Genomic DNA, 115,343 nt, shown 5'->3' with positions numbered 1-115,343 from the left:
CGGCTGTACCAAAATTCGTTTTGGGCGTTGAGCCGATTTGACAGTCACCGTCAACGGCCCCACCGGCTCAGTATCGTCAATGGTGTGAACCGCTTTGTTGGCGTGAGAGCCAGTCATGTTGATGAGGTTGACCAGCAGCCGGTTATCCTTCCGGTTCACCGCAACATGGACTTTCTTTGAGCCGGCTACCTGCACCATTGGGTTGGGAAACGCTTCGCGCACAACAGCGGCAAACAGATTCCGAAGCTGAACGGTCTCTCGCTTCTGGTAGGCGTCGCCCAGATTCAGATAGAGAGCCGCAATCTGCCCCTTGCCCAACGGCGCTATGGAGGCTGCCGGACCCACGTACGCCCGCATATCACCGTTGTGGTACACACCCCCTACGGTACGGGTGCCCGCCAGCGGAGTGAATGCCTGATAGGCGGAGGATATGCCGGTAATCTGATTGGGCAGACCGATATAGGACGCACCGGTGGTAACCTCACCGGTCTGTACGCCCAGTACCTCCCGAAAGTTTTGCAGGGCATCGCTCCCAACAACCAGCAGATTACCGCCGTTGCGGGCGTATTGGACCAGTTCGTCGCGGAAGGTCGGTTCCAGCTTTGCCCATTCCGGGATAACGATGAGCGGGTACTGCTGCATCCGGCCTGTCAGGTGATGTTCCATCAGAATCTCCGTCGGTAACTGGTTGTACAGGAGCAGGTCCAGAATACCACGCATGGCATTGTGTTCTCCATTCCAGGGACGGTAAACATTTGGCGTTACATGCTTGTAGCCGGTAGTCGAGTACAGCAGGGCGACTTGTGGCACCGGCGTTGCTTTGTGGCAGTAGGCCTGCCGGGCACGGCAAAACCGGGCCAGTTCCTCCATCACGCCAACCTCCCACAATTTTATACTGGCATCGCGGCTTTGGGTGTAGTAGGCCTGAAAGCCTCCGCCCATAGAAATTACCTGCGCAGCCTCCTGGCACAACTGCCGGGCCGGTTTGGGGGAATGAACCCCATCGTAGTTCGACGAAAAGCCCCAGGCCATCAGGTCCCACGGCTTGCCCTGCGGGGCAATGCAACGGGCTTCAAAAGCCGCGCTGTTGGCTCCGTTGGTAGCACTCAGGTCACCCGAGATGAAGTCGACGTTGACATCAACGGGCTCCGGAATAAATGAGGAGAACGCCCAGTTGCTGGCTACCTGAAAGCCGGGTTTGTAGCGGTGCAACGCATCGGCGTAATGACCGACATACCGCCGGAACGCCTTTCGGCTGAATTCCAGCAGGTCGTCAAAATGAGGATCTCCTTTTTTGCGGGGAATATCATGAATACCGGTCTCTTTACGGAAAGCAGCTAATGCCGCCGGGCTAAAGTCAGGCTGTACGGCCCAGCAATCACCGTCGACCCAGGCACCATCTACGCCGTAGTCGCTGATTTCCTTTAGCTGCGGAATGAGCAGGCTATCGACATAGGGGCCAAAAAGCGAGGTGTTGCGGTCGTCAGGTTTGCCATCGGAGCCTATTCGGGCCCAGCCGGGATGTTTCTTCAGGGCTTCAAAATCCCACACGCCGGAATGATGGACGTACAAGGCCACACCATGCCGACGGGTGACATCGCGAAACAGCCGGAGCGGGTCTTTGGTAAAGTTGCTGTAGGCATAGCCAACCTTTGTTGGGTAACTGGTTACACCGGAGTGCCCTTTGCTGTCGACCTGGATAAAATCGGGTTTGACCCGGCTCAGCAGGGTATCCACCATACCATCGGTGAGCGTCCGGCCGATGGACATGTCTGCGTGGCCGGCGTGAAAATCAAAGTGCAGGCCAAAGAAGCTGTCGGCCCGGCGTAGTGGCGTTTTGGCAGGCTGAGCCGTGGCCTCTCCGGATAGCAGCAGACCAGCAAAAAGCAATATACGCCAACGCATCAGGCTATCCGCTCCAGTTTGATTGGGTAGGTTTTGCGGGAGGCCCACTGCGCTACATAGACGTTCTCATCCTCATCGACCAGCACATCGTGGGGATGAATAAACGTGGTAAACGTCCGGTCTTTGCGCTGCTCCTGCAACATACCGTTCTGGTACACCGGAGCCGAGCCGCCGGGGGTCGATACCACCTTATCGTTCTTGTCGAGTATCTGAATGTAGCCAGATTCCGGATAGGAGTCCGAGGTGCTGCGGAAAACGGCTCCGTAAATCATATCGCCATGCAGCACGGGCCGGCAGATGTAGGAGCCGGGCAACGCGATGGTGGAGAGGTATTTGCCGTCGAGCGTAAAGCGTTTTAGCGCGTTATGCCGACGGTCGGTGATGAGCAGCGTCGGGTTGGCTTTATTGCGGGTATCCACCAGTACGCCGTGGCAGCAGTCGAACTGGTCGTCATTCTGGCCCTTGCCGCCCCAGTGCCGGATATACTGGCCTTTGCTGTTGTATTGGGTGACGTAGTTCTGACCATATCCGTCGGCTACGTAAATGTCGCCGTTGGCCGGGTTAATGGCCGTCTCCGTGGGTTTGAACTGGCCGGGATAGGCGTACCTGCCGGTCTCACGCGGGTAATCAATCTTCAGCAGCTCGCGGCCTTTCAGGTCGGTTTTGATGACCTGGCTGCGGTCGGGGTCGCAGATGAAGAGGAACTGCTCACCGCCTTCGTTGGCTAAAGTGAGGCCGTGGCCACCGGGGTAGCTGTTGCCCCAGCTATCGAGCAGTTTGCCGGATTTGTCGTAGATCAGGATGTTGTTTTTCGTCTCGTTGGTGAGCAGGATAATGCGGCCTTTGGCGTCCTGCACCATTTCGTGGCAGTCGTTCACCGGATTTTTGCCGGCATCGAGCACACCCCAGCCCGGCACCACCCGGTAGCGGTGAGAGCCGTGGCCAACGGTAATCTCGTCGCCTTTAGGCTTAGCTCCGAAAAGAATATTAGGAACAGCAATACTGACGGCTGTTGCCGTGGTGGCCTGCGTCAGAAAGGTTCGGCGGGAGGTTTTCATAAGGGTTCAGTTTTTTATTGTTCAGGATTGATGATTTAGGACAACTCCATAAAAAGATCGGTGCTGATATGCCGCTCGTCCAACTCCCACTCCCGGTTGAGCAGAAGCCGGTGGAGCGATTGCCAGAGCGGGCGGTTCCGGTACCAGAAAGCCGGGTCTATGTTCAATACACTTTGTAAAAGGTCACCGGGGTAATAATCTCCTTCGGCAAACAGATTCCGGCCTAGCATATCGATAGCTAATGGCACGGTATACGGGAGTGAAAGGCCGTGATGCACCATCAATCGCACATCTTCTACTGTAAACCGGCTTAGCGGGGCTTTGCGAAGTGCGTGAATTTTCTGCTCCAGGTTATCGGCAAAGTCGGGCTCCTGCCACACGACCTGTTCCAGTTCTTCCAGCGATAAATCCATCCAGTTGCTTTCCATAGTTCTGTCGTCTGCTTGCGAAGTGCGTCTATTTATTGGCCGCAATACCAGCCTGATAGCCGTTGCCGACCAATACCTGTCCTGGCCGTTTACCGCTGTGCCTGCTGTTTTCAATTACCGCTTCGCCATTCACCAGCACCTCCGAAAAGCCGGTGGCATAAGCATGGGGCTTATCGTAGGTAGCCTGGTCGGCCACGGTTTTTTCGTCAAAAACAACGATGTCGGCGGCATAGCCCGGCTTCAACAAACCCCGGTCGGCCAGGCGGAACCGCTGCGCCGGCAGGGAGGTCATCCGGCGGATGGCTTCTTCCAGCGGAATAATTTGCTTTTCTCGCACGTACCGGCCCAGTACGCGGGAGTTAGTGCCGTAGGCCCTGGGATGCGGCACTCCCGACATATATCGGGCTACGCCGGCGTCGGAAGCTACCATCGTGTTTGGGTAGCGCATGATGGTTGCCACATCCTCCTCCGACATGGTATGGTATACCATCTGAATCCGCTTTGGACCCGCTTTCTCGATCAGGTCCAGAATCAGGTCGGCTTCTGTTTCGGCATTTGCTTTTCTGCCCAGTTTCTGATTAATACGAGTAATGCTGAGGCCGTTGTAGGTAGTATCAACCGGATTATAGGACACGACCGCATAGTCAAAATTATTCCGGCCATTTTTCCGCAGACTCTCCAGCATTTCTTTTTTAATCCTGAGCCGGGTGGCCGCATCATGGAAGCGGGTCAGGACTATTGAATCGCTGTCGGCCAGTGCCCAGGAGGGAATGGTGCTGAGCAGGGTCGTGCTGGAGGCTGTGTAGGGATATTGATCCACGGTTACGTCGATACCCTCCCGGCGGGCGGCATCAACCATCGAGATGGTTTGCTTACTAAAGCCCCACAAGGGTTTACTGGCTACTTTGAAATGGGAGATCTGAACCGCAATGCCGGCTTCCCGACCAATCTGAATGGCTTCTTCAATGGCTTTGCTTACCTCCTGCCCCTCGTTTCGGATGTGTGAGGCATACACGCCACCGTACCGGGCGGCTGCTTTGGCCAGGTTCACAATCTCCGGCGTGCGGGCGTAGGTGCCGGGGGTATAAATCAGGCCGGTCGATAAGCCCACCGCCCCGTCTTTCATGGCCTGCTCGACCAGCGCTTCCATTTCGGCCTGTTCCCGGGCAGTCGGTTCCCGGAAGGCGGTTTTCATCACTTTTAATCGGATGGCGTTATGACCAACCAGCGAGGCTACATTTATGGATATACCCAGGGCTTTCAATGTATCCTGAAACGCTCTCAGGTTCGTTCGGGAGCCGCCACAGTTACCCGTCACTACTGAGGTGACACCATCGTACAGGAAGTTATCGGCCGTGGGCCTTTCCTCTAAACTCCCTTCCACGTGAGCATGGACATCGATAAAGCCGGGCGCTACAATCTGGTTCTTGGCGTCGATAACCCGTTTGCCCTCGGTCGCCGGAATAGTGCCGATTCGGGCAACTTTCCCGTTCTGTATAGCTACATCGGCATAGTACCAGGGATTGCCGGTGCCATCCACTACCCGGCCGTTTTTGATCACCAGGTCGTATTGCTGAGCCTGAGCCAGGATTGTCGAAGGAATAATGAGGAAGCCGGTAAGAATGATGGATCGTATCATAAGCATCTGTACATACAGAGACAAGATAGCGGATTATTTCCCTATGTGTCGCGACAAAATCATATTTTACGCCAGAATAGGTGTAATCACCTTACCCGCCACGTCCGTCAGCCGAAACGGTCGTCCCTGAAACTGGTACGTCAGCTTGGTATGGTCGAAACCCAGCAGGTGCAGAATGGTTGCCTGGAGGTCGTGAACGTGAACTTTGTCTTTGACGGCGTAGTAGCCGATATCGTCGGTTTCGCCATAGCTGAGGCCCCGTTTGACGCCCCCACCGGCCATCCAGACCGTGAACGCGTCGAGGTGGTGGTCGCGACCCATGAAGGGTAGTACCTGACCGTCGCGGTTTTCCTGCATCGGTGTCCGTCCGAACTCACCGCCCCAGACGACCAGCGTCTCGTCGAGCAATCCCCGCTGCTTTAAGTCGGTGAGGAGGGCCGCAACCGCCTGGTCCGACTGCCGGCATTTTTCGCGCAGCCCTGCATCAATGGAGCCGTCTTTACTGGTGCCGTGAGTATCCCAGCCCCAATCGAACAGTTGCACAAAGCGTACGCCCCGTTCCACCAGCCGACGGGCCAGCAGGCAGTTGCGGGCAAACGAGCCCTGCTCCGGGTCTGCGCCATACATATCCAGCATGTATTTCGGCTCGCCCTTAATATCCATTGCATCGGGCACCGACATCTGCATCCGGAACGCCATTTCGTACTGCGAAATGCGGGTCAGGATTTCGGGGTCCTTCACCTCTTCATACTGCTGTTGGTTGACCTGGTTTATGGCTTCGATGGTCTGTTTCCGGATGTCGCGGGGCATTCCCTCCGGATCGGAGACGTACAGCACCGGGTCACCGTCGGTGCGGCACTGCACGCCCTGGTAGACCGACGGTAGAAAACCACTGCCCCAGACGCTTTTACCGGCATCGGGCTGCTTGCCGCCGGATGCCAGCACGATAAAGCCGGGCAGGTTGTCGTTTTCCGTACCCAGTCCGTACGTTACCCACGATCCAATGCTTGGTCGGCCTAACCGGGCGCTGCCGGTATGCATCATCAACTGCACCGGGGCGTGGTTGAACTGGTCGGTGTGCATGGCTTTCAGGAATGTAATATCATCCACTACGCCTTGCAGGTGGGGTAGGTAATCAGAAACCCAAGCGCCCGACTGCCCATGCTGCGCAAATTTACCCTGCGGGCCCAGCATTTTGGGCACTCCCCGGATAAAGGCGAATTTCTTACCCGTCAGCAGCTCCTGTGGACAGTCTTTGCCGTGGTATTTCTGCAACTCCGGCTTGTAGTCGAACAGCTCCAACTGCGAGGGCGACCCGGCCAGGTGGATATAGATAACCCGCTGGGGTTTGGGTGCATACTGCGCACTGCGCGGGCTCATCGGGTCGTTGAGCGTCGGTAGGTCGGCCGAGGGCTCATCCTTCCGGCCAAAGAAGCCGCAGCCGGCCAGCACCGAGCTGAGTGCCATAGCACCCAGCCCCGTTGAGCAGGTGTGTAGGAAGTGCCGCCGGGTTTCGCGCTGCAGGGCGGCTTGTTGAAGTTCTTTGAGGAGCTTTTCCATAGGTACAGCGGAATAGAATTCCGCTTTTGGGATTTTAAATAGCGGAATAGAATTCCGCTGTACGCTCATTCCTTCGTAATCACCTCATCCAGATTCAGCATGGCATTGGCCGTCACCGTCAGGGCAGCCAGTTGCGGGGTGCCGCCCTGGCAGGCCAGTAGCTTTTGCATATCGTCGGGGTGCTGCTGGTAGTATGTTTCGGTCTCGCGGTACAGGCGCGTGAGGACTGCCAGTTTTTCAGGGGCTAAATCGCGCAGCATAAGCCGCCGGAAACCGGCCTGAATCTGCTGCTCCGGCGCACGGCCGCGGTACTGCATCAGTTCGGCCAGCATACGCGCCGACTCCACATACACCGGATCGTTGAGCGTGACCAGCGCCTGTAGGGGCGTGTTGGTCCGCAGCCGCCGGAGCTGACAGAACTCCCGGCTGGGGCTGTCGAAGGTCACCATCGACGGATACGGGGCCGTTCGTTTCCAATACGTATACAAGGCCCGGCGGTAGCGGTCTTCGCCCTGGCTGGGTTTCCAGCTTTCGCCATTATACGGCGATTGCCAGATGCCGTCGGGCTGCGGGGGCATGACGCTGGGACCGTACATCTTGCTGCTGAGCAGACCACTGACGGCCAGGGCCTGGTCGCGCACCTGCTCGGCCGATAATCGAATACGTGGTCCTCGCGCCAGTAATTTGTTGAACGGGTCTTTCTTCAGGAGTTCGGGTGATGCTTCGGAACGCTGCCGGTACGTGGCCGACAGCACCATCTGCTTCAGCAGCTTCTTCAAACTCCAGTGGTGCGTTTCCATCAGGTCGGCGGCCAGGTAGTCGAGCAGTTCGCGGTGGGTGGGCGGAAAGCCCTGGGTACCTATATCTTCTACCGTCTCCACAATGCCAGTGCCGAATAGCTGCTCCCACAGCCGGTTTACCACCACACGGGCGGTCAGCGGGTGCTGCCGGCCGACCATCCATTTGGCCAAACCCAGGCGGTTGCGCGGCAGGGTTTTATCCATAGCCGGCAGCGACTTTGGTACGTCGGGTTTTACCTCTTTGCCTTTCACCAGCCAGTTGCCGCGCACAAATTGGTGCGTCTTGCGGGTCAGATCGCCAGTGCCTTCGTACATGACGGGTGTGCTTTCATTGACTTTGGCATTCAGTACCGCAGCCAGCGTTTTATCCATCTCACCCAACTGCGTTGCCGGCTGACCCGGAAGCGCAGTTGGGAAGGAGATCCATTTCACCATCACCCACTCTTTTGGCGTCTTCGGGCTGTCGAGGGTCAGGTACAGGTTATGGCGACCACTGATAGCAGGCAGCGGGTAAATCATTACCGTATCTTTCCAGGCGCTGCCCGTTTCCGGTACCGAAAGCTTCAGCAGCACCGGCCCGGTTACACTGTCCTGCCGAATGGTGACGGTTGCCTGTTGCGCTTTCGTTCCCCAGGCCATGATGAGCCGGTTTGTACCAGTCAGGTTACTATTTTTGATGCGAGCTGAGCCTTTATCCTGAACGCCGAAGTATTTGGCGTCCAGCAGCGAGGCATTGACGTACTCATCAAAATCGTGGGAATTAATTTTTGGCTCCATCAGCTTTACAAAGTGCATGACCTCCTGCACCTGTCGGGGACTGGTGGCGTGGGTGGCTACCCATTGTTTCAGTTGCTCTACCTTTATTGAGTCCTGTCCTTTGTAAAAACGCAGGGTAGGGGTTTCGCTGGTTACGTCTTCGTCGCGGGCGTTGTTAAAGAACGCCAGGTACTTGTAATACTCTTCGTTGGTGAACGGGTCGTAAGGGTGGCTGTGGCACTGCACGCAGGAGAAAGTAGTGCCTTGCCAGACATCCCAGGTGGTATTGACCCGGTCGATAACGGCGGCAACGCGGAACTCTTCATCCTGCGTCCCGCCTTCGTCATTGTTCATGGTGTTGCGGTGGAAGCCGGTTGCTACCAACTGCTCGTCGGTGGGGTTCGGTAGCAGGTCGCCGGCGAGTTGCTCAACGGTAAACTGGTCGAAGGGTTTATCTTCGTTGAAGGCTTTGATAAGCCAGTCGCGGTAGCGCCAGATTTTGCGGCCGGGGTCCCGTTCGTAGCCTTTCGTATCGGCGTAACGGGCGAGGTCGAGCCACATCGCTGTCCACTTTTCGCCGTAAGCGGGAGAGGCCAGCAGGCTATCCACCACTTTTTCGTAAGCATTTTCTGATTTATCGTTCAGAAAATCCTTGAGTTGTTTTTCGGTGGGTGGTAAGCCGGTCAGGTCGAAGGATACCCGGCGCAGCAGCGTAGCCCGGTCGGCTTCGGGGGAGGGGGTAAGCTGTTCCTGTTTCAGTTTATCCAGCACAAAGTAGTCAATTTCGTTTTTGACCCATTGCTGGTCTTTGTTCCCTCCCAGGCCCAGCCGGTTCCAGAACGTACCCAGTTTGGGCAACTCCGGGCGCTGAACGGGTTGGTACGCCCAGTGGTCACCCCACTCGGCACCCTGGTCAATCCATTTGCGCAGCAGCTCAATGTCTTCACTCTTCAGGGGCGGAGCATCCAGCGGCATACGTTCTTCCGGGTCGTGCAGCGTCAGCCGCCGAATCAGTTCGCTGGCGTCGGCGTCACCGGGTACAATGGCCAGTTTACCGGATTTGGCCGGAGCCAGGGCCTCATGCTTGAACAGGAGACTGAAATCAGACGCTTTTTTGACCCCGCCATGGCAGGCAATGCAGTTCTTGTTGAAGATGGGTTTGATTTGCGTGTTGAAATCCACCTTGTCTTCAAAGACACCTAAAAAGGAGAACGACGATAAGACAACTACCACGGCTGTGGCCACAGCCGTTATGTGTCGAGGTTTCATACAAAGCGTTTAGTAGCTACCAGTACGTAATAAATGCCTGTTCATTTGGATTTTACCCACCTTAAAGCTACAAAATTTAGAAGAAAACCCCGAAAAAGTGCAGAAGCCCGTCCGGCACAGCCTTGTAGCTGTTGCGGGACGGGCTTGCCTTTAGTAAACCCAGTTCGACTTACCAGCCTGGATTCTGTTTGATAGCTGGGTTTTGAGCCAGATCATTCAGCGGTATCGGCCAGAGGTAGTGTTTACTCTCATCGAATACCGGGCTTGCCCAGTCTGTTCCCTGGTACACATCAATGTAGGTTTTACCCGATACGGGATCAACGATGGTTTTTACGGTAGCACCCGGATAGCGGGCAATGGCGGCCGCATCCCACCGAATTCCCATAGTCGGCGTGGTTAGTTTCTTACCCAGTTTCCAACGCCGTAAGTCGTTGTACCGGAAGCCTTCCATAAACAATTCGACCCGACGTTCGCGACGGATTTCGTTAATCAGCGGAGATACCCCGTCGGCTGCATACCGAGGGTCAACCGGAACCTCGCCGATCTTCAGGTGCGGCATTTTAACCCGGTCCCTGAGCTTATTGATGGTTATGTCAAGGTCTGCCTGGGTAATCTTACCAAGCTCGGCCTGAGCTTCGGCATAGTTCAGCAGGGCTTCGGCAAAGCGCAGGATAATGGCCGGCGACTCAGCCGTATCAAACGCCTTACCAATCATATCATCTGCGTTGTAGTGCTTAATAATGTGATAACCCGTAGTGGAGATGTAGCCGCCTGCCATACCCTGAATCCGGGGATATGACCGGCCATCGGCCAGATGGTACTTGTATTTGGCGGCATCGGCCGGGTGCAGCACCGTCTGGCGCAAGCGCGGATCCCGGTTTTCAAAAACGTCCTCGATCTTATCATCCCCTTTGTACAGCGGAGATACCGTAATGGGCTTACCATCCGTGCAGAGGTAATCTTCGACCATGCTTTTGGTGGCTCCACCCGCGTATTCAAAATACGACTGCACGTGGTTGGTAAATACGCCTAACTGATACTTGCGCCAGTAGAGTACTTCCGGATTGCCCGCCAGGTTCAGCACACGATGGTAGGCGTTGTAGTCACTATCGGGGTTGCCGGTGCTGTAAAGCCGGTAGGGGCCCTTGTCCATGAGTTCCTTTGAGGCCTTAGCGGCTTCTTCAAGCCACTTGTTGGCATCGGCTCCTCCATGATATTTGCGCCAGGTACCTTCAAACAGACACACCCGCGATTTCACCAGCAGGGCACACCAGCGATTCAGCCGACCCGGTGCGTTACCGTCGCCCCAACTGTCGGGAAGCTTGGTCGAGGCAAAGTTGAGATCTTCCAGCACCTTTTCCATGGCCACATCCCGGGCGGTACGAGCCGCAAACAGTTCCGGCGAGTCGATACTCAGTTCTTTTTCTACCCAGGGTACATCACCGAACTTGGTGACTTTTTCGGCGTAAAACCAGCCTCTGAACAACCGGGCCTCACCGATGTACCGGTCTTTGATGTTCTGGGCAACAGCGGCTTTGTCATAATTAGCCAGACCTACGTTGATGGCCCTGACAAAATTCCAGCCCCGGTAGCCAAACCACTGAGGGGTAGTGGGTACGGTATGTTTACCCGAGCGCACCTGCTGGAAAAACGCATGCCGGGGATGCGTAGGAGCCATATTGTCGGCGAACTCATCCAGAAACCAGACACTGCCCCAGTGGCTCTCAAACCCGTTGTAATGTGCGTGCAGAATAGGCACATTATCGTCATTACGGGCCATATCATAAAGACCGTTATTGTATACCCTCAGGTCATTCTCCGTGTTCCAGAAGGTTTGGTTGGTAACCCGATCCTGCGGATAACGCTCCAGAAAATCGTCGTTACATCCGGTAAAGAGTCCGGTTGCAGCAAACACAAGGCCAGACGCTAAGATATATTTCTTCATGGTGTTGTCAGGTAAGGAATTAGAATGAAACATTAAGGCCGAGGGTCGAGATACGCTGCATCGGATATTCGATGGCTGGGGCCTGAATTGACTCAGGGTCTAAGGGCTTACGCATTTTGGTGTACTCCCACAGATTCATACCCGTGGCAAATACCTGCGCCCGGCCTACGCCTATCTTGTTCAGGAAGCCCTGCGGCAGGTCGTAGCTGAGCGAGATATTTTTCAGACGGATGTAGGCGGCACTCTGCAGGTAGCGCGACTGCACCTGAACGTTCTTCTTATCGTTGGTCGAGATATGCGCGGCCGGGAAGTAGGCGTCGCGGTTGTCTTCGCGCCAGGTGTCGGTGATGTAGTATTTCTCTACGTGGCCGGCGTTGAAGGGGAAAAACCAGGTCCAGTTGTCGGAGGTCGGCCAGTGGTCTTTTTTGCCGATGCCCTGGAAGAATACCGTTAGTCGTAAACTCTTGTAACCGATACCGCCGTTGATCCCGAAGGTGTACCGCGGAGTGGTGTTGCCGATAATCTTCCGGTCGCCCGGATCGCTGAGGGTATTCTTACCCAGGCTGATGATGCCGTCGCCGTTCAAATCAGCATACCGGATGTCGCCCGGCCGCCAGTTGGCGCCGATATTCGTTTGTTTAGGGGCCGATGCTACTTCGTCGGCGGTCTGGAAAATACCGACCGTTTCAAAGCCCCAGATTTCGCCCAGCTTCTGCCCTACATAATAAATATTATTGTTGTTGGGGAGCGCTCCGCTGGGGTTATTGAATTTAGTGATGGTAGCGGTCCAGTCCGATAATGCCAGCGACACGTCATAGCTCCAGTCACGCTTGAACTTGTCCCGCCAGGTGAGCGCCAGCTCCCAGCCTTTGGTACGCAGATCGGCCGCGTTTTCTTTCGGAGCCGCCGTGCCCAGGATGGCCGGGTAGGATACGTCCATCAGCATGTTTTTGGTGTCGCGGGTAAAAAGATCAAACGAAGCGTCCAGCCGTCCTCTCAGCATCGTAACGTCCAGACCGATGTTCTTCGAAACCACGGTTTCCCAGGTCAGCGTGGGGCTCACCAGACCGGCGGGTGACACAAACGGAATCAGGGCGTTGGTAAACATGTAGGGCGACTGTCCCGTCCCCATGGTAGCTACGTAGGGGTAGAAGTTGTTGCCCAGGAGCTGGTTACCGAGTGTTCCGTACGAAGCCCGAAGTTTCAGGTTATCAAGCCACGAACTGGTTCCAACCATAAATTTTTCGTTGCTGATCCGCCAGCCGGCCGATACTGAGGGGAAAAAGCCAAACCGGCTTGCTTTGGGGAACCGGGATGTACCGTCATAACGACCGTTGAACTCGACGAGGTAGCGCTCATTGAAGTTGTAATTCAAGCGGTAAAAGGCTCCGCGCAGGGATACATGCGATTTGCTGCCGAAGGTTTGCTGCGTACCAGTTGTGGCGTTCAGGTCGGTTACCAGCGGAGTGATCAGCGCCCGGGCCTGCGCACCGGCGTACCGGTTCAGACCACGCTCCTGGTTAAAACCAACCATAGCCGTCAGGTTATGATTTCCGATGCGGGGCAGTGTATACTCGGCGTAGGCGTTGAATACGTAGTACTGATTGTAGTTATTTTCGTTTCTGATCCAGTCGTCGCCACTAAATCCGTTACTGATCAGGTTAGCCGCCAGCAGATTGGCATCGACTATATCAACCTTGCTTTGTACATCCTGGTACATGCGGTTGAAGATGTTGTAGGAAAAGTCGGAGCGGATTCGTAAGCCTTTCAGCGGAGTTAGCGTGGCGCCCTGTGTCAGCCACAGATCGTTGTTGGTGTAGGTAGTCCGGCCACCGTCGAGCAGGTAGGGGAAGAAATTGGTGCCACCAAAATACTTACCTATATAGGGCGCGTACTTTTCGCGATCGCCGGGATTCACGTAGAACGGTAGATCCGGGAACTGGATGGGCATGATAGGCGGCACTCGTGCCAGCGAATTTATGTTTACGTCCCAGTTGTAGAAGTGCGGCTTATCGCTGTTCTGCGAGTTGAAGATAACTTTCTCATCCAGGCTGATCCAGTCATTGACCTTAAAGTCAGCTTTCATCAGGACGTTATACCGCTTAAACTTCTCGTTGTTATACCGCAGGTAACCATCTTTGGTAAAGTAGCCGATCGACACCAGGTATTTGGATTTATCAGAGCCACCCGATACCGACAGGTCATGCTGACTGGTCGGGGCAAAGTCAGTCATGATGCTGTTCTGATAATCATTGTACCCGTAATACCGAAGGGTTCCATTCACTACTTTCCACTGCGGAGCGGTAGCCGGGTTTTCGGAGTAGGCCTTGGTGCCCGCTACCATATCGGCATCATAAGTCGGTACTCCGCTTGTGCGGATGTTGGCCATGTTACGCGCCTGAACAAACTCGTACGGGTCTGTAACCACATCCATGTTAAAAATGGGTTTGGCCAGGGAAAACTGGGTACTCATGTTCACATTCACTTTGCCGGCCTTACCGCTTTTGGTCGTTACCAGCACTACCCCGAAAGCCGCCCGTGCGCCATAAACGGCAGATGCTGAGGCATCTTTCAGCACCGAAATGCTTTCAATATCATTGGGGTTGATGCGGTTCAGATCCATCGGCACGTTGTCGACCAGAACAAGTGGGGAACCACCGTTGATCGACTCGTAACCCCGGACGTTGAACGTAATCGGCTGAGCCGGGTCACCATTCCGGACGTTGACGTTCAGGTTTGGAATAACCCCTTGCAAGCCCTCCCCAACGGAAGCTATCGGGCGGTTTTCGAGCCGCTTCCGGTCTGCCACACCCACGGAGCCCGTCAGGTTTACTTTTTCCTGCGTACCATATCCCACCACAACTACCTCATCGAGCGCTTTCATGTCTGTCTCCATGGTAATATCAATGGTCGAGCGCCCGCGCACGGCAATCTCCTGCTTCATATACCCGATAAAGCTAATCACCAGGGTAGCATTGGCATTGGGTACCCGGAGGGTGTAACGTCCTACATTATCGGTGGTGGTTCCCTGCGTAGTGCCTTTGATCAGGACGCTCACCCCTGGGAGGGGCTCATTGTTTTCGGCTGCTATAATGCGGCCCGATACGCTCTGGCTTCTGGCCGTATGGGCCATACAAACCAGGACCAATGCACAGCTTAGCCAAAAGCTGCGAATAAATTGCCAGCCAGCAGGTAGTTGCTTTTGCATAGGATTATAGGTTTACGTGAATGAAATGGATATAGATTGGTTTGGGTATTACAATAGGAGACCACTACGGCTTGAGCACAGCAAGAGCCATTATATTAATATTAGCTAATTTATTCTTTAAAAGAGTCAATATCTCTGATTTACCAAATAAGATGTAGTCTCTACAATTCTACTTGCAGGCACCTTAATAATCTATTTGACATCAAAGATTTGTATAATTAGTGTGAAATTCGGGAGCAAAAGCAGTGCGGTAAAATTTTAAAAGGGGCTTTTTTTCGTTTAGCTACCGCTGTACTACGTAAAAAAAGCTCCGACACCAGGTGCCGGAGCTTTCAGGAAAAACAGGTATATCTTATACGCTATTGCAGGGTGCTTACCGCTGCTTTAATCCGCTCAACGGCTTCGGTCAGTGCCTCGTCGGAAGCGGCCGTCGACAAGCGCAGGCAGTTCGGGGCACCAAAACCGGAACCGGCTACCGTAGAGACATAGGCAACATTGAGCAGCCATAGGGCAAAATCGTCGGAGTTTTGGATGGTTGTGTTGCCGTCTGATTTGCCGAAATAATGGCTCACATCCGGGAACGCATAGAAGGCGCCCTGCGGCACATTTACCCGGAAACCCGGTACTTCTTTCAGCAATTTCACCACCAGGTCACGACGACGCTCGTAAGCCTCACGCATCTCGGTGGTACACTCCATTGGGCCGGTCAGCGCGGCCAGGGTCGCCCGCTGGGCAATGGAGTTAGCACCGGAGGTAACCTGACCCTGTAGTTTCTCAACGCCCTCGGCAATCCACTTGGCGGCACCGATGTAGCCGATGCGCCAGCCGGTCATGGCGTAGCCTTTGGCCACCCCGTTAACGGTGATAACCCGGTCGGCAATGGCGGGGATGGAGCCGATGCTGAAGTGCCCTTCCGGTGTAAAGTTGATATATTCGTAAATTTCGTCGGCCAGCACGAAAACGTTGTCGTGCCGGGCTACTACCTCGCCAATGGCCCGCAGTTCGGCTTCGGTGTAGACCGAACCAGTTGGGTTGTTGGGCGAAGCAAACATAACCACTTTAGTGCGGTCGGTAATGGCAGCTTCGAACTGTTCCGGTGTTACTTTGAAATCGTTTTCAAACGGGCCTTCCACAACAACAGATTTTCCTTCCGCCAGCTTTACCATTTCGGAATAGCTTACCCAATAGGGGGAGAAGATAATTACCTCATCGCCGGGGTTCACCAGCACCTGAAGTACATTGGCCAGCGAGTGTTTGGCACCGTTGGAAACAACCACGTTCTCAGCTTTCCAGTTGAGGTTGTTGTCGCGGTTGAATTTGTCTGCAATCGCTTTGCGCAGGTCGGCATAACCGGCAACGGGGCTGTACCCGTGGTAACCCTCGTCGATGGCCTGTTTAGCGGCTTCGCAAATGTGTTTCGGTGTTTTGAAGTCAGGCTCCCCCACGCTGAGGTTGATGACTTTGTGACCCTGAGCGGCCAGTTCGCGCGATTTTTTCGACATCGCCAGGGTGGCCGATTCTTCGAGCGCGTTGATGCGGTCGGCCAGCAGGCTGGCGGTTTCTACGACAGCAGACATGTTTTTCGGTGTTTACTGAATAATTGGCAATTTACCAACCGCGAAATTAACGCTTCTTTAAGTAATATCCGGTTTCTTTGGGAAATTTTAATTAGAAGCAGCCTCACTCGGCAAGTTTTACAACGTCACCCTCATCGGCGCACTCAGCCAATAGCATTAAATTGGTTTTCGCCAGAGTAGGATGCACGAAATCCGGCGCAATTTCGCAAAGCGGCACAAGAGTAAACCGGCGCTGGTGCAGATACGGATGCGGAATAGACAGGCGATCCGATTGAAAAATATACTGGCTGTAGTACAGGATATCAATATCAATCACCCGTGCGCCCCATTTATCGTGGCGAACACGACCCAAATTGGTTTCAATAAACTGAATATGGTCGAGTATCCGCTGGGGTGACATATCAGTTTGTGTAATCAGCACCTGATTTAAAAAAGGCGGCTGATCGGTAACACCCCACGGAGCGGTTTCGTACACCGACGAAAAGCGGGTAATTGGCCCAATCAGCAGTTGTATCAGCTCGCGGGCTTTGCCGAACGTAGCCCGGCGATCGCCTAAATTTGCCCCTAATAAGAGATAAACATCCATAGTAGGGCGCAAATTTATGGCTCCTTCATAACGATGTAGGGCTATACGCTAATCATTTCAGACTTATTTACGTATAAGCCGGCGTTTTTCGCGAAATAACCCCGGCAATAGCCAGCAATACGGCACCGATGGCCCCAGCCCCGGCAACGACCTGCACATAATAATCGGACTGCTCAACCGCAATGGCTGTATACGCCCAGGTAAAGACCAGAATATACGCGACACTACGGTACCGGTTGAATACAAAAGCCCCCACAAATAGCCCAATGATGATCATAATGACCGACCAGGTGGGCTCGGCCAGGTTATACCCACCAAAGCCGGTTGCCTTCAGCCACACCGCTGCGTTGGCGATGGTGGCCACTGTAATCCAGCCAAAATAAAGGGAGAACGGAATGCGCGACAGCCCGGTTTCGGTCACTGAAACCGGTTTTCTATTGACCTGTAGTCCCTCCATAATCAGCATCAGCGTAAACACCATGCCCAGGATCACGGCCACCGATGCGCTGAACAGTTCATTCTGGAACAAGGGAAGCCAGATACAATTGAGCACGCCATTTGCCACTACCCAGGGCCGGATTTCGCGAAAACGGTAGTTCTCACGTTGCGAAGGGAAGGCCTGGTAAACCGCAAACGCCAGCAGGCCCAGATAAATAAGCCCCCAGATCGAAAATGCATAACCCGCCGGGGTAAAGTAAGTGTGGTATTTATCGGAAACGGTGGCGTTGGTTTGTCCGCCAAAAGGAACGGCGGTAGACAGATAGTTTACCACCAGAACCGAAATAATACTTAACACCACCAGAAATTGCCAGAGCTTATCGTTTTTCATAACAAAACGGGTTTGTCATTAACGCTTTTAGTTAACAACAAACCCGTTTCCGATAGTGTTTTCCCGTGCCTTGCCGGCCGGACCCGTTCTCAGTAGCTCAGAATCTTGAATTCAGTCCGGCGGTTGCGCTGGTGCTCTTCTTCGGTCTGCGCATTTTTTACCACCAACTGCGTTTCGCCGTAGCCTTTGGCTACGAGCCGTTCCGGATCGATACCCCGGGAGACGATGTAGTCAACGGCAGCTTTGGCCCGGTTCTGCGACAGACGCATGTTATACGCATCCGGAGCTCGCACGTCGGTATGGGAGCTCAACTCAATCTTCAGGGTCGGGTTATCTTTCAGAATAGTTACCAGCTTGTCCAGCTCTTCGGCGGCATCCGGACGGATATTATACTTGTCGAGGTCGTAATAGATATTCTCCAGCACGAACGTCCGGTTTAGCGTTGCTCTATCCAGCAGCACATCAACATTGAAGGTAGTATCCGTCTGCGGTTTGGTCAGGAATACTTCCGGAATACTGCGCCCCTGCATCGTAAACGGTACCCGTCTGGTGAGGTAGCCCTTACGCTCTACCAGGACTGTATAATCTTTGCCTTCCTGCAGCGGGTATTTGCCGAAGGTGCCCTGCTGACCGGTTGTTACTTCGGCAATGGGCGTACCGGCGGCTTCATCCAGTATCCGAACCCTGGCAGAGTCGAGCGGAGTGGCTGGTGTTTCGTTGGCCTGTACCGTTCCGGCCAGGAAATAGCGAACCGTTTTGGGTGCGTTCTGGGCAATAGTTGGTGTTTCAGGAGCGACGGATGAGCCGAAGAAGTAAATATCATCATCGCCTTTGCCGCCCTGCCGGTTAGAGGCAAAGTAGCCGGATTCCTTATCGGCAAACACCAGCCCAAAGTCGTCGGCCGGCGAGTTGATGGGTTGCCCCAGGTTTTCTACCCGGATTATGCCCTGCGAGCGCGTGGCCACAAAAATGTCCAGCTTGCCTAAGCCCGGATGTCCATCGGAGGCAAAGTACAGTTTGCCGTCTTCGGCTACGTAGGGGAACATTTCATCACCAGGAGTATTGATGTCGCGGCCCATATTGACCGGGCGACTGAACCGGCCTGATGCGTCCATATTGGTCCGGTACAGGTCGATGCCGCCGGCACCACCTGCCCGGTTGGAGGCAAAGTACAGCGTACGTCCATCCGCCGAGAAAGCCGGTGAACCATCCCAGGCCAGCGAGTCGCTGATAGGCAGCAGTTGCGGCTGGGTCCAGTTGCCGTCGGTGCCCTGGCGGCTGATGAACAGGTCTACATCGGCTCCACCTTTGCGCTTGCCGGTGTTGCCACGGGCAAACACCATCGTTTTGCCGTCTTTCGAGAAAGCGGGGGTACCTTCGTTCGCTTCTGCCAGAAACACATTGTTGCTGAAGAGCTGGGGCGCATTACCCGTTTCGTCGGGCGTCTGCCCCAGTTTGGTCTTGTAAAGTCCCAGCATGGGCAGGCCGTTGTTCTTATAGATCTTGTCTTTACGAGAGGCTGTAAAAATAAGCTCTTCACCCCGTACTACTGGCGCAAACTCAGCACCCGGCGAGTTCAGATTACCTATGTTCCTGACCTGAAAATTAGTTTTGTTTCGGGCCAGCGCATCGATTACGCGCAGGGTCTCAACCTCACGACGGGCTTTTTCCAGGTTGGTTTTATTGGTCGGCTTGCTCTGCACGTATTTCTCCAACTGTTGCAGTGCTTCGGCATACTGTCCCTGGGTTTTCAGGGCGTAGGCGTAGTGCATACGGGCGTCGGCTTCGGTAGAGCCGGCGTCGATGGCCTTCTGGTAAAACGGCGCGGCTTCGGTAAAGCGGTTGGAGAGCCGGTACGATTCGGCGGTATAGTAGTTGAGCCGGGCCGCGTCGATATCTCCGGCGGTGGCTGCTTTCCGGAAGTTCTCAATGGCCGGATTGTATTCACCTGCTTCGAAATGGCGGACACCCTTTTTGTAGGCCTGCATCGCCGAATTACAACTCACCAGACCGGCAACTACGCACAAAGCCACCAGCAGGGAGATGGACGTACTGATTTTCATATTGCTTGAACGTGGGAAACGCATCATGTGCCGCCAAGATAACCAAATCCCGGCAGGCTCTACTTTTTAACGACTAAAATCTGATTTTATTGAAGAATGTTTAGAGACACAGGAGGGCATTGGCGTATTGTCTTCTGTGTTTCTTACAGGTTGAAGTCTGTGGGTACGCTGGTTTTCGTAAATTTGCGCTCAATATGACTACCAAGCCGTTTATCGTCGGTATTACCGGCGGCAGTGCCTCCGGCAAGACTTCCTTTTTGAGTCAGCTTCTGCATGCGTTTTCCGAAGACGAGATTTGTCTGATTTCGCAGGATAACTACTACCGCGAACTGCAGTACATCCCCCGCGATCAGAACGGTATCCATAATTTCGATTTGCCCGAAACCATAGATCACCACCGCTTTGCCGAGCACCTGCACCGGCTGCACCAGGGCGAGGAGGTCCAGACACTAGAATATACCTTCAATAATCCGAACGTGGTGCCGAAGATGCTGACGTACCGGCCAACGCCCATCATCATTGTTGAAGGCTTGTTTGTCTTTCACTTTAAAGACGTGGCCGACCAGCTTGATCTCAAAATATTTATCGACGCTAAAAACAAGACCAAACTGGAACGGCGCATTCTCCGCGACCAGACCCACCGGGGTATTACCATTGAAACCATCATGTACCAGTGGGAAAATCACGTTCTTCCGACGTACAAGCAGTTTATCAAGCCTTACAAAGGAGAATCGGACATTGTGATTCCCAACAACCGGCACTTTGAAAAAGGGCTTGACGTCGTTGTCAGTTACCTGAAAACAAAACTCCCCGCTCGCTAAACGGCTATTCAACGGGCCTGAGCAGCCGCCGGGCCAGCCACTCTTTTACCGCTACACCGGTGCCAAACGGCCAGGGTTTCAGCTTGTGTATCGGCACAATTTTGTACGCCTGTAGCTCTTCTTCATCCATGCGAATGTCGCCGGTGGCCCGCACGTGATAGGCGATAATGAGTTCGTTGCGCTGGTGGAAGGTGTATATGCCCAGCCGTTCAATAATCTCGGCTTCCAGGCCAATCTCTTCCTGAATCTCCCGCAGGATAGCTTCGTCGGGCTCTTCGCCATGCTCCAGAAAGCCGGTTACCAGTCCGAACCAGTCGGCCGGCCAGCCTTTATTCTGGATAAGGACTACGCTGTCATTATCGTATTCTACAATGGCTCCCACCACCGGCAGCGGATTGTTCCAGTAAATATAACCGCAGGCCTGAGAACAGACCAGGCGTTCGCGGCCGCCGGCTTGTCCGGTAACTAACTTGTTGCCACATTGCGGGCAGAAGGTCATTAAAGGCATAATCAGGCAGGAATAAGGCTAGTAAAATACGAACGCGCCGGTAAAGTAGAAAGTGCAGATTGCTGAATTTATTAGAGGGGCAATCAAGGTTTTGTATCTTTGTGGTTTAGTAGGTCGTTACCCATTCTAAACAGGTGAATTGTTGGGACGTATCATTGCCATTGATTACGGGGCTAAACGGACCGGTATCGCCGTGACCGACCCGTTGCAGATTATTGCCTCGGCACTGGAAACGGTACCGTCGCATCAGTTGCTTGATTATTTGAAAAAATACGCAGCAACAGAGCCGGTCGACGCTTTTGTTGTTGGTATGCCGAAACGGCTCGATAACACCGATACGAACAACACCCCCCTGGTGAAAGCATTTGTAAAGAAGTTACAGGCGGCTTTTTCCGACGTGCCGGTTCACCTGCATGACGAGCGCTTTACCTCCTCGATGGCCCTGAAGGCTATGATTGCCTCAGGAACCAGTAAGAAAGATCGGCGCGAAAAGGGTAACATTGACAAAGTGAGTGCAACAATAATTTTACAGTCTTTTATGGAAAGCAGGCGGTAGTCTGCCAACCGATTTTGATTATGATACTGCCGATTGTAGCCTATGGCGACCCGGTTCTGCGGAAGCGGGCTAAGGATATTGAGAAGGGAAACCTGGATGTGAAAAAACTGAGCGAGGATATGTTCGAGACGATGTATGCCTCCTCGGGTATTGGGCTGGCCGCTCCGCAGATTGGCCAGAGCATCCGGCTGTTTGTAGTAGATGGTACCCCCCTGAACGAAGATGAACCCGAAGAAGAGCAGGACGCCAGCCTGCAGGGCTTCAAAAAAGTTTTCGTTAATCCCGAGCTTATTGAGGAGGACGGTGATGAATGGGCTTTTGAAGAGGGTTGCCTGAGCATTCCCGGTATCCGCGCCGACGTGTATCGTCCCGAAAAAGTACGTATCCGCTACTTTGATGTCGACTGGAATGAGCATGAGGAAGAATACGACGGCATGGCTGCCCGCATTATCCAGCACGAATACGATCATATTGAAGGCAAACTCTTCACCGACTACCTGTCCCCCCTAAAGCGTCAGCTCCTCAAAAAGAAACTGGCCGATATTACAAAGGGGAATGTGAAGGTAGATTATAGAATGCGGTTCCCTAAGTAATATGCTCCACCTCACCCTCATCCAAACCAACCTGCACTGGGAAGACCCGGTGGCGAACCGGGCGATGCTCGAAGAAAAAATCTTCGGCTTGCCGGAGCCGACGGACCTGATTGTGCTGCCGGAGATGTTTACCACCGGCTTCACCATGAACGCCAAAGCCGTGGCCGAACCCATGAACCTGACCACGTTTAAGTGGCTGAAACAAATGGCGGCCCAAACCGGGGCGGTGGTGACAGGTAGCTACGTGGTGCAGGAAGGGGGACGTTACTACAATCGGCTGGTCTGGATGGACCCCGACGGTCAGTTTGACTGCTACGACAAGCGGCACCTGTTCCGGATGGCGGAGGAGGATAAAACCTACACCGCCGGCACACGTCGGCTGGTGAAGGAGTGGAAGGGCTGGCGCATCTGCCCCCTCATCTGTTACGACCTGCGTTTTCCTGTCTGGAGCCGTAACATCAATCTGGAGTACGACCTGCTGCTGTATGTTGCCAACTGGCCGGCTGCTCGCCGAAACCCCTGGAACATCCTGCTACAGGCGAGGGCAATTGAAAATTTAAGCTATGTAGCAGGCGTAAACCGTGTCGGCCACGACGGCAAAGACATTCCGTACACCGGCGATTCTGCGGTTATCGATTATAAAGGCGAGGTAATGTACCGGCAGACCGACGAAGAAGCCATCTACCAGCAAACCCTGTCGCTGGACGACTTACGGGCGTTCCGGCAGAAGTTCCCGGCCAATCTGGATGCCGATGCGTTTACGCTGGACCTATCATCTATTTAGAATTTCCGATTTGGGGTAGAATCGAAAGTGGGTCAAATGACTTCTTTAAAGTAATTTCGTCATAAGTAGAGCCTCTGTCAATTAACGTTAGCTTATCGCCCTGGACAGAGATGCCGGCAATCTCTATTCGATGGCCATCTACAGTGAACCAGCCTCCCATCTTACGTAATGGCTCATCGGAAGGGTAAATAATAAAGTCGCTCCTCCACTTAGTATAAATTAGAGTAGGTGTTGGTCTGACCTCAAAGGTAAACTGCCGGCCTAAGATAGTAGCTACTCCCCGGTGGTATGCTAAATCAATCATGTCGAGGTGGTAGCGATTTAAGGTTGTATCGGCGTAAGTAGTGCCGTCATTATACGGATTTGGCCTTATCCAAACCGTTCGCTGAACTACCTTTTTGCCATCAAACGCTTCCAGGTTAACCTTTACAGTAGGCATGGTGGGAAGTACCTCCTTGATTGCTGCTCTGGTATAATGGCCTTTTTCGTTGCGTTCGACGCACGGCAATGTCATGAAGTAATAAAGAACCTGGTCATCGCTGAAATCCTGATTGTTGTTGGCGTCTACAATAACGACCCGCCGGCCCTGCTTGTCTTTCCCAATCAACGTGTTTATGCGGTGTTTGATTGGCTGAGGACTCAGTAAGGTTGTGTCAATACGGTGGCCTGCACTTACTTTAAATTGCTGCCACTCTTCTTTGGTGATTTTCCGCTGTAGGTATTCCTCGTATTTAGTCTGACCCGGAATGGTATTTCCGTAACAAATAGCCTTCTCCGTGAGGTCGTTAGGAACGCCCCGGAAGCCGGAAAAGTCAAACGATATGCTCGTAGCCATACTGCTACCAGAAAAGTAATTTACCACCGTTTGCAAGGGCACCTGAATCACCCTGGCTTGAGCCAATAGTTGACAGGGGACTAACAGTATCAGGAGACAGATACAGCTTTTCATACATTAACCAGCTAAGTTTCTGGTTAATGTATGAATATTTTAACAAATACTAAATCTTTAGTTGGTTAAATTATTCTCTGTCAATTTTTCGGCTGTAGCGTATGTACTTGAGCACCTACTCCAACACTTTCGGCACCTGAAAAAACGTGCCGTCCTGCTGGGGCGCGTTGGATAAGGCTTGTTCGCGGGGGAGGTGCCGGCCGACGACATCGTCGCGCATAACGTTCTGCTCGTCGGAAATGTGCGTCAGCGGCTCAACGCCGGTGGTGTCGAGTTCATTAAGCTGCTCCATCCAGGTCAGCACTTCGTTGAGGCTGTCGAGCAGGGCGGCTTCTTCTTCGGGACGAACGTCGAGCCGGGCCAGATGAGCAATTTTCTGTAAGGTGTCGTGGTCTACTTTCATAACTGCTCGGGTATCTGCTGTTTACTTAACTCACTATCAATAACTCTGAATGTCTCTTCTTTTAGCCATCCCAGGTCGGCCTGCGTCAGGCCTTTGGTTTCAATAGGCGGGTGGACAATGGCGCGAAGTGTCATGCGGTGCATCCGCATTTTCTTTTTGTCGGGCAGTATTTTATAGTTGTTCAGCAGACTAATGGGCACAATAGGCACCTGCTGCTGAATAGCCATTGTAAACGCCCCATCCTTGAACGGATAGTGCATCTTTGGCGGATTATTCGTTACGATACCACCCTCCGGAAAAATAACCACACTGCGGCCACTGGCCAATGTACGCAATGCCTTAGCCAGCGAATAAGCCCGGCTGTTACTGACATTCCGGTCCACCTGAATATGCAGTTTGGCAAACATATACCCGAACAAGGGCACCTTTTTAATCTGGCTTTTCCCGACGAACGCGTAATAGTTCTTCAGAATAACGCCCATACAGGCAATATCCATGTACGAAAAATGGTTTGCGCAGAAAACGTACACTTTCTTCGGGTCCGGCTGGTAGCGGTACTCCACCCGAAAGGGAATACCCACGATTGGAAAGAAGAGCTTGCCCCAGAACCGGTTCAGCCAATGGGCATACGGTTTCCATTCTTCCCGCTGCAGAAACAGGTAGAAGAACGGAAACAGCAGCAGAAACAGCCCCACAAACCAGAAGGCACACCAGAGACTGTATAGGAGGTTTAGGAATCGCATAAACTGTCTGAACCTGGTTCCAGACCTGGACCAATTTAATGTTTAAAATGTCTAACGCCCGTTGTTACCATAGCCAGGCCGTTCTGGTTGCAATAGTCGATAGAATCCTGGTCGCGGATGGAGCCGCCGGGCTGCACAACAGCCGTAATACCGGCCTGATGCGCAATCTCCACACAATCCGGAAAGGGGAAGAACGCATCGGAAGCCATCACAGAACCAGCTAAATTGAAGCCAAACGATTTGGCTTTTTCGATTGCCTGCTTCAGCGCATCCACCCGCGACGTCTGACCAACGCCACTGGACAGAAGCTGGTTCTCCCTGGCAAGCACGATGGTATTTGACTTAGTATGCTTACACACTTTCAGCGCAAATGCCAGCGCCTGGAGTTCGCTATCCGTGGGGGCTTTTTCGGTGACGGTTGTAAACTGGTCGGCGGTTTCGGTTTGGTTGTCTTTGTCCTGCTCCAGCACACCGTTCAGAATGGTTTTGAACATCCGGGTGGGCAGCTCAACCGGATTGCGCTTCAGCAGAATCCGGTTTTTCTTCGACTTCAGCAGATCCAGGGCTTCGGGTGCATAATCCGGCGCAATCAGGATTTCCATAAACAACTTGTTCAGTTCCTCGGCCGTTTCACGGTCAACGGTGGTGTTGGTGATGATAACCCCACCGAAGGCCGAAACCGGGTCGCAGGCCAGGGCGTTCAGGTAGGCTTCTTTGGCGGTGGCGGCCGTGGCCACCCCGCAGGCGTTGGTGTGCTTGATGATGGCAAACGTGGGCAAGCCTTCCGAAAACTCATCAATGAGGCTGACACAGGCATCTACATCTACCAGGTTGTTGTACGAAAGCTCTTTGCCGTGCAGCTTATCGAACATAGCAGCCAAATCCCCGTAGAACGTAGCCTGCTGGTGCGGATTTTCGCCGTAACGCAGCGGATTAGCCGGCAGGTGGTTGAACGATACGCCTAACTCCTGCGCACCGCCCTGCGGAGTGCCTCCTCCAGCAAAATAGCTTTGGATGGCGGTGTCGTAGTGCGACGTCACGGCGAACGCCTGCTGGGCAAACGCCTTCCGGTCTTCCAGGCTGGTTGTGCCGTTTTTGTGGGTGAGCAGGTCTACAACATTTTCATACTGCGTCCGGGACGAGACAATCAGCACATCCTTAAAGTTCTTGGCGGCCGCCCGAATCAGCGAAATACCACCAATATCAATCTTTTCGATAATGTCTTCCTCCGACGCGCCCGACGCTACCGTTTCTTCAAACGGATACAGGTCGACCACCACCATATCAATGGGCGGAATCTGGTGCCGACGCGCCTGTGCTACGTCTTCGTCCAGCTCACGACGGTACAGAATACCGCCAAATACGGCCGGGTGCAGCGTTTTGACACGACCGCCGAAAATAGACGGGTAGCCGGTTAGGTCTTCAACCGCCGTCACCGGAATGTTGAGTTGCTCAATAAACGTTTGGGTGCCGCCGGTGGAGTATAGCGTCACGCCATGCTCGTGCAGCAGCCGGACAAGCGGTTCGAGGCCGTCTTTGTAATAAACAGAAATCAGCGCGGAGGAAATCTTCTGAGACATTTTGCTGGGTTCGCCTGAGCCATGGGCGTTAGGCGTTCATGTTGGTCATTCTTTTTAGCCGGGGTGCCCATCGGGACGAGGGGCCGTACAAAGATAGCTAAAAGCGGCTTTTTGTCTGCATAGGAACCGCTGTACCAGAAAAGGGCATTAACTTTACAGGCCTCCCGGATGTTTTTAGAGTCGATAAGGTTGGAGGGGAGGAGTTATATATTGTTTACATGAGTGTCTTCAAAAAATTAGCCGGCGATACGGCGCTGTATGGGGTTAGCACCATTCTGGGCCGGATGCTTAATTATGCGCTGGTTCCCTTACATACATACGTGTTCCGGCGGCCAGGCGAACTTGCCTCCAATGTGGAGTTTTACAGCTACGTTGCCGTTTTGCTGGTGCTTTATACATTAGGCCTGGAAACTGCCTTTTTTCGGTTTGCGGCCCGAAAGCCGGAGGACCGGATTAATGTTTTTAATGATACCCTGAGCATTGTTCTGGCAATTAGTGTGCTCGCTACCACCGCCATTATCCTGCTGGCTCCGCAGATTACGCAGGCGCTTGGCTACCCCGGTCAGGAGATGTTTGTGAGTTGGGTAGCGCTTATTGTGGGGATTGACGCGGTCATGGCTATTCCGTTTGCGCGGCTACGGGTTGAAAACAAGACAAAGCGCTTTGTAAAAGCCCGGCTGCTTAACATTTTTATCGTAGTTGGGCTAAACGTCTTCTTTCTGCTCTTCTGCCGTGATATCTACACCGGTAAATACCTGACCTTCCTCCGGCCGGCCGTTAGCCTCATCTATTACCCAAGTATTGGCCCCGGCTACATTTTCCTGGCTAATTTGCTGGCCAACGCCACCTATTTTGTGCTGCTGCGTGATGCCTTCGCCGGCTTCCGCTTCCGGCTCGACTGGCCGCAGATTCGGGTGTTGCTGCTGTATGCCTTTCCGCTGATGCTGACGAGTCTGGCGGGTCTGGTCAACAACGTGACCGACCGTTTGGCGCTGCGTCACTGGCTGCCGGAAGGCTTATACCCGCACCTGACCAACAAAGATGTGCTGGGTATTTACGGAAACTGCTACAAACTGTCGGTCTTTATGGCGCTGGCTATTCAGTCGTTCAAGTTTGCCGCTGACCCGTTTTTCTTCTCCCAGGCCGAAGACAAAAACGCGCCCGATTTGCTGGCCCGCGTCACCAAATGGTTTGTGATTGTATGCGTACTGATTTGGGTTGGCGTAAGCCTGAACCTCGATGTGCTGGGCCTGTTCCTGTCGCCGGCCTACCGGCAGGGCCTGGATGTGGTGCCGTTGCTGCTGCTTGGCAACTTATTTTTAGGCGTGTATTACAATATTGCCTTCTGGTTCAAGCTTAGTGATAAAACGGCGTATGGCACCTTTATTACCGTTATTGGGGCTATCGTAACGGTTGTGCTGAATATGACCCTGATACCGGTGATGGGTTATATCGGCTGTGCGGTTGCCTTTCTGGCGTCGAGCATCATCATGACCATTATCTGCTACGTGCAGGGCGAGAAGCACTATCCGGTGCCCTACGATGTGAAGTCGGCGCTGGGGTATATTGTCAGTGCCGGGCTGCTGATTTACCTGGCCTGGCAGATCAAAATTGATAACATCTGGGTAGCGATACCCTACCACCTCCTGTTGTTGCTGCTCTACATTGGGGCTATGCTGGTGGTGGAGCGCAAAACCTTTCAACCGGTCTGGGCGAAGCTAACAGCCCGACTTCGGAAAGGCGAGAAGGGCCTGGGGCAAAAGGTGTAGTTGTCCCAGGGCGATTTTATTGATGCTCCGTCTCCCGCAGCAGCTTATTGGCGTAGATAAATTCGTTTAGTTCGGGAATGTTCGAGTGGGTCAGTTTGGAGTTGTCGCCTTCCCATAGTTTTTGGCCCTGGTAGAGGAACATAATTTTCTCGCCAATCTCCAGCATCGAGTTCATGTCGTGGGTAATCACCACGGTAGTAATCTGGAACTCGTCGGTAATTTCGCTGATAAGCTGGTCAATTTTAATGGACGTCAGCGGGTCAAGGCCGGAGTTGGGTTCATCGCAGAACAGGTACTTGGGGTTCATCACAATCGCCCTGGCAATCCCCACCCGTTTTTTCATTCCCCCACTAATTTCCGACGGCATGCGGTCGCCGGCTTCACCCAGGCCAACGCGTTGCAGGCAGAACTCGGCCCGCTCAATTTTCTCGGCCATCGACATATCGGTGAGCATATCGAGCGGGAATCGGACATTCTCCAGCACCGTTTTTGAATCGAACAAGGCCGAGCCCTGAAACAACACCCCCATCTCCCGCCGGATTTCCGTTTGCAGCTCTTTGTCTGCTTTAACAAAGTTGCGGCCGTCGTACAGGACCTCGCCTTCGTCGGGTTTAATCAGGCCAATCATGCACTTCAGCAGCACGCTTTTACCGGTACCGCTGCCGCCAATAATCAGACTGGTATCGCCGGGCTTGAACGTGCCGCTTACGCCGGCCAGAATCTCCCGATCGCCAAACGCCTTTCTAATATTCTTTATCTCAATCATACACGTATCGCTTGGTATTAGACATCAGAGGTTAGACGTTGGACATTAGAAAAGCCTACTACAATCTAACGTCTGATGTCTAATGTCCAACGTCTTGCTAACAAATCTATAGTAATAACTGTGCCAGCAGATAATCGGCAACCAGCACGGAAATACAACTTTTTGTTACGGCGGTGGTTGAAGACTGCCCCACTTCCAGCGCCCCTCCCGACGTAAAATAGCCCTGGAACGCTGAAATGCTGGAAATCAGGAAGGCAAATACTACTGATTTTATTAAGGCGAAGGTGACGCTAAACGTGTTAAAATCAGAGCGAAGGCCATATACATAGTCATCGGGCGAAATAATGCCAGTGACAGTTCCTGCAATATACCCGCCCAGGATGGACAGAAAACCGGCCATAATAACCAGCAGGGGAAACATCAGCATGGCCGCAATAATCTTTGGCAAAACCAGGTAGGAGGTCGAGTTGATACCCATCACCTCCAGCGCATCAATCTGCTCTGTAATGCGCATGGTACCCAGTTGACCGGCTATATTTGACCCCACTTTTCCCGATAAAACAACGCTGGTAATGGTTGGGGCCAGTTCCAGAATGGTACTATCCCGCACAATTACGGCAATGATATAGACGGGAATTAGCGGACTTACCAGGTTAAACGCCGTTTGCACGCAGGTTACTGCCCCGATAAACGTAGACACGATGGAAACGATAAAAACGGAGTTGACACCGATGGAGATACACTCGTCCAGAATAAGCCTGAGATAAACGATTACTTTTTCCCGGTTTCGAAAAAGCGAACCCAGAAAGATAAAATACTTACCGATTTGCGACATAAAGCATTTATAGGTGTGGTCGGGCCGACCGTAACAGACAAAACACCGGTAAAGATAGAATGGTTTGTTCCGTAAATTGCGGACTTATCAAAAAACAATCCTATTATGAATCCACTCATTGTGGTGACGGGCGGCACCAAAGGAATCGGCAAGGCTGTGGTCGAACGGTTTGTCAGTGAAGGCTTTGATGCCGTGATCTGTGCCCGCCACGTGGAGGGTGCCGAAGGGCCAAACCGCTTCCCGGTGGCGGCCGATCTGGCTACCCGCGAGGGGATTAATACGCTGGTAGCGTTTACTCAGCGTCTAAACCGGCCGGTGGATGTGCTTGTGAATAATACCGGTCTTTTTTTTCCGGGCCAGATCCATACTGAAGAGGAGGGTGTACTGGAGCAAACTATGGCCGTAAACGTCTACAGCGCCTATCACCTCACCCGTGGCTTAATCGGCGAGATGATAACCCGCCGGAAAGGGCATATCTTTATGATGTGCTCCACAGCCAGCATTGTAGCCTACACCAACGGCGGATCGTACTGCATTTCCAAGTATGCCCTGCTCGGCATGAGCCGGGTGCTGCGGGAGGAGATGAAGCCGCATAACGTGAAAGTAACGGCTATTTTACCCGGTGCTACCCTGACCGCCAGTTGGGAGGGCGTTGACCTGCCGGAAGAGCGATTCATGAAACCGGAGGATGTGGCCGAGACCCTGTGGACGGCCTACAACCTGTCGGAGCGGGCCGTAGTGGAGGAGATCCTGATGCGGCCGCAATTGGGCGATCTATAAAATCAACAAAAGCAGGTAGGGTAAGTTAATTCGGATGAATTAACTTGCGGCCCAAAAGTCAGATCAACAAACGGAGCCACGCCGAAAAAACAGCGTAACGTTCAGTCTTAACCATTTAACTCTAACCCACGAATGGATTCCGTTCACTATTTAGGCATAGACGTAGGTGGCACCAACGTCAAGATGGGTATTGTGGATGCCAACACCGGAAAAATCTCAAACTTCTATAGCCACGACACCGATAGCTGGCGTACATCCGGCCATTTCATGGAGCGGTTTGGTGATGCCATAGCTCTGCAACTTCATGCTTACAAAGAAGTGAGAAAGGTAGGTATCGGCCTGCCGGGCATGATTAACCGCGCCCGTACCGTGCCCCTGGAAATTACCGCTATTCCGGAGATTGACGGTGTTCCGATGGTGGATATACTAACCAAACGGTTTCCTGGTGTTGAGTTTTTTCTGGAGAATGATGCCAATGCAGCCGCCCTGGGCGAGTTTTACTTCGTGGAAGATATGCACGCCGAAAATTATATCTTTATTACGCTGGGTACTGGTGTGGGCGGAGCGGCCATTATCAATAAAAAAGTGTTTGTCGGGGGCGACGGTAACGCCATGGAGCCGGGTCATGTGCCCTCGCGCAACGGGCGGGTGCTGGAGCGTAACATCGGCAAAAAAGAGCTGCTGGACCTGGCCAACGAACGACGAACAGCGTACGCAGGAAAAACACAGTTACCCGGCGACGGCAGTATTTCAACCACCGGCCTGGTAGCCGCAGCTGCCGAAGGCGACGAATTGGCGCTTAAAATCTGGGATGAGGTCGGCGAAATGCTGGGCGATGCCCTGGTTTCGCTAATCCGTATACTGGATATTAAGCAGGTACTGATCGGCGGGGGCTTATCGGCATCGTTTGATTACATTCTGCCGGCCGTTCAGCGCCAACTCGACTATTGGCTGACTCCCTACTACAAAAAAGACCTGGAAATTCGCCGGGCGCTGCTTGGCAACGATGCCGGCCTGCTCGGCGCAGCCTCGTTGTGTTTTGAATAATCAATAGTTAATACGGGGCCGCCCGGCCCCGTATTAACTATATCACATTTACCTCCGGCGTAATCCGAATCCCAAACTTCGCTTCGACATCCTGCTGCACCTGTCGGGCTACGTTCAGCACTTCGTCGCCCGTGGCACCTCCCCGGTTGACCAGTACCAGCGCCTGTTTGGTGTGAACGCCCGCGTTGCCGACGGCCCGGCCTTTCCAGCCACATTGCTCAATCAGCCAGCCGGCCGGTACTTTCACCGTGGTATTGCTGGTTGGGTAGCCCGGTATGGTGGGGTATTGAGCCTTTAACTGCTCATACTGATCTTTGGGAATTTCGGGGTTTTTAAAAAAGCTGCCGGCATTACCAATTTCGGCGGGGTCGGGTAGTTTGCTGCGCCGGATGTGGATAACGGCATCGCTGATGGCCCGGATCGTAAGCTCATCTTCCGAAACGCCCATCTCGGCGAGTGTCTCGCGGATGGCTCCGTATTCGGTATGGAAAACAGGCTGTTTGTTCAGGCGGAAGGTAACAGCTGTAATAATGTACTGACCTTTGGCTTCGTGTTTAAAAATGCTTTCGCGGTAGCCAAACCGGCATTCTTCGTGCCTAAAAATGCGCTTCTCACCGGTGTCGATACGTATAGCCTCCAGGTGGTCGAAAAGCTCTTTGATCTCTACCCCGTACGCGCCGATGTTCTGCATGGGCGCAGCGCCTACGGTGCCGGGAATCAGCGACAGGTTTTCCATACCGGCCAGGTTCTGCGCTACACAAAACATCACCAGTTCGTGCCAGTTGACGCCCGCGCCAACGCGTAGTAGCACCTGCTGGTCGTTTTGCTGGACAATGGTAATTCCCTGAATATTTATTTTTATAACCAGACCGTCAAAATCTTTGGTAAGCAGGATGTTGCTGCCTCCTCCGAGGATTAATTTCGGTATATTGATAAAATCGGTTAGTTGCAGCAGTGTTTGCAGATCTTCTTCGCTGGTGATCTCGACCCAGTACCGTGCGTTGGCCTCAATACCAAATGTATTATACGGCTTTAACGACACATGACTTCTTACATTGAGCATAGCGTAATTTTAACGGCATCAAAACTATCAAAATAATGGGATTTACCGTTAATTGGTTCGGACCCCTTTCCGTTTATGCGCATATAGTAAGACATTCGGACCGGCTGCTCAGGAAAAATGGATATTTCTTAAGTTTGTGAACAGATTAGGATACACCCATGAGATTAATAAACTATTTGCTTTGGTTTAGTTTGGGGTTGACTATGCTCGCCTGTGCTCCGAAAACGGTGCCTGGTAGCAGTCGGTCAACCGTTGACTACAACAGCTATACTGAAGATCTGTCGCCGGTGCGGCCGTCGTATACCGTTACGGCAACCACTGCTCCGGCAAAGCCGGCTACGACCACACCGGCCCGCCGTCCGGACAACCGGAAGCCCGTTGAGGCTATTCATATCAATCGGCGGCTTGATGCCGTACTGGATACAATAGCCCAGAAGAACCGGTCGGTGCGCTATGCCTCAGGCTACCGCGTGCAGATTTATGTAGGAAATGAGCGAAAGGCCGCCGATGAGGCCAAGCTGAAAGTGTACAAGAACTTTCCGGAGTTAAACCCGTATCTGGACTATAAACAACCTACGTATCGGCTCAAAGTTGGCGATTTCATGCGCCGGATCGACGCCGAACGGTACCTGGATTTATTGAAGCAACAGTTCTCACTGGCGGTTCTGCAGGCCGATCGCGTAGATATCCGGCGGAGCCTTTCCATAAAATAACCCTACACGCATTTCATTTTCCTGTAGTTTTACGGGCTCGTTCCTAATTCAGGGGCGCCCAAGACTGCTTCTATCTAAATATAGCAATGAAAAAGGCACTGATTACCGGCATTACCGGACAGGATGGCGCTTATCTGGCCGAACTTCTCCTCGATAAAGGCTATGAAGTTCACGGCATCAAGCGTCGGACTTCGCTTTTTAATACCCAGCGGATTGACCATATGTATGAAGATCCGCACGAGAAAAACGTCCGGTTTAAGCTGCACTACGGCGACCTCTCCGACTCTACCAATATCATCCGCATCATTCAGGAGGTACAGCCGGATGAGATCTATAATCTGGGAGCCATGTCGCACGTTCGGGTAAGCTTTGAAGAACCTGAATACACGGCGCAGGTCGATGGTATTGGTACTCTGCGCATACTGGAGGCTGTGCGGCTGCTGGGACTTACCGAAAAAACCCGCATTTATCAGGCATCCACATCGGAATTGTACGGTGGGGTGCAGGGGCATGCTCAGTCGGAGACGACGCCGTTCTATCCGCGCTCGCCGTATGCGGTAGCTAAACTGTATGGCTACTGGATTACGGTTAACTACCGCGAAGCCTACAATATGTTTGCCTGCAACGGTATCCTGTTCAACCATGAATCACCGTTGCGGGGTGAAACCTTTGTCACCCGGAAGATCACCCGGGCCGTAGCTCGTATTGGTCTGGGCCTTCAGGATAAGGTGTATCTGGGAAACCTGGATGCGCAGCGCGACTGGGGCCACGCCAAAGATTACGTAGAAGCGATGTGGCTGATTTTACAGCAGGATATTGCAGAGGATTTTGTGATAGCCACGGGGATAACTACCAGCATCCGCGACTTTGCCAAACTGGCCTTCGCCGAAATCGGCGTAAGCCTGGAGTTCCAGGGAGAAGGCGAGCAGGAGCGAGCCGTTGTGGCGCAGTCTGCCAATCCGAGCTACCCACTGGAAGTAGGGAAAGAGGTGCTTTGCATTGACAAGCGGTATTACCGCCCTACCGAAGTAGACCTGCTGCTGGGCGACCCAACCAAAGCCATGACCAAGCTGGGCTGGAAGCCAAAGTATGACTTACCGGCTATGGTGAAAGAAATGGTAGCGGCCGATATTGAACTGTTCCAACGCGATCAGATTCTGGAAAAGAGCGGCCATCGGGTGCTGAATTATTACGAGTAAATCAGTTGCCACCATCCTCTCTGCTGAACTGATATAAAACAAAAAACCCGCCATTGGCGGGTTTTTTGCTAAGCTGTATCGGCCTTAAACCGGTACGGCGTAGTAGTACATCCGGGAGCTGTTCGGATACATACCGATCAGCATCAGCCCTTCGCCTTCTTTTACGCCGGACAAAATATCCTGTAGTTCTTTCACCGTCTTGATGTTCTTGCCGTTGGCCTTTACAATGATAAAACCTTCTTCAACATCCGTCTCCGACAGCTTTCCATCATATATACGCTTCACGCGAACACCACCGGTGATACCGAGTTTCTGACGGTCCTGAGCGCTCAGTTCTTCAAAGTCGGCACCCAGCGAACGCAGGGAAGCAGACGGTGCTTCTGAACGCTTGATCACATCGCGGCCACCGTTGCGGTTGCGCAGCTCAACTTTGAAGTCACGCTCGCTGCCATCGCGGCTTACCGTAATGTTGATTACATCACCCGGCCGACGGCGACCAATGATCTCGCGCATCTGAGCGTCTGAATCAACCGGCTGACCTTCCATTTTCACAATAACGTCGCCTTTCTTCAGACCGGCTGCTTTAGCCGCTCCGTTGTCAACAACTTCGTTGATGTAAATACCACGGCCAACGTTAGTGCCAACTTCTTTAGCCCGCTTGCTGTCCAGTTCAATGGGAATAATACCCAGATAACCGCGCTGCACGTTACCGTACTTCAGAATGTCGGCGGTTACTTTTTTCACCAGCGATACCGGCACGGCAAAACCGTAACCACTGTAGTAGCCCGTTGCCGACGCAATGGCCGAGTTGATACCGACCAGTTCGCCACGCAGGTTTACCAGCGCACCCCCTGAGTTACCAGGGTTAATAGCGGCATCAGTCTGAATAAACGACTCAATTGGGGTATCGGCCTTGGGGTCGTTGCGGTCCATGTTCTGGTTCAGGATACCGATACCACGACCTTTGGCACTTACGATACCGGCAGTTACAGTAGACTCAAGATCCAGCGGATAGCCAACCGCCAATACCCACTCACCCAGTTTCAGGGCATCTGAGTCACCCAGCGTAATGGCAGGCAGGTTACCACTTTCAATTTTCACAACGGCCAGGTCTGTCAGCGGGTCGGTACCGATCACTTTAGCTTTAAAGCTGCGCTTGTCGGTCATGATTACCTCTACTTCGCTGGCATCCTGTACCACGTGATTGTTAGTCACAATATAACCATCGCGGCTGATGATAACTCCAGAACCAGATGCCTGTCCCTGCTGACGACGCGGAGGGCCTTGCTGACGGCCAAATTCATCGCCGAAGAAATCACGGAAGATGTCCGGGATCTGCTGCTGACGAACTGTGCGGGTTACCGTTGTTTTAATGTGAACAACAGCCGGAGTAGCAGCCTCGGCCGCATATGTAAAATCACCCGGCCCGTTGGTAGGACCGGTCAGAGCCGCCAGACGACCAATAGGGGTCGGAGCCGACTCGCTGAATATAACGTCGCGCTTATTAAAACCCAGCAGGTTATAAGCGGCAAGCGTTACCGCGCTCGAAAGGAGCGCAATCACCACCAAAAATTTCCAGTTATTTCTCATGATTTAAGAGGGCAAAATACATGCTGTCTTTTTGTATGAACTCACTAAGTTAACGAAATCCACCTATCCAAAAATTCGGCCAGACTATAGACTTAACATTTTTTAACACCGCTTTGTTAGCCGATGGGCGGGGATAAAAAAGCCCGTGGCAAACGGGTCCACGGGCTTTGTTTGGTTGACCAGTTAATTGGTTGATTGTTTCACTGGTTTGTCGGTAAACTAGTCTCCAGTCAGTCAATAAACCAGTGAACCCATCAACGAATCACCCAATCTCAATCTGCCGGGGCGGCTTCACTTTGGCTTCTTCCCGTTTGGGGATCTCAATGGTCAGCACCCCATCCGAGTACGAGGCCTTGATACTCTCGGCATCTACCGAGTTGGGTAACATAAATGTACGCTGGAAGGACGTGTAGCTGAACTCTCGGCGCGTGTACTTTTCATGCTCATTTTCTTCGTTTTGAGTTTCCTTGTACGAAGAAATTGTCAGGTTGTTATGGTTCAGTTGAAGTTTGAAATCTTCTTTCTTAAGGCCGGGGGCCGCTACTTCAATCCGGAAGCCATCGTTATGCTCCACAACGTTTACTGCCGGTACGTTGCTCATGGAAGAGCCAGTGTTAAAAAACTCATTCATGTCGCGGCCGAAGAAGTTTTCGATCAGCGACGGAAAGTTGCCATTAGATCGCATTAACGAGTTCATAGCGCTTAAGAGTTTAAGGTTAACAAGTGATTTTAATGGTCTTCACCTGGTTTTGAGCAAGAGGTGTGCCAGGTAGGTCACTAGGCCAAAATGGCAAACAGAAAAGGTTTCGTTTGCCAAAATGGCAAACTGCATGAGGAGAGAAAATGATTTTTTGACAGTAGGCAGTCAGGCACTGTTTCGCAGAACAACAGGTAGAGGAATGGGGAGTGTCTGCTACTTAATCTGTAGAAGTTCAAATGCCTTCTCGGCGGCTGCCTGCTCGGCTTTTTTCTTGCTGTAGCCGCTGCCGGTGGTGAAGGGCTCATCATTCACCGTAACCTGGGCAATGAACTCCCGGTAGTGGCTGTTGCCTTTTTCCTGAATAATCTCAAAACGAACCTCTTTCCCTTCACGCTGGGCCCATTCGATCAGGCGGCTTTTGAAGTTAACGTTTGTCTGCACAAGGGCTTCGAGATCGTAGTGAACAAGCAATTCTTTCAGCACGAACCGGCGGGTGAAGTTGAAGCCTTTATCAAGGTAAACGGCTCCGACGAGGGCTTCCAGTGCATCGCCGTACATGGAGGTACGAGCCGGCATGCTGCGGCCACGGCTGCCATCGTATTCAATCAGATCATCCAGGCCGATTTTGCGGGAAATAAGGTTAAGGGTTTCGCGGTTCACAATCCGGGAGCGGATCTCCGTCAGAAACCCTTCATCTTTGTAGGGGTACTTTTTAAACAGGAACTCGGCGATAACCATACCCAACACCGCATCCCCCAAATATTCCAGCCGCTCGTTCGACTCCCGGAATCCTTTAATATTGGTCTCTTTCGAAGCTGAGGTATGCCGTAAGGCTAACTGGTAAAGCCGGAGATTAGAAGGCCGCTCGCCAATAATATGGGCGATAGACCTGCTCAGCTTCTTTTTCGACTCCAGCCTGGTACTTAGGCGGAAGAAATTAAGAATGGGGTGAAAAACAGTCCGGGTCAAGGCAAGCGGCACGACCTATGCGTCCATTTTCTTGAAAATCACAGAGAAGTTATGACCGCCAAACCCAAAGGTATTGCTCATGGCTACCTTAATAGGCCGCTGCTGCGCCTGATTGAACGTAAAGTTCAGGTTGGAGTTAAACTGCTCGTCATCGGTAAAGTGGTTGATGGTGGGCGGCACCGTATCGTGCTGCATCGCCATCAGACAGGCTATTGCCTCCACGGCACCGGCAGCTCCTAACAGGTGACCGGTCATGGACTTCGTTGAGCTTATGTTCAGATTGTAAGCATGGTCACCAAAAACGTTTTCAATGGCCATCGCTTCACTAATATCGCCCAGTGGAGTTGAGGTGCCGTGTACGTTGATATAATCAACATCTTCGGGCAGCAGACCAGCATCGTCCAGGGCATCTTTCATAACGTTCAAAGCACCCAGTCCTTCCGGATGGGGGGCCGTGATATGGTAAGCGTCAGATGACATACCGCCACCAATAAGCTCCGCATATATTTTAGCACCACGGGCTTTGGCGTGCTCGTATTCTTCCAGGATAATGGCACCGGCTCCTTCGCCCAGGACAAAACCATCACGATCTTTGTCGAACGGACGGGAGGCCGTTTTGGGTGAGTCGTTACGCTCCGACAGGGCACGCAAAGCATTGAAGCCACCCACGCCCGCTTCGGTAACGGCGGCTTCGGAACCACCGGTGATCGCCACGTTGAGCCGGCCAAGGCGGATAAAATTAAAGGCATCGATCATGGCATTGGTTGCCGACGCACAGGCCGACACCGTCACATAATTGACACCCCGGAAGCCGTAGCGGATCGACAACAGGCCTGAGGCACTGTCGGCAATCATTTTAGGAATAAAAAATGGATTATAGCGGGGCGTACCGTCGCCGTTAGCATAAGCTTTTACCTCTTCTTCAAAGGTTTTCAGACCGCCAATGCCGGAGCCCCAGATTACACCCGCTTTATCCAGATTAATGGCCTCGAGGTTCAGACCGGAATCGCGGATCGCTTCATCGCCAACAATGAGCGCGTATTGCGCGAAAGGGTCCATCTTACGGGCTTCCTGACGAGGGATAAACTGCAGCACATCCAGTTCCTTTACCTCACAGGCAAAGCGGGTTCTGAACCTGGATGCATCGAATTTGGTGATGGGACCGGCTCCACTGAGGCCGGCCGCTAAGTTATTCCAATAAGTAGCTACATCGTTACCAATCGGTGTGAGAGCACCAAGGCCGGTCACTACTACTCGTTTGAAAGCCATAAAAAAGAACTACGAAGTAAGAAAGAAAGAGAAAGAAAGCGCAGGCAGTCGGCAACGGGCTGCTCACAACAGGGCCGCGTTGCCGAAGACCAGGCGTTATTTAGAAACGTTCTCTTCCAGATAAGAAATAGCCTGACCTACGGTGCCGATGTTTTCAGCCTGATCGTCAGGAATAGAAATGTTGAATTCTTTCTCAAATTCCATAATCAACTCAACGGTATCCAATGAGTCGGCACCTAAATCGTTGGTGAAGCTCGCTTCCGGCGTAACTTCCGACTCTTCTACGCCAAGTTTCTCTACAATAATTGCCTTAACCTTTTGTGCAATTTCTGACATTTTAGTAGTCCATTAGGGTTAAAAAACTGCGCAAAGAAAACCATTTATATAATCATTGTCAAACAATTTTTTATTCTCTCCTGCGTTTAAATATACGGCTTAATTGGAGCTAACATGCTGTTAGTCAGTGCTATTTTTGTGCATTAGTGGCTATGAAGATACACTTTATTGGCTAGAGACAAATTGCCGGTTTATCGCTTTTCTGCAATTTTGTGCTCGCTAAAAACATACTTCAGATGCACATTAACAAGATAAAGCATACAAATGCCGGCCAGTTTTTTCTGATGGCCGGCCCCTGTGCCATTGAAGGCCGGGATATAGCCCTACGCATTGCTGAGCGCATTGTGACCATTACCGACAAGTTTCAGATTCCATATATCTTCAAAGGCTCGTACCGCAAAGCCAACCGGACTAAACTAAATTCCTTTACCGGCATCGGCGATATACCGGCACTGGAAATCCTGCGGGAGGTCGGCGAAACGTTTGACATACCTACGGTTACCGATATTCATGAGTCAGAAGAAGCCGAGCTGGCCGCTCCCTACGTTGATGTGCTACAGATACCAGCCTTTCTGTGCCGCCAAACGGAGTTGATTGAAGCGGCTGCCCGCACCGGCCGGGCGGTAAATATCAAAAAAGGACAATTTCTATCGGGCGAGTCAATGGCTTTTGCCGTGGAGAAAGTGAAGGCGACCAATCCGGAATCTACCGTTATTCTGACCGACCGGGGCAACTCGTTCGGGTATGGCGACCTGGTGGTCGATTACCGCAACATTCCGGCTATGCAGGCCCACGGCGCACCGGTGGTCATGGACTGCACGCATTCGCTGCAGCAGCCTAACCAATCCTCAGGCGTAACGGGCGGTAAACCGGCGCTTATTGCCACCATCGCCAAAGCCGCCATTGCCGTAGGTGCCGATGGGCTGTTTATAGAAACTCATCCCGTTCCGGCCGAAGCCAAATCTGACGGAGCCAATATGCTGCCGCTCGACCAGTTGGAAGGGCTGCTGGAGAAGCTAGTCCGGATTCGGGAGAGTATTAGGTAGCGTAACCCGTACCCTGTACCCCGGATTGTAAATCCGGGGTACAGGGTACGGGTTATCAGGAATACACCTCCTCTTTTACAATGTCAATATTATAATGCAATCCCCGATTATCCCGCCGGGCGGTTGCCATCTTAATGATCAGGTAGGCCACTTCAATCATGTTACGGAGTTCCGAAATGGGCACTGAAACCGTCGACTGGCGGTAAAGTTCTTCGTGTTCCAGGTGAATCAGGTGCAGGCGGTCCTGTGCTCGTTTCAGTCGGCGGAAGGAGCGTACAATACCGACATAGTTGCTCATAATAGATTCTAGTTCGCGCTGCATCTCCGTCACCAGCACCAGCTCTTCCGGATGGTGGGTGCCTTTGTCGTTCCACTCCGGAATAGTGTCCGGCACAACTGCCTGTTCAACATGTTCAATGGTCTTTAGGTAGGCTCGGTGCGCAAAAACAACGGCTTCCAGCAGGGAGTTTGAAGCTAGCCGGTTAGCACCGTGCAGGCCGGTGCAGGAACACTCACCGGCGGCATAGAGGAAATTGATGTTGGTCTGCCCCCATTCATTCACCTTCACGCCCCCGCAGAGGTAATGTTGCGCCGGCACAACGGGAATAAAGTCTTTGCGTATATCAATGCCCAGGTTGGTAGAACAATAGGCGGTGATGTTTGGGAAGTGGGCAACAAATTTCTCGTAGTCGCAGTGGGTAACATCGAGGTAGACGTGTGAGTCGCCGGACTTCTTCATCTCGGAGTCGATAGCGCGGGCGACAATATCGCGCGGGGCCAGCGACAACCGGGTGTCATAATGCTCCATGAATGTTTCACCCTGCATATTGCGGAGAATACCGCCGAAGCCGCGTACCGCTTCAGAGATCAGGAAGCTCGGCTTTTTGCCCGGTTCGTACAAGGCTGTCGGATGGAACTGGATAAACTCCATATCCTGGCAGATGGCCTTGGCCCGGTAAGCCATCGCAATACCGTCGCCGGTAGCAATGGTGGGGTTGGTGGTGTTCTGGTAAACATTTCCGATACCGCCGGTAGCCAGCAGGGTGGTTTTGGCCAGAAACTTCTCGACCTTACCCGTCCGGGTGTTCAGCACGTAGGCTCCGAAACACTTAATATCGTCGCGGTAGCGGGTAACGGTTTCGCCGAGGTGGTGCTGCGTGATCAAGTCAACGGCAAACACGTGCGTAAAAATCTGAATAGACGGTAGCGACTGCACTTTATCGAGCAGCGCCCGCTCAATTTCGGCGCCGGTTATGTCTTTGAAGTGCAGAATGCGGTAGTCGGAGTGGCCGCCTTCCTTGGCCAGGTCATAATCACCGTCTTCTTCCTTATCGAAGCGGGTGCCGTAGCCAATCAGTTCGTGAATACGCTCCGGTGCTTCCCTGACAACAATTTCCACAATATGGCGGTCGCTCATAAAGTCACCGGCAATCATGGTGTCGTCAATATGCTTTTCAAAGGAATCATCTTCCGACCAGACGGCGGCAATCCCGCCCTGAGCATATTTGGTATTGGTCTCGTCGGCCTGAACTTTAGTAATGACGCCAATGCTGACCGGCCGACCAGCCTGTTCGTAATGAAGAGCCAGTTTGGTGGCGTAACTCAGACCGGCAATACCGGAGCCAATGACGAGGAAATCGAAGTGAGGCATACCTTATAAAATTAAAAGCCCATCAATCCGCTCAAAGTGATTGACATTGAGCGTCACGACAGGCAATCTATGGACTAGGGCTGTAGCAGCAATAAAAATATCCCTAAATTCAATTAACTGGTTTTTAGCCTTAAGACTTACAAAAATGTCGGCCGCCTTCTCCGCAACGGATACATCAACGTACTGTATATCCAGGCCGCCAAGCAAATTCCAGATTTCAAGTTTTCGCTGGCTGTCTTTGGCTCCAATGAGCAGTTCAAAAACCGTGATAGAGGATAAAACAAGTCTGGACGCGTTCAAAGATGCCAGAACCGTCCCAGACTTGTTTTTCGCCCGTATATGTTGAATAAATATACTGGTGTCAACTAGAACTCCTCTATCTTCCAATTCCAGGCTTGTTTAATATTTTCTTCCATTTGCAAGACCTCTTCCTCAGGCCATACCGATGTATTCAGGAGTTTTTGCCTGTATGCTTCTGAGTCAAAGGGCTTCTTCCTTCCTTTCTTTTCAAGAAGGAAGTCGATGAAGTCAGCTACTTCTTGCTTGGCTTCGTCATCCAGCGAATTGTATTTTATTAGCAGCTCGCTCATGTAGTTAACATTTACAAATTTTTACTCATTTCCAGCATCCGCATCACCGAATCATACGCCTTCACCCGTACGTCTTCCGGCACCCGAATTTCGGGCAGTTCGTAGTACAGGGTGTTATATAGCTTTTCGATGGTGTTCATCTTCATGTACGGGCACTCCGAGCAGGCACAGGTGTTGTTTTCGTTGGCCGGGGCCGGAATAATCTTTTTGTGCGGAACGGCCTGCTTCATCTTGTGCAGAATGCCCGCTTCCGTCCCAACGATAAACTCCATTTCCGGTTGATCCACCACATATTTCAGCAGGGCGGTGGTCGAACCCACAAAGTCAGCCTGGCTCAGAATGTGCTCCTGGCACTCCGGATGCGCAATGAATTTGGCGTTCGGGTACTTTACCCGCAGGGCGTTCAGCTTCTCCTGCGAAATGTCGATGTGTACAATACAGGCTCCGTCCCACAGCACCATATCGCGGCCCGTCTTTTTCGAGACAAACCGGCCGAGGTTAGCATCCGGCGCAAAGATAATCTTCTGATCTTTGGGCAGGCTCTCCACAATCTTCAGCGCGTTCGACGACGTAACGATAATGTCAGAAAGCGCTTTGATTTCGGCCGAGCAGTTGATATACGACAGCACAATATGGTCGGGATACTGCGCCTTGAAAGCCGCAAACTTATCGGCCGGCGCCGAATCGGCCAGCGAGCAGCCGGCATTCAGATCGGGGATGATCACCTTCTTGTCGGGCGACAGGATTTTAGCCGTTTCGCCCATGAAGTGTACTCCACAGAACACAATAATATCGGCGTCGGTGGCGGCCGCCTGCTGCGACAGGCCCAGGCTATCGCCGATGTAGTCGGCCAGGTCCTGAATCGCACCGTCAACATAGTAATGGGCGAGAATTACGGCGTTTTTCTCCTGCTTCATCCGCCGGATCTCTTCCGCCAGGTCTTTATCTTTAGGCACCGACCTGCTTACGTAGCCGATCTGGTTTACTTCCTGTTCTAAGGTCAGTGGTATCATTAGTCGTCTTTCGTCGTATTAAGTAATAAACAACAAATCATGGCCGGTAGTTGCAATCCGCCTAGTAAGCTTTCAGGCTTAGATCGAGGCTTTTCACCTGGTGAGTCAGGGCACCCGACGAGATGTAATCGACCCCGGTTTCGGCGTAAGCCCGCAGATTGGATTCGTTGATACCGCCGGAGGCTTCGGTGACAAACCGGCCATTGATCAGCCGCACCATGTCGCGGATGCCGTCCGGCGAGAAATTGTCAAGCAGGATACTATCGACCTGCCCAACCCGCAGCACTTCTTCTACCTCCGCCTGATTGCGTGTTTCCACCTCAATCCGCAACGATTTGCCCGTCCGCTGAAGGTACTCCACTGCTTTGGTGATGGCGGCTTCGATCCCCCCGGCATAGTCGACATGATTATCTTTAATCAGAATCATGTCGTAGAGGCCAAAGCGGTGGTTGACGGCACCGCCGATTTTAGTCGCCATTTTCTCGCAAATGCGGAAGTTGGGCGTGGTTTTCCGGGTATCGAGCAATTGGGTGCGGGTACCTTCCAGCATATTCACCATACGCCGGGTGTACGTAGCAATGCCGCTCATGCGTTGCATGCAGTTCAACACCAGCCGCTCGGCCTGCAATATAGATTGGGCTTTACCTTCAACCGTCAGCACAATGTCACCGGGTTTTACGGGCGTGCCGTCCTGAATCTGAACGTACACCTGCAGGTGGGGGTCAACTTCAGCAAAAACGGCCAACGCCACGTCTACACCGGCCAGAATGCCCGCTTCTTTGACCAGCAGCCGGGCCCGGCGCTGCGCATCGGCCGGGATGGTAGATAAGGAAGTATGGTCGCCATCGCCGAGGTCTTCGGCTAAGGCCAATCGGATAAACGCTTGCAAATTCATAGGGCCAAAAATAACGGTTATGAACTAATAACCCGGAAATGCTGTATTTGTACCAATTGTGGGCAATTTCTCCCGGTAATTGTCCTATTTCATATGTATAAAACCCTATGTGCTTGGAAGTTTCCCGATTTCCAGCGACCTTTGCCCTCCGTTAGTGTTTTATGAGAGAACAGCGCCACATAACACGAGTAATCAGTCTGTTTCTGACAGGCTTGTTGCTGCTGGTAACCGGGGGCATTGTTACGCCGGGTGGTCTGGCGTGGGCGGATACGCAGGCCGGGACCCAACAAGCTGTTGAAACGAAGCAGAATAACGACAAAGCAAACGATCAGTCGTCGGATCTTATCATTAAGGCCGCTTCGCTCGAAGCGGTAGTAACCACGGCCGTTTCCTTTGATTTTTCGCACGTAATGTATCTGCTGCCTCCGCCATCGGTACTGCTGATGGCCGACCAGCCAATGCTTCCGCGCCTTTTCGAAGTACCGTACTTCTACTTCTCGTACTTCAGGCACATCTTTGGCCATCACATAGCCAGTAACGCTCCCTGATTTTCGGTGAACTGTATGCCGTAGCCGCAGGCCATCCGCCTGCCGGATTCTATCTATTATTCCTTTTTCATTCTTCATTGTTCATTATCTTTCAAAATGCAAAACCGGACCGGTATTATTGTGCTGACGGTGGTAATTGCCTTATTGAGCATCTACTATCTGTCATTTACGTTCGTATCGCGGAGTATCAAGCAGGATGCTACCGCCTACGCAACTGATAAGAGTGGCGTTGTTGATATTAAGAAGAAGCAGCGCTACATAGATTCTCTCTGGCGAGAAGAAGTTTATCTGGGTAACACGCTGCAGGAAGTAACCGAGCGGGAGCTGGGTCTGGGTCTCGACCTGCAAGGGGGTATGCACGTGGTTCTGGAGGTATCGCCCGCCGACATTCTGCGTGGTTTGGCCGGTAACACCCGCGATCCCAAATTCAACGAAGCCCTGAAGCAGGCGGCCGAAGATCAGAAGAGCAGCCAGTCGAGCTTTGTAGATTTGTTTATCAATAACTTCAAGAGATTATCGCCCAACACCAAACTGGCCAGTGTATTTGCTACCAGCGCCAACCGGGGTAAGATCAATTTCCAGTCGTCGGAAACCGAAGTGCGTCGTCTGCTGAACAATGAGGTGGATGGTGCCATCGACCGGGCGTACAAAATTATTCAGGCACGGGTCGATAAGTTTGGGGTGGCTAACCCGAACCTGCAGCGCCTGCCGGGCAGCGGCCGTATCCTGATCGAATTACCGGGTGTTGACAATCCGGAGCGGGTACGGCGGCTGTTGACGGGTGCCGCCAAGCTGGAATTTACCGAAGTATATACCATCAACGAGGTTGCTCCGGCTATTGAAGGCCTGGGTGCTTACCTGGTGAAGCAAGAGGCCGCTCGCAAAGAGTCGTTGAAAACGGCCGCTGCGCCAGCTGCTACCACCACCGATACCGCTAAATCAGGCTCAAGTCTGGAGGCTCAGTTGGCGAACCGGAATCAGAAAGCCGCCACTGATTCGGCTAAGAAAGACACGTCGGCTACGGCTGCCCAGAATGCGGCTCTCACCAACCTGTTTGTGCCCATTTCGCAGAACCAGTTAGGTGTTTACCTGAAAGATACGGCAAAGGCCAACGCTATGCTGAGCGACCCTGAAGTGCGGTCACTGTTCCCGACCGACCTGGTATTTGCCTGGGATCGGAAGACGCTGGCCACCAACGACGGCAAAGAGATTCTGCCGCTGTACTTTGTGAAAAAGCCAGGCGGACAGGCACCGCTGGAGGGTGATGTAATTACCGATGCCGCCAACGACTACGATGAGCGCGGCCGGCCGGAGGTAACCATGCGCATGAACGCCGAAGGGGCCCGTAAATGGCGTGCCCTGACGGCCGCTAATGTTGGTCGTCCGGTAGCGATCCTGCTCGATAACCTGGTATATACCGCCCCGAACGTACAGAACGAAATCCCGAACGGGAACTCCAGCATCTCCGGTAACTTCACCGTTGAAGAAACCAAAGACTTGGCCAACGTGCTGAAAGCCGGTAAACTACCCGCTCCGACCAATATTGTAGAGGAAAACGTGGTGGGTGCTACACTCGGTTCTGAGGCCGTAAATGCCGGGGTTATCTCTTCCATTGTTGGTCTGCTGATCGTACTGGCTTTTGTGGTGATGTATTACAATAAAGCCGGTCTGGTTGCTGACTTAGCGCTATTCGTCAACCTGTTTTTCCTGATGGGGGTTATGGCGTCACTAGGTGCCGTACTGACTCTGCCCGGTATTGCCGGTATCGTCTTGACGATAGGTATGGCGGTAGATGCCAACGTACTAATTTATGAGCGGATTAAAGAGGAACTGGCGCTTGGCAAGAACCTGAAGCTAGCTATTTCAGATGGTTTCAAGCACGCCTATTCGTCTATCATTGACTCGCAGGTAACAACGCTGTTAACGGGTGTAATCCTGTTCATCTTCGGTACCGGTCTGATTCTGGGCTTTGCTACGACGCTGGTTATCGGTATTATTACGTCGCTGTTTGCGGCTATCTTTATTACCCGCATCATTCTGGACTGGTACGTAAACAAAGGTGGTCAGCTTAGCTTCTCATCTGCGCTGACGAAGAACCTGTTTAAGGATTCGCACTTCGACTTTGTATCACGTCGTCGTACCTATTATACAATCTCGTCCATCATCATTGGTCTGGGTATTATCTCTATTATCTTCAAAGGCTTTGGCTTAGGCGTTGACTTTAAAGGGGGTCGTTCGTATGTAGTGCGTTTTGAGAAGCCGGTGAGTACAGACGATGTTCGTACTAATCTGGCTAGTGTGCTGGGGTCTTCGCCGGAGGTGAAGACGTTCGGTGGTACCGGGGTAGGTGGGTCGAACCAGGTGAAAGTGACCACCAGCTACCAGATGGATAATACAAACGCGGAGGCTGACAAGCAGGTAGAAGCCACTATTTACAAAGGGCTGTCGAAGATTCAGGGTAATCAGGCCCGGATTGAAAGCTCGCAGAAGGTGGGGCCAACCATTGCCTATGATATTTTAATTTCGGCCATGTGGTCTATTCTGCTGGCCATTGCCGTTAACTTCGGGTATATCCTCATTCGGTTTAAACGATTGTCGTTCAGTTATGGTGCCGTTGCCGCCTTGTTCCACGATGTACTCGTAATCCTGGCTATTTTCTCCATCTTCAATGGTATTTTGCCGTTCTCGCTCGACATCGACCAGGCGTTTGTAGGTGCCCTGCTCACCATTATGGGTTACTCCATGAACGATACCGTTGTGGTCTTTGACCGGGTGCGCGAGTACCTGAACGAAACCCGAGGGAAGAAAGAAAGCGTACCGACGATCATCAACAACGCCCTGAACAGCACCCTGAGCCGTACGGCTGTAACCGGTATCTCAACCATGCTGGTACTGTTGGTATTGTTTATCTTCGGGGGCGAAACCATCCGGGGCTTTTCGTTCGCGATGCTGATCGGGGTTATTGTGGGTACCTACTCGTCGCTGTTTGTGGCAACGCCAATTGTAGTTGACGCCATGACGCGTGAGCAGGCCAACGAAACACCGCCGAGCGCACCGGTCGAGCCTACAACCTCTGCCGGCCGGCAGCCTAAAGGAAAAGTTCGTCCTACGCAGGCCTAACCAGTAGATTTACCAAAAGCCGGATAAGTTGTCCGGCTTTTGGTGTCTATAAACAGGCAATTTTGTACTTTAACGTCTTATTAGCACCTAATAAAATTTTATCAGCATCTAATTTCTCCAAACTAAATTCCTTTGCATGGAAACCCAAGTAAAAACCAGTGACAACAGCGTTTGGCGAAAAAAGCCCCTGGCGGCTTATGAGCAGGATATGAAGAAGAGTGAACTTAAGCGGGTGCTGACCCGCTGGGGCCTCACTTCTCTGGGTATCGGTGCCGTAATTGGGGGTGGTATCTTTGTCTTAACGGGAATTGCGGCTCATGACTGGGCTGGGCCGGCACTGGCGCTGTCTTTTGTACTGGCGGGTATTGCCTGTACGTTTGCCGCACTCTGTTACGCCGAATTTGCCTCTATCCTGCCGGTAGAAGGCTCTGCCTATGCCTACTCCTACGGTACGGTTGGTGAGATCTTTGCCTGGTTTATCGGCTGGAACCTGATCCTGGAATACATGATGGGGGCCACCACCGTTGCCGTGAGCTGGTCGGGCTACTTTGAGAAACTGTTGCATCTGTTTCATATTGACCCGCCTGTGTGGCTGATGAACGACCCCGTTACGGCGCAGGAAAAGGCAGAAGCGCTGCGTGCTGCCGGACAGGTCATTCCTGATTTCTCGTTTGCAGTCAATCTGCCCGCTTTCCTGATCGTTTGGCTGGTGACTTATATTCTGGTAAAGGGCATTAAAGAAGCGGCCAGTACCAACAATCTGATTGTGATGCTGAAGGTAACGGCCGTAATTTTCGTAATTATCGCCGGTTCTTTCTTTGTGGATATCACCAATTGGACACCGTTTATTCCGGAGATGGTGACGGATGCGACCGGTCAGAAGCACTACGGCTTTAGCGGGGTTGTTACGGCTGCCAGCATCGTGTTCTTTGCCTACATCGGTTTCGATGCCGTGTCTACCCAGGCTGGAGAAGCCATCAACCCGCGCAAAGACGTGCCGTTTGCCATCATTGCTTCGCTGATTATCTGTACGCTGCTGTACATTCTGGTATCGCTGGTGCTGACGGGTATGGTGCGTTACGATAGCCTCGACCTGAAAGCGCCGGTGGCGCAGGCGTTTGCCGATGTGGGGTTAACCTGGGCGGTATACATTATTACTATTGCCGCCATTGCCGGTCTTACGTCTGTAATGCTGGTGATGATGCTGGGTCAGACCCGGATCTTTTTGGGTATGGCCAAGGATGGTCTGCTGCCGAGAGGACTGTTTGCGGCTATTCACCCGACCTTTAAGACGCCCTGGAAGAGTACTATCTTTGTCGGTTTTATCGTATCCATCGTAGCCGCACTGACACCCATCGACAAAGTGTCTGAACTATGCAGCTCCGGAACGCTGCTGGCGTTTGCCATGATCTGTGCCGCCGTATGGCTGCTGCGTGTCCGGGAGCCGAATCTGGAGCGGCCCTACCGCACCCCGGCGCTGCCGGTGATTGCTACGCTCGGTATTGTGGCCAACCTGTACCTGATGTACAATCTGCGGACCGATACTAAAATTGCCTTTGTTATCTGGGGTACCCTGGGCATCATCGTGTATTTCCTTTACAGCCGGAGGCATAGTAATCTTAATAACCCGGAGTAAGGAGAGTCAATAAGATTTTAAGAAAGCCCTTGCCTGGTGCAGGGGCTTTTTTGTTAACAAGATTGTTTGTATCCTGTATGCTCTTATGTTGAGCCTCTCGTTCGCAGAAATATTCGGGTATGCGGCTGCTATTGTAGCGGGGCTGGTCATTGGCCTGGCCGGCGGAGGAGGGTCTATTCTCACCGTCCCCATCTTCGTTTACCTGTTTCACATTGAGCCGGTACTCGCTACAACCTACTCCCTTTTTGTGGTTGGTACTACCTCCTTAGTCGGCTCGGTAGGCTATGCTTATAAAAAATGCATTGATTTCAGCGTAACCAGTGCCTTTGCCGTTCCCTCCTTTGTATCGGTATACCTGACCCGGCGCTGGCTGGTGCCCGCCATTCCTGATCCGTTTCTGCGAATAGGGTCATACGAACTGCCCAAAAGTACCGCTATTCTGTATTTCTTTGCGTTTGTCATGATTATGGCCGCACAGGCTATGGTTCGTCACCGGCAACCCCGGCGGGCAGAGCGACGCTTCAAAAAGCCTAAACTGGGGCTGCTGGCGCTGGATGGACTGGCCGTAGGTATGCTTACGGGCACCATCGGAGCGGGGGGCGGTTTTCTGATCGTGCCGATGCTGGTTTTGTTAGCCGGCCTGCCAATGCGGATGGCGGTCGGGACTTCGGTGCTGATTATTGCCGTTAACTCGTTTATCGGGTTTTTGGGTGATCTGCACCGCCCGGACCTCGACTGGCCCTTTCTGCTTCAGTTTACCGTTTTCTCCGTTGTCGGCATATTTGTAGGTATATACCTGTCGCGCTTTGTTTCGGCGGTGCAACTGAAGAAAGGCTTTGGCTGGTTTGTCCTGCTGATTGCCGTGTATATCATCGGCAGCGAGCTGATGAAGCTGTTCTAACCGCCGGGCCTGGGCAGCCCAGGCCGGCATATAGCAACGCAGGCTCTTTACCGCAACGACGATGATGGGTGGGAGTGCGCTACAGGAGCGGATTCGGTAATCTTCGGCAGGCGGAGGCACCGGCGAACAATATCAACCATAATTATGACCGAAATGAGCTGAATAACATAATCGGCCACTGTATTGGCGGAGTAAAATATCGACGACCAGGTGTCGTAATCCATCATGCCTGCGTATAATACCCAGTTAACCGGCTGAATTGCTAACAGCGCGTTCAGCAGAATAAACAAGTACGCAAACGTTGCGTTTTTCCCCAGCTTCAGCACAAACATGAGCGGGAGCATATGCGTAAAGAGGTAAAAACCCGGCGCACTGGGTTCAACCAGCATAAACACACTGAAGGTGTACACGAATACCAGCGGAAAAGCCTGTTTATAGCCCAGGTGCCGGGTGCGAAACGCCAGGTATGAGGCTGTAATGACGGTGAACACCAGCCCTATTGTATTGACCATGGTGAGCGAGACGGAGTTGTATACCCCGCTCAACAGAGGCCGGGTAACACTTACCAGGTTGGGGGCCATGTGGTTGCCCGAATGCTGAATCGGCATCAGAAAGGCATCCCCCATCAGCAGATACAGGATAACCAGCGATGGAATGCCGATAACGGATAGGCCTGCCACATACCGGAATTTATGTTGCACCAAAAAAAACACCGGTAGCAGCAGTACCACAACCATGCTTTTAATGGTAATCATGGCCAGGCCCCAGATAACACCGATCCAGAAGCTCTGGTCGCCGGTGGATCGTTGCCTGTCTGCCTGTATAGTCATCCGGCCTGCCAGCAGGGTAGTTAATAAACCAACGCCCCAGATCCAGATATCTTCTTCGCTGCTTAGAATAATGGCGATAAATGACACCGGAAGTATATAGTAAAGCCCCATCAGCACAAGGGCGTAGGGCTCCCGGGAGACCCAGTTCCGGTAAGTAGCCCAAACGATCAGAGCCTCCATCGCGGTCATAAAAAGAACGATTACCTTGGCATTATTCCAGATAAACAGGGGCAGACTAATAATGTACGGAAACAGGGGCGCATGATACGACAGAAAGTCCCGGTATACCATTCGGCCCTGAAATGCCTGCACCGCTTTGTTGTAAAAGAAATCGGTATCACTGCGGGGGGCGTACCCCATAACAATAAAAACGATTATAAAGGGAATTAACCGAAACAGAAGAAGGCAGACCCAGAGAACGGCAGCTTCGTGTTGCCCGAGCCGTTGCTGCAGCCATATACGGCGTTGAAAAACAAAAATGGCAAGCGCTGAAAGGAGTAGAGTAATAACAATTTTTACTAGCGAAACAGTGTCCTGAATCATCATGTAATGAACTATGGCGGTATTGAGGACTAAAATACGCTATAATCATGTATCGGCGTATAAATTTTTCACTTTTGTATTGAAAGGTAGCCCACCTTTCATTTTTTTCGCTGCGGTTCGGTCGGCTTTTCGTCGATACCTAGTGTAGTTAGCACCGGATTTAAGGTACGGGGCGTAATGCGAATCCGGAACACTTTGGCCCCGGCTACGTCGAAATCGCAGTGATAACTGCCCCGTTGTTTCAGGCTCCGGTATACGGCCGAATAGTTGATCGGAACGGGCCAGCCATTCAGGGCCAGGTGGCTAATTATGGTTTCGATGGCTTTTTTCAAATTCGAAAAGTATACAATGAAGGGGTCACGCTGGCGAATGGCGCTCAGCGAACCTATATATTGTACCGTAACTTCATAAATTGTCTGCGATTGACTCCTCATAGAATTATCATATTTTATTTTAACCTGAAAAACCTGGGCTTTTCGGCGGTTTTTAGGGGTAGTATGTTGATCTACTGAACTAAATCGCAAAATAATGCATCAATTTTTCAAGTTCAGAACAAATCTGCTCGTTAGCCTGTTTATCTAGTTGTTAGCTTCTTACAAAAAAGCTACTGTCGCCCGACCGTAACTTATTTGCAGGAAGCCACAAAAAACGCCAGGGTTTCGGCCCCGGCGTTTTCGTTTATAGCCAGCTTAATATTACTTCTTGTACATCACCGACTCTACAGCCTGGAGCGTACGCTTCACATTCGGCAGTATCGTTTCGATCAGCGTAGGGGCATACGGCAGCGGCAGGTCCAGACTATTCACCCGAACAACCGGCGCATCCAGGTAATCAAAGGCATGGCGCTGTACGTGGTACGTGATCTCCGATGAAATGGCAGCCAGCGGCCAGGCTTCTTCAACCACCACGCACCGGTTTGTTTTCTTTACCGAGTTAATCACCGTCTGGTAATCAATCGGCCGAACGCTGCGCAGGTCAATTACTTCGGCGGAGATGTCGTTCTTTGCCAGTTCGTCGGCGGCCTGCAGGGCTACCTTCATGATTTTGCCGAAGGATACAATGGTTACGTCATTCCCTTCCCGCACAATGTTGGCTTTGCCGATCGGAATCAGGTACTCTTCTTCCGGCACCTGTCCCTTATCGCCATACATCAGCTCCGACTCCATGAAGATCACCGGATCATCGTCGCGGATCGACGACTTCAGCAATCCTTTGGCATCGTAGGGATTTGAGGGTACCACTACTTTCAGCCCGGAGGTGTTGGCGTACCAGTTCTCGAAGTTTTGCGAGTGCTGCGACGACAGCATACCGGCATTTCCGGTTGGCCCCCGAAACACAATAGGCGCAGAATACTGCCCGCCCGACATAGACATCACTTTAGCTGCCGAGTTGATCACCTGATCAATGGCAACCAGCGAGAAGTTGAAGGTCATAAACTCGATAATGGGTCGCAGACCATTCATCGCCGAGCCTACGCCAATACCGGCAAAGCCTAATTCGGCAATCGGTGTGTCGATCACCCGCTCCGGACCAAACTCATCCAGCATACCCTGGCTTACTTTATAAGCACCGTTATATTCGGCCACTTCCTCGCCCATCAGGTACACGCGCGGATCGCGACGCATCTCTTCCGACATAGCCTCGCGTAGAGCCTCGCGGAATTGTATCTCTCTCATTTGACTTCGTTTATGTGGTCAGTAGAAAACGATGCCAAAATTAGGCATAACGCATCAATTCTCAAACCCGCTGTTTAATCGCTTACCGGCTTAATCCTGAGCCGCAACCCGCCCCTGGGCCGCAGGGTAATGCCCGGCTCCGGCTCAATCACGCTCCGGCGGGTGGTGCGGAAGTCGAACGCCCGGACCAGCAGCGCCAGCAGGATCTGCATTTCCATCAGGGCGAAGTTGTTGCCAATACAAAGCCGTGGCCCACCACCGAAGGGAATGTAAGCGTAGGCAGGGCGCTCTTTTATGCGCTCCGGCAGGAAATTATCGGGATTAAACTGGTTCGGATTTGGCCAGTATTTCGGGTCGCGGTGCAGCAGGTAGGGGCAGATGAGAACCCCCAAATTGGCTGGTAGCCGGAATTCGCCCATCGGCTCGTCGGCAATGGGTTTGCGGCCGAAGAGCCAGGCCGGCGGATACAGCCGCATGGTTTCCTGAACAACCTGGAGCGTATAGGTAAGCCCCCGAACGGTTTCGGCGGTTGGTATACCCTCCGGCCCGAGTACCCGGTCGACCTCCTCGCGAACCTTGCCGGCTACTGCCGGGTGCTTCGCCAGCAAGTACAGCGCCCACGACAGGGCATTGGCCGTGGTTTCGTGGCCAGCCATGAAAATGGTGGTCACCTCGTCGCGGAGCTGCTTATCGGTCATCTGCTCGCCGGTTTCTTCGTCGCGGGCTTCCATCAGCATCTCCAGCAGGTCATCGTACCGCCTGTCGGTGCCGTTGCGCTTCTCGGCCCGGCGCTGGTTAATGATTTCGTAGATGATACCTTCAACTTTTTCGACCGCCCGGCGGTAGCGGATATTGGCGGGTGTTGGGTAGTGGATCGGAATCTGAATGAAACTATGCAACTGTACATAGGCGAATTCGATAATGGTGGTAACCGATTGGGAGATACTGCCGAGGTGTTTCTTCACGTCGGAGCTGAACAGCGACCGGGTCACAATCGCCAGTGTCAGCTTCATCATCTCCTCAGAAATGTCGATGGGTAGTTCCGCTTCATGCTGCTTCCACCGTTCGGTCAGTTCCTGCGTTTCCTGAACCATAGTATCTGCCAGCAGCGCCAGCCGCTGCCGGTGAAAAGCGGGTTGAGCCAGCCGCCGTTGCCGTCGCCAGAAATCCCCTTCACTGTTTAGCAGGCCATTGCCCAGAAACAGCGACAGCACCTTGTAGGCGTCACTTTTCACGAAAACTTTGTTGTTTTCCTGCAGAATGTGCCTGGCATCTTCGGGCGTGAGCGTGAGCGTTACCAGCCGGTTGGCAATGGTGAACCGCACCAGCCGGTCGTACTGCTGTTGCAACCGGGTCAGAAACCCCAGCGGGTCACGGATAAACTGAAAGGTATTTCCGACCAGCGGGGCACCTTTTACCTGAGGTATGGGGCGTTGAGCTTGTTGTAGGGTAGTCATAGTCAGAAAGAGAAATGGTAAGTAAAGATACAGGAGAATTATGTTGGTTGTGTGGCCAGGCACCAGGACCTGTTAGTAAATTACGCGGCCCAGGCAGGGCAAACCTGGTTATTATATACTATACCATTCCGGAAATACCAGCAAATGGCACAAAAAACTTCCATCACAGTCGCCTATGGCGATGGCATTGGTCCCGAAATCATGGATGCGACTCTCCGTATCCTGGAAGCGGCCGGCGCTCAACTCGAAAAAGAAGTCATTGACATCGGCGAAAAAGTCTATACGCGTGGCGTGAAGAACGGAATCGAGCCGACGGCTTGGGATTCGCTCCGGCGCACCCGCGTCTTTCTGAAAGCGCCCATTACCACCCCCCAGGGTGGGGGCTACGTCAGTCTGAACGTGACTACCCGCAAGGCTCTCGGCATGTACGCCAACGTGCGCCCCTGTCAGGCTTATTATCCGTTTGTGGCGACCACCCACCCGCAGATGGACCTGATCATTATCCGCGAAAACGAAGAGGACCTGTACGCAGGTATCGAATACCGGCAGACGGAGCAGGTGTATCAGTGCCTGAAAATTATCTCCCGGCCCGGCTGCGAGAAAATTATCCGATACGCCTTTGAATACGCCCGCGCCTACGGTCGCAAAAAAGTTACCTGCTTTTCAAAGGACAACATCATGAAAATGACCGACGGCTTGTTTCACCGGGTCTTTGATGAAATAGGTACCGAGTACCCCGATCTGCAAAAGGAACATTTTATCATCGACATCGGCGCGGCCCTGGTGGCCGACCGGCCCGAGCGGTTCGATGTGATTGTGACGCTTAATCTGTACGGCGATATTCTGTCCGATATTGCAGCTCAGGTTGCCGGGTCGGTGGGGATGGGTGGTTCATCGAACATTGGGGACCACTGCGCTATGTTTGAGGCCATTCACGGCTCGGCACCTGATATTGCCGGCAAAGGTATCGCCAATCCGTCGGGGCTGTTGCAGGGGGCTATTCTGATGCTGGTACATATTGGCCAGCCCGACGTAGCGACCCGCGTGCAGCATGCCTGGCTGCGGACCATCGAAGATGGTATCCACACGGGCGACATCTACAAAGAGGGGGTGAGCCGGCAGCGCGTGGGCACCATGGCCTTTGCCGATGCGGTCATTGAGCGGCTGGGGCAGGAGCCGCAGCATTTTAAAACGGTTCATTACGACAACTCTCAGGCAGGTACTACGGTTCAATCGGTAAAAAGCCAAACGCGCCCCCGGCAGCATAAGGAGCTGGTTGGGGTAGATATATTTGTAGACTGGCCGGAGGGTACGGCCCAGCAGTTTGGCGATATCGTGAGTCAGTTTGATGCACACCCGCTCAAGCTGCTGATGGTGTCTAACCGGGGTGTAAAGGTTTACCCCGACGGTATGCCGGAGACGTTCTGCTCCGACCAGTGGCGGTGCCGGTTTATGCATGAGCAGGGTAGTGGTACGCCCATCCGGAAAGAACAGATCAGTCACCTGCTGATGCGTTTTCATGAGGCCGGCCTGGATACCACCAAACTGGAAAACCTGTATACGTTTGATGGCGCTCCGGGGTATTCGCTGGGGCAGGGTGAATAGGCATTACAGAAGTGACCAGTGCCGGCACCTTGAGGAGGCTACAGCCTTTCTGGGTAATAACCTCCTCAAGGTGCCGGCACCGGTTACGAAAGCAATAGTAGGATAATGTGTCAGGGCATCGGTCCGTACGCTAAAAATACAGCCATATATTGTTTAGTACATGCCTTCGTCTTCATACACCCACTCTTTGCGGCCAGCCTGATCGCCCAGGTTAAAACACCGCCGGCAGCGGGCTTCGTAACTGTCGGTTTCGCCCACCAGCACTTTCTCTTTGGAAGAAACCAGCCGATACGAATAGTTGGCAATATCACCACAGACCACACAGATCGCATGCACTTTGGTCACATACTCAGCAATGGCCATCAACTGCGGCATACAGCCGAAGGGCTTTCCTTCAAAGTCCATGTCAAGACCAGCTACAATGACGCGCCGACCTTCATTGGCAAGCTGGGTACAAACCTCCAGAATCTCTTTATCATCGAAAAACTGAGCTTCGTCTATGCCTACTACATCGCTGTTGCCGGCCTGTTCCAGAATTTCATGCGCACTATTGACCGGAAAAGACCGAATCACATTGGCATTATGCGAGACGATGTCCTGCTCGTGGTAGCGGGTATCCAGGGCGGGCTTGAAAATACGCACATCCAGCTTGGCAATAAGGGTACGATTAAGCCGCCGGATAAGCTCTTCGGTCTTTCCTGAGAACATTGAGCCACAGATCACCTCGATCCAGCCGGTCCGTAGGTGGGGCGGTTCGCGTCGTCGGTTCGGTTCAATAAACATATGCCGGGTAACGTTAAATAAGTTAAGCTGAAGGTTCTGCGATCAGGCCTGTTTTTTGCGGTGGAATTCAATAACTTGAGCCAACATTTCCCCGGGTTTTTGATTATACTACGTATAAAACCAGGGTCCAGCTAAAAAAACAACCTTTTACAAAGCAAAGCTTTTTACCAATGTCGAACAAATTCAACAATAATGTACTGAACGAATATAGTAAGTCTTACGCACGCCGGGTTGCCGCTGATTTCTTTAGTAATCACACCGTTATAAACGGAAAAGAAATTCTGAATCTGACCCCCATCACACAGATTAATTTGTTTGTCATCAGTAGTCTGTTTGAAAAGTGGAAAGCGGATGCGGAGAAGTTTCGGAGTCACTATTTCGATTTCACCCATCCGGACGTTGAGGAAGCATTACGTGTATTCATGAACGTGGTGTCGCAGCATATCTGTGTCCGGCGCGAACATCTGGAACCCCTGCTGGCCGATGCCACCAAACGAACGCTGGTGATGCTGTTTGATCCGCGCTTTCACTTCGACGAAGTCATTCGCAACCAGCCGGACTTCTCGCTGACGGTCGAAGCGGCCCGTCAGCTAACCCGATATACCCAGATTAACAAATTTGTGCCGGCCACTATTGAGCAGCGCATGAATGGCAAGCCGTTCCTATATGTAAACCAGGCCCTGAGTCTGGTCGATGAGATCCTGACGCAGCGCAGCCACGAACTGGAGAAACCGGATAAATACGTGGCGCTGTTTTCCGAAAAAGTGCCGATGGATCTCTCCACACTGCTGCGGAGCAATGTGCCGGAGAGTTTTGCCGCTCAGCAAACGCGGTCGTTCTTCGATACGGAACTGGATGCGGTGGATACCCCACGAACGGAGGGCCATCGGGACGAGTCGCGTCCGGCCCAGCCGGTCGAAACATCGGTTACGAGTGTGGAACAGCCGGTGAATGGGGTGGCCCCCGAAGAGACGCCCACAGGCGGTCCCTTGTTTCTGAACGGCGACCATCAGCCTCATCCGGTTGCGCCTATCAGCCAGCCCAGCCATGTACCGGCTACGGCGATCAGCCAGCCCACAGCCGTGGATGCCCCGACGCTTACTGAAACGACGCCGACAGTGAACGATAAACTGCGGCCGGCGCAGGAATCACCGGCCTCCCTGGGCGAAGCGTTTCACCGGGCGCCCATCGAGAGTATTGCCAAGAGTATTTCGCTGAACCAGAAATTCCGGTTTATCAATCAGCTTTTCAATGGCAATGCCAATACGTACAAGGAAGCAATTGACGAGCTGGACGAAGTGGAAAACTACGGACAGGCGCTGGATCTGATCTCTTACCGCTATGCCTTACAGTATATGTGGGACATGAGCAGCGATGAAGTTGGAGAGCTGGTCGAAATATTAAAACGTCGCTTTGCCTGATACTTTTGGGTGTTTCGGCGTCAGAAGAACGACCGGAGCATCAGCGTAACAGGACCTTTGAAACATCTTTACTGCTTTTTATTGGCGGCCGCCGGGTTAGTGATAAGCTTGCCCGCCCGGCCGCAAACTTTTTTGGCCCGCTCCGCCGGACGACCGGATGAGGTGATTAATGCATTGCTGCAAAACTTAACTACAGGTCAGACCGAAAATGCTGATTATTCTGTCCTCTACGATGCCCTGTATCAGCTTTACGCCAACCCGCTGAACCTGAATACAGCTACACACGATGAACTGGCCGCTACCTATCTGCTGACGGAGCTGCAAATCAACAGCCTGCTGGCGTACCGGGCCGATTACGGAGTGCTGCTGTCGATGTATGAGCTTCAGGTGGTGCCAGATTTCGATATGGCTACCATTCAGCGGCTAATGCTGTTTACTACGGTTGATGAAGGCCGGGGTGCTTTGCTCCGTCGCTTACCAAACCCGACCAATCATTACCTCCTGATCCGATACCAGCAGATTCTGGAAAAGCAGCAGGGCTTTACCCCGGCCGAAGCGTCGAAAAGCGGGAAACTGCCTCAGCGCTATCTGGGCGATGAGCAGCATTGGTATGTACGATACCGATACAGCCGCCCACGGGCGTTCAGTTTTGGACTTACGGCTGAAAAGGATGCCGGCGAGCAGATGCGCTGGCAACCGGGCAGCTACCAGTACGGCTTTGATTTTGTTTCCTTTCACGGGCAGGTGCAGAACCGGGGTCGCTGGCGAAACCTGATCATTGGCGACTACCAGCTTCAGATCGGGCAGGGGCTGATTTTGTCGGCGGGGTTTGTGCTGGGCAAAAGCGCCGAAACGGTGCAGGGCGTCCGCCGGTCTACGCTGGGCGCACGGCCGTATACCTCGCTGAGCGAGTTTGGGTACCTGCGTGGCGCTACCGCCACCTATGCCCTAAGCCGCCAACTGGACCTGACCCTGCTGCTGGCCGGCAACCGGCGCGATGCCAACATCATAGCCGCCACGGCTAAAGCAGAGGCTGAGGTCTCTTCCCTGCTGACATCGGGCCTGCACCGCACAGCCTCCGAACTGGAAGCCCGGGCAAGTCTGGCGGAGCAGAACCTGGGCGGTCACCTGCTGTACCACCCCAATACCCGCCTGCAACTGGGTCTGACGGCCCTCTATACAACGTTCGGCACAAAACTTCAAAAGCGAAACCTGCCCTATAATCAGTACGAATTTGTCGGAAAAGAGAATCTGGTGATCGGGCTGCACGGCAGTTACGTCCGGCAAAACGTGAATCTGTTTGGTGAGATAGCCCGCAGCAGTGGCTCGCAAAACGCCGGCGGAGGCATTGGTGCGGTTGGTGGAGCCTTGATTAGCCTGAGCCGACGCCTGGATATGGCGCTGCTGCTGCGGCACTACGACCGTAATTATCATAGTTTTTACGCCAACGCCTTTGGGGAGGGCTCCCGCACCATCAACGAAAGTGGAGCTTATCTGGGATTGAAATATACGGTATACCGGAAATTTTCGGTAGCCGGATTTATCGACCGCTTCCGGTTTCCCTGGCTGCGCTACCTGGTGGATGCGCCCTCGCAGGGGTATGATTACCTGCTGCAGGCCACCTACACGCCAACAAAAAAGCTGCTGTTTTACGCCAGTTACCACGAAGAACACAAACAAAAAAACCGTTCGGCCACCAAGACTACCCCCAAAGAAGTGGCTGCTGGCACCATCCGCCGGGTACTTGTGTTCAACGCCGAATATTACCCCCTCTGGGGCCTGCAGCTCCGGTCGCGGGTGCAATGGACGAGTTTTCGCTATGCCGGGGCCGATCCATCCAACGGTTTTGCCTTTATACAGGATGCTTCCTATGATCGGGGACGGTGGCGTATCAGCGGACGTATGGCCCTGTTCGGCACCGACGATTACGACAGCCGGCAGTATGCGTATGAGCGCGATGTGCTCTATGCGTTTTCCTTTCCGGCGTACAGCAACCGGGGCCGGCGTCAGTATCTGATGGTACAATATGCCGTAAACCGGCACCTTGATGTGTGGCTGCGGTTGTCTCGTACCCAACTGACCAACCAGCCAACCATTGGGTCGGATCTCGATCAGACTGGGGTGCCGCACCGGACCGAAGTGAAGGTGCAGGCACGCTGGCAGTTTTAAGGGCCGCTCCCCAAGCCGCTTCCTCGTTTTCTGCTGTACGTATTTTTACCAGATTCTTAGAAAAAGTAGTTTTGTATGTCAGTAAGTTAGGTGAACTAATCCTATGGTAGTCTGTAAAGTGATGCAGGGGCTGGCGCGCCTGCTGATGTCGATTGCACTAATCGTTGCTTTTCTGCTGCTGCTGCTGCCTGTTATTGTTTTGCGATGGTTTGCCAGCACCCAACCAGGAGCCCGCCGATCGGGTAAGCCAGTGACATCGTAGCTGGTGTGGGCGGGCGTTACCGGCGAATGGTTTCGCTGTTTACCCGTACTGTCAGGCTACGCACCGCCGAGGCAATAAAAAAACCCGTAGCTCTTGGTCCGTTGGTGTTGGCATTCAGAATGTTGGTTGGTACATTGGCCGGCGGGGTCGCAAATAAGCCGCCATTGGTAAGCTGCGTGCGCAGTTCCAGAAAAAAGTAGAACGCTTCGGCGGTGATCGACTGAATCTCGACCATAACGGTATCGTTCTCGGCGTAAAACTTTTCGGGATTTACCGACTGTCGAATGGGGCGGATAAACAACAGCCCATCGGTATTGCCGCTGCCGTTGAAAGCCCCGTCATACGTTACCGTAATGTTGTTGGGGTTGTTTTGCAGAACGCCATTCCGGAAAAAGCGGATCCGGGCGTAATCTGGCGCTCCGGCGGGGTCACGGGCAAAAAACTCCGCCTGATAGCCCTCCTCAGCGTTGGGCAGCGGATTCACTTTCTCTTTCCTGAAAATTATGGAGTCGACCGTAGGTACCCGATTCATGCGGGATACGGAGCGATACGTTTCTCCCTGGTATTGAATATTAAGCAGGTAGGTACGGCCAATTTTGCCGAGGGTGTCTTTGCCGGCAGGTTGCCAGGTATACGTGCCGTCGTTGTCGGGGTCGGTAAATGCATATGTTTTGCCGGTATTGTCGGTTACCGTTACTACGGCTCCCGACGCGATTGGTGCCGGGCGATTGGCAAAGTAGGGGGCCGTTCTGGTGAGCCGAATGGCTTGTATACCGGGTTGGTCAGTAATGATGGCGTCGACGGAAAGCTGCTCCGGCCCCTCATCCAGTTTGGCGTCGATAACCGTTTCGCAACTGCTGACGGCCAGGGTTGCCCATACGGCGATTAGGTATAGTGAATAGCGCTTCATGGCGAATGAGGTTGGAGAGCTAGAACTTAAAATTATAGGTGACCGACGGAATAGCCGTTGCAAAGATGGAGTACCGTACCGCTTCGGTGATCTGCGGATTATCGGCATTAGGCCGGAAAAATACGGAGAACGGATTTTTCCGGGCATAAACATTATACACCGAAAACACCCAGCTATCCTGATTCCGGCGGCCGGGGCGTTGCTTGCCCTGGAGCGTAGCCGACAAATCGAGCCGGTGGTAGAGCGGGATGCGGTAATTGTTACGGGCACCTTCGCTGTTGTGGGGTGAGGCAAATCCCTGAAACTCGAAGCGGTTAGTCGGGAAGGTAGCCGGAGTGCCGCTACTCAGCGTAAAGGTAGCCGAGAAGGTCCACCGCCGGGCAAATGCCGGATCGTACAATGCCACCACGTTCAGGGTGTGCCGCTTGTCGAAGCGGGAGGGAAACCAGCGTCCGCTGTTGATGCCGTCGACCTGCCGCTCGGTTTTGGCCAGCGTGTAACTGATCCAGCCGTTTACCACGCCTTTGTTCTTCTTGAGGTAAAATTCAGCACCGTAGGCCCGGCCTTTGCCGTTCAGCAGGTCACCTTCCAGGTACTTGTTCAGCAACAGATTCGCCCCGTCAATATAATCGATCTGGTTTTGCAGCCATTTATAGTAGACTTCGACAGAGGCTTCGTAGTCGCTGCCGGAAGGGCCGAAGTTGCGGAAGTAGCCGCCCGCAAGCTGATCGGCAATCTGCGGGTGAATGTTGTTGGTGGAGGGTGTCCAGACATCCAGCGGGGTAGAGGCCGTAGTATTCGAGACCAGGTGAATATACTGTGCCAGCCGGTTATAGCTCAGCTTCAGCGAACTCAGGTCTGTCAGCTCATACTTGGCCGAGAAGCGGGGCTCCCAGTTGCCGTAGGTTTTAATAGGTTCCAGGCGATCGTACCGTTGCGTTTGGTTGATAAGCGGAAAACGGCGCCGGCCGGCCGGCACATCCGTTGGGAGGGTATACGCTTCGCCGGGACCAATATAGCTGTACAGTGAGTAGCGCAGGCCGTATTGCAACTGTAGCCGGCGGCTCACCTGCTGCTCATTCCCGACATACAGCGCATTTTCGAGGGCGTATTTGCTTTCGAGCCCAAATGTACGGACATCACCCGCGCTGGAAGCCGTAGCCGTGCCGGGCTGAAAATCGTACAGAATGGCCTGCCCGCCAAACGTCAGGGTGTTATTGCGCAGAAACAGCGTGAAATCGGGCTTGATACTGTAGTTGATAATGCGACTTTTCCATCGGAAATAGTCGTTCCGGTTTTCGGGTTTGCGTTTCAGATCGCTGTCGAGCAGGTAATCGTAATTACTGTAGAAAGCCGTTGTATTCAGGAACAGCTTATCGCTGAACACATGATTCCAGCGGAGGGAGGTAGTGGTATTGCCCCAGTTGAAGCCAAAATCGGCCCCGAACACGTCGCGGCCCAGATAGCCCGACAGGTACAGCGTATTTTTATCGTCGATGCGGTAGTTGGCCTTGGCTGTCAGGTCATAGAAGAAGAAGCGGGAACCTTTCAGATCGCCTTTCAGGAACGGCTGAGCCAGAATATCGGCGTACGACCGGCGGGCCGCCACAATAAACGAACCTTTGCCGCCAAACAGCGGCCGCTCGTAGGCCAGCCGGCTGAAAATAGCACCAATGCCACCCGATAATTCCGGTTTTTTGGCATTCCCCTCTTTCATGCGCACATCCAGAATAGACGAGATACGGCCGCCGTACTGCGCCGGAATGCCTCCTTTGATGAGCTTCACATCCTTAACGGCATCCGGATTGAACACCGAGAAGAAACCGAACAGGTGGGAAGAGTTGTACACCGGCGCTTCGTCGAGCAGCACCAGGTTCTGGTCGATACTGCCGCCCCGTACGTTGAACCCTGTAGCCCCTTCGCCCACGGTACTCACCCCCGGCAGCAACTGAATACTGCGAATAACGTCAACCTCGCCCAGCAGCGCCGGAATGCGCTGAATGGTCTTCATGTCAATTTTATTGACACTCATCTCAATGTTTTTTACATTATCATCTTCGCGGGTAGTCGAGATTACTACCTCCTGCAGGTCACGACCTTCTTCTTTTAGTTCAATATCGAGCCGGACATTTTGCGTAGCCAGTGTAACCGGCAGCGTTTGTTTGCCGTATCCCACATAGGAAACAACCACCGTATAAGCGCCTTTGGGAAGGGGAATTGCATAGAAGCCGTAATTGTTGGTTACGGCACCGGTGCCCAGTTCTTTCACATACACCGACACACCGATAAGCCCTTCTGCATTGTTCGCGTCTTTGACGTAGCCACTTACGGTAAATTTATCCTGGGCAAATACAGAGGAGACAAATAGGAAAAAACTGCTAAACCAGATTAGCAGACGGATACGTAAGATTTGTTTCATCACAAGTTAATCAGGGGATAAACTGTTAACCGCGCTGTACCGCTTTTGTTACAGCGCTACCAAAACTATCATTAAAAAAGAACAGACTGGTCAAGTATTGGACGAAGCAGCGAAAACTGCGGGAGAAGCGGCAAAAAAGTAGGATAAAAGAAATGCCACCAAAGGCCAACTGCCGTTCAGACTACACTGTACTTCTATATACGTTATCGGAAAAGTTCAAATTTGACGTTGTGTACCACCCTGTAGCTAAAACTATCTGGACGAGTTACTATTGAATTAACTTCACCGTAGACTCTTGTAGATAATTTGGCTTTTCTGTATTTTCACAGAACAAAATGCCTCTTTAATCCAGAGGCTAAGGCTTGTACTTACCGTAACATGAAGAAAATTGCCCGTTGGTTGATGGTGGCCGGATGTTGGATGGGTGTAGGATTCCTGTCGGCTTCGGCCCAGATACTTTCTCCGGAGCAGGCTCACGAAGACCTGCTTTATCTGAAACACAAGCTTGATCTGTTGCATCCCGGTCTGGGGCATTATACGCCCAAATCGCGGGTTGAGCAGCTATTTGATTCGTTGTACAACCACGTCAATGCTCCCATCGATTATTTAGGATTTTTCCACCACGTCAGCCCGCTCATCAACGCGCTCAAAGACGGACATACCAACCTGAACCACCGTAAAAACTACCTTGATAAGTCGACCCGGTACGTTCCTTTTTACGTTCGTGAGGCCAATGGCCGGTACTACATCAGCCATAATATGTCGGCAGATACTTCGCTTCGGCGCGGCACCGAACTGGTGACCCTCAATGGCCGTACCTTACCCGAACTTCATCTGCTCCTGATGAATGCCGACCGCTCCGGCTCCGACGGCGATAACCTGACCGGCCGCCGGCAGTGGAGCCTGATTCAGTTTGCCGATTATTATGCGTCCTGGTTTGGTTCTACCGATTCGGTTGCGGTGCAGTACCGGCTCCCGGCCGATACGCTGCTGCGGCAGACTACGCTGGCCTGCCCAACGGCGGCTACCTTTCGGGCAGTATTTCAGAAACGCTACCGGATCGAAGTCGACCGCCGGCCGAACCTGTCGGTGCGGATGGTCGATACCCTGACGCGGACGGCGGTGCTACGCGTATCTACATTTATGGGGCCGAAGAAATACGATCCTTTTCAAATTGCTTTCAAGAAGAAGTTAAAAAAGGCTTTTGAACAAATTCAGGAGCAGCGGGTGGAAAACCTGGTTCTGGACGTGCAAAACAACGGCGGTGGGGTGGTGCTGAACTCGGCGCGGCTGCTGCAATACTGGATGCCGAAGCCTTTCCGCATTATGGAGCATGAGCAGATGAAAGTGGCCGCCCGCCGGGAACTGGTCAATCGCTGGAATCCGCTGTCGGCCATTCAGTTCAGCCTGCTTTACAAGCGCGATGGATACGGCGGTTTTTCGGAGCGGGCCACCCGGCGGTTGTATCGTCCGCGAAAGCGGCTGGCCTTTAAAGGCAATCTGTACTTTTTGATGAATGGCGGGTCTTTTTCGGCCACAACCTCCGTGCTCTCCAAAACGCTGGATGCCGGTATGGGAACATATGTTGGTGAAGCCTGCGGAGGTGCCTACTGGGGCGATTTTGCCGGGCACTTCAAAACAGTTACACTGCCGAATTCCAGAATGCAGGTGCGGATTCCGCTGAAGAAGCTGAGTCATGCCGTAAGTCCGGATCAGGCCAACGGCTTCAATGTAGAGCCTGATTTTACTGTTGGCCGTACCTATACCGATGTTCTGTCGGGTCAGGATTATATGCTCTCTTATACGCTGGGACTGATTCGGCAGGGAATTGCCGTTCGTAAGCCGGTTACTACCCGACCGTTGCAGGCATTGCGATAATTGTTTATTTTTAGGCGTGTATTGCATTGTCGACGTTGAAACGACCGGTGGGGTGAAAGGGCCCTCCCGGCTTACCGAGATAGCCCTGATCCGCCACGATGGCCGGCAGGTGGTGGATTTGTTCCACACTTTGCTGAATCCCGGCTGCCTGATTCCTCCGTTTATCTGCCGCCTGACCGGCATTACCAATGCTATGGTGCAGAATGCCCCCACATTTGATACCGTGGCTCCGGAGGTGCAGCGTATAACGCAGGATGCCATTTTTGTGGCTCATAATGTTGGTTTTGATTTTGGTTTTCTGCGAAAGGAACTGAACTGGGCCGGTCACGAATTTTTGCGCCGTACCCTCTGCACCGTCAAACTGAGCCGTAAGATTTTTCCGGGATTGCCCTCCTATAGTCTGGGAAACCTGTGCCAGTCGCTTAGTATACCGGTTTCAGACCGGCACCGGGCGTATGGCGATGCGGCTGCTACCGTGCAGTTGTTTGAACTACTGCTCCAAAACGACCGCCGGGGGCTGATTCCGCGTCCCTGGCCGGCACCTACCTTACTGACTTCTTAACATAGTACTGCCTGCGCCGGTTGTCTTTCTAAACAGACAGAATGTTATGGAGAGCAACCCGCGTGAATTTGGTTTAGGCGTTATCGGCATGGGCGGTTTTGGCCTGTTTGCCACTCAGCATTTTCTACAGGTACCCCACACCCGGCTGGTGGCCATTGCCGGTACGCACCGCGAAGCCGCTCAGGCTGCGGCCCGGCGCTTCGGTGCCGAACAGCGGGAGCATCTGGACGATCTGGTCAATCATCCGAAGGTCGACATTATCTACATTGCTACGCCCCCCTTTTTGCACTACGAGCAGGCCATGCGCTGCCTGGAGGCCAACAAGCACGTCATCTGCGAAAAGCCCCTGGCTACCAACGCCGAACACGGTAAAGAAATGCTTGAAACTGCCCGGCAGAGAGGGCTGCTTATGATCACCAATCTGATGCAGCGCTACAATCCTATGTACGAGCGCATCCGATACCTGATTGAGAAAAAGCTGCTGGGCGATATGTTGCACGGCTATTTTGAGAACTACGCGGCCGATGAGGGCCTCTCCGCCGATCACTGGTTCTGGGACCGGTCGAAGAGCGGGGGCATTTTTGTGGAGCATGGCGTTCATTTCTTCGATATGTTTGCCGGCTGGCTCGGCGAGGGGCAGGTCCGATCCGCTCAGGCCGTCAAACGACCTGGCACTGATAGTGAAGACCAGGTAAACTGCACCGTGCAGTACGGCGATGTGTTGGTCAACTACTACCACGGCTTTACGCAGCCGGGGCAGATGGACCGGCAGGAAATGCGGCTGCTGTTTGAACGCGGAGACATTACGCTCTACGAATGGGTACCCACCCGGCTGGTGCTGCGCGGCCTGGTAGACGAGAGCACGACCCGCGCTCTGATGGACTTGTTTCCGGGGGCCCGGCTCGATATAACCAGTAGTTTCGGCGGAGCGCAGCGGGCTATGCGGGGCCGCCATAAGGCCATTGATGCCTACCAGCAGATCCAGCTCAGCTACGGCTACGACGAGCAGAAAATGCACCTTTACGGCGAAATCCTCCGGCTGATGTTTCGTGAGCAGTTATCGGCTATTCAGTATCCGGAAACGCACCGGAAAATCACCGAACAAAACGGCTACCAATCGCTGCTGACCGCGCTCGAAGCCGACCGATTGGCGCAGGAGCATTCGTTTTCCGGATCGTGAACGGGGCCTGGTCAGGCAAAAGCCGCTCTTGCTTACTTCTGCACCCCCATTGTATCTACAGTTTGCTGCACGGCCGTCTGGGTAGCGGGGCGGGTGCGGTTTTTCTCCTGTTGTTCCTGTTCTTTCGCTCTTTTTCTAAAGAAACCTCTGAACAGGAAATTATGCTGGAGGGCTTCCATATTTTCGTCCAGCTTCTGGGTACTGCTCTCCATGTTTCGTATCGTGCCTTTCAAACTACGGGCTGTGGATTCGTCGGTAAGAAGGACACCCAGGGGCGAATTGGGGTTGTCTATCTTCCGGTTTACCTTCTCGGTCGTCTGCTCCAGGTTGTTGGCCATGGTAACGGCCGTTGAGGTGGCCTGCTGAATCTGATTGGCCGACGTCCGCAAACGGGCCATAATGGCCGTATCGGTAACCAGGTCATTGGCCAGTGTACCCCGGGTATTCAGCTTGGCGGCATATTGATTGAGCGAGCCGGATACCTGAGCTGCGTTGGTTGATGTCCGCTGCAGGTTAGCTACGGTAGCCCGGACGTTATTCGCCATCACCGAGTCCATCAGGATGGCCCCAATAGTGCCCTTGCCCTGCTTGATTCGGTTCATCAGGCTGGTAAAGTCGGTGGTTACCTTCAGCAGGTTCTGGTTGTTTTCCTGTAGCGTCTCCATAATCTGGTCGGCGCTGAGAGCTGCCTCGGTCTGGAGCCGGTCACCGTCTTCAATGGTTGGAAAACGGGTAGTGCCGCCCACCAGCATTACCAGTTTGTTGCCGATAAAGCCTTCCGAACTGATGGTCGCCTTGGCATCTTTCCGGATAAAATGGGCCGATTTCTCCTCAATGTTCATACCCACTTCGACCTGCGAGTTACCGATGAACCGCAGGGTGCGGACGGTGCCGATTTTTACACCGGAGAACCAGACATTGTTCCCGACCTTCAAACCGGAAACGTCATCGAAGGTGGCTGTGACCTGAATGTTTTTGGTGAATCGTTTCTGTTGTCCACCTAACACAAGAATACCTACTACCAATATGGCTATGCCGAGAATAACAAAAATCCCGACGGTTACTGATCGTTTATTATCTGATGCGCTCATCTTTATGTCACAAAGTTGTAATTGTAAAAAGCCTGTACCCGCTCATCATCCGACTCAAATACTTCCTCAAAGGTGCCCTGCCGTTCAAACCGGCCGTCGAGTAGCATGGCTATCCGGTTACCAACCATTTTGGCGCAGGTAAGATCATGGGTAATAACAATAGAAGTGCTGTGGTGTTTTTCCTGCACCTCATTTATCAGGTTGTTTATATCAATGGATGTAATCGGGTCGAGTCCGGCCGTCGGCTCGTCGTACAGCATGATCTCCGGTTTGAGAATCAGCGTCCGGGCAATGCCGATCCGTTTCCGCTGCCCCCCCGACAGTTCAGACGGCATCTGGTTAATGGTCTGACCTAGCCCGACGTCTTCCAGGGCTTCTTCAACGGCCCGGTCAATCTCCTGCCGGCTCAGGTTCCGGACATTGCGAACCAGCGGAAACTCCAGGTTCTCCCGAATGGTCATACTATCGTACAAGGCACTGTTCTGAAACGAAAAGCCAACCTTTAGCCGAAGCTGATCCAGTTCTTTTGTTGAAAGCTGCGCCACATCCTGCCCCAGCACAGTCACTATTCCCGCATCCGGCTTCAGTAAGCCGGCAATGATTTTAATGAGCACCGATTTTCCCGTACCCGAACGCCCCAGCACGACCAGGTTTTCGCCCTTGTATACATCCAGGTCTACATCCCGCAGCACGTGCAGATCACCGAAGGATTTGTACAATCCCCGGATGCTGATAATAGCCTCCTGCCGGTTAATATGGTTACTTTTCTTGTCTTCCATGATGTTTCTTACATGGACCGTATGGCGTTTACAATCTGGAGCGACAGCAGCTCTTCGATAAACACCAGGAACATCGACGTTACTACCGATGCATTGGCTGCTTTACCGACGCCCTCCGTGCCTTTCGACGAATTATAGCCTTTATAACAACCAACCATGCCGATGGTAAAGCCAAAGACAAAGGCTTTGATGACCGACGCAAACACATCCAGAAAGGTAATGGCGCTAAAGACCTGTTCGATATACGAGACAAAGCTGGTTTGCTCATTCGTATTTACATTGATGAAGGCACCCATTAGCGCCACAAACATCGTATATAGCGTTAACGTCGGAATCATAAAGGTAGTCGCCAGCACCCGGCTAACAACCAGAAATTTATACGGGTTAGTCGCCGAAACTTCCATGGCATCGATCTGTTCGGTCACTTTCATAGAACCCAGCTCGGCACCCATGTTGGAGCCAACTCGGCCGGCGGCAATCAGCGCCGTCACTAATGGGGCCAGCGCCCGCACAATGGCAATGGCAATCAGGGCCGGTAGCCACGATACCGCACCAAATTCGGACAGCGACGGGCGCGACTGGTTGGTAAAGACAATACCGGTAATAAAGCCGGTGAGCGAAATCAGCGGCAGCGACTGAACGCCTACTTCGTAGCACTGCTTGACAATTTCTTTGAATTCATAGGGAGGAACAAAGACCTCCCTGAAGAACCGGACGATGAACCGGAATACATCGTTCATCTCCATGAACAACCTGTCCAGTCTTCGGGATATGACGTATTTCCGGGGCTCCGCTTCCCCGGTTTTTACATGATTGGTGTCCATTCAGGATGCTTTCTAATGCTTTGCGTTGCTGCGAACGCGGCTATGAATCAGGAAAATCGATCAGTCTGTTATATCAGCACATGACAGACAATCCTATTAACTCAAATTGTTATGACACGGTTAATTTTATTAGAAAAACCTTTTTAAAGCGAAAGAGTGAATGAGCGAAAAGCCGGCGAAGCTAATCACTCATTCACTCATTCACTCTTTCGCTCTTTGATTTCAGGCCCGCTGCCGCTTCCGGCCACCGCGCCGGTTTTCTCCCTTGGGGGCTGTGCCTTCTTTGCGCCGGCCACTGCTGCCACTACGCGAGCGCTTCGACTGGCCGTTGCTGCTGTCGCTGTCCCGGCGGCTCTTGCGGCCCCGTTCGGAGCCGGGTAACAGGTGCTTGGCGTGATCGTCGACCAGCCAGAAATCGATGCTCCGGCGGCCCAGGTTGGTTTCTTTGACTTTTACCGTAACCGCATCGCCAAACGTGTAGAACTTCTTGGTGCGACGGCCCACCAGCCGGTAGTTGTCCTTGTCAAACTCATAGAAGTCGTCGGTCAGGTCAGTCATGCGCACTAATCCTTCGCAACTGTTTTCGGTAATTTCTACGAAGATGCCGAAGTCGGTGACACCGGATATAATGCCTTCGAATGTGCGGGTCGGGTCCATACGGCTCATGAACTCTACCTGCTTGTATTTAATGGAGGCCCGCTCGGCTTCGGTTGCCATTCGCTCGCGCTCTGAGGAGTGCTTGGACCTGGCTTCATATTCTGCCCGGTCGGCCGACTTCCCTTTGTCCAGGTAGTGTTGCAGCAGCCGGTGCGCCATCATATCGGGGTAGCGCCGGATGGGCGAGGTAAAGTGCGAATACCGCCGGAAGGCCAGACCAAAATGGCCGAGGTCTTCGGTACTGTATCGCGCTTTTGCCATTGTCCGGACGGCCAGTTGCTGCAGCATATTCTGCTCCGGCTTGCCTTCCAGGTCTTCAATCATGCCGTTCAGCGAACCCGACAAATGCTCTCCATCGACCTTAATCTTATACCCGAAGCGCTTCACGAATTCGGAAAATACCTGCAGTTTGGCTTCGTCGGGGCTTTCGTGTACCCGGTACACCATCGTGTTGGGTTCGGTGCCTTTGGAGAGGCCATGCACAAATTCCGCTACCTGCTTGTTGGCCAGCAGCATGAATTCTTCAATCAGCTTGTGGGCATCTTTCCGGACTTTCGGGTGTACCGACAGTGGTACGCCGTTTTCGTCCAGCTTGAAGCGCACCTCTACCGTTTCAAAATTGATAGCACCTTTGCGGAATCGTTCGTCGCGCAGCTTATAGGCTAAGCTGTTGAGCAATTGAAACTCCTCAACGTAATCACCCACGCCCGTGTCCATAATCTCCTGCGCTTCTTCGTAAGCGAACCGGCGGTCGGAGTGAATGACGGTGCGGCCGAACCACTCTTTCACAATTTTGGCTTCCGGCGTCAGCTCAAACACCGCCGAAAACGTAAGCTTATCCTCGTGCGGCCGCAGCGAACACAGGTTGTTCGATAATTTTTCGGGCAGCATCGGCACCACGCGGTCTACCAGGTAAACGGATGTAGCCCGCTTGTAGGCTTCTTCTTCCAGCAGCGTACCCGGCTTTACGTAATGCGTTACGTCGGCGATGTGTACCCCAATTTCGTAGTTGCCATTCTCCAGCATCTGCACCGACAGCGCATCGTCGAAGTCCTTGGCATCAATCGGATCAATAGTAAACGTGGTTACCTCACGGAAGTCCCGGCGCTTTGCCAGGTCTTTCTTACTGATTTTGGTCGGAATAGCTTCGGCCTCCTTCTCTATCGCTTCGGGGAAGGTAATGGGCAGGCCAAATTCCGCCAGAATGGCGTGCATCTCGGTGTTGTTCTGACCCGCAGGCCCAAGTACCGTAATAACTTCGCCTTCGAAGCGGTTTTTGCGCTCATCCGGAAACTTGGTGAGCCGGACAATGACCTTGTCACCATCTTTGGCACCACCCAATTTCTCTTTGGCAATGTGGATGTCTTCGTACAGCTTCTTGCTGTCGGGCACCACAAACCCGTACGTAGCCCACACCTGAATACGGCCGACCACTTCCGTGCGGCCCCGCTCCACAATCTCGGTTACCCGGCCTTCGACCCGCCGGCCCCGGTTGCCGGAGTCGCTGAAGGTCATTACCCGCACCCGGTCGCCGTCAATGGCACCGGCCAGTTCTTCTGTCGGTACGTAGATATCGGTTTCCCGGTCACCGTCGGGCGTCACCACAAAGGCAAATTTCTGGTTCACGTGGTCAACAATACCCTCGGTGGTGCCGGCTTCTTCGTTGGCCCGGTAGCTGCCATCGTCCAGCCGGGTCAGCCGGCCTTCCTCCACCAGTTCGCCAATCAGGCCGTGGAGGATAAGTTTCATTTTGCGATCGTTTACGTCGAAATGCTCCAGCACGTCGGCCTGGGTAAACGAATCCTCGTTGTTTATTTCAAAAAAAGCCGCCACGTCGCCCTTTAGCTCGTCCAGAAAGCTATTGGCAGACTGTACCGCCGGGTTCTCGCGTTGGGGTTTCTGACTATGTTTTTCTCTTGGTTTGTTTCGGTTATTTCTCATGGTATGTGCCCTATTTCGGGCTTTCTCAATCTGTGTAAATGATGTGGTTTTCTTCTAATAAAGGCGCTCCGGTCATGCGCAGGTACACTTGGGTCAGCATAACGATGGAGTCCTGCGTGTACTGCCGGATACGACCCATGTCGTTTTCGCGGTAGTACACTAAACTGACTTGCTCTTCGGTCAGGTCGAGCGGTTTGGCCGGTACATCCAGGATGGCCGCCAGCAGGTCGAGCGGCACAAAATGGCTCCGCTCGCCAAAGCGCCAGTTCTCAAGGGTATCCTGATGCGGCACCTCCCACGGCTTGCGGCCCGACAGTTGCAGGGTCTGTGGCAGCTTAAAGCCGTGGACCATCATCCGGCGGCACAGGAACGGAAAGTCAAACTCTTTGCCGTTATGGGCGCACAGCACCAGGTCGTTCGGTGGGTACCGATTGATAATGTGGATAAACTCCCGCAGCAGCGAAAGTTCATTATCGTGGTCGAGGATTTTTACTTTGAGGTGAAGTTGTTCTTCGTCGTTCCAGTATAGTCCACCAATTCCGACGCAGACAATCCGGCCAAATTCGGCGTAGTATGAAGCCCGGCGGTTGTACCATTCGGCCGGCGTTAAGCCCTCATTGTCGCGGTAGTAGCTGATTTTCTGCTCCCACTGCCGTTGCATACGCGGGTCGACCTGCTCGAAGGCGGCTTCGCCGGCTATCGTCTTTACGTCGATAAACAGCAGGTTTTTAAACTTTTTCTTGGCACTGGCAGAGGCTTGCATAGGGAATGGATTAAGGAGACGCGCTTACTCGTGCAAAATCCCCTCCAATCCTAACGCGGCAATCCGTACCAGGTTTTGCTCGGTGATGCTGTCCGGTACGAATATAAATTTTTTGTCGAAAACCTGGTCACCGATAAAGTAACTCACCCAGTATTCATTATTCAGGTGGAACACATCAGGCATGATGGTTTCTACGATCTGATGCTCCCCCGGCTGCAATTCCGTAAAATAATGCCGCAGGGTAGAGGTCTTCTGCTGCCGGTCTTCGTGATAGCCATACCCTTTCGAGGTCACGAACACATTAGTAATCCTGACGTCGTTCTGGTTAAGCAGAAACACCCGCCAGTCATATTCATTTATATCGTTTAGTTGCCGGGCTACCACGACTTGTACCCCTTCAACCGGCAAAAAATTAATGTCTTTCTTCATTCAGTATCGTGTATGCTGAGGTAAAAACGAGCCAACGTACCTCAGTTTGGTTCATTCAACAGTAAACTACTAAACGGCCCCGACATTACCAAACGCCGGCAGGCTCATTCCGAACAAGTCTGCCATATGCCGGCGTATCCGGCCCGCTACTTCGGGCAACGCTATTTCCCGGCCTGTTTCCTGCGCCAGTGAGGTAACGGCTTTATCGCTGATGCCGCAGGGCACAATATGACCGAAATAGCTCAGGTCGGTATTCACGTTCAGGGCAAATCCGTGCATGGTCACCCAGCGACTGGCTTTTACGCCCATGGCGCAGATTTTGCGCGGGTTCTGCTGCTGCTGCTGGTAATCCAGCCAGACGCCCGTCAGGCCCGGAATGCGGCCGGCGTCGAGACCATATTCGGCTAAGGTTCGGATGATGGTCTCTTCCAGTAAACGCATATACCGGTGGATATCCGTAAAAAAATTATCCAGATCCAGAATCGGGTAGCCGACCAACTGCCCCGGCCCATGGTAGGTAATGTCGCCACCCCGGTTGATTTTGTAATAGGTAGCACCTATCGTCCGCAGAAAATCGTTGTTGGCCAGCAGGTGACTTTCTTTCCCGCTCTTGCCCAGCGTGTATACATGCGGGTGCTCACAGAACAGTAAATAATTGGGGGTCGGTTGCTGCTGGTCGTCCGGCACCCCGCGATTACTCAGCTTTTTGGCGACAATTTCGGCAAACAACTGTTCCTGATAATCCCAGGCGGCCCGGTAGTCGATGGTCCCTAATTCCTGAACCAGAACCTGTTTATTACAGCAAGCATTCATGTCTCTACGGCGAAAACACCGGCCGCTCAATATGGAGCCGCCCGTTGGATAACACGAAAAACAGAGGTATTCGTTCGGTACCGGCTCACCTCGTAACGCGACAGTTTAAAAGCATGGAGATGTCGATTTTAAGAATATGTTATCTACCTCAAATGAAGAATTCTCCACAATGCGTACTACGTCCTGTAAAACCGGATGTAAGGTATACACCGGGTAAGTACCTACAGGATAATCTGGCTTCAGCTAAACCAGGTAGTATCCTACTCAGAGCCCGGGTTAAAGCCAGAATGTTAAAACAAAAAGCCGCAACGGAGAAAACCCGGCGGTTTATTGGGTATCCGGTAATTTATGGGTTTGACCGCAGGCAGGCTCGAACGTCTCAACCACATGGCAGAACATAATGAGACCGGCAAGCAGGGCGAGGAGGAAGCCGCCCGCTACCTGCAACAGAAAGGCTATGACGTAGTAGCCCGCAATTTCCGCTACCAGCACGCAGAGATTGACCTTGTCGCCAGAAAAGGGAAGCTGCTGATTTTTGTGGAAGTGAAAACCCGCCGGAACCTGAGCTTTGGTAATCCCGAAGAGTTTGTTTCCTCAACCAAAGCCCGGTTGGTGATGCGGGTAGCCGAACACTACATCTTCACCAAAGACTGGCGGTACGATGTCCGGTTCGATATATTGGCCATTACCTTAAAAGACGATGACGTGCTGGTCAAGCATATTGAGGATGCTTTTTGGTAGCGTAGACCGGGCTTAAACCGGAGTATAACTCCGGTCTACATGCAGGTCCGGCAGTTCAATCATCTCCAGCAGTTGCTCTTCCAGCAAATCGGCCCAGGCACGAAGGTATACCACCACATCGTCGCGCTGGTTGTGTTTCAAAAAGCGCTTTTCGAGTGGGAAGCGGGACAGGATTTGTTTGTCTGACAGCTTCTCCAGGTTTTTCAGGTCTTCCAGCGACAGGCCGGCATTGACCATCTCGCTGATGACCACGTCGATGGGCATCCGGCTGGTAGGGCAGTAATCCTGTACCTGCTCGTTCCAGTCGCCGTAGCGCTGCATGGCATAGGCATGAATCTGATCTTTGGTTAACTTCGTCAGCTCCTGGGCGAGATTGCCGCAGTTGCAGCCGCCCATATGGCCCCACTGGTAGGGAGCCCCTTCGGTTAGTTTGCGCGCCGTCCGACGCAGCGCGTCAATTAGTTCGGGATTCGGTCGTGCCATAATTCATTACTTTTGGGTTTTCCGGCGTTGTATAATCAGATTCTCATCCGGGTCATAACCGGTACCCTCATTTTTTAGTTTGTACAAAGGATGATACGTTAACAACTCAACGGTTCGTCTATTGCTTTTGTTTCTCGTTGAAAAAGAGGTACATTAGAGTACAGAAATATAGTGGTTTTTTAGCAGAAAAACATGCGGCTATTTACGTTGCTGATAGGGTTGGCTGTCTGTGTGGCCTTCCGATCTACTGCCCAGCAAAGCGGTAATGGCTACGACCCGTATCAGTTATATTCGGTCGAGCAGCTCCGGCAGGATTTTGCTGTGCTACGCAAGACCCTGGAAGACCGCCATCCCAGCATTTACCGGTACTCGTCCCGCGAGGAGATGAACCGATATTTCGACGACGTGTACTGCCAGTTGCACCGCCCCATGACCGAAACTGCCTTCGGCGATTTGCTCCGTCCACTGATTGTCCAAATCCGGTGCGGCCATACCGACCTACAGGAATCCCTCTCGTACCGGCGCTGGCGCAGCAAGCCAAAACCCGAATGGTTGCCTTTTGATATTATTCTGGCTAATAACCGCCTTTATATCGGTCGTAATCGCAGTACTGATTCAACGCTGGTACCCGGTACTGAGGTGGTGAAGCTGGGGAGTCACCCGGTATCGGAGGTGGTTACGTTTGCTAAAAACCGCTGGCCCTCGGATGGGTACAACGAGACCTTTAAAGATTATTTTCTGGAGCTATATTTTCTGGAGGAGGTCTACTGGAAACATTTCGACGGGCAGTCGCCCTGGACCGTGACGGTTCGGGATACTACCGGTTGCGAACGCATAACAACTATCCAGCGCAAGCCCCGCATAACCGGCAGCGAGCTGAACCCGGTACCGTTCAATGCTAACGTTCCTACCGAAAAACCGGATAAGCTTACCAGGGCTATCCGGAAAATTCGGAAAGTGAGTCCTGGGCCGCAAAAGCTGGATCAGGATGAGGTGAAACAACAACTGATGCGTTCGCTCCAGTTTCCGGCCAGTGACTCGTCTGTAGCCATTCTGATTATCAACGGCTTCAGCTACGAGAAGCATGAATCCTTCCACCGCGATGTATTTCGCACCCTCAAACAGGCACACACCCGCAGCCTGATTATTGACCTGCGGCAGAACATGGGTGGCAATGCCGAAATCGGGGCCGATCTGATGGCGTACCTCATCGATTCAACCTTCCGGCAAGTCGACCGCGCCGAATGCCGGGTACGCAAACCCAATGCCTGGGCCTATTTCGACCGGAAAGAAAAGCGGCTGCTCCGGCAGAACTTCCGCTACCTGGGTAAGGGAAATGGCCGGTACTTGTTCGGAAAGTCGAACGTGGGCTGGATGGAGCCGGCCGATGAATATAAGTTCAAAGGAAACGTATACGTGCTGACAAGCGGCCGGACCTTCTCGGCCGCGTCCATTTTTGCTGCCAGCCTCAAAGCACAACGGCCCGTTAAGGTAATTGGTCAGGAGACGGGCGGGGGCGAAGCGGGGTGCAACGGAGGTATTATTCAAACACTGACGTTGCCGAATACCCGCCTGCGGGTGCGCTTCCCGATTTTCTGGATTGCTACAGCGAGCCAACAGCCGGACCAGGGGAGAGGGGTCATGCCCGATATTCCGGTTACCTACGCCGTATGGGACCGCATCCGCCAGCGTGACCTGGAAGTGGAGCGGGCGCTGAAACTCGCCATGGAGGACCAGGGCGCTACCGTCAGAAAATGAAAAAGCCGGCTGCTAACCGGCTTTTCGCTTATCGAACCAATTCCATCAGATCTTTATCATTCACCTCTTTACGAACATCGGCCAAATCCAGGAAACGCCGGTAGATGCCGTCGAGGGTGGGCTTATCGTACTTGTAACCTAACAACTCCAGCCGGTGCTTCAGGGCATGTCGGCCGCTGCGGGCGGTCAGCACGATAGACGACTTAGGCACTCCGACTTCATGAGGGTTCATAATCTCGTAAGTATCGGCATGCTTCAGAAAGCCGTCCTGGTGAATACCCGACGAGTGGGCAAACGCATTGCGGCCGACGATGGCTTTATTGGCCTGCACCGGCATCCGCATCATCTGCGAAACCAACTGACTAACCGGGAACAGACGGGTACTGTCTACCCCTGTGACGAAGCCCATATCTTTATGCACTTTCATGGCCATGACTATTTCTTCCAGCGACGTATTACCGGCCCGCTCGCCGATACCGTTGATGGTTACCTCTACCTGGCGTGCTCCGTTCATGATACCCGCCAGCGTGTTGGCCGTGGCCAGCCCCAGGTCGTTATGGCAGTGGATAGAGATAATCGCTTTATCGACGTTCGGAACGTGGTCGTAGATGTATTTAATACGCTCGCCGTACTGGTGAGGCAGGCAATAGCCGGTTGTATCCGGAATATTAACTACGGTGGCACCAGCGGCAATAACACGTTCGACTAGCCGGGCCAGGAATTCCAGGTCGGCACGGCCGGCGTCTTCGGCGTAGAACTCTACATCATCTACGAGGTTGCGGGCGTGCTTAACGGCATCAACGGCCTGCTCCAGAATCTGTTCGCGGGTGCTGTTGAACTTATTCCGGATATGAATATCCGACGAGCCAATACCGGTATGGATCCGGCCCCGTTTTGCCTGTTTCAGTGCGTCGGCGGCCGCGTCGATATCGGCTCTGACGGCCCGGGACAGCGCACAGACCGTCGGCTCGGTTACGGCTTTGGAAATTTCTACCACCGACCGGAAGTCGCCCGGACTGGACACGGGAAAGCCGGCTTCGATGATATCGACCCCCAGGCGCTCCAGTTCTTTGGCCACCACAACTTTTTCTTCGGTGGTCAGCTGGCATCCGGGCACTTGCTCGCCGTCGCGCAGGGTCGTGTCGAAAATATAAACTCGCTGGCTCATAGTAGTAGCGTTAGTCGTTCAGTTTGTCTTTAAGATAAGTCAGGTGACGGTAGTAATATGAATTGAAGGCCAGGCTAAAGGCAAGCCAACAGCTGCTCTCCCATTGCCTGAGTACCTAAAACCTTGTCGGCTGGCGTATTGCTATCGGCAATGTCTCGGGTGCGGTAACCGGCTTTTAGCACCTGGTCAACGGCATTCACCACGGCTTCGGCTTCTTCTTTCAACCCAAACGAAATGTCCAGCATCAGAGCCGCCGACAAGACAGAAGCCAGCGGGTTGGCTACACCTTTGCCGGTAATATCATGCGCCGACCCGTGAATGGGCTCATACAGACCGGTTGAGTCACCTACCGACGCCGACGCCAGCATCCCCATGGAACCGGCGATCTGGGAGGCTTCGTCGGTGAGAATGTCGCCGAAGAGGTTACCTGTCACCACCACATCGAACCGGCGCGGGTCTTTGATGAGCAGCATAGCAGCGGCATCAATAAACTGGTGTTCTACCTCCACGTCCGGATAGCGCTTAGCTACTTCCTGAACGACTTCGCGCCATAGCCGCGACGATTCCAGCACGTTGGCTTTATCGACCGAGCAGACTTTCTTCCGGCGCGTCATGGCGGCTTCAAAGGCTTTTACGGCAATGCGCTCAACCTCGTAGCGGCTGTAAATCATGGTGTCGTAGGCGGTACTGCCTTCGTCTTTGCGGCCTCGTTCGCCGAAATACACATCGCCCGTTAGCTCGCGGAAAAATAGGATATCGGCTCCTTTCAGAAACTCCGGCTTGATGCTCGATGCCTGAAGCAGTTCATCAAACAGCTTAATCGGGCGCAGGTTAGCATACAGACCTAATGCTTTCCGGATACCCAGCAGGCCCTGCTCCGGCCGAACCTTAGCCGACGGGTCATTGTCGTACTTCGGGTGGCCAACTGCACCGAACAGAATCGCGTCGGAGGCTTTCGATTTCGCAATGGTTTCTGCCGGCAGCGGATTGCCGGTAGCTTCAATGGCAACGTGGCCAATCAGGGCCTCATCGTACGTAAACTCGTGACCGAATTTCTCCGCAATGCGATTCAGGACCTGCTTACCAACGGCCGTTACTTCCTGACCAATGCCGTCGCCCGCAATAACAACAATGTGCTTTTTCATTTTCCAATTGAGTGAATGAGTGGATGAGTGATTGAGCGAAATTCTCACTCAATCACTCATTCTCTCAATGCTACGCGTGGGTTAAATCAAATTGTTTAATTTCTTCTTTCAGGCTCAGGAGGTAGTCGATGTCATCGTACCCGTTCATCAGACAGGCTTTTTTATAGGGGTTGATGGCAAATGACTCCTTCAGGCCGTTTTCCAGTACTACTTCCTGGTTCTCCAGATCGACGCTTATCTCCGCTTTGGGGTTAGCCTTTATGACGTTGAATACTTCAGCCAGAAATTCGTCGGAGACCTGCACCGGCAGCACGAATGTATTCAGGGCATTATTCTTGAAAATGTCGGCAAAGAAGCTGGATATGATTATCCGAAAGCCATAATCATGAATAGCCCAGGCCGCATGCTCACGGCTGGAGCCCATCCCGAAATTACGGCCCGCTACGAGGATTTTCGCACCGGCGTAGGTAGGGTTGTTCAGGACGAAATCGGCTTTCGGTGTATTGTCGGCATTGTACCGCCAGTCGCGAAACAGGTTATCGCCGAAGCCTTCGCGGGTAGTTGCCTTCAGGAACCGGGCCGGAATAATCTGGTCCGTGTCGATATTTTCAATCGGCAACGGGGATGCGGTTGCTACCAGCTTATGAAATGTTTCTTTGCTCATGTTGCACTCTTTGTAAATTCCGCAATAAAGCAGGCAAATACAGTTTGATGGTGTTGTACACTGTGGATGCTGAAATACCAAAATACTCGTGAGCCAGTTTATTCCGCATGGCTCGCATCAGCCTCCACTCTATTTCTGGATAACGGCTTTTCAGGTCATCGGACAATCGTATCGTTGCTTCTCCAATTATCTCAAACCGACGATAAACCGCATCCTGAATCAACAAACTTTGGCTGAACTCATATTCGGTACTATCGCCAATATGTTGAAATATGATGTCAATAGAATCAATGATGTCCTGTAAGTAAACCTGGTCATCACGAGTCATAGTATTCGAATCTGGCTCGCCAGAACCTGCTCCCGAATTGACGGTTTAATCGCACTGTACTCTACCATATCAATCTTTTTATTAGTAAGCTGTTCAAGCTCCAGTTCCATCCGCAGTATATCAAACATAGTTAGACCATCAGCTTCAATGAGCAAATCAATATCGCTGTGCTCATTTGCTTCGTTGCGGGCGTATGAGCCAAAAATAGCCGCCCGGTGAATGTTCTTTTGAAGCAAATATGCCTGAATGGTTTTCTGAAGCGATTCGTCCTTCATGGCGTTAACCTTCGTTTATACATACTCCCGCACATCCTCTACTTTGCCCGTAATAGCTGCTACGGCAGCGGTCAGTGGACTAGCCAGGAAGGTACGGGCACCGGGTCCCTGGCGACCTTCAAAGTTTCGGTTTGAGGTGCTGACGCAGTATTTGCCGGCCGGTACTTTGTCTTCGTTCATGCCCAGACAGGCTGAGCAGCCCGGTTCGCGCAGCTCGAATCCCGCTTCCTCAAAAATTTTATCCAGCCCTTCTTGCTTCGCCTGTTGTTCTACCTGCTTCGAGCCGGGAATGACCCAGACCTCAACGCCGGCTGCTTTCTTTTTGCCTTTGACAAAATCAGCTACCAGCCGCAGGTCTTCCATGCGGGCGTTGGTGCAGGAGCCGATAAACACATAATCCACCGGCTTGCCTTTCACCGCCGTTCCCGGCTCCAGACCCATATAGGCCAGGGATTTGGTGTACGAGGCCAGTTCCCGCTCGGGTATTTCGTTCAGGTTGGGCACATGGCTATTCACCGTAATGCCCATGCCAGGATTGGTGCCGTAGGTAATCATTGGCCCGATCTCCTCGGCATTGTAGTGCAGTTCCCGGTCGAACTCCGCACCTTCGTCGGTTTTCAGCGTGCGCCAGAATTGAACGGCTTTGTCAAACGCTTCTCCCTGCGGGGCAAACCGACGTCCACGGATGTACTCGAACGTAGTCTCATCGGGCGCAATCAGCCCTCCGCGGGCCCCCATCTCGATGCTCATGTTGCAGATGGTCATCCGGGCTTCCATAGACAGACTCCGGATAGTACCTCCGGCGTATTCGACAAAATAACCGGTAGCTCCGCTGGCCGAGATTTGCGAGATGATGTACAGAATAATGTCTTTTGCGGTAACGCCCTTGCCTAACTGGCCGTTGACGTTGATGCGCATTCGTTTGGGCTTATACTGCAGGATACACTGCGTAGCCAGCACCTGCTCGACCTCGCTGGTACCGATACCAAAGGCAATGTTTCCGAACGCACCATGCGTGGAGGTGTGGCTGTCTCCGCACACGATGGTCATACCCGGCTGGGTGATGCCCAGTTCAGGGCCGATGATATGGACAATACCCTGAAATGGGTGACCGAGGTCATACAGATCAATGCCAAATTCGGCGCAGTTCTTCCGCAGCGTCTCCACCTGATGGCGGGAGAGGGCTTCCCGAATGGGCAGGTGCTGGTCTTTGGTGGGTACGTTATGGTCGGCGGTGGCGGTGGTATGACTTGTATTGAACACACCAATGCCCCGCTTGCGCAGTCCGTCGAATGCCTGCGGACTGGTAACTTCATGAATAAAGTGACGGTCGATAAATAAAGCATCCGGATACCCCTCTGCCCGTTTCACAACATGAGCATCCCAGATTTTATCAAACAGCGTTGTGGGCTTATTCATAATTCTACTTTACGTAACTACGCATTCTGATTTGTACGGTATCCCCTATCTTTTCGGCTACTATCACAAAAGGAGGCTCTACCATTAATTCAGTGGTACTTATTGCTTCTAAAGTTGGTAAGTGTAGCCTCCCAAGAAGGTGTCCCGGCCAAAGGCGTATAATGCCGATGAACGGTTTCTTGTAGACAAATGCCAGTTTACCAAAGTCACTGTCCTGCGTAATAATTACTCTTGACTCCCCTGGTAGGCCCACTCCAACACTGCTTCGTCGGATGAGCCGGACAAGCCAGCTTGCTCAATACTGACAACATCACAACCTTTGTCAAGCAAGTAGTCGAGCAACACAGGACTAATATTCTCATCAGCAAGCAGCCTTAAATTTTTTAATCGCATTAGGCTAGGCTACAGACTTGACCTCAACTACAATCTCGTCACGCAGCACGGATACTGCATATAAAATAGCTTCTTGTACAGCCTCAGTCGACAGCTTAGGGAACTCATGCACAATGTCAGCAACAGAAGCGCCGTTGGCTATCGTCTCCAGAATTAGCTCCACACTAATTCGAGTTCCTTTGATACAAGGCTTTCCCCCTAAAATAGCCGGGTCAGAATGAATGTGTTCTAACTTCATAAGGCGAAAATTTATATCAGAAACTCAAACAAGTCCGGTTTATCATTCAGGTACTCAAATTGAAGCTTCAGGTTTCGCATCCGCTCCAGCAGCGGCTCAAAATCGCTCTTGTGCTTCAGTTCAATGCCAACCAGGGCCGGTCCGCGCTCACGATTCGTTTTCTTAGAGTACTCAAACAGCGTAATGTCATCCGTTGGACCAAGCACGTCGTTCAGAAACTCACGGAAGGCACCAGCCCGCTGCGGGAACCGAACAATGAAGTAATGCTTCAGGCCTTCGTACAGCAGCGAACGCTCTTTGATTTCCTCCGTCCGGGTAATGTCGTTATTGCCGCCACCGACCAGACAGACCACGTTTTTGCCTTTAATTTCCTCCTTCAGGAAATCCAGGGCCGCAATGGCCAGCGCTCCGGCCGGTTCGGCTACAATGGCTTCTTCGTTGTAAAGCTGCAGGATGGTGGTGCAGACCTTGCCTTCCGGAATCAGCACGATTTTGTCCAGATACCGACGGCAGACCTCAAAGGTGATCTCGCCCACCCGCTTCACGGCGGCCCCATCCACAAACTTGTCGATCTCGTCCAGCGTCACCACATGCCCGGTTTCCATAGCCACCTGCATAGAGGGTGAACCTAAGGGTTCTACGCCGATGAGTTTGGTCTTCGGGCTCAGCTGCCGGAAGACCGTCGACACACCCGACGCCAGACCACCACCGCCGATAGCCATCAGCAGGTAGTCAATCTTAAAATCGGCGTCCCGGAATATCTCCAGCCCGACGGTGCCCTGTCCTTCAATGACCTGCAGGTCGTCGAAGGGATGAACGAAGGTGCTTTCCTGGGTATTGACGTACTCAATGGCTGCATGGTAGGCGTCATCGTAGGTGTCGCCTATCAGTACAATCTCCACAAACTCTTTACCGAACATCCGCACCTGACGCACCTTTTGGGCGGGCGTGGTGGTTGGCATGAAAATGGTGCCTTTAACGCCCATTTTCCGGCAGGCATAGGCCAGGCCCTGCGCGTGATTGCCGGCACTGGCACAGACTACGCCCTTATCCAGCGCTTCCTTCGGCAGGCTGCACATTTTGTTGTAGGCCCCCCGGATCTTATAGGAGCGTACTACCTGTAGGTCCTCCCGTTTCAGAAAGATAGTGGCACCGTACTTTTCCGACAGATGCAGATTCTCCTGAAGCGGAGTATGCGTAGCGACACCACGCAGCCGCTCAGCCGCCAGGTAAATATTGTCGACCTCCGGAAAAGGAATTTGTTTCTCTGCCTCAACCACGGTGTCTGTGCTCGTTTTACTTTTCATGCGTCAAGTTGATGAAGTTTGTTCCCGTAAAGTTACAAAATCTTCAACCCCTTCTGGTGATGGAAACCTACCTGGAAGATAGGTTGGGGCATCAGGCAGAACAGTCCCTGATGCCCCTGTTTATTAGCTCCGCTCCGGACGCAGACTGCGAACAGCAGAACCCGCTTTCCACATCTCCGATTCCCGTAGTTCTTTCAGTTCTTCTTCCAGCTTTTCGCGGTAATCAGCCTGCGAGTTGCGGGTAATAGAGATTTCTGCCTGCTCACCTGATTTTACCGAGTTGTACAGTTTCTCGAATACCGGCTTGGTCGCGTCGCGGAAAGGCTTCCACCAATCCAAAGCACCCCGCTGCGCGGTAGTGGAGCAGTTGGCGTACATCCAGTCCATACCGTTTTCGGCAACCAGCGGCATCAGCGATTGAGTCAGTTCTTCAACCGTTTCGTTAAAAGCCTCAGAAGGGGAGTGGCCGTTGGCACGCAGCACTTCATACTGAGCGGCAAAGATTCCCTGAATAGCACCCATCAGCGTACCGCGTTCGCCGGTCAGATCGGAAGTAACTTCTTTGTAGAAGTCTGTCTCGAACAGGTAGCCGGAACCTACACCGATACCCATAGCGATGCACTTCTCACGGGCGTTGCCGGACGCATCCTGGTAGATGGCGAAGCTGGAGTTCAACCCCTTACCTTCTACAAACAGGCGACGCAGACTCGTTCCTGACCCTTTCGGCGCCACGAGGAATACATCGACATCGGATGGGGGAACAATGCCCGTTTTCTCTTTATAGGTCACACCAAAACCGTGCGAGAAATACAGTGATTTGCCGGGTTTCAGATACTTCTTCACAGTCGGCCACAGCTCAATCTGGGCGGCATCCGACAGCAGGAAGCAGATGATGGTACCACGCTCCAGGGCTTCTTCAATTTCGAAAAGCGTTTCGCCGGGTACCCAGCCGTCCTGAACGGCTTTGTCGTATGTTTTGCCTTTACGCTGGCCTACGATGACGTTAAAGCCGTTGTCGCGCATGTTCAGCGACTGACCCGGACCCTGAACGCCGTAGCCGATCACGGCGATTACTTCGTCTTTGAGTACTTCTCTGGCTTTTTCAAGAGGGAATTCTTCGCGGGTTACTACATTTTCTTCTACTCCGCCGAAGTTGATTGTTGCCATGATTGACTGGATTTTGTGATTATTTAGGTGGTCACTATAAATTAAAGATAATACTCCCATTCGGCTTCGGGCAGGTACTCGACCAGCCCTTTCTCCGTTTTACCGACGGCTACGCGGCCGGAGCGCACAAACTCCAGAATGCCGTGCGGTTTGATGTAGCTGAAAAACTCAAATATCTCTTTCTCCGAGCCCGCTTTTTCAATCACTACATAGTCGAGGCCCCAGTATTTCACCCAGGCCTTGTACTCTTTGTTGATGGTCTCGATGTCGAGCGGCCTGGCACCCAGCGGGGTAGCTATTTTGTACAGGGCAATTTCGTTATACACAATATCCTCGTTCAGGTAGCCGAAAACCGCCAGTACCTCCACAATCTTGCGAATTTGCCGGACCAGTTTCTCGACGGCCTCCCGCGATTCATGCTTGATGACGATGGTAAACCGCGAAATGCCTTTCCGCTCCGTCTCCGACACCGTCAGGCTCTCGATGTTGACGCGCCGGCGGGTAAAGATGATGGTAATCCGGTTGAGGAGACCGATGGTGTTTTCGGTGAATATGCAAATGGTGTACGTGTTCATTATTCTAGTCGTATATCGGCTACGCTGGCGCCGGCCGGCACCATGGGGAATACGTTTTCTTCTTTCTCCACAATGATTTCGAGCAGGTATGGCTTGTCGGACAGCAGGAGTGTATCCAGGGAAGCCGACAAGTCTTCGCGGTGGTTGCAGGTGTGGCCGTCTACGCCAAAGCCTTTGCCGATGGTGATGAAGTCGGGATTCTGCAATTCCACGAACGAATACCGGCGCTCGAAGAACAACTGCTGCCACTGCCGCACCATACCCAGGTAGTTGTTGTTGAGGATGATGATTTTGACCGGCAGTTTATTCTGCGCAATGGTACCCAACTCCTGAATGGTCATCTGGAAACAGCCGTCACCAATGATGGCAATAACTTCCCGGCTGGGGTCGCCCACTTTGGCACCGAAGGCGGCCGGTAAGGCATAGCCCATTGTGCCTAAGCCACCGGAGGTAATCATACTGTGCGGCCGTTTGAACTCGTAAAAGTTAGAGGCCATCATCTGGTGCTGACCTACATCGGCCACCAGCACGGCTTCACCGTTGGTCTTCTTCGACAGCAGGTCGATAACTTCGGCCATTTTTACCTTTTCGGTGGAAGGGGCCAAAGCGCGCTGGTTTACCTTTTCCTCTTCAACCAGGTCATACTTCCGGAACTCATTCCGCCAGGCCGAGTGGTCTTTCTGATGAACCAGGGGCAGCAACCGAATCAGGGCTTCTTTGGCATCGCCCACCACCGGCGCTTCGGCTTTGATAATTTTGTCGATTTCCGACGGATCGATTTCGATATGAACAACTTTAGCCTGTTTGGCAAACCGGGAGGCATCGCCCGTTACCCGGTCGTCGAAGCGCATCCCTACGGCAATAATCAGGTCGCAATGGTCGGTCATGACGTTGGAGCCGTAGCTGCCGTGCATACCCAGCCAGCCGGTATGCAGCGGGTGGTCGGACGGGAACGATGATTGGCCCAATAGGGTAGTTGCCACTGGGATACCCGTCTTTTCAACAAAGATTTTTAGCTCCTGCTCCGCCCTGGAAATCAACACGCCGTGGCCGGCAAACAGGTAGGGACGCTTGGCTTTGTTGATCAAATCGGCGGCTTTCTCCAACTGCTCCTGCTTTGGAACCATGCGCGGGTGGTAGCTGATAATGCGCTGACAGCGTTTGTAGTGGAACGGCTTGGTCATCAGTTCCTGCTGCGCATTCTTAGTGATATCAATCACCACCGGACCGGGGCGGCCGCTCTGGGCAATGTAAAACGCTTTGGAAATAATTTCCGGAATCTCGTCGGCGCTGGTAATCTGGTAATTCCATTTGCTAATCGGCATGGTTATGCCAATGACATCCGTTTCCTGAAAGGCATCGGTACCCAGCAGTTTTTTGCCCACCTGGCCAATAAGGCACACCATCGGGGTAGAGTCAATCAGCGCATCGGCGATACCCGTAACCAGGTTGGTGGCACCGGGGCCGGAGGTAACCAGACAGACGCCCGCCCGACCCGTGATGCGGGCAAAACCTTCGGCCGCGTGGGCAGCGCCCTGCTCATGGCGCACCAGAATGTGGTTAATGCGGTCCTGGTAGTCGTACAGGGCGTCGTACACGGGCATGATGGCGCCACCGGGGTAACCGAATATAGTTTCTACGCCTTCTTCTACCAGCGACTGCATCAGGGCTTCCGCCCCGGTAAAGGTCTTTAGTAGCTCCGAGGCTGGTTTATTATCGAGTAATGCGCTGGCTGTTGGTTCCATGGCACAAAAGCGTTTATGTTCTTCAGGTTGTTAGTTTGTTGTTACTGTCATTGGAGGCTTCTGTATTTTAGCCCCGCTATTTTCATAAAATCACGGTCATTCGTGGATAAGACTACAAAGTCGTTTACCATAGCTGTAGCTGCAATAATTGTGTCGGGCCGCTTAATACTTCGGTATTGGCGACGTAGCTTTATGGTCTGCTGTATAATCTCTTCAGTTAACATATAAGTAGCCGAACCATTTATATACTCCTGAATGGTCTGTCGTTCCTGTTCGGTAGGAGGAGCGTATACCTCCAATTCAATTCGGGTAATTACAGAAATGTTGCTACCATTTTCTACGACCTCATCCATAAACTGCATAGCCCAGTTCGGTAGGTCATCCCGAAGATATTTGGATACAACATTGGTATCTATGAGATAGGTCTTTCCCATTCGTCACGTAACTCTCGTAATTGACGGTCCATGTCAGTCTTTTGCTCGGCGCTTAGATGCCGAAGTTGACCACGAAGACGGCTAAGGCCTGTGCCTGCTTTATTTTGGGCAGATTCCTCTTCCAATTCCACACGAATGCGTACCTTTTTCCCGTTCCAATCCGCTGGTGTTTCGACATGTATATCGAGTACCCCATTCTTAGGTTCGGCTATCTGTTCGATTGAATTCATAATTCGTTGAGTTTACGAGTAAGGTTTTGGATAAAATAATATCTATCCCAAGCTCTGATGTCCTCGAACTGACCAGTAACTTTCACATCCTGGTATATTCTTGCTGTTAGTTCTTGATAATAACTTTCCATGTGCTTCACTTGTGTTCCTGCAAACAACTTCTTGTTATTACTGTCAACTATACCAGAATTAATTAACACTCTCCGGTCAATCAGAGGGATGAGAATCGGGAACTGCATGTGGTACAATGCAGCACAATAAGCGATACCAAATCCTTTAATGAAGCTATTTGAGTCTTTACAAATCTCAAAAGCTTTGTACATCAGTTTGTTTAATTCTTGAAACTCATCTTCACTAAGGTTCTGCAAAGATTTGCCATGAAATCGTGAGTTAATTAGCCTTAGATGTTTACTATGACCTGTTAAGGTCTGATTCACCTCCTGCTCTGTACCACCAATTATACTATTGCCTCCCTTATAATTAGAAACAAACAGCAGGTCGATATAATGTAGGGCAAAGGGGTCATCTCGCCTTGAAATGTAGTTTCGATAATTAGTCAAAGTGTCCTCAGCACTTTTCCACTTATCAACATCCCGTTGTAAGACTTCTGACGATTTATCAATCGATTGCCCAGCCATTTTCTATTAAATCGCTTACGTTCTCGTACTGCCACGTGCCACTGTCCTGTGCCCGATCATAAATCAAGTAATTATTGCTTAGGGCGTCGTTCATGTGCATTTGCCCTAGAATAACTTGCCCATGTTCCAATCGCTTTAGAGGAATAAACCCTTCCTTTGTTACAAAAGAGAACTCCACATTTTGAAGAACTCTCCGGGTCAGGTTTTGGGTATCTTCGCTCCACATAATTATTACTTAAAAACAAACTTTAGCTACTACACTTCGTCGGTTACACAGCCTTCGCTGGCTGATGATACCAGCTTAATATATTTACGCAAGACACCCTTCTCGGCAGCCGGCGGGGGCGCTACCCAGCTCTGGCGACGCTCGGCGAGTTCTTCATCGGAAACGTGCAGGTGCAGCACATTGTTGATGGCGTCGATGGTAATGCGGTCGCCGTCGCGGACAAGGGCGAGGTTACCGCCTTCGTGCGCTTCCGGTGTAATGTGGCCGACCACAAAGCCGTGCGTACCACCGGAGAAACGGCCGTCGGTAATCAGGGCTACTTTGTCGCCGAGGCCGGCACCCATGATGGCGGAGGTCGGCTTCAGCATCTCCGGCATACCCGGACCGCCTTTGGGGCCTTCGTAGCGGATGACGCAGACGTGGCCGGGCTTGATTTCACCTTTCTGCACAAACTCGATGAGCTGCTCTTCTTTCTCACAAACTTTGGCGATGCCTTCAAATTTCTCGCCTTCCTTGCCGGTGATTTTAGCCACGGAGCCCTGCTGCGCAAGGTTTCCATACAGAATCTGAATATGACCGGTTTTCTTAATCGGGTTAGAAATCGGCCGGATGATAGATTGGGTTTCAAAGTTCAGATCTGGTGTGTCTTCCAGGTTCTCGGCTACGGTTTTGCCCGTTACGGTCATACAGTCGCCGTGAATCAACCCTTGTCCATACAGGTATTTCATCACCCCCGGCACCCCACCTATAGCCAGCATATCTTCCATATAGTACTTGCCGCTCGGCTTCAGGTCGGCCAGGTACGGCGTACGGTCGCTGATTGCCTGCACATCCTCCAGCGTGAGGGGTACTCCTACTGATTTTGCAATGGCCAGGTAGTGCAGCACAGCGTTGGTGGAGCCACCCAGGGCCATCACAACGGTCAACGCGTTCTCAATCGCTTCGCGGGTCATTATGTCACGCGGCAGCAGGTTTTGTTTCAGCAGGTTCAGCATGGCCGCGCCGATTTTGCGGCACTCCTCCTGCTTGCCTTCGTGCGTGGCCGGGAAGGTAGAGCTAAACGGCAGGCTCATACCCATAGCTTCAATGGACGAAGCCATGGTATTGGCGGTATACATACCCCCGCAGGCACCCGCGCCCGGAATGGAGTTCTGAATGACTCCTTTATAATCTTCGTCGCTGATGGTGCCGGCTACTTTACGGCCGTACGCTTCAAACGCCGATACAATATCCAGCTTCTGGCCTTTGTAGCTGCCGGAGCGGATGGTACCGCCGTATACCATAATGGCGGGGCGGTTCAGGCGGCCGATGGCCATCATAGCCCCCGGCATATTTTTGTCGCAGCCTACTACGGCAATGACCCCGTCATACCACTGAGCACTCACTACTGTCTCGATGGAATCGGCAATAAGGTCGCGGGAGGGGAGGGAGTATGACATGCCGTCGTTACCGTTGGTCATACCGTCGGATACGCCGATGGTGTTGAAGACCAGCCCAACCAGCCCGGTATCGTTTATGCCTTTTTTTACGTAGGCGGCTAATCCGTTCAGGTGAATGTTGCAGGGATTCCCATCGTATCCGGCACTGGCAATACCAATCTGGGGTTTCGCCATATCCTCTTCGTGCAGGCCAATGCCGTAGAGCATGGCCTGAGCGGCCGGGTTACTAACTTCCTGGGTCAGGGTAGAACTGTAGCGATTGAGTTTAACGGTGGCTTCGGTCTGAGTCTGCGACATATAAACTATAAATAAAAGGCTGTTAGCGAAATTTCGCTGGAAGCGTAATTGCACTCCAAAGAAAAACTCTATCCTGCGGATATGCAAGAATTCGCGGATTAATTATTGCTAAAAAATTAAGCCTGCTAACTTTGGCGGACATTCATATTGGAGCAACTTCATGATTACGGAAACTTCTTCGCACTACGACGAACTCGAAAAAATGTCGGTGCATGAGCTATTGACCAACATCAACAAAGAAGACAAAACGGTACCCTTAGCCGTAGAAAAAGCCATCCCGCAGATTGAAGTCCTGGTGCATCAGATTGTCCGGCGGATGAAAGAGGGTGGTCGGCTTTTCTACATTGGGGCTGGCACCAGCGGGCGGCTGGGTATTGTCGATGCGTCGGAGTGCCCGCCTACCTATGGCGTGTCGCCCGATATGGTCATCGGCCTGATTGCAGGTGGTGATAAAGCCATTCGGAGTGCGGTGGAGCATGCCGAAGATAACCCCGACCAAGCCTGGAGAGACCTTCAGGCATACCATATCGAAAAGCTGGACACACTGATTGGCATTGCCGCGTCGGGCCGGACGCCATATGTGGTGGGTGGGCTGCAGAAAGCCCGGACGGAAGGAGTTCTTACGGGCTGTATTGTGTGTAATCCTGATTCGCCGGTGGCTAAGGCAGCCGAGTATCCGGTCGAGGTGGTGGTAGGTCCCGAGTTTGTGACCGGCAGCACCCGTATGAAATCCGGCACGGCGCAGAAACTGGTGCTGAACATGATCTCTACGTCCGTTATGATTCGGCTTGGCCGGGTGAAGGGCAACAAAATGGTGGACATGCAACTGACTAATAATAAATTGAAGCAGCGGGCGGTGCGCATGGTGGTTAGCGAGTTAGGCGTTAGCCAGGAAGAAGCCGGGGACCTGTTGCAGCAGTTTGGAACCGTACGGGGGGCCATTGAACACGGGCGTGGCCTACATGCTACGGAGCAGTAGAACAAAAATCCAGCGCATGTATGAAAGCAATAATTTTGCGTGACCTGCACCAGCCGGTCGAACTGGCCGACATGCCTCAACCGAAAGTTGATGCGGGTGAAGTAGTGGTTCAATTAAAAGCCGCAGCTCTCAACCATCGCGATGTGTATGTGCAGCAGGGGCGATATCCGGGTATTAAGCTCCCGGTGATTTTAGGTTCTGATGGGGCTGGTTTTGTTGCCGAAGTTGGCGAGGGCGTAAATACTCAATGGCTGGGAAAGGCCGTTATGATTAATCCCGGACTCCATTGGGGCAACAATCCAGCATTCTACAGTCCTCAATTCCGAATCCTGGGAATGCCGGACGACGGCACGTTTGCCGAGTATATCCGCATCAATGCGCAATACATCTACCCGAAACCAGATTACTTATCATTTGAAGAAGCAGCCGCCATGCCGTTAGGGGGTGTTACTGCCTGGCGGGCTCTGATGACCCGCGGCCGTTTGCAGGCTGGTGAGCGTGTGCTGATAACTGGCATTGGCGGGGGCGTGGCCCTGCTGGCTTTGCAGATTTCTTTAGCTGCCGGAGCGGAAGTCTGGGTAACGTCGGCTTCGGCAGAGAAGCTACGGCGGGCCATAGCACTGGGTGCCAAAGGGGGAGTCAATTACCGGGAGGCTGATTGGGCCAAAACGCTGATGGTCCAGACCGGCGGAGGCAAAGCGGGCTATTTTGATCTTATTATCGACAGTGCCGGCGGACCGGGCTTTGCCAAACTTCTTGATGTCGCAGCCTCAGGTGGTCGGATCGTTATTTACGGAGGGACCGCCGGCAACCTGACCGACCTGCTTGCTCCCCGCATTTTTTTCAAGCATCTGGATATAATGGGCTCTACGATGGGAACCGGGGAGGAATTTGCGGCCATGCTTGAGTTTATCGAAGCGAATCAGGTTAAGCCCGTTATCGACACAGTGTATCCTCTGGCAGACACCGAGGCTGCTTTGCGCAAAATGGAATCAGCTACCCAGTATGGCAAGATTGGACTGTCAATAGCCTAAAAAGCCGGCACTGATGCCGGCTTTTTAGGCTATTGACAGGTTGGTTACGCCGGTCCGTTATACCGGATGGTCATAACAGTTATATCATCAAACTGGGCGAAATCGCCAATAAACTCTTTGACCTCTTTATAGAACAGGTCATTAATTTCCTGCGGCTTACCCGCAATGGCCAGTGGAGCTATCAGGCGCTGAATTCGTTCGAGCCCAAAGCGCTGCCCCAGTATGTTGTTGGCATCAGTAGCACCATCCGTGTAGAGGAACAGGGCGTCTCCAGGGTTCAGCATTACGGTGTGGGAGGTATATTCAAACATATCGTCGATGGCCAGGGCCAATCCACCTTTTTTCTTCATAACCTCTACCGCTCCGTCTTTACGTAAGATAAGCGGAGGTTCGTGACCCGCATCAATATATTCGATTTCCCCCGTTTTCAGGTTCAGAATACCCAAAAATGCCGTGACGAACATAAAGGACGAATTATCCTGACAGAGGAATTTGTTGACCTGTCTGACTTCATCGCAGATGTCTCCGCAGGTTTCGTTGGCAAAATGGCTCTTGAAAATGGCTTTGGTAATAGCCATGAACAAAGCAGCCGGTATACCTTTGTCCGACACGTCACCGACAATGAAGAACAATCGACCGTCGTCCATCAAAAAGAAGTCGAAAAGATCGCCACCAACGGTTTTGGCCGGTTCCAGAAACGCATGTAAGTCTACATCGGTTCGGTTCGGAAACGCCGGAAACTTCTTGGGCAGCATCGACTGCTGAATGCCGTTGGCAATCTGCAGGTCTTTCTGAATGGCAATGTACTGATCGCGGCCTTTCTGAAGCTGCACCAGCATTTCGATATGCTCAATGGTTTTGTTGATGGTAATCTCCAGATCCTCGAAGTTGATGGGCTTGGTGATGAAATCGAAAGCCCCCCGGTTCATGGCAGTCCGGATATTTTCCATATCGCCGTAAGCCGACACCATAACGGCTTTCAGCAGTGGGTTGCTTAAATCATTGATTTTCGACAGGAAAGTAAGCCCATCCATGCCGGGCATATTAATATCGGAGAGGATCATGTCGATGCCCTTATCCTCACTAAGCTTTTCTAAAGCTTCGGTGCCGTTATGGGCAAAAACGAACTCAAATCGTTTATCACGTATCTGTCTTCTGAACCGCTGCTGGATAAGCATTTCCATATCCAGTTCATCATCTACGCTTAGTATTTTGATGGCCATGAGTCTAGCAAATTATTGATGAGTTGGTATGAACAGGGTGAACGTTAAGGTATTAAGTTGCTGGTAAATTCAGGGGAAGTTCAATGCAAAATTCAGTATAATTGCCCGGTTCGGAATCGACATTGATCTGCCCTTTGTGAATATTGGTGACGATGTTCTGGCTTAACGACAGGCCAAGCCCTGTGCCTTTACCTGGAGGTTTGGTAGTAAAGAAAGGGGTAAACAGTCTCTGCTTTACCTCGTCGGCCATACCAATGCCGTTGTCTCTGATTTTGATCTTCACCGTATCATCTGTTTTTTGCGTGCTAACCAGAATCTGGGGAGAATAGTCAGGTTGTTTTTTTCGCTTCTCGTTTACGGCGTAGCAGGCGTTATTTACCAGGTTCAGAATAACCCGACTGAATGCATCTGCCGCTATATTCGGTGAGCCGACATTGGGGTCAAACTGGAACGAAAAAGATACATTAAACTCCTTATCTTCTCCCCGTACGCCCTGATAGGCCAGTTTGGTAAATTCCTCCAGAAGCAGATTCAGGTTGGCAGGAGCCAGCCGGACATTGTCTGAACGGGTTTGCGCCAGCATGCCCTGAATAATACGCTCGGCTCGGCCACCATTGTCGTGTATCCGGGTTACGTTACCCTCCAGCATAGACAGTAGGTCCTCGAGGTCATCAATGTCTGCCGGATCGGAAGCCGCCCGCAATTTGGCGGATACTTCCTTAATTTCCCCAATCAGTTCAATGGATAGTTTTGAAAAGTTATTGATAAAGTTAAGGGGGTTTTTGATTTCATGAAGTATACCGGCTGTGAGCTGTCCGACCCCGGCTAACTGATCCAGATAAACCACTTTCTGCTGTAGCAGGTTAATTTCATTATTGGCCAGTTGCAGACTTTTATTAAGCGAGGCATTAGTTTCTTCAAGATTTGCCAATTGGCTGGATGTCTCCATATGTGATAGAACTATTAAGGACGGACGGATTCAGAAACAAGTGCTTACTCACCTGCATTATCGGGAGCCGTGTAACATATTACTAAATTATGGTAACTTTAGTGCCTTTTGTACCAACATTGCAAATGTAGAAGCATAAATTTTTTACACAAGTGCTCCCTGTAAAACCGGTAGGGTCAATTGAATTTCTGTGTACTCTCCTTCCAGAGATTTGATGCCAATGCTCCCTTTGTGCATTTCGACAATATCCTTGCTCATAAATAAGCCAAGACCTGTCCCTTTTGACGTCGGTTTGGTGGTGAAAAACGGGCTGAACAACTTCTCTATTTCCGTTTGGGGAATCCCTTTTCCATTGTCCCGTATGATCAGTCGAATCTCGCCATTGTACAATTTAGTGGATACCGTCAGCTCTGGCTGGAACAGCGGCATGGTTTTGTGTTTTTCGTACAAGGCATAGCAGGCGTTGCTGATGAGGTTGGCAATAACCTGTCCAAGCTCAAACGGTAATAACCGGATTCTCACCGGTTTTTTTTCCAGGTTAAAAATAAGCTTAATTGGCAAATCTTTATACTCATTTTTGACCTCCTGCAGGGCTACCAGCGCTTTACTTTCAACGAACGGAGTTAACTCGGTTTCTAAGAAGTCTCGCGACTTTTCCCGTAGCAGTTTCTGCATATCTTTTACAATGCGGGTTGTACTGTTGCCGTGGTCGCTTATTTTACTCAGGCTGTTTTTCAGCAGGTTCAGCTCATCAAAAACATCATCCTGTACATCCTGAGGCAATACTTCTTTATGCTGGTCGAGTGCGTCGGAGATCTCTTCAATCAGGTCGTTGCAGGATTCGGAGAAATTGTTTATATAGTTCAGCGGGTTTAGAATACGGTCTACAATCCCTTTGGTCAACTGGCCTACCGATGCCAGCCGCTCTTGCCGAATCAGTTCTTCCTGCGTTGATTTCAGGTTTTCAAGGGTGCTTTCCAGGTTTCGGAGAATCTGGGTTTTCAGGTAAGCGGCTAACAGGTGTTCCTTTACGTTACGAATGGTATCAAAGTCACGCTGGTCAAACGCATTCTGCCGGCTTACGTTGTAGATCAGAATAAACCCTTCTATTCGCCCTTCTGCTTTCAGCACGATAGCGATCATGGATTTAGGAATAGGCATGCCGGGAATCAACTTATTGTTGACCTTCGCGGTAAACGAGTTCTGAACATACACGTCTTCGTATACCTCAACGGCATTGTCCAGATACCGGCTGATGGCCTGATTAAGTGGCATTTGCACCAGGTTCGGTGCCGACCCCGCGTGGATCCCTATTGCCGCCTGGAACTGGAAAGTATCCTGCTCCGGATCATATATGAGGGCAGCCGCGCTATCCATATTACGGATAATTTTCAGCCTTTCAAGTACGGTATTAAACAGACTGGTAATGTTAACTTCGGCGTTAATGGCCTGGACTATCAGGTCGATCTTTTCGAGCTGGTCATTTTTCAGGGCCAGTTCTTCCGATTGCTGCTCCAGCTCCTGCTTCTGGTTGAGGATCTCTTCGGTACGCTCCTGAATTAGGCTTTCCAGCGCCTGCTTTTCCTTTTCAGAGCGTCTATTACGCCAGCGGAGAATGGCTATCAGTAACACAATTGCCAGAACCAGATACAAGACCTGAGCCCACCACCGCTGGTAAATCGGTGTCCGAATGACAAACGAATACGTGGTCTCCTGGCTCACCGCTCCGTAAAGATTTCGGGCCCTAAGCCGGAAGGTGTACACATCGGGTCTCAGGTTTGAGTATTCTTTTTTCGTCTGCGTACTCCACTCCGACCATTTCTCATCAAACCCGTCTAACATATATTGAAATTCAACTTCCTGCCCCGGCAGGTAACTGGCAGATGAAAAGAGAAAAGTGAGATTATTGAAATCAGAGGCAAAAACAGACTGTCTTTGCAAACTTCCTTCAATAATTCCACGGAAGAAAGCACTGTCGCTGTTGATCCGGATTTCACGGATAAAAGCCGGAAATGGCTTGTCTCCTTTTAGGGTGACCGATTGGTCGTAACGGACGAGCCCATCCAGGCCACCTAACCATACGACCCGGCTGGTATCAGGATAAACAACCTGAAAGGATTTATCGGCCAGGAGCCGGAGCGGGGCGTTTCTGGCGCTGTCGAGCTGCGTTTTGGCATAGACCCTGATCTGTTTTTGATTGCCATCGGTAACCCAGACATTTTTTTCATTGTCTTCCACAAGCAGGCTATACCAGCCGGAGGTGTTCAAACCCGCCAGATTCTGTTGTTTTTCGAACCGGTCTTTTGCCGGATTGTAGGAGAAAATGCCCCTGGTGTTATAAAGAATCAGCCCGGCGGAGGTTTTTTGTATATGATTGTCTATCGACTTCTGTAAAGCAGGGCTCCCATCATACTGGCGGACTTTGCCGGTGGCGGTTTCGTAGCTGAATACATGATTATCGACCGTGGAGAGCCAAAGTTTACCCAGCCCGCCATCCACTATACCCGTAATGTTACCCAGGGCGGATTGATCAGACGTGTCGATCGGCAGCCAGGTAAAAGCCGCTCCTTTTCCGGTCAGCGTAATCTGCCCCAGTTTGCTTTCGGAGCCCATGTACAGGCGGGAGGGATTACTGGCCGATCTGGTTACATAAAAAGAAAACGAACTCGACAACTGGCGGACCTGCTGATCGGTTATCTGGTACAATCCGTTGCTGCCCGCTACAAACAGGGAGCCGCCTGCTTCTGCCAGTGACCAGCAGGCCCACGGAATAGCGGTGAATGGGGTAAGACTGGATTTCTCTACGTAAAATAAACCCTGGTCGGTGGCTACATACAGACGATTCTTATACCGCAGGAGACTCTTAATCTGACCGTTGAACGGGAAATAAGATATGGGCGACGATATGTTCAGTACGGCAAGACCTTTGTTCAACGTTAGCCAGAGCAGACCTTCCCGGTCGATAAACAAGTTATTGACTTGCGCACTGGCTAACTGATCTTTGTAGTTGCTGACCTGCAGGAGCTGGCCTTTGCTGGTCATTAGAAGTAGGCCGTACTTATCAGACCAGAGCGCGAGCCTGTCTGGAGGCAGGCTAATGGCTCTCCGGATGGCTCCGTTCTGCACCCACTGACTGGCGGCCGGCGAAAAGGGGATAAGTTCTTCGCCTACCAGCCTGAAAAGCCCCAGATTGGGGGTGACTACCAGTGGGCCGTCTGGCTGCGACAGTACCGCACTAACCCCACTGGCAAGCCGGCCGCCTTGCCGAATTGGAATAACGAGGCCGTTTTCCAGACGTCCCAGCCCTACACCGGGTTGATATACATAAATAACCGAACTGCATAACCAGGCACCCAGGACCTCGCTATGGTTTATCCATTCACGGGTCGTCCGGGTTTTGGCGTTCCATTGAAAAATCTTCTGTTTGGTGAAGAAGTAGGTCTCTTCTGGTAGCGCAATAACCGTGTGAATTTCACCAAAGCCGGGTTGTATGCCTGCGGTCAGGGGTTTGTACTGCAACTGACCGGTTTGGTCAGCGATCAGGTAGCCAAAATCATTGTGACCGCCAACAAAAATCTGCCCTGCCTCATTCCGGCCAAAGGCAGTGACACGGGTTTGCTGGGCAGTACTGATCTGTCGCCAATTTGTCCCGTCGTACTCCAGCACTCCGGCAAAGTTGCCCACATAAGTTATACCCTGATCATCCTGAGTGACTGTATAGTTCTGCGCATGGGCTTTGTATTCTTCGGGATGAATGAACCTAATCGGCCAACGCCCGGTTTCCCCGGCTTTTCCGGCCTGCCCCATACTATGCAGATAGGCACTGCCCCATAGCAGAATTGTCAGAATACCTGAATAAAGCGGATGTTGGTAAGAATGTAAATGCTGCCTCCTCATACGTTTTTCCAATAGCTTGCCGGCAACGGCTCAGTTCTCTAAAGAATGCTCAATGGCGGCCTTCATCATGGCGTTGGGCGGGGCCGCTGTCTCGTGTGTGCCTATAAGCAGATCGTCTGCACTTGTGTAGTGGCTTATCCGCTCACAAAGGCTCAGATGGAACAGATCGTTCCCCATTGTAAAATAAGCTTTTAGTTCGGTAAACTGTGGGATCGACCGGGTGTAGATGGCATACAAGGCTACTTCCGACAACGCTTCGCTATCCGACGCAGCAAATGCTAAAAAGAGGGAAAGCAAGTCCTCGTCCGGAAAGCTGAGCAGCTGGTACAGTGCCATAGTCCTGGTCTGCTCCTGCTGATTCGACGGATCCTTGTTGACAATATCCATCAGACGCTCTCTGGGGGAGAGAGACTGCTGAGGGTAGAAAATCTGGCTTCTCTGCAGGATTTCCTGCGTCGGCACATCCTCAATAATGGGTAATAGCCGAACCTTTATTTCTTCGGGCAATACCAAGTTGGCAATTTCAACCAGATACCCTTTGCGGTTGCTGGTATCCGTAAGCAGATTGCGGAGCTGGTCGATTCGCGAGTCTCCGTACATCACGGCCAGCAGATTGAAAATTTTCGATAAAACCTGCTGGCGCTCCAGGTGGAGTAATTCCAGCAGCCGTTTATCGGTCAGGTAGTCGGCCAAATCAGCTTCGGCGGCTATGGTCCAGAGATAAAAAGTTAATTTATCATCGACCTCCTGTAGCAGAGCTACCCGCTCGGTGTAATTAGCCTTATAGCCGAGTGTGCTTAAGGCTTCGTATACTTTATTGCGGATAACAGGAACCGGGTGGTATAGATTCCGGCGCAGAAACTGAATAGCTTTCTGTCCACCGGTCTGTTGGGGAATCTCCAGTAAACAAAGCAGCAGTTCATTCTGATCACCTAGTTTGGTAAACGATTTCTCAATGGCATTAACAGCCGATTCGCCCAGCGCAACCATGGCCTCTATAGTGGCCGACCGAAAGGGAGGCTCGTTGAGGTTGCTAAGCAGAGAAGGCCAGACCTCGGTTCGCCTGAGCCGGCCGGCCGACTCAATTGCTGCCAGCCGTACGCCTGGATCGGGGTCCTTCATCAATTTAATTAAAGGTCTGTACGCCAGATAACGTTTTGAAAAGCCCAGATGTCGGGCGCTGGTTAGGCGGTCATTCCGGTTCCGGGATTCAGAAAGTGCTTGCAGGTCTTCCAGCGAAAAATTGTCTTCTGCCGGACCAGGTTCTCCGGTTGTGGCTTGAACTGCTGCCGGCCTAAGGGCATTCCTAATCTGCATAATCGGAGCCATGAGCCGGGTACGGTATTCATCCAGCATCAGCACCGAGCAAAGCATCCAGAGGCCGAGTACACCCAGTAGTAACGTGTATACTTCAAGCGTACCCACCACTTTGAATTGCATTAAGGTGATCAGGAACCCACCCGCAACGATATAGCCCAGCGGTTTAGCATACGATTCCACCTGATTTTGCAGGTGTACGCTTTCCTGAGCCGGAATAGGCTGGTAAAGCAATTGAAACGAGGTGTCGCTGAAGGCCCGCCGGATAGACGTAACCATAAACCGGCTGATCAGAAGCAGAAAGAACACCGAGCTTCCCATCAGCTCAAGGCCGACGATGGACACCGATATTAAGACTAAGCCGAACGGCATCATCTTCAGACCCGCCGATAAGCCGAAGGTTTTGGTAACAAAGCGGTACAGAAAAGCCTTCACCAGGAGTTCAATCACGGAACAGAGGAAAAGAAACTGCCCCAGAAATTCGGCAAGCTGGACCTGATTCGGGTATTGCTTTTTGCTGGTTATCGAAAAATTAAATTCGACCAGATACAGGCTAGCCACGGGCAGGAGACCGAGCAGATACAGGTACAGGTGATAACGATTGGTAAAAAAACTGGAGCTGGCGACTTCACCGGGAGCAGGATGGTCAGGACGTGCTTTGGTAAATGTTAGCGTGTTGATGTTTTGTCTGACGATAATCCAGAAAACGGAGAGAGAAAGACCAATGCTGGTGAAGGCAATAAACAGCAACCCTTCTACCCCAACGACCTTGTTACTAAGCAAGAGCTTTACCATCAGGTTAGCGACAATTGACGATGCAACTTCACCTATGCTAATTGTACTGAATATCCGTTTGGCCTGCTCCAGATTGAAAACGCGGGATGCCGATAGCCAGAATGTAAAATTGAAAACAAAGAGATTGGTCCGTATCCAGAGAAACAGAACAAAGACAATCCACTTGTTGCTTGTTATCTCATGGCTCGCTAACAACAAGCCCATCGACAGGATGAGCGAGACCAGCAGGTAAACCGAAACGGATGAAAACTTGAATTTAATTTGTAGGAAATTGTTACTCCGTCCAATAAAGTGCAGCATGATGCCGCCCACAATATAGGCGATCGGCAGCATTGTGTTCTCAAATTTGCTCAGAAACAGGGTAGTGGCGGCTACATAATACATGTACATACCAAACCCGTAGAGAAAGGCGTAGCTTATGAACAGAAAGACAATGGCCTTTTCCTCCCGGCGAATATCGAGTACCTTTAAAACGTTCATAACCCCACACTTTTGGGAGTCCAGAAGAATATGACCCGGTCACCCTGGCTTTCTAAAACGTTTAACGTATCAATCAGCTTCTTCTCCTCTATGGGCGCATTGCTGAATGTATCCCGTTCAAACTGACTGTATCGCTGAGGCAGTGAGGTGGTAAATTTGAACGGATGGGCACTATCCTTCAGGCCAATACCCAGTTGCTGTTTAAGCTGAAGCACAATCCGGGCACCTGCCGGCGTAAAGGATCCGTCGATAAAAGGCTCAAAGTAGGCGCTTACCTTTCGGTAAGCTCGTATGGCGTACGGATTGGAGGTTACGCAGTAGAACAGAAGCTGGCTTGTGTCCCTTCCGAGTCGTTTCGCAAACGTATCGGCCGCTATCCTCATCAGGTTTTGCAACACACCCTGGTTTCGATACGTCTGATCGGTGACGGCATATCCGTGATAGATAGCCGTGTAAACCCGGTCGCCTGCCAGCACCTGATGCCTACGGCCGTAACTGAAGAGAACAATACCGACAATTTTGTCTTCATGGCGGCTGATAAAGGCAATATCATTGACGGAATAAATGCGATGCATGAGCTGATCTGCATTTTGGTAACTATTGGCTACCAGTTCATGTAAGCGTATTCGAATGAATGGATTCTCAAGAAATTGGTTGCCCTCATAACGTTCGTAGGTCATGTCGACAGTTTCGGTTTGTAAAGAGGTCATGGCTAAAAATAAGGAAGAAACTATGTAAGTTAAATTTAATTAAATATTGAGCAGCAATCTGACCATACCGTTAAATCCTTTCTGAGGAGTTCGGGCAGCCTGATCAAGACCATTGGCACCGCGCGTGCCCGGATCAGAATACTCGGTGTTGAGCAGATTATTCAAAATAAGCTGCGCATCTATGTATTTGTTAATCTGGTACGTGAGGGTCGTATTGAACAGTGTGTAGGCCTCAAAGTACCCGCTTGGACGTTGGCTTTGTGTGGTTGAGTCAGCCGCTTTGGGCTGCATACTGAACGGAATCAATGACGGATATGGGTTTTCGGTAGCCGATGTATTCCGGCCTACCGGCCGGGGTGCTACGTAATTGAACCGCAGGTTTATATTTAGCCGTTCTTTCAGAAATAGCCCATTGACTCCGGCATTTACATGGTAAGGCGCAATGTCCCCGGTAATAAAACGGGTTTCGGTACTGTCTCTTCGCCCGTCTGATGACCTTATCGTGGTGGTTCGGTGTGCATCTGTATAGGTCGCATTGGCGTAAAAGCTAAAACGGTTGGAGAACTTGTAATCCACAGTAGCCTGTACACCCACAATGTCGGCCTTACCCCGATTCTGCTTTTGTAAAGTTGTTCTTGACGTATTGGGTATTATGGTCCTGACTTCCTCTACAATATTGGAACAGTTGGCGTAGAATGCCGAAATGCCTACCTGCAAACTTGGACCTGGAACATAGTTAGCGGCTAATTCAATGTTTTTTATCCGGTCGGGTTTCAAACCCGGATTAGTTAATAAGCGCGTAGCAGCAGTTGAGTAGCGATCACGACTGGACGCGTCCTGGAATGCTTCGGCATAGATTGCTTTCAGCGCCAGCCGACTGACAGGCGAGTACACAATAGCCAGACGCGGGTTGAACACCTGTCCATAACCGCCGTTGCGGCCAATGCGGGCGTAATCATAGCGCCCACCCAATACAAGCTGGAGATTGGAGCGGACAGAATACGTTCCCTGAACAAACGCGCCAAGATTTCGGTATCGGAACATACCAATTGTAGGAATGCTATCTTCGGCACTGACATAACTGGCCTCGGCGTTTACAAAGTTTAACCGCTTGTAATCACCCTGCAATATGCCAACGCGGCCCTCTACACCGCCAATAATATCCAGATTATGGGTGGGAGAGGCTATGATTCGCAGTTCGTTTCGAAACTGGTTCGAATTCTGAAAGAAGTACTGAGCCTCCCAGTAAGGCTCCCTGTTCTGCACCAGATTGTAGGCTAACAGGACACTGAGGGGCATAGACGCAGCCTCGTATTTCTCCTGCTCTTTGGCCGACAGCATGGCTAATCGATTTTTTACCTCTGGTGGCAGCGGGGTACGGGATAACGTTTGATTGCTGTAATTTTTTAAAATAATACTCCGGGATTCGTCATCAACTTTGGTCGTTCGGATCTGGGCCGTGTTGGTCAGGCTAAGCTTGTCTTTAATAATATCTTTGCTATAGATCCCATAAAAGAGTGATTGGGCAGGAACCCAGACACTGCCATTTTTAGCGCCCGCCCGGTAATTGTCGTTGGCTGAGTTTCCGGAGCCCTGGTCCATACGCCAGAACTGAAATCCCAGTGTAAAATCGCCAAAAGACAGCGTAGACCGGATGTAAGCGGTTTTCAGAAGGTTTGAAAAGCCAATGGGAGCCCCGTTTACATTTTTCTGGAGTGCTTTCTTATCCTGCGCCCTAACGGCCTGTAGCCCAGCTTCCGTAAGCGTCAGCGTTTTTCCCTGCAACAAGAAATAGGGCAAGGGAGTGCCTGCGGTTAAGCCATAGATGCTGGTCCAGCGGCTTGCGTCTTCTCCTGATGCAAACTCATAGTTAAAACGGCGCGCATAATTGATCGTATCATAGTCGGCAAGGCTGTAGTTATAATCCGGGTAGCGCGATAAATCATGCAGGTTGGAATAATACCCCCGCCAGGTTAAGGAAAAACTGACAGCTTTCACCTGGGCAGCAGTCGTCACCTCGGCATAGCGTGTGTTGTAAGATCCGGCACCTATATGGGCTGTTGCCATGAAATTTTCACGGCCGGTCAGCAGTTCTTTCGGGGTTTTGGTAATAATATTGACCACCCCCAGGAAGGCATTGGCCCCGTATATGGTTGAAGCCGGGCCATAGACAACCTCAATTCGCTTAATATTGGAGATCGGTATTTGCGTTGACCAGTATACAAAATTGCCCCAGAAATCATTCTCTTCGATGCCGTTGATCATAAACAGCGTTCGCTCAGTATTATCAGACCGGTAGCCGCGCTGGTAAATATTGGAGTACGTAAGCCCATAGGTACGCGACACATCGAAACCGGGCAGGTCGTTGAACAGGATTTCGAGATCGGTATAACCGCGCCGGCGGATTTCTTCTTCTGTAAGGACCAGTACCGTAGCCGGCGCTTTGTACAGATCCTCCGGCTTTTTGGAAACCGACGTTACCTGTACCCGTGACTGCGACTGTTTGATCATATTGACAAGGAGCCTGAACTGGTTGGGCAACAGCATCAGTTCCCCTTCCGGTTCGTAATTTGGATTAATACTCAGCATTTGTTCGATAGACTGGCTGGCTCGTTCTGTTGAATCTATCGCCAGATACGTCAGGGACACCAGTTTATACGCTTGTGCTCTGTTTTCGCTGCTGAAACCATCTGGACTAAGACAGGGGTTCAGGATGGAAAATACCCGGCTGAAGCTACCCTCGTCATACGCTGATTTTGCTTCTTTGAGCTTGTAGTCGCCACAGATGCCCTGCGCCCATGCTCTTTGGGCGAACCCAGACACCAGACCGTATAACAGACAAGACAAAAGCAGGTAACTATTTTTCATCATATAGTGTGGCTTTACTCATTGATCTGAGGGCGATCAATATCATTTCCTACATACTTATTCCACTCCTCGGCCGTGAGCCCCCGGGTAACCTGGCTGGCTATCCGTCTGTATAATTCATCGATATCGGCAGGCATCAGCCAGATTGTACGATCCTGTCCCGCCAGAATCAGGTTTTTGCCTTTGCCCCGAAAGGATATCGACATAATCCAGCTTCGGTAATTATCGATGCTGATCGGCTGTTGCTGCAGGTCACCCCGCGCCAGGTCGGCGTATGCCCAGATATGGACGCTCCCGTCGTAGCTGCCGCTGGCCAGATACTTATTATCCGGTGAAAAGGCCAGGCTCGATACCCTCGACTTATGGATACCCGAAAGCGAGCCTATGTAGTCGCCTAGTTTGTTGTTCTGGTACTCCCACAGCTTTACCGATCCATCAGCCATACCGGTAAGCATGGTTTTATTGGTAGGGCCGAACGTCAAGGCGGTAATAGCGCTGTTCAGCAGTGGTCGGCGGGTCATATCCGGTGCCTGATTTTTATCGAGCAGGTTGATAATAGCAAGCGATCCTGTGGCACTTCCTATGACCACGTGGTTGCCGTCGGGAGAAAGCTGAGCCGATGTCGGCCGCAGGCCAATTGGGAAGTGGGTCAGCGAATCAAGGCCTGTCGCGGTGATGCGCCAGGTCCGAATAGAGCCTTCGGTGCCTACGGTCACCAACTGGCTGCCGGTTTTCATCGGCAAGGTTGCCAACACGCCGGCCCGATGAGCCGGATAGCTGGCTATGCTTTTAGACTTGGTAACATCCCAGACAAAAAGCTGTCCTTCAGCGCTGCCGGCAACCACGAGTTTTCCATCGTTAACGAACGTAATATCGCGGAAACCTGTTGTTTTGCGACGAGCTGGTGTCAGTTCCCTAACCGTTTTGTGCGTATTCAAATCCCAGAGCCGGATCGTTCCATCGTCACTGCATGAGGCCATCAGCGATTCATCCGGCGTAAGGGCTACCTGCCGGATATTGTCTTTATGGCCTTCCAGAATGGTGGTTTCGTTGGCGGCTTTGGACAGCGCCAGAAAGATACCAGGTGCATTGGATGAGCCGCCGTTTTGGCGGTTAAGCTGATAAGCTGCCATGGCTAATAGCTTTGGCAACTCATTCTGGGTAATGTCGGGCATTTGCGATGTCTGAATCGCCAGCGACTGGGCAACAGCTAATTTGCGTAGTCGGTTGGCCTCTTTGGCATTTTGAGTCGCTAACTTCTCCGACGATTGGGCCAACCGTGCATTGGATTCGGCCCGGGTTGCATTTGTCTGTGCTTCTTCTGCAAAACGCCGGGCTTCTTCGGCATTGCGTTTAGCCTCCTGAGCGTTAGCATAGGCTTCTTCTCTCGATTCTTTGGCTAGCTGCTCCTGAATGCGGGCTTCACGGGCGTTTTGCTCGGCGAGGAGTGTTTGCCGTTGCGCACGCTGACTTTGTTGCTCGGAGATTTCCTGAAGCTGAAAGGCGATTTTACTCTGTGACGTGGCCCGGATGAACGCTTCTTCTGCTATGCCCTGCTGCCGTTTGGCTTCTTTGGCGCTTTTGCGGGCATTTTCTTCGGCCTGTTTGGCTTCGGCATTCAAAAAAATCAGATAGATCGTGGCCAGAATAGCCGCAATCGCCAGACTGATCCCAAGCATGGCCAGCAGGCGGTTGCGTTTAATTTCCTGACGTTGGCGTTTCTCTTTGCTCTGAACCTCAAACTCGTACTGATTTTTGCTGTATTCCAGGTAATTAATGGCCTGTTCAAAATAAAAGTCATACCGCCTGGCCCAGGTGGCCGTTGGTTTACTTTCCTTTAGCCATTTCAGGGCGATGAGCAATTCCGGATTGGTAAGCAGGCCGGTTTTGCCCTCCTGATATTGCCGGGCCGAGGCACTGAGCTGCTGGTATAACTTGGCGGCTTCGATTTCTTCGCGCACCCAGAGCCTGAGACGTTCCCACAGTTCCATAATTCCTTCATGGGCAACGTCGATAAGTGTTTCGGGGAGAATTGGTATCGTAGACGGTGGCAATAAAAAGGATATACCCGGATCACGAAACTGATTAATTACATCGACCAGCAGATCGGGATGGACTCCGCTGATTTTCTGAATGTCCTGAAACGCTACTGGCCGCATAATGCCAACTTCTCCCGGTCCAAGGTAAACAAGGGCCTTGTAGAGCTTTTCAACTGCAATCCGGCTTTTATCGGTATGAAAGGAGGTATACACCTCTTCGGCATGCAGCGAAATGGCCTGAGTGATGGTGCCAATGGCCTTGTAATCACTAAGGGACATTGGAATGCCGGTAGACTGGTGGTGGTGTTGCCAGTGCGACCACGTTCGCATTAGGGCATGTTGGAGGATCGGCAGCTCATCGTGCTTATCGCCGATATCTATCAATAACTGGTTGATCAGCTCTTCTGTAACCGGGGTATTATATACTTCCAGCGGACGAGTAATTGCCTGGTGCATTTCCTGGCGGGTCATCCGGGGCAATAGGTAACACCCCTGGTTGATGGCTTCGGTCAGTCCGTCGTAGTTGGCACACGCGTCCAGGTAATCGGAACGCATTGTCAGCAAAATATAGACGGGCAGATTCGTGCGGAGCAGGTCCAGCAAGACTTCTACAAACAGGCTTGCCTGCTGCTCCTCTTTTGAGGTTGTATTGACATAGCGGAATAACTCTTCAAACTGATCTATATAAATCAGCAGATTGGTGTTCAGATCGTAGGTTATCGACCGGAAGAAGCGGGTATTTATCCAGTCCGAATCATCGGCGGGGTGGGTAATCGTACTGCCGAGGGGGTGGCGTTCAATAGCCTGCTTCATAGCTTCTTTGAAGCTGTCGGCGGCATGCATACCGGGGTTAAATCCAACGACCAGCCAATCATCAAAAACCGCCTTGTCAAGACTCTCCTGCTGAATACGTGGAATTACCCCAGCTTTTATCAGAGAGGATTTTCCGCTTCCGGATGAGGCTACTACGGCTACAAACCGACTGGCTGCCAGCTTTTTGCGCACCTCTCGGATTTGCGTATCCCGACCAAAAAATAAATCGGCATCCTCAGGCTCAAAACTTCTTAATCCTGGAAAAGGATTTATGTTGAGTAAGACTTCAGACATAAAAGTAGGACTTGTTTCGGGCGGTGATTCATTCCGGATACTTCCTCAACTTGATTTAAAATCAAACCGGTTAACCTCGCAAAAAACGACGTTAATATTAAGTAAAATTTACCAGATTGGCAATAAACTGGCTTAGTAGCAGCTATTTAATGCCAAATGGCTTGTGGATACCACAAGCCATTTTCAAGCGTATACATGTAGTAGTAAGAATTACGGATGAACGTGGTCGACATTCATAATGAATATATTCCGATTCCGGTTGTTGGCATATTCATACGAGAATTTATCAACACCATTGATGGTAAGAAATATACCCATGCCGCCAATGGTTCTTTCTTCCAGTGGCTTGTTAAAGTCGTCTTCCGTTGGCAAATCCCGGGCGGTCGGGTCAAACGGTTTTGCCTCATCCTCAAACACAACCTTTAGCTGGTTATCCGCAATTTCAGACAATACATCAATACTCCCTGTCTGACCGGCCTGTTCATAGCCGTACAGAATTATATTGGTTGCAATTTCATCAGCGGCCAGCATCAGATTATACGTAGACTTTTTGTCCAGTCCAGCTTGCTGAGACAACTCTTTAACGTGTTGTCGGATCAGGTCGAGGGAGTCAAGGGTTCCCGGAAACGTTTTAGACTCCATAGCGCTTTCATCAGGCTGGGTACTCATCCACAATATTCACGCTGTGCTGAAGGCCGGTTTTCTCAAGTGTATCCACAATGGCACTTTGCGGCTTCACCATGAAAATGGGCAGATTGGTACCCATTTTCTGCTTTGAGAAGATGAGTACCCGCAGCCCGGCCGAGGACATAAAGCTTAGATCTTCTACTCTCAGTACCAGTTCTTTAGGGTTTTCGGCGGCAACGTGCTCAATGGCACTCTGAAACTCGCGGGATGATAAAGAATCCAGCTCGCCGGCTAAGGTAATAGTGGCGACCTTTTGGGCATCTACATCGGATGAAATAGAGAAGCTCATAATTTTGTCTGAAGTTAATTTTGTTATTTACCTACTAACACAACTACGGACCGGGAACCCGCCAGGAAGTGATGCTGATTCTCCAGCAACGGCTCTTTACCAAGCGGGAAAACATCGTCTGGTGAGGGCATATCCGTATTGGCTACAACATGCCATTTCCGATCTCTCGATAATTCGGGCAGCTCAAACGTGAGGCTGTCCCAATACATATTCATGATGACATAAATCATGTCATCTTTAACAATACCCTGCTTGGCATGATCGCCACAGAGCATAAACGCAAATGAGCGGCTTCCTGCGGACGTATCGGCATACCAGGCGTTTACGCCGTGGAAACTGATGTCCGGATAGCCACTACCTACATAGTCGCGGTGCTGGAAATGGCGCCGGCTGCGCAGGACAGGGTGCCCGTGCCGGAACCGCATAATATGCTTGGCAAAATTGTAGATGTCTGCGTTTTTCTCTATCAGAGACCAGTCGAGCCAGTTTAGTTCATTATCCTGGCAGTAGGTGTTGTTATTCCCTTTCTGCGTGCGCCCCATCTCGTCGCCCATCAGCACCATCGGAACGCCCTGACTAACCATCAGAATGGTCAAGGCGTTTTTGATGAGCTTGTGCCGGAGGTGGTTCACCGCCGGATCATCGGTTTCGCCTTCCCAGCCGCAGTTCCAGGAGTTGTTGTCGTTGGCTCCGTCGTTGTTATTTTCGCCATTGGCCTCGTTATGTTTCGAGTTATAGGCAAACATATCGTAGAGCGTAAAGCCGTCGTGGCAGGTAATGAAGTTGATACTGGCGTTTGGCCCCCGGTAATAATACAGGTCGGGCGACCCCTGAATACGCTGCATCATATCACCGACCTGCCCTTCATCCCCTTTCAGGTATTTACGCAGGGTATCGCGGTATTTGCCATTCCACTCGGCCCACCGGCCATAAGCCGGGAAAGAGCCAACCTGATACAGGCCGCCGGCATCCCAGGCTTCGGCAATCAGCTTACACTTGGCCAGAATGGGGTCATGCGCCAGCGACTCCAGCAGGGGCGGGTTGCTTAGCGGACTGCCATCCTGGGCGCGACCAAGAATGGCGGCCAGATCAAAGCGGAATCCGTCGATATGGTAATCAGCCGCCCAGTACCGAAGGCAGTCGAGCACCATATTCCGAACGACGGGGTGGTTACAGTTCAGCGTATTACCGGTACCGGAGAAGTTGAAATAGTAGCCCTCCGGCGTCAGCATGTAATACGTTTTGTTGTCGATACCCCGGAACGAAATGGTATGCCCGCGGTGGTCGCCCTCGGCCGTGTGGTTAAATACCACATCTAGCCAGACCTCAATGCCGTTTTTGTGCAGTTCCTTAATGAGCGTCTTCAGTTCGTCGACCTGCATCCCGAATTTACCGGTAGCGGCATAACCAGCCTTGGGCGAGAAGAAGTTGACGGTGCTGTAGCCCCAGTAGTTCACCAGCACTTCGCCCGTAATGGGGCTGGTGCGGTTAAACTCCCATTCGTCGAACTCATAAATGGGCAACAGCTCGATACAGTTGATACCCATTTCTTTCAGGTAGGGTATCTTGTCGCGGATGGCGGTAAAGGTGCCCGGGTTTTTGACTTTGGAGGAGGGGTCTTTGGTAAAGCCCCGAACGTGCATTTCGTAAACCTGCAGGTCTTCAATGGGCGTCTCCAGCGGGTGGTCACCTTCCCAGTCAAAATCCTCAAAGGCCAGCCGTGACCGGTACGGATAAATATTATCCCAGTTCGGCTCGGCCAGCCAGGTGTCCCGTCCACCAATTACTTTAGCGTACGGGTCGCTGAGGATCGTGTCTTTATTGAACCGGTGGCCTTCGAGCGGGTTAAACGGTCCGTCCATCTTGTAGCCGTACTCCAGCCGTTCGTAGTCCAGGTCGAACACCATAATGCTGTACACATTTCCGATCCGGAACTCATCCGGAATCGGAATTTCGGCAAAGGGCTGGGGGGCTCCCCGCTCAAACAGCACCAGCGTACAGGAGATAGCTGCGCTGGAGTAGATGCTGAAATTAACCCCGTTTGGCACCATAGTGGCACCAAACGGGAGAGAATGACCGCGTCTAAACTTTATACCATTATGTTCGTGGGTGGGGTAATAGTCTATTCGGGTATCCATCATACCGGTCAATTGGCTTTAAGGGCCGTGACTCCCTCATTCAGGTTGTCGGCCAGAATGAAAAAGTTCAGAAAACCCGTGTTTGACATAACATCCTGAATCTCTTCGGAGGCTCCAACCAGCACCACTTTACCGTCTTTGGCTTTGATCTGGCGGTAAATCATCAGCAATACCCGCAGACCCGCGCTGGAGAGAAAGTCCACCTTCGAAATATTGATGATGATCTTGTCTTTGTCGGCAGCAGCCGCCAGCGCATTGCTCTGAAAGTCGGGGGCCGTTTTGCTGTCGATGCTGCCTTCTACGTCAATGACGGTAATGTTTTCTACAGAATCTACTGCTACTTCCATACATTTATTGGTTGATCCTTATTAGGTTACCGGAGTAATTTTTACCTTCACCCGAACCTGCTTATCCGTATCCGGCAGCTTTACGGTCAGTGCCTGCGCGTTGAAATTAGTATACGGCTCATCGTCAATGAAGCATTCGCTGATGTAAATGCTACCCTTCGGCAGAATATCAGGCGATACATGCAACACATTATCTTTAAATGAGTTCGGGTAAGGCTTGAAATAAAGATCGAGCGGCTGCTTGGTAATGAGCAGGTTGGTATATACCGCCGACAGGTAGCAAAGCTCCGTGCTGTGGTAAGCGCTCATGGAGTGGCTGCCCTTCAGACGCTCCGTACCCATCAGATATGGCATACCGTTGGCAAACGTGTTGAAATAAACCCCTCCATCATCCAGATCCAGGAAGAAGGTGTTGTAAAACGCAGCCGACTCGCGGGCAAGCTTTTGGTACTCCGGATCTTTCAGGATTCCGTACAGAATCAGATACGCCAGAATGGCTTGTTCCTGCTGCCACCACGCCTTACGGTCGTGCCACACAAACCGGGGCTGCCCGTTGATGGTGCTTTCACGCTCAACCACATCGTACCAGCCACCACGCTGTGGATCGGAACCTACTTTCGGCATGACCGCAGCAATTTTCTTGGCAAACTCCAGATAATCCTCCTTAGACTTCAGCGACTGCATCCGCATCAGGTTCCAGGCAATTTTCAGGTTGTGGCCTACCACCGCCCGGTTCTGCTGCCAGCCCCAGGTCTGATCTTTGCTCCAGTCTTCCATGAATTTCTCCTGCACAAACGGGCTGTGGTCGTAATCCTGGAAATACTGAGTGATGGTATCAAATGTATACTCCAGAAAATCAGCGTATTTAGGGTCTTCCGTGGCCAAATACAGGTTGATCAGATAAGCCGGTGCGTGGTCGCCAACGGAGTTCCAGTTCTTGCGGGCCCGGTTGTGCGCCAGGGATTCGGCGCGGGGGTCAAGGGTAATGGGGTCGATGTGCGAGAAGTAACCGATACCGTTTTTGTCTTTATAGTATTTCTCGAACAGATCAATGGTTTTCTCAATATCGAACATGATCCGCTTGTCGCCTGTAATCCGGTAGGTTTGTGTCGGGCCGGCCAGCGCGTAGATCTGCTCGTACATCGGAATAGCCTGGTAATCGTCACCGAATTCAGATGTGAGCAGCTTGGTTTCTTTGTCGCCTTCTACCTTCAGGCCATGATACCAGTAAACGAGGTCATCGTCCTGATCGTAAAAACGCATGTGGTCACGCAGGTAGTTGGTACCCAGTTCGGCCCCTTCGAGGAACGGATCGTAGCCGGTTAGCAGATAGGCCGACGCGAAGCCGTAAACCATGCGGGAAATGGTATCTGTTTCCTGTAGGTAATCCCCTTTTTTAGCACCAGCCAGGTGCAGAATGGTCCGGTAGTTTTTGTAATCAATTTTGTCTTCAGGGTGGTTAAACTGCCATTTCAGGTACTTGGCGGCAATTTCGTCGATCTGTCTGATCCACCAGTTCTGCTCTTCCTGACGATATTGGCCAGGTTGATTGCCGGGGAAGACCATCCATTGGGTTTCAAAAACAGGCTCTTTTCCGTCGCCGGCGGGGTAGAAGGTACCATAGCTAAAAACAAACTGACCTTTTTGCGATAACATCTCGCGCATGGCTCCGGTCGCGTCCGAATAGGGTTCTCCCAGGTTCCGTACATTTTTGGCATACGTTGAGGCAATCAGGTTCAGTTTGAATTGCCTCTTGTCCGGCGTCTCCACCACATAATACTTTTCCTCCGGATTGAAGTCCACAATGTAGCCGGCAATTGTGTCCG

Annotated in this window: 98 protein-coding genes (2 of these 98 only partly in view); 25 read left to right on the top strand and 73 right to left on the bottom strand. The window is 52.1% G+C overall.

Translation table 11 applies throughout. The features are described from left to right. The 12 genes from ABD931_RS20185 to ABD931_RS20130 all read right to left on the bottom strand — a co-directional run. Nucleotides 1-1,905: the 5' portion of a hypothetical protein gene (locus ABD931_RS20185; protein ID WP_345269728.1), read on the bottom strand. The gene continues 93 nt to the left of window position 1, outside the view; only the first 1,905 of its 1,998 coding nucleotides appear in the window; its start codon is at nucleotides 1,903-1,905; its stop codon lies off the left edge, out of view. Further along, nucleotides 1,905-2,963 (bottom strand): NHL repeat-containing protein, encoded by a 1,059-nt coding sequence (locus tag ABD931_RS20180; protein ID WP_345269727.1) that lies wholly within the window; start codon nucleotides 2,961-2,963, stop codon nucleotides 1,905-1,907. Before ABD931_RS20180 ends, ABD931_RS20185 begins: the two co-directional genes overlap by 1 nt. A 35-nt stretch (nucleotides 2,964-2,998) precedes the next feature. Next, nucleotides 2,999-3,391 carry a contact-dependent growth inhibition system immunity protein gene (locus ABD931_RS20175; RefSeq protein WP_345269725.1) on the bottom strand — a complete coding sequence of 131 codons (393 nt, stop codon included), beginning with the start codon at nucleotides 3,389-3,391 and terminating at the stop codon, nucleotides 2,999-3,001. A 28-nt stretch (nucleotides 3,392-3,419) separates the two neighbouring features. Continuing rightward, the gene (locus ABD931_RS20170; protein ID WP_345269724.1) at nucleotides 3,420-5,030 is read right to left on the bottom strand and encodes an N-acyl-D-amino-acid deacylase family protein; all 1,611 of its coding nucleotides are present in this window, start codon (nucleotides 5,028-5,030) and stop codon (nucleotides 3,420-3,422) included. Between the two features lie 66 nt (nucleotides 5,031-5,096). After that, nucleotides 5,097-6,590: a DUF1501 domain-containing protein gene (locus tag ABD931_RS20165; protein WP_345269723.1), complete on the bottom strand. Its 1,494-nt coding sequence runs from the start codon at nucleotides 6,588-6,590 to the stop codon at nucleotides 5,097-5,099. A gap of 65 nt (nucleotides 6,591-6,655) precedes the next feature. After that, a complete protein-coding gene (locus ABD931_RS20160; RefSeq protein WP_345269722.1) occupies nucleotides 6,656-9,415 on the bottom strand; it encodes a DUF1553 domain-containing protein in 2,760 nt (919 codons plus the stop codon). A 169-nt stretch (nucleotides 9,416-9,584) separates the two neighbouring features. After that, entirely contained in the window at nucleotides 9,585-11,360 is a 1,776-nt protein-coding gene (locus ABD931_RS20155; RefSeq protein ID WP_345269721.1) for a RagB/SusD family nutrient uptake outer membrane protein, read from the bottom strand. 19 nt (nucleotides 11,361-11,379) lie between these two features. Next, nucleotides 11,380-14,568: a SusC/RagA family TonB-linked outer membrane protein gene (locus ABD931_RS20150; RefSeq protein ID WP_345269720.1), complete on the bottom strand. Its 3,189-nt coding sequence runs from the start codon at nucleotides 14,566-14,568 to the stop codon at nucleotides 11,380-11,382. Between the two features lie 359 nt (nucleotides 14,569-14,927). Further along, complete coding sequence (locus ABD931_RS20145) at nucleotides 14,928-16,145, bottom strand: pyridoxal phosphate-dependent aminotransferase (protein ID WP_345269719.1); 1,218 nt, start codon at nucleotides 16,143-16,145, stop codon at nucleotides 14,928-14,930. 103 nt (nucleotides 16,146-16,248) lie between these two features. Further along, nucleotides 16,249-16,731 carry a 2-amino-4-hydroxy-6-hydroxymethyldihydropteridine diphosphokinase gene (folK, locus tag ABD931_RS20140; RefSeq protein WP_345269718.1) on the bottom strand — a complete coding sequence of 161 codons (483 nt, stop codon included), beginning with the start codon at nucleotides 16,729-16,731 and terminating at the stop codon, nucleotides 16,249-16,251. A 67-nt stretch (nucleotides 16,732-16,798) separates the two neighbouring features. Further along, nucleotides 16,799-17,560 (bottom strand): TspO/MBR family protein, encoded by a 762-nt coding sequence (locus ABD931_RS20135; RefSeq protein WP_345269717.1) that lies wholly within the window; start codon nucleotides 17,558-17,560, stop codon nucleotides 16,799-16,801. 89 nt (nucleotides 17,561-17,649) lie between these two features. Further along, nucleotides 17,650-19,623 carry a CHU_0125 family OmpA-like outer membrane integrity protein gene (locus tag ABD931_RS20130; protein ID WP_345269716.1) on the bottom strand — a complete coding sequence of 658 codons (1,974 nt, stop codon included), beginning with the start codon at nucleotides 19,621-19,623 and terminating at the stop codon, nucleotides 17,650-17,652. 194 nt (nucleotides 19,624-19,817) lie between these two features. Here ABD931_RS20130 and udk point away from each other — a divergent pair, with 194 nt between their 5' ends. Beyond that, the gene (udk, locus tag ABD931_RS20125) at nucleotides 19,818-20,444 is read left to right on the top strand and encodes a uridine kinase (RefSeq protein WP_345269715.1); all 627 of its coding nucleotides are present in this window, start codon (nucleotides 19,818-19,820) and stop codon (nucleotides 20,442-20,444) included. Nucleotides 20,445-20,448: 4 nt separating this feature from the next. Here udk and ABD931_RS20120 read toward each other — a convergent pair whose 3' ends face one another. After that, nucleotides 20,449-20,952 carry an NUDIX domain-containing protein gene (locus ABD931_RS20120; RefSeq protein WP_345269713.1) on the bottom strand — a complete coding sequence of 168 codons (504 nt, stop codon included), beginning with the start codon at nucleotides 20,950-20,952 and terminating at the stop codon, nucleotides 20,449-20,451. Nucleotides 20,953-21,094: 142 nt separating this feature from the next. Here ABD931_RS20120 and ruvX point away from each other — a divergent pair, with 142 nt between their 5' ends. From ruvX to ABD931_RS20105, 3 genes are read left to right on the top strand one after another with little or no spacing between them, the layout of a single operon-like run. Continuing rightward, on the top strand, nucleotides 21,095-21,508 hold the full coding sequence (gene ruvX, locus ABD931_RS20115; protein WP_345269712.1) for a Holliday junction resolvase RuvX: 414 nt from the start codon (nucleotides 21,095-21,097) through the stop codon (nucleotides 21,506-21,508). A gap of 20 nt (nucleotides 21,509-21,528) precedes the next feature. Further along, the gene (def, locus tag ABD931_RS20110) at nucleotides 21,529-22,101 is read left to right on the top strand and encodes a peptide deformylase (RefSeq protein WP_345269711.1); all 573 of its coding nucleotides are present in this window, start codon (nucleotides 21,529-21,531) and stop codon (nucleotides 22,099-22,101) included. A 1-nt stretch (nucleotide 22,102) separates the two neighbouring features. Then, nucleotides 22,103-22,885, top strand: a complete 783-nt coding sequence (locus ABD931_RS20105) for an amidohydrolase (protein WP_345269709.1) — start codon at nucleotides 22,103-22,105, stop codon at nucleotides 22,883-22,885. On the opposite strand, the gene ABD931_RS20100 is transcribed toward ABD931_RS20105, so the two are convergent. The 4 genes from ABD931_RS20100 to purH form a co-directional block, all read right to left on the bottom strand. Then, nucleotides 22,878-23,720, bottom strand: coding sequence for a hypothetical protein (locus tag ABD931_RS20100; RefSeq protein WP_345269708.1), 843 nt, complete (start codon nucleotides 23,718-23,720; stop codon nucleotides 22,878-22,880). The two genes, ABD931_RS20105 and ABD931_RS20100, sit on opposite strands and share 8 nt — an antisense overlap. A gap of 229 nt (nucleotides 23,721-23,949) precedes the next feature. Further along, nucleotides 23,950-24,237: an Asp-tRNA(Asn)/Glu-tRNA(Gln) amidotransferase subunit GatC gene (gene gatC, locus ABD931_RS20095; RefSeq protein WP_345269707.1), complete on the bottom strand. Its 288-nt coding sequence runs from the start codon at nucleotides 24,235-24,237 to the stop codon at nucleotides 23,950-23,952. Beyond that, nucleotides 24,234-24,980 (bottom strand): lysophospholipid acyltransferase family protein, encoded by a 747-nt coding sequence (locus ABD931_RS20090; protein ID WP_345269706.1) that lies wholly within the window; start codon nucleotides 24,978-24,980, stop codon nucleotides 24,234-24,236. The genes gatC and ABD931_RS20090 overlap by 4 nt, the downstream gene beginning before the upstream one ends. Nucleotides 24,981-25,015: 35 nt before the next feature. Continuing rightward, on the bottom strand, nucleotides 25,016-26,560 hold the full coding sequence (purH, locus tag ABD931_RS20085) for a bifunctional phosphoribosylaminoimidazolecarboxamide formyltransferase/IMP cyclohydrolase (protein WP_345269705.1): 1,545 nt from the start codon (nucleotides 26,558-26,560) through the stop codon (nucleotides 25,016-25,018). A 218-nt stretch (nucleotides 26,561-26,778) separates the two neighbouring features. Here purH and ABD931_RS20080 point away from each other — a divergent pair, with 218 nt between their 5' ends. Further along, nucleotides 26,779-28,329: a lipopolysaccharide biosynthesis protein gene (locus tag ABD931_RS20080; RefSeq protein WP_345269704.1), complete on the top strand. Its 1,551-nt coding sequence runs from the start codon at nucleotides 26,779-26,781 to the stop codon at nucleotides 28,327-28,329. 16 nt (nucleotides 28,330-28,345) lie between these two features. Here ABD931_RS20080 and ABD931_RS20075 read toward each other — a convergent pair whose 3' ends face one another. Continuing rightward, a complete protein-coding gene (locus ABD931_RS20075) occupies nucleotides 28,346-29,095 on the bottom strand; it encodes an ABC transporter ATP-binding protein (protein ID WP_345269703.1) in 750 nt (249 codons plus the stop codon). A 106-nt stretch (nucleotides 29,096-29,201) separates the two neighbouring features. Then, entirely contained in the window at nucleotides 29,202-29,930 is a 729-nt protein-coding gene (locus ABD931_RS20070) for an MlaE family ABC transporter permease (protein WP_345269702.1), read from the bottom strand. Nucleotides 29,931-30,035: 105 nt separating this feature from the next. Here ABD931_RS20070 and ABD931_RS20065 point away from each other — a divergent pair, with 105 nt between their 5' ends. Both ABD931_RS20065 and ABD931_RS20060 read left to right on the top strand, forming a co-directional pair. Beyond that, on the top strand, nucleotides 30,036-30,710 hold the full coding sequence (locus ABD931_RS20065; RefSeq protein ID WP_345269701.1) for an SDR family oxidoreductase: 675 nt from the start codon (nucleotides 30,036-30,038) through the stop codon (nucleotides 30,708-30,710). A gap of 132 nt (nucleotides 30,711-30,842) precedes the next feature. Beyond that, nucleotides 30,843-31,757, top strand: a complete 915-nt coding sequence (locus ABD931_RS20060; RefSeq protein ID WP_345269700.1) for an ROK family protein — start codon at nucleotides 30,843-30,845, stop codon at nucleotides 31,755-31,757. Nucleotides 31,758-31,794: 37 nt separating this feature from the next. Here the strand turns inward: ABD931_RS20060 and murB are convergent, their stop codons facing one another. Next, nucleotides 31,795-32,820 carry a UDP-N-acetylmuramate dehydrogenase gene (gene murB / locus ABD931_RS20055; protein ID WP_345269699.1) on the bottom strand — a complete coding sequence of 342 codons (1,026 nt, stop codon included), beginning with the start codon at nucleotides 32,818-32,820 and terminating at the stop codon, nucleotides 31,795-31,797. Nucleotides 32,821-33,023: 203 nt separating this feature from the next. On the opposite strand from murB, the gene ABD931_RS20050 reads away from it, so the two are divergent. Both ABD931_RS20050 and gmd read left to right on the top strand, forming a co-directional pair. Further along, on the top strand, nucleotides 33,024-33,533 hold the full coding sequence (locus ABD931_RS20050) for an SPOR domain-containing protein (RefSeq protein ID WP_345269698.1): 510 nt from the start codon (nucleotides 33,024-33,026) through the stop codon (nucleotides 33,531-33,533). A gap of 86 nt (nucleotides 33,534-33,619) precedes the next feature. Next, entirely contained in the window at nucleotides 33,620-34,732 is a 1,113-nt protein-coding gene (gmd, locus tag ABD931_RS20045; RefSeq protein WP_345269697.1) for a GDP-mannose 4,6-dehydratase, read from the top strand. An 84-nt stretch (nucleotides 34,733-34,816) separates the two neighbouring features. On the opposite strand, the gene ABD931_RS20040 is transcribed toward gmd, so the two are convergent. From ABD931_RS20040 to ABD931_RS20020, 5 genes are all read right to left on the bottom strand, one after another. Beyond that, a complete protein-coding gene (locus tag ABD931_RS20040) occupies nucleotides 34,817-36,322 on the bottom strand; it encodes a Do family serine endopeptidase (protein WP_345269695.1) in 1,506 nt (501 codons plus the stop codon). Between the two features lie 262 nt (nucleotides 36,323-36,584). Then, complete coding sequence (locus ABD931_RS20035; protein ID WP_345269694.1) at nucleotides 36,585-37,019, bottom strand: Hsp20/alpha crystallin family protein; 435 nt, start codon at nucleotides 37,017-37,019, stop codon at nucleotides 36,585-36,587. Nucleotides 37,020-37,235: 216 nt separating this feature from the next. Then, a complete protein-coding gene (rnc, locus tag ABD931_RS20030) occupies nucleotides 37,236-38,003 on the bottom strand; it encodes a ribonuclease III (RefSeq protein WP_345269693.1) in 768 nt (255 codons plus the stop codon). 3 nt (nucleotides 38,004-38,006) lie between these two features. Further along, nucleotides 38,007-39,260 (bottom strand): beta-ketoacyl-ACP synthase II, encoded by a 1,254-nt coding sequence (fabF, locus tag ABD931_RS20025; protein ID WP_345269692.1) that lies wholly within the window; start codon nucleotides 39,258-39,260, stop codon nucleotides 38,007-38,009. A gap of 96 nt (nucleotides 39,261-39,356) precedes the next feature. Then, nucleotides 39,357-39,596: an acyl carrier protein gene (locus ABD931_RS20020; protein ID WP_345244030.1), complete on the bottom strand. Its 240-nt coding sequence runs from the start codon at nucleotides 39,594-39,596 to the stop codon at nucleotides 39,357-39,359. A gap of 236 nt (nucleotides 39,597-39,832) precedes the next feature. Here ABD931_RS20020 and kdsA point away from each other — a divergent pair, with 236 nt between their 5' ends. After that, nucleotides 39,833-40,642, top strand: a complete 810-nt coding sequence (gene kdsA / locus ABD931_RS20015) for a 3-deoxy-8-phosphooctulonate synthase (protein WP_345269691.1) — start codon at nucleotides 39,833-39,835, stop codon at nucleotides 40,640-40,642. Between the two features lie 55 nt (nucleotides 40,643-40,697). On the opposite strand, the gene nadB is transcribed toward kdsA, so the two are convergent. From nadB to nadC, 5 genes are all read right to left on the bottom strand, one after another. Then, nucleotides 40,698-42,293, bottom strand: coding sequence for an L-aspartate oxidase (gene nadB / locus ABD931_RS20010; protein ID WP_345269690.1), 1,596 nt, complete (start codon nucleotides 42,291-42,293; stop codon nucleotides 40,698-40,700). Between the two features lie 3 nt (nucleotides 42,294-42,296). Continuing rightward, nucleotides 42,297-42,680: a type II toxin-antitoxin system VapC family toxin gene (locus ABD931_RS20005; protein WP_345269689.1), complete on the bottom strand. Its 384-nt coding sequence runs from the start codon at nucleotides 42,678-42,680 to the stop codon at nucleotides 42,297-42,299. Beyond that, nucleotides 42,659-42,883 (bottom strand): hypothetical protein, encoded by a 225-nt coding sequence (locus tag ABD931_RS20000; RefSeq protein ID WP_345269688.1) that lies wholly within the window; start codon nucleotides 42,881-42,883, stop codon nucleotides 42,659-42,661. Before ABD931_RS20000 ends, ABD931_RS20005 begins: the two co-directional genes overlap by 22 nt. Before the next feature lie 11 nt (nucleotides 42,884-42,894). Further along, nucleotides 42,895-43,896, bottom strand: a complete 1,002-nt coding sequence (gene nadA, locus ABD931_RS19995; protein ID WP_345269687.1) for a quinolinate synthase NadA — start codon at nucleotides 43,894-43,896, stop codon at nucleotides 42,895-42,897. 61 nt (nucleotides 43,897-43,957) lie between these two features. Then, the gene (gene nadC / locus ABD931_RS19990; protein ID WP_345269686.1) at nucleotides 43,958-44,791 is read right to left on the bottom strand and encodes a carboxylating nicotinate-nucleotide diphosphorylase; all 834 of its coding nucleotides are present in this window, start codon (nucleotides 44,789-44,791) and stop codon (nucleotides 43,958-43,960) included. Nucleotides 44,792-44,952: 161 nt separating this feature from the next. On the opposite strand from nadC, the gene ABD931_RS19985 reads away from it, so the two are divergent. The 4 genes from ABD931_RS19985 to ABD931_RS19970 all read left to right on the top strand — a co-directional run bounded on the left by ABD931_RS19985 (nucleotide 44,953) and on the right by ABD931_RS19970 (nucleotide 50,996). Continuing rightward, nucleotides 44,953-45,339, top strand: a complete 387-nt coding sequence (locus tag ABD931_RS19985) for a hypothetical protein (protein WP_345269685.1) — start codon at nucleotides 44,953-44,955, stop codon at nucleotides 45,337-45,339. Nucleotides 45,340-45,435: 96 nt separating this feature from the next. Further along, nucleotides 45,436-48,459 carry a protein translocase subunit SecDF gene (secDF, locus tag ABD931_RS19980; protein WP_345269684.1) on the top strand — a complete coding sequence of 1,008 codons (3,024 nt, stop codon included), beginning with the start codon at nucleotides 45,436-45,438 and terminating at the stop codon, nucleotides 48,457-48,459. Between the two features lie 136 nt (nucleotides 48,460-48,595). Continuing rightward, entirely contained in the window at nucleotides 48,596-50,095 is a 1,500-nt protein-coding gene (locus tag ABD931_RS19975; RefSeq protein ID WP_345269683.1) for an APC family permease, read from the top strand. Nucleotides 50,096-50,180: 85 nt separating this feature from the next. Further along, nucleotides 50,181-50,996, top strand: coding sequence for a sulfite exporter TauE/SafE family protein (locus ABD931_RS19970; RefSeq protein WP_345269682.1), 816 nt, complete (start codon nucleotides 50,181-50,183; stop codon nucleotides 50,994-50,996). Between the two features lie 47 nt (nucleotides 50,997-51,043). Here ABD931_RS19970 and ABD931_RS19965 read toward each other — a convergent pair whose 3' ends face one another. The 4 genes from ABD931_RS19965 to ABD931_RS19950 form a co-directional block, all read right to left on the bottom strand. Further along, a complete protein-coding gene (locus ABD931_RS19965) occupies nucleotides 51,044-52,186 on the bottom strand; it encodes a hypothetical protein (RefSeq protein WP_345269681.1) in 1,143 nt (380 codons plus the stop codon). Between the two features lie 281 nt (nucleotides 52,187-52,467). Beyond that, complete coding sequence (locus tag ABD931_RS19960) at nucleotides 52,468-52,803, bottom strand: hypothetical protein (protein ID WP_345269680.1); 336 nt, start codon at nucleotides 52,801-52,803, stop codon at nucleotides 52,468-52,470. Between the two features lie 261 nt (nucleotides 52,804-53,064). Then, nucleotides 53,065-54,045 (bottom strand): pyruvate dehydrogenase complex E1 component subunit beta, encoded by a 981-nt coding sequence (locus ABD931_RS19955; RefSeq protein WP_345269678.1) that lies wholly within the window; start codon nucleotides 54,043-54,045, stop codon nucleotides 53,065-53,067. Nucleotides 54,046-54,119: 74 nt separating this feature from the next. Further along, the gene (locus ABD931_RS19950) at nucleotides 54,120-55,502 is read right to left on the bottom strand and encodes a cytochrome P450 (protein ID WP_345269677.1); all 1,383 of its coding nucleotides are present in this window, start codon (nucleotides 55,500-55,502) and stop codon (nucleotides 54,120-54,122) included. 144 nt (nucleotides 55,503-55,646) lie between these two features. Here ABD931_RS19950 and ABD931_RS19945 point away from each other — a divergent pair, with 144 nt between their 5' ends. After that, the gene (locus ABD931_RS19945; RefSeq protein ID WP_345269676.1) at nucleotides 55,647-57,107 is read left to right on the top strand and encodes an NADP-dependent isocitrate dehydrogenase; all 1,461 of its coding nucleotides are present in this window, start codon (nucleotides 55,647-55,649) and stop codon (nucleotides 57,105-57,107) included. A gap of 153 nt (nucleotides 57,108-57,260) precedes the next feature. On the opposite strand, the gene ABD931_RS19940 is transcribed toward ABD931_RS19945, so the two are convergent. Next, the gene (locus ABD931_RS19940; RefSeq protein ID WP_345269675.1) at nucleotides 57,261-57,890 is read right to left on the bottom strand and encodes a thymidine kinase; all 630 of its coding nucleotides are present in this window, start codon (nucleotides 57,888-57,890) and stop codon (nucleotides 57,261-57,263) included. Between the two features lie 170 nt (nucleotides 57,891-58,060). On the opposite strand from ABD931_RS19940, the gene ABD931_RS19935 reads away from it, so the two are divergent. From ABD931_RS19935 to ABD931_RS19925, 3 genes are all read left to right on the top strand, one after another. Next, nucleotides 58,061-59,311, top strand: coding sequence for a DUF8457 domain-containing protein (locus ABD931_RS19935; protein WP_345269674.1), 1,251 nt, complete (start codon nucleotides 58,061-58,063; stop codon nucleotides 59,309-59,311). A gap of 57 nt (nucleotides 59,312-59,368) precedes the next feature. Continuing rightward, nucleotides 59,369-61,480 carry a ComEA family DNA-binding protein gene (locus ABD931_RS19930; RefSeq protein ID WP_345269673.1) on the top strand — a complete coding sequence of 704 codons (2,112 nt, stop codon included), beginning with the start codon at nucleotides 59,369-59,371 and terminating at the stop codon, nucleotides 61,478-61,480. Nucleotides 61,481-61,583: 103 nt separating this feature from the next. Further along, nucleotides 61,584-61,742 carry a hypothetical protein gene (locus ABD931_RS19925; RefSeq protein WP_345269672.1) on the top strand — a complete coding sequence of 53 codons (159 nt, stop codon included), beginning with the start codon at nucleotides 61,584-61,586 and terminating at the stop codon, nucleotides 61,740-61,742. A gap of 16 nt (nucleotides 61,743-61,758) precedes the next feature. Here the strand turns inward: ABD931_RS19925 and ABD931_RS19920 are convergent, their stop codons facing one another. Both ABD931_RS19920 and ABD931_RS19915 read right to left on the bottom strand, forming a co-directional pair. Continuing rightward, nucleotides 61,759-62,652 (bottom strand): DUF4249 domain-containing protein, encoded by an 894-nt coding sequence (locus ABD931_RS19920; RefSeq protein ID WP_345269671.1) that lies wholly within the window; start codon nucleotides 62,650-62,652, stop codon nucleotides 61,759-61,761. 19 nt (nucleotides 62,653-62,671) lie between these two features. After that, the gene (locus ABD931_RS19915) at nucleotides 62,672-65,071 is read right to left on the bottom strand and encodes a TonB-dependent receptor (protein WP_345269670.1); all 2,400 of its coding nucleotides are present in this window, start codon (nucleotides 65,069-65,071) and stop codon (nucleotides 62,672-62,674) included. 378 nt (nucleotides 65,072-65,449) lie between these two features. On the opposite strand from ABD931_RS19915, the gene ABD931_RS19910 reads away from it, so the two are divergent. From ABD931_RS19910 to ABD931_RS19900, 3 genes are read left to right on the top strand one after another with little or no spacing between them, the layout of a single operon-like run. After that, a complete protein-coding gene (locus ABD931_RS19910) occupies nucleotides 65,450-66,949 on the top strand; it encodes a S41 family peptidase (protein WP_345269668.1) in 1,500 nt (499 codons plus the stop codon). Between the two features lie 16 nt (nucleotides 66,950-66,965). Further along, entirely contained in the window at nucleotides 66,966-67,511 is a 546-nt protein-coding gene (locus ABD931_RS19905; protein ID WP_345269667.1) for a 3'-5' exonuclease, read from the top strand. Between the two features lie 46 nt (nucleotides 67,512-67,557). Further along, nucleotides 67,558-68,691, top strand: coding sequence for a Gfo/Idh/MocA family protein (locus tag ABD931_RS19900; protein ID WP_345269666.1), 1,134 nt, complete (start codon nucleotides 67,558-67,560; stop codon nucleotides 68,689-68,691). Nucleotides 68,692-68,723: 32 nt separating this feature from the next. Here the strand turns inward: ABD931_RS19900 and ABD931_RS19895 are convergent, their stop codons facing one another. The 7 genes from ABD931_RS19895 to lipB all read right to left on the bottom strand — a co-directional run bounded on the left by ABD931_RS19895 (nucleotide 68,724) and on the right by lipB (nucleotide 75,988). Continuing rightward, nucleotides 68,724-69,782, bottom strand: coding sequence for an MlaD family protein (locus ABD931_RS19895; RefSeq protein ID WP_345269665.1), 1,059 nt, complete (start codon nucleotides 69,780-69,782; stop codon nucleotides 68,724-68,726). Between the two features lie 2 nt (nucleotides 69,783-69,784). Beyond that, nucleotides 69,785-70,561, bottom strand: a complete 777-nt coding sequence (locus ABD931_RS19890) for an ABC transporter ATP-binding protein (protein ID WP_345269663.1) — start codon at nucleotides 70,559-70,561, stop codon at nucleotides 69,785-69,787. Between the two features lie 8 nt (nucleotides 70,562-70,569). Next, nucleotides 70,570-71,307 (bottom strand): MlaE family ABC transporter permease, encoded by a 738-nt coding sequence (locus ABD931_RS19885; RefSeq protein WP_370469342.1) that lies wholly within the window; start codon nucleotides 71,305-71,307, stop codon nucleotides 70,570-70,572. A gap of 300 nt (nucleotides 71,308-71,607) precedes the next feature. Continuing rightward, on the bottom strand, nucleotides 71,608-73,983 hold the full coding sequence (gene rnr, locus ABD931_RS19880) for a ribonuclease R (RefSeq protein ID WP_345269661.1): 2,376 nt from the start codon (nucleotides 73,981-73,983) through the stop codon (nucleotides 71,608-71,610). 25 nt (nucleotides 73,984-74,008) lie between these two features. Next, nucleotides 74,009-74,746, bottom strand: coding sequence for a 3'-5' exonuclease (locus ABD931_RS19875; RefSeq protein ID WP_345269660.1), 738 nt, complete (start codon nucleotides 74,744-74,746; stop codon nucleotides 74,009-74,011). A gap of 24 nt (nucleotides 74,747-74,770) precedes the next feature. Beyond that, nucleotides 74,771-75,175, bottom strand: a complete 405-nt coding sequence (locus tag ABD931_RS19870; protein ID WP_345269658.1) for a hypothetical protein — start codon at nucleotides 75,173-75,175, stop codon at nucleotides 74,771-74,773. A 69-nt stretch (nucleotides 75,176-75,244) separates the two neighbouring features. Next, entirely contained in the window at nucleotides 75,245-75,988 is a 744-nt protein-coding gene (lipB, locus tag ABD931_RS19865; protein ID WP_345269657.1) for a lipoyl(octanoyl) transferase LipB, read from the bottom strand. Nucleotides 75,989-76,375: 387 nt separating this feature from the next. On the opposite strand from lipB, the gene ABD931_RS19860 reads away from it, so the two are divergent. Then, nucleotides 76,376-76,729, top strand: coding sequence for a YraN family protein (locus ABD931_RS19860; protein ID WP_345269656.1), 354 nt, complete (start codon nucleotides 76,376-76,378; stop codon nucleotides 76,727-76,729). A gap of 12 nt (nucleotides 76,730-76,741) precedes the next feature. Here ABD931_RS19860 and ABD931_RS19855 read toward each other — a convergent pair whose 3' ends face one another. Then, nucleotides 76,742-77,212 carry a hypothetical protein gene (locus tag ABD931_RS19855; protein WP_345269654.1) on the bottom strand — a complete coding sequence of 157 codons (471 nt, stop codon included), beginning with the start codon at nucleotides 77,210-77,212 and terminating at the stop codon, nucleotides 76,742-76,744. Nucleotides 77,213-77,404: 192 nt separating this feature from the next. Between ABD931_RS19855 and ABD931_RS19850 the strand changes: the two genes are divergently transcribed. Then, nucleotides 77,405-78,970 carry a S41 family peptidase gene (locus tag ABD931_RS19850; protein ID WP_345269653.1) on the top strand — a complete coding sequence of 522 codons (1,566 nt, stop codon included), beginning with the start codon at nucleotides 77,405-77,407 and terminating at the stop codon, nucleotides 78,968-78,970. 28 nt (nucleotides 78,971-78,998) lie between these two features. Here ABD931_RS19850 and ABD931_RS19845 read toward each other — a convergent pair whose 3' ends face one another. From ABD931_RS19845 to ilvD, 16 genes are all read right to left on the bottom strand, one after another. Next, nucleotides 78,999-80,138, bottom strand: coding sequence for a 2-isopropylmalate synthase (locus tag ABD931_RS19845; RefSeq protein WP_345269652.1), 1,140 nt, complete (start codon nucleotides 80,136-80,138; stop codon nucleotides 78,999-79,001). A 74-nt stretch (nucleotides 80,139-80,212) separates the two neighbouring features. Then, nucleotides 80,213-81,283: a 3-isopropylmalate dehydrogenase gene (gene leuB, locus ABD931_RS19840; protein WP_345269651.1), complete on the bottom strand. Its 1,071-nt coding sequence runs from the start codon at nucleotides 81,281-81,283 to the stop codon at nucleotides 80,213-80,215. Between the two features lie 70 nt (nucleotides 81,284-81,353). Continuing rightward, complete coding sequence (gene leuD, locus ABD931_RS19835) at nucleotides 81,354-81,947, bottom strand: 3-isopropylmalate dehydratase small subunit (protein ID WP_345269650.1); 594 nt, start codon at nucleotides 81,945-81,947, stop codon at nucleotides 81,354-81,356. Then, on the bottom strand, nucleotides 81,925-82,275 hold the full coding sequence (locus ABD931_RS19830) for a HepT-like ribonuclease domain-containing protein (RefSeq protein ID WP_345269648.1): 351 nt from the start codon (nucleotides 82,273-82,275) through the stop codon (nucleotides 81,925-81,927). Before ABD931_RS19830 ends, leuD begins: the two co-directional genes overlap by 23 nt. Beyond that, nucleotides 82,272-82,550, bottom strand: a complete 279-nt coding sequence (locus ABD931_RS19825; RefSeq protein WP_345269647.1) for a nucleotidyltransferase family protein — start codon at nucleotides 82,548-82,550, stop codon at nucleotides 82,272-82,274. The genes ABD931_RS19830 and ABD931_RS19825 overlap by 4 nt, the downstream gene beginning before the upstream one ends. Nucleotides 82,551-82,565: 15 nt before the next feature. Further along, nucleotides 82,566-83,969, bottom strand: coding sequence for a 3-isopropylmalate dehydratase large subunit (gene leuC / locus ABD931_RS19820; RefSeq protein ID WP_345269646.1), 1,404 nt, complete (start codon nucleotides 83,967-83,969; stop codon nucleotides 82,566-82,568). Between the two features lie 225 nt (nucleotides 83,970-84,194). Beyond that, nucleotides 84,195-84,362, bottom strand: coding sequence for a DUF5615 family PIN-like protein (locus ABD931_RS29280; protein ID WP_370469337.1), 168 nt, complete (start codon nucleotides 84,360-84,362; stop codon nucleotides 84,195-84,197). A 4-nt stretch (nucleotides 84,363-84,366) separates the two neighbouring features. Beyond that, nucleotides 84,367-84,600: a DUF433 domain-containing protein gene (locus ABD931_RS19815; RefSeq protein WP_345269644.1), complete on the bottom strand. Its 234-nt coding sequence runs from the start codon at nucleotides 84,598-84,600 to the stop codon at nucleotides 84,367-84,369. A gap of 11 nt (nucleotides 84,601-84,611) precedes the next feature. After that, nucleotides 84,612-85,907 (bottom strand): threonine ammonia-lyase, encoded by a 1,296-nt coding sequence (gene ilvA, locus ABD931_RS19810; RefSeq protein ID WP_345269643.1) that lies wholly within the window; start codon nucleotides 85,905-85,907, stop codon nucleotides 84,612-84,614. A 123-nt stretch (nucleotides 85,908-86,030) separates the two neighbouring features. Continuing rightward, nucleotides 86,031-87,074, bottom strand: coding sequence for a ketol-acid reductoisomerase (gene ilvC / locus ABD931_RS19805; protein WP_345269642.1), 1,044 nt, complete (start codon nucleotides 87,072-87,074; stop codon nucleotides 86,031-86,033). A gap of 41 nt (nucleotides 87,075-87,115) precedes the next feature. Further along, complete coding sequence (gene ilvN / locus ABD931_RS19800; RefSeq protein ID WP_345269640.1) at nucleotides 87,116-87,649, bottom strand: acetolactate synthase small subunit; 534 nt, start codon at nucleotides 87,647-87,649, stop codon at nucleotides 87,116-87,118. Then, entirely contained in the window at nucleotides 87,649-89,394 is a 1,746-nt protein-coding gene (gene ilvB / locus ABD931_RS19795; protein ID WP_345269639.1) for a biosynthetic-type acetolactate synthase large subunit, read from the bottom strand. Before ilvB ends, ilvN begins: the two co-directional genes overlap by 1 nt. 47 nt (nucleotides 89,395-89,441) lie before the next feature. Beyond that, nucleotides 89,442-89,828 (bottom strand): type II toxin-antitoxin system VapC family toxin, encoded by a 387-nt coding sequence (locus ABD931_RS19790; RefSeq protein WP_345269638.1) that lies wholly within the window; start codon nucleotides 89,826-89,828, stop codon nucleotides 89,442-89,444. Then, on the bottom strand, nucleotides 89,807-90,058 hold the full coding sequence (locus ABD931_RS19785) for a hypothetical protein (RefSeq protein ID WP_345269637.1): 252 nt from the start codon (nucleotides 90,056-90,058) through the stop codon (nucleotides 89,807-89,809). Before ABD931_RS19785 ends, ABD931_RS19790 begins: the two co-directional genes overlap by 22 nt. After that, nucleotides 90,055-90,696 carry a hypothetical protein gene (locus ABD931_RS19780; RefSeq protein ID WP_345269636.1) on the bottom strand — a complete coding sequence of 214 codons (642 nt, stop codon included), beginning with the start codon at nucleotides 90,694-90,696 and terminating at the stop codon, nucleotides 90,055-90,057. The genes ABD931_RS19785 and ABD931_RS19780 overlap by 4 nt, the downstream gene beginning before the upstream one ends. 255 nt (nucleotides 90,697-90,951) lie before the next feature. After that, on the bottom strand, nucleotides 90,952-92,658 hold the full coding sequence (ilvD, locus tag ABD931_RS19775) for a dihydroxy-acid dehydratase (RefSeq protein ID WP_345269635.1): 1,707 nt from the start codon (nucleotides 92,656-92,658) through the stop codon (nucleotides 90,952-90,954). A gap of 160 nt (nucleotides 92,659-92,818) precedes the next feature. Here ilvD and murQ point away from each other — a divergent pair, with 160 nt between their 5' ends. Then, a complete protein-coding gene (gene murQ, locus ABD931_RS19770) occupies nucleotides 92,819-93,637 on the top strand; it encodes an N-acetylmuramic acid 6-phosphate etherase (protein ID WP_345269633.1) in 819 nt (272 codons plus the stop codon). A gap of 20 nt (nucleotides 93,638-93,657) precedes the next feature. Next, nucleotides 93,658-94,671: a zinc-binding dehydrogenase gene (locus ABD931_RS19765; RefSeq protein WP_345269632.1), complete on the top strand. Its 1,014-nt coding sequence runs from the start codon at nucleotides 93,658-93,660 to the stop codon at nucleotides 94,669-94,671. 44 nt (nucleotides 94,672-94,715) lie between these two features. Here ABD931_RS19765 and ABD931_RS19760 read toward each other — a convergent pair whose 3' ends face one another. The 12 genes from ABD931_RS19760 to ABD931_RS19705 all read right to left on the bottom strand — a co-directional run. Continuing rightward, complete coding sequence (locus tag ABD931_RS19760; RefSeq protein ID WP_345269631.1) at nucleotides 94,716-95,894, bottom strand: PP2C family protein-serine/threonine phosphatase; 1,179 nt, start codon at nucleotides 95,892-95,894, stop codon at nucleotides 94,716-94,718. 52 nt (nucleotides 95,895-95,946) lie between these two features. Continuing rightward, nucleotides 95,947-96,843 carry a sensor histidine kinase gene (locus ABD931_RS19755; protein WP_345269630.1) on the bottom strand — a complete coding sequence of 299 codons (897 nt, stop codon included), beginning with the start codon at nucleotides 96,841-96,843 and terminating at the stop codon, nucleotides 95,947-95,949. A 144-nt stretch (nucleotides 96,844-96,987) separates the two neighbouring features. Continuing rightward, the gene (locus ABD931_RS19750) at nucleotides 96,988-100,740 is read right to left on the bottom strand and encodes an ATP-binding protein (protein ID WP_345269629.1); all 3,753 of its coding nucleotides are present in this window, start codon (nucleotides 100,738-100,740) and stop codon (nucleotides 96,988-96,990) included. 30 nt (nucleotides 100,741-100,770) lie between these two features. Then, nucleotides 100,771-103,332, bottom strand: a complete 2,562-nt coding sequence (locus tag ABD931_RS19745; protein WP_345269627.1) for a HEAT repeat domain-containing protein — start codon at nucleotides 103,330-103,332, stop codon at nucleotides 100,771-100,773. After that, on the bottom strand, nucleotides 103,329-104,042 hold the full coding sequence (locus tag ABD931_RS19740; protein ID WP_345269626.1) for a GNAT family N-acetyltransferase: 714 nt from the start codon (nucleotides 104,040-104,042) through the stop codon (nucleotides 103,329-103,331). The genes ABD931_RS19745 and ABD931_RS19740 overlap by 4 nt, the downstream gene beginning before the upstream one ends. Nucleotides 104,043-104,081: 39 nt before the next feature. After that, nucleotides 104,082-106,913: a TonB-dependent receptor plug domain-containing protein gene (locus ABD931_RS19735; RefSeq protein ID WP_345269625.1), complete on the bottom strand. Its 2,832-nt coding sequence runs from the start codon at nucleotides 106,911-106,913 to the stop codon at nucleotides 104,082-104,084. Nucleotides 106,914-106,924: 11 nt separating this feature from the next. After that, nucleotides 106,925-110,056 carry a WD40 repeat domain-containing protein gene (locus tag ABD931_RS19730; RefSeq protein WP_345269624.1) on the bottom strand — a complete coding sequence of 1,044 codons (3,132 nt, stop codon included), beginning with the start codon at nucleotides 110,054-110,056 and terminating at the stop codon, nucleotides 106,925-106,927. A gap of 210 nt (nucleotides 110,057-110,266) precedes the next feature. After that, nucleotides 110,267-110,698 carry an ATP-binding protein gene (locus tag ABD931_RS19725; RefSeq protein ID WP_345269623.1) on the bottom strand — a complete coding sequence of 144 codons (432 nt, stop codon included), beginning with the start codon at nucleotides 110,696-110,698 and terminating at the stop codon, nucleotides 110,267-110,269. Between the two features lie 10 nt (nucleotides 110,699-110,708). Beyond that, a complete protein-coding gene (locus tag ABD931_RS19720; RefSeq protein WP_345269622.1) occupies nucleotides 110,709-111,032 on the bottom strand; it encodes an anti-sigma factor antagonist in 324 nt (107 codons plus the stop codon). A 23-nt stretch (nucleotides 111,033-111,055) separates the two neighbouring features. Beyond that, a complete protein-coding gene (glgX, locus tag ABD931_RS19715; RefSeq protein ID WP_345269621.1) occupies nucleotides 111,056-113,173 on the bottom strand; it encodes a glycogen debranching protein GlgX in 2,118 nt (705 codons plus the stop codon). A 5-nt stretch (nucleotides 113,174-113,178) separates the two neighbouring features. After that, entirely contained in the window at nucleotides 113,179-113,517 is a 339-nt protein-coding gene (locus ABD931_RS19710; protein ID WP_345269620.1) for an STAS domain-containing protein, read from the bottom strand. 21 nt (nucleotides 113,518-113,538) lie between these two features. Continuing rightward, a protein-coding gene (locus tag ABD931_RS19705; RefSeq protein WP_345269618.1) for an AGE family epimerase/isomerase crosses the window boundary here: on the bottom strand, nucleotides 113,539-115,343 show its 3' portion. 22 nt of this gene lie beyond the right edge of the window; only the last 1,805 of its 1,827 coding nucleotides appear in the window; its start codon lies beyond the right edge, outside the window; the stop codon is at nucleotides 113,539-113,541.

This window comes from Nibrella viscosa (assembly GCF_039541875.1).
Taxonomy (GTDB): Bacteria; Bacteroidota; Bacteroidia; order Cytophagales; family Spirosomataceae; genus Nibrella; species Nibrella viscosa.
The sequence above is the reverse complement of the archived record's forward strand: the minus strand, read 5'-3'. Positions and strand labels throughout refer to the sequence as shown.

Bases quoted from the DNA above. Each gene is read 5' to 3' on its own strand.
- leuC (WP_345269646.1), bottom strand. From the start codon at position 83,969: ATGAATAAGCCCACAACGCTGTTTGATAAAATCTGGGATGCTCATGTT.
- ABD931_RS19850 (WP_345269653.1), top strand. From the start codon at position 77,405: ATGCGGCTATTTACGTTGCTGATAGGGTTGGCTGTCTGTGTGGCCTTC.
- ABD931_RS19765 (WP_345269632.1), top strand. From the start codon at position 93,658: ATGAAAGCAATAATTTTGCGTGACCTGCACCAGCCGGTCGAACTGGCC.
- secDF (WP_345269684.1), top strand. From the start codon at position 45,436: ATGCAAAACCGGACCGGTATTATTGTGCTGACGGTGGTAATTGCCTTA.
- ABD931_RS20050 (WP_345269698.1), top strand. From the start codon at position 33,024: ATGCTCGCCTGTGCTCCGAAAACGGTGCCTGGTAGCAGTCGGTCAACC.
- ABD931_RS19755 (WP_345269630.1), bottom strand. From the start codon at position 96,843: ATGGAGACATCCAGCCAATTGGCAAATCTTGAAGAAACTAATGCCTCG.
- ABD931_RS20145 (WP_345269719.1), bottom strand. From the start codon at position 16,145: ATGTCTGCTGTCGTAGAAACCGCCAGCCTGCTGGCCGACCGCATCAAC.
- ABD931_RS19785 (WP_345269637.1), bottom strand. From the start codon at position 90,058: ATGAATTCAATCGAACAGATAGCCGAACCTAAGAATGGGGTACTCGAT.
- ABD931_RS19885 (WP_370469342.1), bottom strand. From the start codon at position 71,307: ATGGAGATGAACGATGTATTCCGGTTCATCGTCCGGTTCTTCAGGGAG.
- rnr (WP_345269661.1), bottom strand. From the start codon at position 73,983: ATGAGAAATAACCGAAACAAACCAAGAGAAAAACATAGTCAGAAACCC.
- ABD931_RS19975 (WP_345269683.1), top strand. From the start codon at position 48,596: ATGGAAACCCAAGTAAAAACCAGTGACAACAGCGTTTGGCGAAAAAAG.
- ABD931_RS19970 (WP_345269682.1), top strand. From the start codon at position 50,181: ATGTTGAGCCTCTCGTTCGCAGAAATATTCGGGTATGCGGCTGCTATT.
- ABD931_RS19985 (WP_345269685.1), top strand. From the start codon at position 44,953: ATGAGAGAACAGCGCCACATAACACGAGTAATCAGTCTGTTTCTGACA.
- ABD931_RS20090 (WP_345269706.1), bottom strand. From the start codon at position 24,980: ATGCGATTCCTAAACCTCCTATACAGTCTCTGGTGTGCCTTCTGGTTT.
- ABD931_RS19895 (WP_345269665.1), bottom strand. From the start codon at position 69,782: ATGAGCGCATCAGATAATAAACGATCAGTAACCGTCGGGATTTTTGTT.
- ilvB (WP_345269639.1), bottom strand. From the start codon at position 89,394: ATGGAACCAACAGCCAGCGCATTACTCGATAATAAACCAGCCTCGGAG.
- ABD931_RS19950 (WP_345269677.1), bottom strand. From the start codon at position 55,502: ATGACTACCCTACAACAAGCTCAACGCCCCATACCTCAGGTAAAAGGT.
- ABD931_RS19900 (WP_345269666.1), top strand. From the start codon at position 67,558: ATGGAGAGCAACCCGCGTGAATTTGGTTTAGGCGTTATCGGCATGGGC.
- ABD931_RS20035 (WP_345269694.1), bottom strand. From the start codon at position 37,019: ATGAACTCGTTAATGCGATCTAATGGCAACTTTCCGTCGCTGATCGAA.
- ABD931_RS20075 (WP_345269703.1), bottom strand. From the start codon at position 29,095: ATGATTGAGATAAAGAATATTAGAAAGGCGTTTGGCGATCGGGAGATT.
- ABD931_RS19735 (WP_345269625.1), bottom strand. From the start codon at position 106,913: ATGATGAAAAATAGTTACCTGCTTTTGTCTTGTCTGTTATACGGTCTG.
- murB (WP_345269699.1), bottom strand. From the start codon at position 32,820: ATGCTCAATGTAAGAAGTCATGTGTCGTTAAAGCCGTATAATACATTT.
- kdsA (WP_345269691.1), top strand. From the start codon at position 39,833: ATGCACATTAACAAGATAAAGCATACAAATGCCGGCCAGTTTTTTCTG.
- ABD931_RS20000 (WP_345269688.1), bottom strand. From the start codon at position 42,883: ATGAGCGAGCTGCTAATAAAATACAATTCGCTGGATGACGAAGCCAAG.
- ABD931_RS20160 (WP_345269722.1), bottom strand. From the start codon at position 9,415: ATGAAACCTCGACACATAACGGCTGTGGCCACAGCCGTGGTAGTTGTC.
- folK (WP_345269718.1), bottom strand. From the start codon at position 16,731: ATGGATGTTTATCTCTTATTAGGGGCAAATTTAGGCGATCGCCGGGCT.
- ABD931_RS19910 (WP_345269668.1), top strand. From the start codon at position 65,450: ATGAAGAAAATTGCCCGTTGGTTGATGGTGGCCGGATGTTGGATGGGT.
- ABD931_RS19945 (WP_345269676.1), top strand. From the start codon at position 55,647: ATGGCACAAAAAACTTCCATCACAGTCGCCTATGGCGATGGCATTGGT.
- ABD931_RS20070 (WP_345269702.1), bottom strand. From the start codon at position 29,930: ATGTCGCAAATCGGTAAGTATTTTATCTTTCTGGGTTCGCTTTTTCGA.
- ilvD (WP_345269635.1), bottom strand. From the start codon at position 92,658: ATGTCGCAGACTCAGACCGAAGCCACCGTTAAACTCAATCGCTACAGT.
- ABD931_RS20065 (WP_345269701.1), top strand. From the start codon at position 30,036: ATGAATCCACTCATTGTGGTGACGGGCGGCACCAAAGGAATCGGCAAG.
- purH (WP_345269705.1), bottom strand. From the start codon at position 26,560: ATGTCTCAGAAGATTTCCTCCGCGCTGATTTCTGTTTATTACAAAGAC.
- ABD931_RS20120 (WP_345269713.1), bottom strand. From the start codon at position 20,952: ATGCCTTTAATGACCTTCTGCCCGCAATGTGGCAACAAGTTAGTTACC.
- ABD931_RS20175 (WP_345269725.1), bottom strand. From the start codon at position 3,391: ATGGAAAGCAACTGGATGGATTTATCGCTGGAAGAACTGGAACAGGTC.
- ABD931_RS20150 (WP_345269720.1), bottom strand. From the start codon at position 14,568: ATGCAAAAGCAACTACCTGCTGGCTGGCAATTTATTCGCAGCTTTTGG.
- ABD931_RS20180 (WP_345269727.1), bottom strand. From the start codon at position 2,963: ATGAAAACCTCCCGCCGAACCTTTCTGACGCAGGCCACCACGGCAACA.
- ABD931_RS19940 (WP_345269675.1), bottom strand. From the start codon at position 57,890: ATGTTTATTGAACCGAACCGACGACGCGAACCGCCCCACCTACGGACC.
- ABD931_RS19875 (WP_345269660.1), bottom strand. From the start codon at position 74,746: ATGCAAGCCTCTGCCAGTGCCAAGAAAAAGTTTAAAAACCTGCTGTTT.
- ABD931_RS20170 (WP_345269724.1), bottom strand. From the start codon at position 5,030: ATGATACGATCCATCATTCTTACCGGCTTCCTCATTATTCCTTCGACA.
- ABD931_RS19955 (WP_345269678.1), bottom strand. From the start codon at position 54,045: ATGAGAGAGATACAATTCCGCGAGGCTCTACGCGAGGCTATGTCGGAA.
- ilvC (WP_345269642.1), bottom strand. From the start codon at position 87,074: ATGGCAACAATCAACTTCGGCGGAGTAGAAGAAAATGTAGTAACCCGC.
- ABD931_RS20165 (WP_345269723.1), bottom strand. From the start codon at position 6,590: ATGGAAAAGCTCCTCAAAGAACTTCAACAAGCCGCCCTGCAGCGCGAA.
- gatC (WP_345269707.1), bottom strand. From the start codon at position 24,237: ATGAAAGTAGACCACGACACCTTACAGAAAATTGCTCATCTGGCCCGG.
- leuD (WP_345269650.1), bottom strand. From the start codon at position 81,947: ATGAGCAAAGAAACATTTCATAAGCTGGTAGCAACCGCATCCCCGTTG.
- ABD931_RS20155 (WP_345269721.1), bottom strand. From the start codon at position 11,360: ATGAAGAAATATATCTTAGCGTCTGGCCTTGTGTTTGCTGCAACCGGA.
- ABD931_RS20060 (WP_345269700.1), top strand. From the start codon at position 30,843: ATGGATTCCGTTCACTATTTAGGCATAGACGTAGGTGGCACCAACGTC.
- udk (WP_345269715.1), top strand. From the start codon at position 19,818: ATGACTACCAAGCCGTTTATCGTCGGTATTACCGGCGGCAGTGCCTCC.
- ABD931_RS19780 (WP_345269636.1), bottom strand. From the start codon at position 90,696: ATGGCTGGGCAATCGATTGATAAATCGTCAGAAGTCTTACAACGGGAT.
- ABD931_RS20135 (WP_345269717.1), bottom strand. From the start codon at position 17,560: ATGAAAAACGATAAGCTCTGGCAATTTCTGGTGGTGTTAAGTATTATT.
- ABD931_RS20100 (WP_345269708.1), bottom strand. From the start codon at position 23,720: ATGGCTACGAGCATATCGTTTGACTTTTCCGGCTTCCGGGGCGTTCCT.
- ABD931_RS19920 (WP_345269671.1), bottom strand. From the start codon at position 62,652: ATGAAGCGCTATTCACTATACCTAATCGCCGTATGGGCAACCCTGGCC.
- nadA (WP_345269687.1), bottom strand. From the start codon at position 43,896: ATGATACCACTGACCTTAGAACAGGAAGTAAACCAGATCGGCTACGTA.
- ABD931_RS19760 (WP_345269631.1), bottom strand. From the start codon at position 95,894: ATGGCCATCAAAATACTAAGCGTAGATGATGAACTGGATATGGAAATG.
- glgX (WP_345269621.1), bottom strand. From the start codon at position 113,173: ATGATGGATACCCGAATAGACTATTACCCCACCCACGAACATAATGGT.
- ABD931_RS19725 (WP_345269623.1), bottom strand. From the start codon at position 110,698: ATGGAGTCTAAAACGTTTCCGGGAACCCTTGACTCCCTCGACCTGATC.
- ABD931_RS19720 (WP_345269622.1), bottom strand. From the start codon at position 111,032: ATGAGCTTCTCTATTTCATCCGATGTAGATGCCCAAAAGGTCGCCACT.
- ABD931_RS19890 (WP_345269663.1), bottom strand. From the start codon at position 70,561: ATGGAAGACAAGAAAAGTAACCATATTAACCGGCAGGAGGCTATTATC.
- murQ (WP_345269633.1), top strand. From the start codon at position 92,819: ATGATTACGGAAACTTCTTCGCACTACGACGAACTCGAAAAAATGTCG.
- nadB (WP_345269690.1), bottom strand. From the start codon at position 42,293: ATGCCTCACTTCGATTTCCTCGTCATTGGCTCCGGTATTGCCGGTCTG.
- ABD931_RS20080 (WP_345269704.1), top strand. From the start codon at position 26,779: ATGAGTGTCTTCAAAAAATTAGCCGGCGATACGGCGCTGTATGGGGTT.
- ABD931_RS19825 (WP_345269647.1), bottom strand. From the start codon at position 82,550: ATGAAGGACGAATCGCTTCAGAAAACCATTCAGGCATATTTGCTTCAA.
- def (WP_345269711.1), top strand. From the start codon at position 21,529: ATGATACTGCCGATTGTAGCCTATGGCGACCCGGTTCTGCGGAAGCGG.
- ABD931_RS19870 (WP_345269658.1), bottom strand. From the start codon at position 75,175: ATGAAGAAAGACATTAATTTTTTGCCGGTTGAAGGGGTACAAGTCGTG.
- ABD931_RS19740 (WP_345269626.1), bottom strand. From the start codon at position 104,042: ATGACCTCTTTACAAACCGAAACTGTCGACATGACCTACGAACGTTAT.
- gmd (WP_345269697.1), top strand. From the start codon at position 33,620: ATGAAAAAGGCACTGATTACCGGCATTACCGGACAGGATGGCGCTTAT.
- ABD931_RS19815 (WP_345269644.1), bottom strand. From the start codon at position 84,600: ATGAAGTTAGAACACATTCATTCTGACCCGGCTATTTTAGGGGGAAAG.
- ABD931_RS19710 (WP_345269620.1), bottom strand. From the start codon at position 113,517: ATGGAAGTAGCAGTAGATTCTGTAGAAAACATTACCGTCATTGACGTA.
- ABD931_RS19745 (WP_345269627.1), bottom strand. From the start codon at position 103,332: ATGAACGTTTTAAAGGTACTCGATATTCGCCGGGAGGAAAAGGCCATT.
- ABD931_RS19925 (WP_345269672.1), top strand. From the start codon at position 61,584: ATGGTAGTCTGTAAAGTGATGCAGGGGCTGGCGCGCCTGCTGATGTCG.
- ABD931_RS19730 (WP_345269624.1), bottom strand. From the start codon at position 110,056: ATGTCTGAAGTCTTACTCAACATAAATCCTTTTCCAGGATTAAGAAGT.
- ABD931_RS19915 (WP_345269670.1), bottom strand. From the start codon at position 65,071: ATGAAACAAATCTTACGTATCCGTCTGCTAATCTGGTTTAGCAGTTTT.
- ABD931_RS19935 (WP_345269674.1), top strand. From the start codon at position 58,061: ATGTCGAACAAATTCAACAATAATGTACTGAACGAATATAGTAAGTCT.
- ABD931_RS19960 (WP_345269680.1), bottom strand. From the start codon at position 52,803: ATGAGGAGTCAATCGCAGACAATTTATGAAGTTACGGTACAATATATA.
- ABD931_RS19750 (WP_345269629.1), bottom strand. From the start codon at position 100,740: ATGAGGAGGCAGCATTTACATTCTTACCAACATCCGCTTTATTCAGGT.
- ilvN (WP_345269640.1), bottom strand. From the start codon at position 87,649: ATGAACACGTACACCATTTGCATATTCACCGAAAACACCATCGGTCTC.
- ABD931_RS29280 (WP_370469337.1), bottom strand. From the start codon at position 84,362: ATGCGATTAAAAAATTTAAGGCTGCTTGCTGATGAGAATATTAGTCCT.
- nadC (WP_345269686.1), bottom strand. From the start codon at position 44,791: ATGAATTTGCAAGCGTTTATCCGATTGGCCTTAGCCGAAGACCTCGGC.
- ABD931_RS19965 (WP_345269681.1), bottom strand. From the start codon at position 52,186: ATGGGGTACGCCCCCCGCAGTGATACCGATTTCTTTTACAACAAAGCG.
- ilvA (WP_345269643.1), bottom strand. From the start codon at position 85,907: ATGAAAAGTAAAACGAGCACAGACACCGTGGTTGAGGCAGAGAAACAA.
- leuB (WP_345269651.1), bottom strand. From the start codon at position 81,283: ATGAAAAAGCACATTGTTGTTATTGCGGGCGACGGCATTGGTCAGGAA.
- lipB (WP_345269657.1), bottom strand. From the start codon at position 75,988: ATGAATGCTTGCTGTAATAAACAGGTTCTGGTTCAGGAATTAGGGACC.
- ABD931_RS20020 (WP_345244030.1), bottom strand. From the start codon at position 39,596: ATGTCAGAAATTGCACAAAAGGTTAAGGCAATTATTGTAGAGAAACTT.
- ABD931_RS20105 (WP_345269709.1), top strand. From the start codon at position 22,103: ATGCTCCACCTCACCCTCATCCAAACCAACCTGCACTGGGAAGACCCG.
- ABD931_RS19860 (WP_345269656.1), top strand. From the start codon at position 76,376: ATGGCAGAACATAATGAGACCGGCAAGCAGGGCGAGGAGGAAGCCGCC.
- ABD931_RS20040 (WP_345269695.1), bottom strand. From the start codon at position 36,322: ATGAGAAATAACTGGAAATTTTTGGTGGTGATTGCGCTCCTTTCGAGC.
- ABD931_RS19830 (WP_345269648.1), bottom strand. From the start codon at position 82,275: ATGACTCGTGATGACCAGGTTTACTTACAGGACATCATTGATTCTATT.
- ABD931_RS19855 (WP_345269654.1), bottom strand. From the start codon at position 77,212: ATGGCACGACCGAATCCCGAACTAATTGACGCGCTGCGTCGGACGGCG.
- ABD931_RS19845 (WP_345269652.1), bottom strand. From the start codon at position 80,138: ATGAGCCAGCGAGTTTATATTTTCGACACGACCCTGCGCGACGGCGAG.
- ABD931_RS20130 (WP_345269716.1), bottom strand. From the start codon at position 19,623: ATGAAAATCAGTACGTCCATCTCCCTGCTGGTGGCTTTGTGCGTAGTT.
- fabF (WP_345269692.1), bottom strand. From the start codon at position 39,260: ATGGCTTTCAAACGAGTAGTAGTGACCGGCCTTGGTGCTCTCACACCG.
- ABD931_RS19790 (WP_345269638.1), bottom strand. From the start codon at position 89,828: ATGGGAAAGACCTATCTCATAGATACCAATGTTGTATCCAAATATCTT.